We start from the raw sequence: 96129 nt of genomic DNA, 5'->3' as shown, positions 1-96129 counted from the left end.
GCACTGGTGCCGACCACAAAGGGCGGCAGGCCGCGATCGGTTGTCAACGTCGCAATCGCGCTTTCCAGAGATTCCTCAGGCCTGACCAGTCGAAGGGCTTCGGCCCTGTCGGGATTGAACGACAGTCCTGGCCCTTCCGTCCAATGGGAGAGCAGTGTTGCCAAGAGTCTGAGCTGATCCTTCAGCGGCGTGACCACGAAGAATCCACTGATCCCATAGGTGCGGGAAATTCGTGCTATATCGTGAATATCGAGGTTTGTCAAAGATGTTGTGCCCGTTTTCCGATCTTTTAATCGCACGGGGTGATGCAGAAGGGCCACGAAGAGGTTCTTCGCCGGACGGAAGCGGGGAGCGGCCCGCAGGATTTCCCGGTCGTGACGGGTGAGTACGGCGTGTTCGAGCAGGTCGGGCCTGTGCTTTGCCGTGGCAAGCAACGACTGATCCCTGCGCCACGCGGCGATGAGGGCGTGGTTGCCCCCCTGAAGCACGGCGGGAACTTCAAGTCCCTCGAAGTTTTCCGGCCTTGTGTACTGCGGGTATTCCAGAAGGCCGTTGCTGAAACTTTCCTCGTCTCCCGATTCATCCTTGCCCATGAATCCGGGCTGAAGGCGCGCCGTGGCTTCGATGACGGCAAGGGCCGCGGCTTCTCCGCCGTTGAGCACCGCTTCTCCCACGCATACCGGTTCCACCGGCAGAAGCTCGAAAAGGCGTGCGTCGAAACCCTCGTAGCGGCCGCAGACAAGGGTGAGCTCCTCTTCCTGCGCCAGTTCCCGGGCAAGGGCCTGGGTGAAGGGCCTGCCTGCGGGCGTGAGCGCGATGAGCCTGCCCTTTCTGCCGTTGCAGGGGGCAAGGGCGCGCAGCGTCTGCACCAGGGGGTCGAGCATGAGCACCATGCCCGGTCCGCCGCCGTAGGGGCGGTCGTCCACGGAGTGATGGCGGTCCGTGCTCTTGTCGCGCGGGTTGAAGAAGGAAAATTCCACGATCCCGGCTTCCCGCGCTTTTTCCATGAGTCCGCTGGAAAGGGGCGAGTCGAACCATTCCGGGAACAGGGTGACCAGGTTGTAACGCATGGCGTCTATGCTCGGGAAGAAGAGTTTGCCGGGTCCTGTTCCTCCTGCCCGTCGTCGGGAACGTCGGCGGAGGCGCCTTCCCGGTACAGGTCGAGCAGGCCTTCCGGCGGAGCGATGGTGGCGCTTCCGGCGTCAAGGTCGATGTCCAGCACGAATTCAGGCACGGCAGGGAAGAGAATTTCGTAGCCGCCCTCGCTTTCCGGGGCGCGGATGACCCACATTTCCTGTCCGGCGGGGAAGTCCACATCCTCCAGTTCGCCCACCACGGTACCGTCGGCAAGGCGCACGGAAAGACCGATGAGGTCGCGCAGGTACGGTTCGTCGTCCTCCGCTTCAGGCAGGAAGGAGGCGTCGATGAGCAGTTCCTGCCCGCGCAGCTGTTCGGCGGCGGAACGGTCGTTGCAGCCTTCTATGCTTAAAATGAGCTGGTCTTTCCACAGATGCCATTCGCGGATGCGCACGGGGCGCGGCGCGAAACGCCCGGCGCGGAGCATGAGGGGCTTTTCCAGAAGGTCGGCGGAATCGGCGTAGTAGTCCACGCGAAGTTCGCCCTTGACGCCGTGGGGCTTGGTGAGGCGCCCCAGTACAACAAGAGAGGAGGCGGGCATTATTCGAGAATTTCCAGAACGACGCGCTTTTTCGTCTTGGCGGACACGGCGCCGAGAATGGTGCGGATGGCGCGCGCCGTGCGCCCCTGCTTGCCTATGATCTTGCCGAGATCGTCCCGGGAAACGGAAAGTTCCAGCACGGAACCCTGATCTGCTTCCGATTCGTTCACCGTCACCTGATCGGGATTATCCACCAGCGACCTGGCGATGAATTCCACAAGTTCTTTCTGCTGCATGAAGATCTCCACGCGCCGTTGCCGCACAGGGCGGGCGCGAAATTTTCTGCACAGTAGCATTCCCTTCCGTTGCCCGTCAATCAAGGCCCGGGCGCTGCGGCGGCCGCATCCTTCCGGGAAAATCTTGCAACATGTTGTTCCCCGCAGGACGGGCGCACGCTTTTCTGCTAGATTTTTCCCGGGGCCTTCCGCCGGGCGCTTTCCCGGAAGGAGCGTCCTCCACAAACACTCTCTCTCTTGTGCAAGGAGTGCCCATGACCTTAAGATCCATGCTTTTTTCGCTGCTGTGCTGCGCGGCGCTCACCGTGCCCGTAACCGCTTCGGCCGATATGCTGGTGGAGCTTCCCGCTCCGCAGAAGACAGGCGGACTTTCCGTGCGGGAGGCCCTTGCCGCACGGCATGTGGAACGCTCTTTCGACAGTCGTCCCCTGCCCGTGCAGGAAGTGTCCAACATTCTCTGGGCCGCCTGCGGCGTGAACCGTGACGACGGCCGCCTCACCGTGCCCACGGCCATGAACTATCAGCGCATCGGCGTGTACGCCGTGCTGCCCGACGGCGTGTACCGCTATGACGCGCGGAACAATGCCCTTGAGCAGGTGCTTCAGGGGGAAAACTGGCTGAAGATGTACGACAACGGCGCGCCCATGGTGCTCTTGCACGTCGCGCAGGAAAGCGACCATTACTCGGCCATGCACATCGGCTCCATGTATGAGAACGTGGCGCTGTACTGTGCCTCCGCAGGGCTTGTGAATGTGATGAAGGCGCAGGAAACGGACCGGCTGGACGGCAGGCTTTCCCTGCCCGAAGGCTGGAAGGTGTATATGATACAGCCTGTGGGCTATCCTGCGAAGTAAAGCCTCTTTTCCCTGTGCGAGAAGAGGCGGTACGGGCGGAACAGGCGCCTTTTCGGGGGCGCGTGGGGCCTTTTTTCCGGCGGGCCGGTACATGGTGCGGCCCGGCGGGAAACGCCCCGGAAATACCTTTAAATACGACAGGCGCGCGGGGTTGCGGCCCCGCGCGCCTGTTGTTTCAGAAGGTGGTCAGACTAGGCCCACTGCACCAGACCGGCGCGCAGGACGTTGTCCATGGGATCGGCAAAGGGCACCACACGCAGGCCGTAGGCATGCAGGCCGTTTGCCCTGGCCGTGCAGGAGGCCTCGTAGGTGAGGATGCCGTTTTCCTCTCCGGTGAGGGTGAGGTTGATGATCTGCGGTTCATCGGTGAAGTTCGCGCCGTCGCTCAGGCCGAGAACGAACTGGGCGAGCAGTTCCTCGCTCTTCATTTCGCCGGGGTTCAGGGTGAGCTTCACGGTGAAGGGCTTGCCGCAGTACACGGTATCGCTTTCCAGACCGGAAACCTCGATGGACTGGATGCTGGCGGTATTGAAGCGGCCGGGGATGTTCTTCTGCCATTCGGTGAGCCTGCGGGCCTTGGCCTGACGGTCGGCGTCCATGGCCACGCCGCGGCGGGCGGCGGGGATGTAGATCTTTTCCATGTAGTCGCGGACCATGCGGCGGCAGCCGTACATGGCGGTGAGGCTCTGGAGGGAGTTCTTGGCCACGGCTATCCAGCCGTGGGGCAGAGCGTCGGAATCACGCTGGAAGAACAGCGGAACCACGTCGTTTTCCAGAATCTGGTACAGGCTTTCGGCGTCGGCATAGTCGTTCTGCTCGGCGGAAAGGGTGGCATAGGTGGCCTTGGGGCCGATGGTCCAGCCGTTCTTTCCGTTGGCGCCTTCCACCCACCAGCCGTCGGAGATGCTGAGGTTGATGCCGCCGTTGACCGGCACCTTTTCACCGCTGGTGCCGCTTGCTTCATGGGGACGGCGGGGCGTGTTGAGCCACACGTCGCAGCCGCGGGAGAGCAGGCGGGACACTTCGAGGTTGTAGTTCTCCACAAAGAAGATCTTGCCGAAGAAGCGGGGATCGCGCGACCAGCGGACCACTTCTTCAATGAGCTCTATGCCCTTGCTGTCCGCAGGATGGGCCTTGCCGGCCATGATGAGCACCGTGGGACGGTTCGGGTCGTTGAGCAGACGGGCGAGGCGGTCGGGATCGGCAAAGAGCATGGTGGCGCGCTTGTAGGGCGCGAAGCGGCGGGCGAAGCCGATGATGAGCGTGTTCTGCGTGAGGCTGGAGAGCCACTGCACGCGCTGGTCGCCGGAGATGTCGGAATAGGCGGAGCAGTGGGGCAGGCGTTCGCGCAGGGCGTCGATGAGCGTCTGCTTCTGGGCGCGGCGGGCGGCCCAGAATTCATCGTCGGGAATGGACTGCACCTTGTTCCAGGCGGGATCTTCGGGATGCATGTCGAGCCAGTTGGCGCCGAGGTAGTGCCACAGCAGAATGCGGAAGGCGGGGCCCACATAGGAGGCGGTGTGCACGCCGTTGGTCACATGGCCGATGGGCAGTTCCGCTTCGGTGAAGCCCTTCCAGATATTGCGCCACATGCGGCGGGAAACCATGCCGTGCATGGCGCTCACACCGTTGGCCTGAGAGGACATGCGCAGGGCGAGCACCGTCATGTCGAAGTTGTTGGCGTCGCCGCCGTCCTGACGGCCGAGAGCGAGGAAGTCGGCCCATTCCAGACCGAGCATCTCGGCATAGGGCTGGAAGTAGCGGCTCATGAGATCCACGGAGAAGCGTTCGTTGCCGGCGTCCACGGGGGTGTGCGTGGTGAACACGCAGGAGCTGCGGACGAGGGTCTTGGCTTCATCGAGGGTGAGGTCGTCGCCCTTCATGTGCTGACGCAGGCGTTCCAGCACGAGGAAGGCGGAGTGGCCTTCGTTCATGTGCCACACGGAAGGCGTGATGCCGAGGGCGGCCAGCATGCGCACGCCGCCGATGCCCAGCAGGATTTCCTGACGCATGCGCACGTCGCGGTCGGCCTCATAGAGGCGGGCGGTGATGCGGCGGTCGTCGTCGCTGTTCTTGGACACGTTGGTATCCATGAGGTACAGCGGCACGCGGCCCACCTGCAGCTTCCAGATGCGGGCGTAGAGGGTGCGGGAACCGAGGGGCAGGGAGATCATGAGCGGGTCGCCCTTGTCGTCGAGCATGGCTTCAAGGGGCAGGCAGGCGGGCTGATTCTCGGGGTACTGCGGGTTCTGATGACCGCTCTTGTCCACGGTCTGCTGAAAGTAGCCGTTCAGGTAGAAGAGGCCCACGCCGATGAGGGGCAGGCGTTCGTCGCTGGAGGACTTCAGGTGGTCGCCGGAAAGGACGCCCAGACCGCCGGAATAAAGCTGCAGACTTTCATGCAGGCCGTATTCGGTGGAGAAGTAGGCGATGGGCCTTTCGGGAGAAACGACGGTGGTGCCGTCTTCCAGCGTGTCGGTGACGAGAGGCTGCGCCATGTAGGTGTCGAAGTCTTCACAGATCTTCTTCAGACGGGTCACGAAGGTGACGTCGGAGGCAAGGTCGCGCAGGCGGTTCGGAGGCGTGCTTTCCACCATGGCGATGGGATTGTGGCCGCATTCCTCCCACAGGTCGGGATCCATGCCCTTGAAAAGCGCCATCGCTTCGGGTTGCCAGCACCACCAGACGTTGTTGGCGAGGTCGCGCAGGCGGCTCAGTTCGGCGGGAAGTTCCGACACGGCGTTCAGCGTGCGCAGGAAGGGAATGGAAGAAGGACGCATGGCGAGTTCCTTGGTGATGGAGGATGCTTTGTGGCTGGAGGCGAAACGGCGGGAATGGGCCTTTTCATTGGCCAGGTCGTACGCCTGTCTGTAGAGCTGGAAGAACTGATCCCAGGAGGCATGGGCTGCGGCGGCGCGCACGGAGCGGCGCCGCTGATCGAGTTCTTCGTCGGAGCAGGAAGCGCAGTGGACGATGACTTCGGCGAGAGAGTCCACGGTCTTGGCGTAATCGGCGTTGCGGCGGGCGATGACGCCTATGCCGGGCTGAATGCCGATTTCGTTTTCCATCTGGCGGATCCAGAGGCCGAAGCCGGAAAGATCGGTGGTGACGGTGGGCACGCTGTAGGCGGCGCTTTCATGGGGAGTATAGCCCCAGGGCTCGTACCAGGAGGGGAACACACCGAGGTCGCAGCCGGAAAGCACGTCGAAATAAGGCATGTTGAAGAAGCCGTCGTGCCCGTCGAGCAGGGCGGGAACAAACACGACCTGCACGTTGTCGTCCTTCGTATTGTTCAGGCCGAGGCGGCGGCAGGTGGTGAGAATGGGATCATTGGGCGCGTCGTAGACCTGATGGCTGGTGAGGAAGCCCGCTTCAGGCATGGAAGGATCGGCCACCACGGAAGGATCGCCGTTTATGGCCTTTTCGTTCACGCCGGTATGACCGCCCATCATGAGCATGAGCGCGAGCACCTTGTTGGAGGTGTTCTGCATGGACTTCTTGGCCTTGGCGAGAGCGTCGAGGAAGAGATCCACGCCCTTGTTGTGATATTCGTAGCGGCCGGAAATGACGAGAATGCGGGTGTCGGGGGAGATTTCGCGGCGCAGCAGACGGCTCACGGGAGCAAGGAGCTTCCTGCGGTTTTCCAGAGCGCTCTTGCGGTCGGCGCTGTAGTCGTGGATGACGGAGAGGTCGAGCCCGTTGTCGGTGATGATGTCGGGCGTGCGGCCGAGGAAGACGCGGGCTTCTTCGGCGGTGATGCCGCTCACCGTGGTGAACACGTCGGCTTCACGGGCGCTCACGGTTTCCATGGAGCACTTGGCCGTGACGTTGTAGCGATAGGCTTCCTGCGAGGGGGAGATTTCCGACATGCGGGCGTAGATGTCCACGCCGTTGCCGGCCATGGCGCGGCCGAGCACCGTGGCGTGGGTGGTGAACACCGTGCCCATGGAAGGAGCGAGCTGCTTGAGCGCGAGAATGCCCGCGCCGCACATCCATTCATGGAAGTGGGCCACGCCGTGGCTCTTGTTGCGGGTGGCAAGCACCTGATGAATGGTGGCGATGACTTCGCCGCAGGTATAGCTGAACAGCACAGGTTCGATATAGTCCCAGCCGCCGGAAAGAGAATCGACGCCGAAGCGTTCCCAGAGCTGGCGCAGTATCTGATTCGAGTCGTGGCGGCCGTTGAAGTCCACGAGGATGACGCGCGGACGGCCGGGGATTTCCCAGCGGCCGAAGCGGCAGCGCAGATCCTTGTCCTTCAGGGGGTAACGCAGAGCGTCCCAGCAGGGTTCGTCCGTCTCGGTGAACTCCGTATTTTTTTTGGTATCGGGTCCGATGAGGAAGTACTCGCCGTTGTAGGCGTTCATCGCCTGCTGCGCCTTGCTTGCGACGACCTCATAGATGCCGCCGACTTTGTTGCACACTTCCCAGCTGACCTCGAAAAGGTGGGTGCGTGAAGGTTGGTTCATGAAAACTCCGTAAAGGGTGAATTCTAACGCGAAGGGCCTCGCTTTTCCCTTTGGGGGAAAAGCGGGGCCGCGGGCGTTAGTTCTTTAATATGCCTACTGGTTGGATTTGGCAACGAGCCGTATGCGCAAGTCCGCCAGAATGTTCATGAAGTTGGTATAGGCCTCAAGCGGGGTCCTGTAAGGGGACAGCGCCGGATGCGCTCTGCCGCCCGAAGTTCTGGGCGTACTCATATAATAGAGGTGATCGGCTGTCTGCAGTTTCCTCCAAATTCCGGTGAGTTCTTCATCATCGAGGTAGTTCACCAGTCCCTGACATTCGCAGAGGGCGCGGAAGGCGTCCTTCTGCATGTCGTTGCCGAGCCACGGGTAAAGGTCGCCCTCCTGGGATACATGGTAGGGAACATCCAGAGCGGCGTAGGAACCGTAACGGTCGGCCGCTTCGGACACGGTGAGGAAGTTGAATTCCGGGTCTTTCAGAATCTGATCCGGCAGGGCCCGCATGAAGTCGAAGATGCCGGTATCGGCGCCCTGATGTTCGCCGAAGGTTTCGTAATTCATGAAGAGGTTGATCACTTCTCCGTTGCCCTTCACCCGGTGCAGCCACGAGGCGAAGGTGTCGGCCATGAGCGGGTAGGACACCCACGAACGGTCGGAGAAACGCCGGGCGATGTCGTCGGAAAGGGAGGAGCTCTTCAGCATGAGCTTCATGCCCGGGCAGCTCTGGGGACGGTAGACGAAGTGGGGGCTGCGCCAGCCGAGCATGTATCCCGGGCTCTCGGAGAGAATGACGGAATAGCCCATGTGTTCCGCCATCTGAGCCACATCGTTGTTGTAGATGAGCTCGGTGTTGTGGAAGGCCCGGGGCTGCTGACCGAAGAGCCGGTACATGCGTTCGCGGTGCCGCCTCACCGTGGCGCGGAATTCCTCCTCGGAGAAGAGGAAGGCGAGACCGTGATTGTCAGGCTCGTCCAGAAATTCCACGCATCCGGTGCGCGCAAGGGCCTTGAAGCCTTCCAGCGCTTCCGGCGCGTAGGCTTCGAGCTGGTCGATGACGGTGCCGGAGAGGGAGAAGGAAAGGCGCAGGCGTCCCTGATGGCGCTCGATGAGCTCCAGAAGCAGGGCGTTCATGGGCAGGTAGCAGGTTTCGGCCACCTTGCGGATGATGCTGCGGTTCAGTTCCCTGTCCTCGTAGTCTTTCCTGGCGCCCATGTCGAAGAACCCGTAGGGACGTAACCGACAGGGCTGATGTACTTCAAAGCAAAAGCATACGGAAGGCATGGCTCAACTCCGGGCATTGGGGCAGACATGGGCGTAAGCTTCGAGAATGCCGTCGGCGGCGCGTTCCCAGGTGAGGGTCTGCAGGGCTTCCTGACAGCGTCTGAGGCTTTCGGCGGCCATGTCGGGGTGGTTCAGCACGTCGAGGATCTTGTCGGCCATCTGGCGCACGTCCCAGTAGTCCACGGTGAGGGCTCCGGGCAGCACTTCGGCGCAGCCGGACTGCTTGGAAAGCAGGATGGGGGCTCCGCACTGCAGCGCTTCCAGAGGAGCGATGCCGAAGGGTTCGGACACGCTGGGCATGACGTACAGGTCGGCCATGGAGTACATGCGCTGCACGTCCTTGCCGCGCATGAAGCCGGGGAAGTGGAAGCGGCTGCCCATGCGCAGTTCCGCAACGCGGCGGATCATGCGCGGCAGAAGGTCGCCGTTGCCGGCCATGATGAAGCGCACATCCGGCATTTCGTTGAGCACGAGGCGCGCGGCCTCCACGAAGTATTCCGGTCCCTTCTGGAAGGTGATGCGGCCCATGAACAGGACGCGCTTTTCATCACGCACAAGCTCGGGAATATCGAAGGTGGGAACTTTTTCATGCAGGAAGGCGCCGTTGTACACCACGGAAACCTTTTCCGGCGGCACGCCGTAGCGTTCCACGGCCACCTGCTTGGTGCGCTGGCTCACGGCGATGACGTGATCTGCGGCCTGCAGCCCGTCACGTTCGATGTTGTAGATCTTGTCGTAGCCGTGTTCGCCGCAGCGGTCGAACTCGGTGGCGTGCAGATGAGCCACGAAGGGCAGCCCGCTCAGGCGGCTGGCCGCGATGGCGGCAGGATAGGTCATCCAGTCGTGGGCGTGGATGACGTCGGCCTTCTTCTTCATGTGCTCTTCCAGCACCACGGAGGTGGCGGCGGTGCTGAAGCGGTACACTTCGTCCATGAGGTCGTCGTGGTAGCCACCCCGGAAGTGGCTGATTTCCTCGACGCACTGGTCGTTTTCATTGAAAACGTCGGGGTCGATGTCGCGCCGGCCGAAGTCATAGTCACCGTAAGGATTGAGCCTTGCGCTGACGGGGCGCATGAACAGGTGGGCGAATTCGTCGGATTCCTGTTGCTGGTGTACTTTTTCCACGGCCTTCTTCAGGGCGCGCGAAATGGGAACGCCGGAGGCGGAACGCAGGAAGGTTCCCGCCGGCGAAGAATCGGCCTTCATGCTGGGCAGAATGAAGGCGATGTCGGTTCCCTTTTTCGTAAGCCCCTGCGTTATGCCGTAGCAGGCGGTCCCCAGCCCTCCGCTGATGTGCGGCGGAAATTCCCATCCAAGCATCAGAACGCGCATTATGATATCCCCCGTTATATCGGATAATGAAAAATGTTGTTAACGGATGTCCCGGCCGTCTTCCTCCAGAGAATCCAGCCAGCGTTTCCATTCTCCCGTGTTGTATTGTTTGACGAGCAGCAGCAGGCGGAGCGCTTCGGCGCAGCTCCATGCCTGCGCAATGCAGCCCCCCGGCGTGTGGGGCGCATCACCGTCGAAAATTTCCGACATGCTTCCCAGTCCCGCCTCCTGCAGATGGGAGGTGAAAAGCGGCGTGAGCGTGCTGAGCGCGCTGCGCACGGCAGCGGGTGTGCGGGCCGTCTTTATCACGGCGTCCATGTACGCGCCCGCGGGCCAGGGCCATACCGTGCCCTGATGATAGGCCTTGTCGCGTACTTCCTGCGGTCCGCGGCACACGGGCTGATAGTCGGGGTCGGAGGGAGAGAGGGTGCGCAGCCCGAAGGGCGTGAGCAGGTGCTCGCGCACGCATTTCACCACGGCGCCCTGCACTTTCTGCGGCAGGGGGGAGGCAGGAACGGCCACCGCGAAGATCTGGTTGGGACGGATGTGCCGGCCCGGACCTTCCACGGGATGCCAGGTGTCGTACAATCCGCCGCCCATGAGCGCGGCATCTTCTTCCGAAGGACGGAACACACGGTTGAAGGCCTTTTTCAGGCGGGGCAGAAGAGCCGTTTCCTCAGGCGCCTTTTCCCCGAAGGTTTCGGCCAGTTCCCTGACGAAGGTGAGCGCGTCGAACCACAGGGCGTTCAGCTCCACGGCGCAGCCGTGGCGCGGCGTGACGGGGCTGCCGTTGATGGAGGCGTCCATCCAGGTGAGCTGCGTCTTTTCGCTGCCGGTGTGGAGCAGGCCTTCTTCATCGGCATACACGAGCATGTTGCCCTCTTCATCCGGCATGGTGCCTGCGGCGAAATGGCGGACGATCTCCTTCATCACGGGCCAGCAGGTCCTTTTGATGAAGGGCATTTCCTTCGGGCAGGCGATGGCCAGGCGATGCACGGCCAGCATGTACCAGAGGGAGGCGTCGGCGGAATTGAAGGCCGCCTCGCCGTTGCCCGCACCGATGAGGTTGGGCACGAGGCCGTTTTTCACCGTGCCGCTGATCTGGCGCAGGATGGCCTTGCCTTCCCTGAGCCTGCCGGAAAGGAAGGTGAGTCCGGGCAGGGCGATGAGCGTGTCGCGGCCCCAGGGGCCGAACCAGTGATAGCCAGCAGGCACCACGGCTTCGCCTCCGGCGGTGGTGAGGAAGCGGTCGCATTCGCGGCGCAGATGTTCCAGAATCGCTTCCTTGAAGACGGCCCTGGGCGCGGTGGCGGCGTAATGCTCCCACAGCGTTTCCGGCGCAAGGGAAAGGGGCTCGGTGCCTGCCGAGAGCCAGAGCGGGCAGCCCGCCTCAAGGGTGGCGGAAAATTCGCCGGGCATGAACAGATCTTCCGAAAAATCGTAGCCGCGTTCCTTTTCCACGGGATAGAGCACCTTGAAGTACCAGTCGGGCGCGGAAGTGAAGGCGGAGCGGTGCAGGCCGGGGTGGGAGATCTGAATGCACAGGGACGGAACGTCCTTTCCCGTCTGGAAGGTGAAGCCGGGGTAATCGGCGTATTCCCTGCCCAGTGTATGGATGGAAAAGGCGGTGTCGGTGGCGGAGGCGAGGTGATTGATGTTCCTGCCGCAGACCAGAGGACGCAGGACAAGGTGCACCGGTCCCAGTTCGCGGGCGGCGGGCGTGTCGTCAAGAGCGTAACGGATGATGATGCGCGAGGTGGTTCTGTCGAGAATGAGGGTGCGCAGCAGGGTGATTTCCTCTTCGCCTTCACCGGAAAGACGGAAGGCGAAGGTTACATGATCGTGATCGCAGGTGACATCCTTGAGAAAACGCCAGCCCTCGGGATAGACCACGCCGGGGTGAACGCGGCTGGAAAGCGGAATGATCCGGCCGTTTACCGTGACGGAGTCCTCAAGGGAGGAGAGGAGCATATATCGCCCCGAAGGAGTCTGTACGGCCAGCAGTCCATGATAGCGGCGGGTGTTGCATCCCTGCACGGTGCCGGAGGCGTAGTCCCCCAGACTGTTGGTAAGGAGCCATTCCCGGCTCATGTCGCCGGCAGGGTGTGACGTATCTGGACGAATATGATATTCCATGGAAAACTCTGATTTGGGAAAATCCTGCCCGTCAGGAAAAAGGAGGGCGAACCCGGGATTTTGGCACGCTGCGCCGAAATGGCAAGCTTTTGTATGTAATAGGTGAAGAAAAGAGCATAGTCCCTTTTCAGGGCGTGGAAAAGCCCCTTTCCCATGAGAATGATATCTTGTTTGCCCGGCCATGGCAATGTTGGCGTGTCTGTGCTATCTGCATGGCCATGCAGGGAGGTTCGACATGGAGATGCTTGCGGCGGATATAGGCGGCACCAGAAGCCGTTTTTTCAGGTTTTCCTGTAATGGCGGAGAGATATCAATAAAAGAAGGGCTTGTTCTTTCTTCAGTATGCCATAGTTTCGATGCCCTGCTTGGGAAAATTTTTGCATGCTGGCCTGAAGATGCAGAGCAGTTGAAAAAAGTATCCCTGCTGATTTTTGCCGCCGCCGGGCCGGTGAAGGACGGGGCCGTGGTCATGACCAACGCTTCTTTCCGCGTGGAGAAGGCTCCTGCCCTGGCGCGTTTTCCCGGCGCACAGTGCCTTGTGATGAACGATTTCGAGGCGCAGGCCTGGGCCTGCCTCTCCCCCGTCATGCGGGAGGCGGAAACGCTTCTGCCCGGGCGCGGCGTGCCTTCGGAAAGGAGGAGCTTTGACGCGGCCGCCCTGTCGGGGCTTGAGGGAAGCAGCGCCCCCGTGGCGGTGATCGGCGCGGGCACCGGTCTCGGCGCATCCTGGCTTCTGCCCGGCCGGGAGGAGACGCGCGTGCTTGCCTCCGAAGGCGGGCACATGCCCTTTCCCTTTGAAGGGGAGGAGGAATGCGCCTTTGCCTCATGGCTTGCCCGGAAAGTGGGCGGCGGGCCCGTGACGGCGGAGCATGTGCTTTCCGGGCCCGGCCTTGCGCGGCTTTATGAATATCTCTGCGGCAGGGCGGAGGAGCCTTCCGTGTTCACGAAGGAGCCGGGCTTTGCCGGTTCCGACTGCTGCGCGCTGTACGCGCGCTTCTACGGCCGTTTCTGCCGCATGGCCGCCCTTGCGCTTCTGCCGCAGGCCGTGGTGCTGACCGGTGGCGTGGCGGAAAAAAGCCCTGCGCTGGTGCGCCATGAGGCCTTCGCCCGCGAGTTTCTGCGGGAGCGGGGAGGGCGGAAGGAGCTGCTTGCCGGGATTCCCGTATGGCTGAACAGGCACCCGCAGGCAGGCCTGTGGGGCGCGGCGCGTGCAGGGGCGGCCTTTGCAGGAGCGATGCAGGCCCTGCCGGAAGGCGCCATCCGGTCCTGAAGTGCGGAAAGGCCCGGGAAAGGCCGGGCGGAATCGTCAACGGCCCTCATTCCGCCGGGCGGACGGAGGGCGGAGAAGGAAACGTATGTTCGCGGAAAATGATGTTCTGGTTCAATCTCTGGCACAGGCGCTGCAGAAGCGCGGTCTTGTCTGCTCCAGTGCGGAATCCTGCACCGGCGGCCTGGTGGGCGCCATGCTCACGGCCGTGCCCGGTTCATCCGACTGGTATCTGGGCGGCGTGATCTCCTATGCCAACAGCGTGAAGGCGGGCCTTCTGAAGGTGAGCGGGGATGATCTTGCGCGTTTCGGCGCGGTAAGCGAACCTGTGGTGCGCACCATGGCTCTCGGCGCATGCGCGGCCACGGGCGCGGATGCGGCCATGTCCACGAGCGGCGTGGCCGGGCCGGGAGGCGGCAGCGCGGAAAAGCCCGTGGGTACGGTATGGATAGGCTGGGCCTTGAAGGGGGAGAGCCGCGCGCGGCTCTTCCATTTTGACGGCAGCCGCGACGAGGTGCGCGTGCAGGCCGCACGGGCCGCCATAGAGGGCCTTGTCTCGTGGCTGGAAGAGGCCTGACGGGGCCGTTCAGTCGTTCTTTTCCGGTTCCTTCTGCCGTGTATCTGCCGCCGGGCCGTCTGCGGCGCCGGAAAGGTACCTGCCGTACACGCCGTTTTCGCATTCTTCCATGAAGATCTGCCACACGGTGACAAAGAGCACGGCCAGCGTGGGACCGGTGACGAAGCCGTCCATGCCGAAGAGCATGAAGCCGCCCAGGGTGGACAGCAGCACGAGGAAGTCGGGCAGTTTCGTGTCGCGTCCCACAAGGACGGGGCGGAGAATGTTGTCGGCAAGACCGATGACGCACGCGCCGTAGGCGATGAGCAGTCCGCCCTGCCAGTAATGGCCCACCGCCATGAGGTACAGGGCCGTGGGCAGCCAGATGATCGCGGAACCCACCACGGGAATGAGGGAGAGTATGGTCATCACCACGCCCCACAGCACGGCGGCGCGGATGTCGAGAATCCAGAACATGATGCCGCCGAGCGCGCCCTGAGCCATGGCCACGAGCAGGCTTCCCTTGACCGTGGCGCGCATGACTTCCGCGAACTTCCGGAACAGGCGTTCCTCCCTGTGATTGCCGAAGGGCATGGCGCGGATGAGCAGTTCGCGTATGCGGCCGCCGTCGCGCACGAGGAAGAAGGAAATATAGAGCACCAGCGCAAGGTTGGTGACAAGCTGTGCCGCGCTTCCGCCGAGAGCCACGGTGTTCTTGGCAATGAGGCTGCCTATGGAAAGGGCCGTCTTGCTCAGTGCGGCCTTGATCTGTTCCGGCGTGTAGCCGTACTGGGCAAGCCATGCCTGCGCTTCGGGGAAGTGCTCGCGCAGGCGGTCCACCGCATTGACGAGGGAGGTGCTGCCCGAGGAGATCCGGTCGTACAGGGCCACCCCTTCCGCCAGGCAGGAATAGAGCAGCCATGCGAGGGGAAGAATGATGATGACCAGGCAGAAGAGCACGGTAAGCAGCGAGGCAAGGTTCGGCTTCATGCCGTAGCTGTCGCGCAGGCGCGTGTTCACCGGGGAAAAGAGCACGGCGATGACCACGGACCAGAACAGCACGTCGAAGAAGGGCTGAAGAAGCCAGCCGAAGAGCACGGAGGAAGCCGCAAGGAGAAGAAGGAAGGCGCGTGCCTCAAAGCGCTGCATATTGTCGTGCATGACATATCCTCCGGCCGGGAGCGGCCTTTCAGTTCTTGGTCAGCCTCTCCTCAAGCTCCGCGTCGATGCGGACGCGGAACGCGCCTTCACTGCGGTCGATGCGCACCATGCCGGGAGCGGCCTTTTTCATGGGATGGATGTATTTAGCCAGGGAATACTGGATGTCGGCGCTTTCCTGATCCTTCTGCCAGCTTTTGAGCGCCGCGAGAATACCGGCCTCATGGAGCGTTCTTTCCGGCACCTGCTGCCCCGCATGGTCGCGGCGGATGATGACGTGGGCGCTCGGCCCGTCGGCCGTGTGTATCCAGTAATCATGGGGCGCGGCGAGCTTGAGGGCGAGGCCGTTTCCCCTGGTGTCTCTTCCGCGGAGGATGAGAAAGCCGTCGCTGCTGCGGAAGGCCTGCACCTGCCGGGGCAGATCGCCGGGCAGGGCGGCGTTTTTTCTGTCCTCCCGGCCTTTTTCCCTTGCAGGGGCGGCGGCTGCGCCGCTTACGGAGGCGAGGCTGCGCAGCATGGCGGCCTCGGCCTGTTCCTTCTGCGCCCGGACTTCCGCGCGCCTTCTTTCAAGGTGTTCCAGACCGCGTCTTCCGCGTCCGGCCTGATGGAACAGGGCGGCCATGTTCTCACGCACGGTGAGCTTCTTGTCGAGGCGGACCGTCACGGGGCCTTCCGGCCCGTCCAGCACGACGGATTCGGCCTTTTCATCCGGGGAAAAACGGTAGAGCGAGCTTTGCAGCAGCAGGGCGTCCTTCTGCTTTGCGCTCATGGCCAGCAGGCGTTTCTCCTCTCCGTCCAGCTTGTCCAGAAGCCGTCCGAGGCGGGAGGCCTCGGCGGAAAAGGGGCGTGCCGCGTTTTCTCTGGCCTGCCGGGCAAGGTCTTCGTACACCAGCGTTTCTCCCGCGCGGGCGAGCGCCTCCAGCGGGTCTTCCAGCACCTGTTCCTTCAAGGAACCGCCCATGGCGGCAAGCTGTTCCGGGCAGAGGGGCCAGGCCGACACCTCGCAGCGTCCGCCGCCCTCATAAAGAAAGACATCGCCTCCGCCCGCTTCAAGATCCATGAGCAGCGCGCCCGCGTCCAGCGGGTCGAGGCAGGCAAGGGTGCGGCGCAGCGCCGGCGTGAGCACGATGTGCTCCTTCCACCGCTCAGGCGGCAGGGTGAGCACGTCCGCATCGGGCCAGGGGATGTCTTCGCAGGGGGAGGGGGCGTCGAAAAGCAGGGAGGGGCCTTCGCGCAGGTCGAGACGGAGCCAGAGTTCCGGTTCTCCGGCAAGACCGAGAAAAAGCTGCCGCTGCGGCCAGTGGCAGACGGCGTGCGCCACGCGCCTGCCGGAAAGATGCTTTCGCAGGCGCATGACAAAGGCCGGAGGCTCCGCGTTGACGGGTACGCGATGCGCGGCAACGAACATGAGGGGCGACTTGCGGTCCGCCTTCAGGACAAGGTGGCGCTTGCCTTCGCGGCCTTCTCCTCCGTACAGGGTGAATACCGTGACATGGGGGCCGGGCGCATGGATTTTTTCCATGCGCGCACCCATGATGCGGGGAATGAGCGCCTCGCAGAAACGACGGAAGAGATGAGCGTCCATGGCGGAAGTGCGCAGAGGGAGCCTCAGCTGCCCTGTATCTTTTCGCCTTCCTCCTGCCGGGCCTTGCAGGAAACGCAGAGCGTGGTGACGGGGCGTGCCTTGAGGCGGGCAAGACTGATATCTTCGCCGCACTCTTCGCAGATACCGTATTCACCGTCGTCCATGCGTTTGAGCGCGTCCTGTATCTTGGTGATGAGCTTGCGTTCGCGGTCGCGGATGCGCAGAGTGAAAGAGCGATCCGACTCGGCGGTGGCGCGGTCGGAAGGATCGGCATACGATGAGTGGCTGTCCGTCATTTCTTCCAGAGTGGAGTCGCCGTTGCGCTGTGCCTCGACGAGCATCTGGTTGAGAAGGTTGCGGAAATATTCCAGATCTTCAGGGGTCAAGGTTCCTCCTGGCAGGCTGTTGCGCCCTGCCGTTTGAATTTCCGTTGTTTAAACCATAAAGATTCGGTTGTAAAGCGGCGGAGTGTTATACGCGAAGGGTTTTCAGCGCCTGAAGAAGCGTGGGAAAGTCCTTCACGGCCGCCTCGGCAAGGCCCTCGGTCTGGAAGGAGAGGAAGGGAATGTCCGCCCCTTCCGCAGCGCCCTTGTCGGAAGCGCTGTCGCCGAGAAAAAGCAGGCGGCGGGGAGGGAGATTCCACGTTCTGAGAATGAGCAGCGCTCCGTCGGGAGCGGGTTTGGGCCGGGCGACGTGACTTGCCAGAACAATGGGGTCGAAGTAGCCGTGCAGGCGGCAGTTGTCCAGGAGCATGTCCATGCCGTCGGTGCGGTTGGTGTTCATGGCAAGGTGCATGTGCGCGTCACGGCAGAAGTTCAGCACGTCGTGCAGGCCCGGGTAGCAGGTGATGTGGGGCATGATGTCGCGCACATAGGAAATGCGCTTTGCCGCGTCGCGCAGAAGGGGCTGAAGAGGCCTCGGGAAGATGGCGTCCATGGCCTGATGCACGGTGGCGGCCTGCACGAAGTCTTCCTGCTCCCGCGTGAGCTCCGGCAGGCCGAGATGGGCGCGCAGGTAGTTGTAATAGGTGATGTTGGCTTCGCGCGAGTCGATGACGACGCCGTCGCAGTCGAAAATGATGCCGAGGGGCCTGCCTCCGCACTGTCCGGAGATCCAGCCCGCAAGATCGGGGGCGCTGAGATGTGACATGGCTATCGGTGTTCTTCCGGCAGAAAAAGGGTGAGGGTACGGTTCCACTGGCCGGGGTCAAGTTCGCGTTTCAACCGGGCGTACTCGTTGCGGCCGCAGCACTCTGCCAGCGCAGACACGCTGACGTTCCGGGCCTTTTTCCCGGAAGGAGCGTCCGCTGCGGGTTCTCCCAGCTCTGCAAGGGCCTCTGCCATGGCGGAACCTGTGATGAGCAGGGTGGTGGAGGCGGGAAAGTCCTGCACAAAGGCAAGGGCCGCGAAAAGGGCCTTTCTCCAGTCGGGCAGGTCCTGCTCCTGAGGCAGGGCGGAGCGTTCCGTCTTTTTTGCGCGACCGGAAATGAGGCTTGCCAGCGATTCGCGCGAGGCGCCTATCTTCTGTTCCAGCGCGGCCATGTCCATGGCCTGCTTTTCCTGAAGCCAGAGAAGAATGAGCACCTGCTGCGCGGTAAGGCGCAGGGGCGCCTCTTCCTTTTCAGGGGGCAGCCCGGTCATTTCGCGCAGGGCGCGGCGTTCGGCAGGGGAAAGGTCGGCCGGAGCGGCTTCCGCGCCCAGGGTGAGCACGGGGGAACCGCTTGCGCCGTCGCGGCAGGCGCGTTCATAGTCGGCAAGGCAGGCGGCGGCCATGGGGGCGGACCAGGGCATGGCCGGTTCCCAGGCGTTTTCCGGCCTGCCGGGCAGACCGGGCCAGAGCGTGCGGCACGCTGTTTCGTCCGGAGAAAGTGCGGCGTGAAGATAAGGCAGGGAGAGAAGAAGTGTTTCCATATGGTTGTCGCTCCTTTTTCCACTATAAGGCCGGACGCGATTTCAGGCAATCCTGAAAAAAGGGCCGGAGGAGTCCTGTACGAGGTGTAATGCTTGACCTTTGCCCTGTCCCTCCCGTATAGGGTATAAACGAACTTGGAGAGAAAGACCCCGGAGGTTTGCCATGTTTGGTATAGGAATGCAGGAACTTCTCGTTATCCTTGTGCTCGTGCTGGTGATATTCGGCGCGAAGCGTCTGCCGGAAATCGGTTCGGGCCTCGGCCGCGCCATCCGCAATTTCCGTCAGGCCTCGTCGGAGCCCGATGAAATCGACATCACCCCGAAGGACAAGAGCAAGACCGACGAAGACAAGAAGGCGTAGGCCTCCGCCGGGATTTCCCATGACCGTTGAACAGATTTCCGTGTTTGTGGAGAACAGGTCGGGGCAGCTCGGCGACGTGACGCGCGTGCTTGAGGAAGCCCACGTCAACATCCGCGCGCTGTCTCTTTCGGATACCACGGATTTCGGCGTGCTGCGCCTCATGGCCGACGATACGCAGAAGGCGCGCGAGGCGCTTTCAAAGGCCGGGTTCACCGTGGGTTCCACCCCTGTGGTCGCCGTGGATGTGGCCGACAGACCCGGAGGGCTGGGGCATGTGCTCGGCGTACTGTCCGAGCACGGCATCAATGTGGAATACCTCTATGCGTACACGCAGAGGGAATCCACCCGGGCCACCATCATTTTCCGCTTCGACCGCACGGAAGAGGCGGTGCAGGCCCTGCTTGCCCGGGGTATCCGCGTTCTCGGTCCGGACGATATCAGAGAATAGTCCACGACCTTTCCCTTGAAGCAGAAAGGCCCCGGTTTTCTGAACCGGGGCCTTTTTTCATGCGGGGGAGCCTTCCTTTCTCCGGGCAAGCTTTCGTGCCTTCTTTGCGGCAAAGGCTTCGTGCCTTTTTCTGCGCTCTTCTGCCTCCTGCGCCAGGCGGGCGGCTTTTTCCGCCTTCAGGGCGGCCTTGCGTTCTTCCGCCTCCTTCTGCTGCAGGAGCGCCTCCTTCATGCTCAGAATACAGCCGCACCATTTCTGCCGGTAGATGCCGAGTTCCTTTGAGAGATTGATGCCGTCCCACCACCAGGGGCGGAAATCCCGGTAGAGAAAGCGTGCGCCGGCAAGAGCGGCTGCTCTCTGCGCTTCGGCGATGATCGTTTCATGATGCTGATAGCGGGAATAGAGCAGGCTGGAGGTGAAGGCGTCGAAGCCTTGTTCCGCAGCAAGGGCGGCGGTGCGTTCCATGCGCGGCCGGTAGCAGAGCGCGCAGCGTTCTCCCTCCCTGGTGACGCCGTGCAGCGCGCGCACCCAGAGCCCGGGATTTTCAGGCCCGCCTTCCTCCAGAAGGGGCACGCCGAGCTTTTCCGAAACCTCGCGCATGGCGTCGCGTCTCTTTTTCCATTCGTCCGCAGGGTGAATGTTGGGGTTGAAGAAAAAGGCCGTAGGCTCGAAGCCTTCGTCGCGCAGGTGCACGACGGGCATGAGCGAACACGGGCCGCAGCAGACATGGAGCAGAATACGGGGCATGACGCGCTCCTGCGGCGTGCGCCGCGATGTATCCGGGAAAAGGCCCGGTCCGGAAGGGATGGGGTGACTATTATCCTTCCGGCAGAGGGAGGGCAAGATGCCCGGATTCCGGGAGGAGGGCCGGAAAAAAGGCGGCCCCCGGAAGGAGGCCGCCCGGAGCGCATGTTCTGCGCTTACTTGTTGTATTCGTGGGAGAGCTTGAAGACCACGGGGCTGAGCAGCAGAAGACCGATGAGGTTGGGCACGGCCATGAGGGCGTTGAGCACGTCGGCGATATCCCATACGAGGTCGAGGGACATGAGCGCGCCTACGGGCACCACGCACACGAAGATGACGCGGAAGGGCTTGAGCGCCCTGTCGCCCAGAAGATAGATCCAGCAGCGTTCGGAGTACACGCACCAGCCGAGGATGGTGGAGAAGGCGAACATGGCAAGGCACAGGGAAACCATGGTGGAGCCTATGCCGGGCAGGGCGGATTCAAAGGCGGCCGCCGTGAGGGGCGCGCCGGAAAGGGCGCCTTCCACGGACCAGAGACCGGAACAGAGAATGGCAAGTCCCGTCATGGTGCAGATGATGATGGTGTCGATGAACGGGCCGAGCATGCCCACATAGCCCATGGCCACATGGTCGTCGGTGGTGGCGGTGGCGTGGGCCATGGCCGCGGAGCCGAGGCCCGCCTCATTGGAGAAGATGCCGCGCGCCACGCCCATCTGAAGGGCGAGCATGACGGTGGAACCTGCAAAGCCGCCCGCCGCGGCCGTGCCGGTGAAGGCGTCGTGGAAAATGGTGGCGAAGACGCCGGGCACCTTGTCGATGTGGATGATGATGACGATGAGCGAGCAGACGATGTAGATGAGGGACATGAAGGGCACGAGCTTGCCCGATACCGAGCCGATGCGCGAAACGCCGCCGAGTATCACCACGGCGATGAGCACGAACATGACGGCGGCGGAAATGGCGGGCGATATGCCGAAGGAGGCGTGCAGGGCGTCCGCAATGGAATGGGACTGCGTCATGTTGCCGATGCCGAAGCCGCAGATGCCGCCGAAGAGGGCGAAGAGCGTGCCGAGCCAGGCCCATTTTTTGCCAAGACCGTTTTTAATGTAGTACATGGGGCCGCCCACCACATGACCGCCGGGGGTCACTTCGCGGTACTTCTGGGCAAGCACGGTTTCCGCGTACTTGGTGGCCATGCCCACCATGGCGGTGCACCACATCCAGAACAGCGCTCCCGGGCCGCCGGTGAAGATGGCCGTGGCCACGCCCGCGATGTTGCCCACGCCCACGGTGGCGGCAAGGGCCGTCATCAGCGCCTGGAAGGGGGAAAGTTCTCCGTGTACGTCCGTATTCTTGGCGCGTCCCTTCCAGGTGAGGCGGAAGCCTGCGCCGAGGCGCGTCCAGGGAAGGAACTTCAGGCCGAAGGTGAGGTAGAGGCCCGTGCCGAGAATGAGGGCCATCATGACAGGGCCCCAGACATATCCGTCCAGCACCTTGATAAAATGGGAGAACTCTTCCATGTCGCAAACTCCTTGCCCCGTACAGGAACGTTCCTTTTTCGAGCATGTTCCGCGGCCGTTCTTCCGGTCGGGAGCGTTTTTCGCACGCGCATGGGAGCCCGGGAACGCCGGGTTGTCCGAACAGAAGGAAGAGCCGGAAGGCTGGGTTCGTACTCATGCGGGTAAGGCCATGCTCTTATTTAAACATTTCTGTTGATAGCATCGAAAAATAATACATGGCAAGGAAAATATGCGTTCGCTGAAAAAATTGCGGATCATGGCCGCATATGAGTGCTGTGCGGCCTTTGTGCACAGGTGAAAGGCGGGTGCATGTCGTAAACAAAATTGTCAATGACGTTCTCATTTCCCCGGCGGAAAGGCATGCGGAAGCCACCGGGACACCCGGCGCGGCGGAAGCGCGCCTCCGGTACCGTCCGGGCGGGCGGAAAAGGGGCGTGTGTTTCGCAGGGGGCCGCCCCGCGGAAGGGGGAAAGGGCGCGGGACCGCTTCTGCGGGAGAGGGGAAGACATGTCGCAGACTTTACAGTAAGGGCGGAAACAGCGTAGAAAACACAGATACGCGGGAGGTTATGCGGGTATGTTCACGTTCCTGTACGTAAATATCGTCTGGATGCTGGCCGGCTTTCTGAACGGTGTGACCTCGTTCGGAGCCAACCTGTTCGCAGTGCCCCTCATGACGATGATCATGGAAACCAAGGAAGCCATCATTTTCAGCTGCCTTGTGGGGACGAGCATCACGGTGAGTATCTCTTTTTTCTACCACAGGGAGCTGCCGAAGCTGGAATTTCTGCTGTCTCTCATCGCCTGCATGGCGGGTGTGCCTGTGGGTATGGGCCTGCTGAAGCTGGCGTCGGCCAAGGTGATACTCATATGCTCGGGTACGATACTTTTGTTTTTTCTTGCCTGGCAGGCGGTGGCGGGGCGTCTGCACAGCTCTTTCCGTGCACCGCTGTGGAGCATCGTTCCCGCAAGCGTACTGGCGGGCATGATGCTGAGTTCCACCGGCATGGGTGGACCCGCGCTTGCCATGTATGCCGTGCTGCGCGGCTGGAGCAAGGAAGTCACACTTTCCATGCTCAATACCCTTTCCGCACTTGCCATGGTTTTTCTCGTCATTCTTCAGTGGAAGGAGGGGCTGTATACTCCTGAGATGCTGCAGGGAGCGCTGTGGGCCGTGCCCTGCTGCATCATCGGCGTGCTTGTCAGCATTCCCGTCATACAGCACATCAATCCCAGAATTTTCCGTATCTTTCTTCTGGGTATGCTGGTCTTCTCCACAGTGATGCTTTTTGTAAGAGGCATAGGGGGCTAGGCACGCTTTGCACGGCGGGCAGGCGACCGGTTTTCGAGCCCGGCAGTGTCCAGTGCGGAAGTCTGTGCAGGTGGAGAGCCTGAAGAGGCGGATGCCGTGCGTGGGCACGTTTTTGGAGTGCAGCCGTGTGGGCGGATTGGAAAGCTGTTTTTCTGTTCAGCAGGCTTGTGCTCCGGGAAAAGGAGCTTTTTGCGGGCATTCCTTCTGATTCATTTTCCGCGTCCGGCGGCGCTAATCGCGGGTGATGTGGAACTTTTTTATTTTCAGGTACAGCGTGCTTCTCGCCACGCCCAGCACGGCCGCCGTGCGGCGGATGTTCCACTGGTTTTCCTGCAGGGTGGCCCGTATGGTTTCCCTTTCGCTGTCGCGCAGCTTGCCGCGTACCGGAAAGCCGTCCATGGCGAGGGCGGCGATGTGCGAGGGCAGATCCGCCAGCGTGATGCGCCCGTGTTCCGCCACGGCCACCGCCCGTTCGGTGCAGTTTTCCAGTTCCCGCACGTTGCCGGGCCAGCTGTACAGGTTCAGGGCGGCGAGAACATCGTCGTCGAAGCCGGTGAGGCGCTTGTTGAGTCCCGCGGAGAATTTTTCCAGAAAGGCTTCCGCCAGAAGGCGAATGTCGCCCTCGCGTTCCGTAAGGTTGGGAATGTGGATGACGAAGGCGTTGAGCCGGTAATACAGGTCCTTGCGGAAAATATTCTGCGCCACGGCATCCTGAAGGTTCCGGTTGGTGGCGGCGATGACCCGCACGTTCACATAGGTGGACTTCTTGCCGCCCACACGGGTGACTTCGCCGTTCTGCAGCAGGCGCAGCAGGCTGACCTGCGCCTCCAGCGGCATTTCCCCGATTTCATCCAGAAAGATGGTACCGCCGTCCGCCAGTTCGAACTTGCCCGGCTTTCCCTGTTTCACGGCGCCGGTAAAGGCGCCTTCGTTGTAGCCGAACAGTTCCGACTGCACGAGGTTGCGCGGAATGGCCCCGCAGTTGACCACGATGAAGGGCCCGCGCCTGCGGGCGCTCGCGTTGTGTATGGACTGGGCGAACAGTTCCTTGCCCGTGCCGGAATCTCCCAGAATGAGCGTGGTGATGTCGCTCTGCGCGGCGTTTTTCCCCATGCGTATGGCCTGCTGTATGGCCCTGGATTCCCCCAGAATACGGTCGAAGGTATACACGGCCTTCGCGCCTATGGCGCGGGAGGCCAGTTCCCGTATCTGGCGGTTCTCCTGAAGGGTGAGCACGCTTCCCCTGCCGGGAATGGGCGAAAAGGAAAGCAGACAGGAAATGCTTCGTATGCCGTTCAGAAAGGTGACTTCCCTGTGATGGAAGGGCGTGTTCTGGGCAAGTTCCGAGAACAGATTGTCCTGCGTATGGAAAATGCGGCGGAAGTTCTGTCCCTCCGGGGCGCTGGTGAGCTTGAGCAGGGAACAGGCCTTCCTGTTGATGGATTTGATGACGCCGTCGGCGTTCAGCACCACCACGCCTTCATCCAGCGCGTCCATGATGGCCACCTGCTCGCTGAGAAGATCGCTCAGGAATATCTGTTCCGTAATGGCGTGGGCCACGGCCTCCACCAGTCCGCTCGTCTGATAGTAGTGGTGGCTCTCACAGGGAATGGAGATGTTGAACACCCCGATGACGTTGGCCCTGTCGTCGTACACCGGCGCGGCGGAACAGTACCAGGCGTGTTCCTCCAGACTGTAGTGTTCCGCTCCCACAAGCTCCACGGAGGAGCCTTCGGCAAGGCAGGTGCCGATGCCGTTGGTACCGCAGACCTGTTCGGAAAGAATGTCGCCCACCACATGGGAAGGAGCGATGTCGTGGCGGTTCTGATAGCAGGAATACAGGACCACGCCGTTCTTGTCCGCGAGGGTGATGGTACCGTTCAACATGTCGATGGACTTGAACAGCCTGCTCATGATAGTGGATGCGCTGTTGATGAATTCACGATTGTTTTCAAGCAGTTCCTGCAGCTGCTGCGGAGGAACGAATTCCCTTTTCTTGTGGTAGGGGTCCACATGATAGTCCCGGGAGCGCACCCAGGAATTGTACAGCCCCTTGCTGATGACGGAAAAGTCGACGTCCTTTCCCTGCTGAAAGGCTTCCCACTGCTTTTTTATGCTGTTTTTGTCAACCATGGAGGGAGGAAAGGTTTTGTTCACGGCAGGCACCCGGGAATGATCGCCGGAAAAATCCCGGCGGATGAGGGAGGGGAAAACGCTGGGGGAAGGCGGGGAATTTCCCTGATATTCTGGCAGAATACCGGAAGAGATGTATGATATCAATACATATTTGCCGGGATTTTTCCTGAAATGTTTTGTTTTGAGACGGAATGGGAGCAGGTTTGCACATCTTTTCGAGAAGAAATTTTTTCCGATGTCCGGCAATTTGCGGAAACGGCGGAGAAAATGGAGTTGAACTTATCGGTATTTTTGTAAAAAATGGGAAAATTTTTTAGTGTATGAAAATCAAACATGTTGTATCGGACATGTTTGATTAGCGTGCATATCAGGAGCCGCAGGAGAAGCGGAAAAGGAGGCAGGATATCGGAATATCAGCCTGTTAGAGACAATGTGCTTAAAAGTACATTTTGGCATGATTTTTGCAAAAACGTAAACGGGTTTTCAGTACGTCGTTTTCGATGAGGTCATGAGAAAAAGGCGTGCGGCCCGGTTGAGCTGCTCCCCCTGCCCCGCAGTGTGGTGAGTAAAATCGTACCGCCCGGGGTCCATGCGGAAAGGCCGGGCTTGATGAGGAACGTATGATCTCACGAGAAACATTGAAACCCGTCGCCACGGTTCTGGCCATAGGGCTGGCCATTTTTCAGATTTATTTTACCGCCGGTTTCGGAGTGATGGATTCCCAGATGCTTCGTGTCATTCACCTTGGCACGGTGCTGACGCTGGTATTCATGTACTTCCCTCCGAAGAAGGTGGCGGAGGGGCAGAAGGAGAATCCCCTGTGGCTGCTGCTGGACCTGGTGCTCATCTGCGGGGCGTTCTGGTCGGCGTATTTTCTGGTTTCCGACATCGACTATTATCTTGAGCGCATCCGCTACATCGATCCCGTGACCGACATGGAGGCCGCAGCCTCCACGGTGGCCGTGCTCCTGGTGCTGGAAGCCACCCGCCGCGTGGCCGGCGTGCCCCTCGTCGTGGTGTCCAGCTGCTTTCTGGCCTACGGCATGTGGGGCCAGTACCTGCCCGGCATCCTGCGGCACGACGGCGTTTCCTACAAGATGCTCTGCGAGCAGCTCTATCTTGTGACGGAAGGCCTGTACGGCATTCCCCTTGCCGTGTCGTCCACCATGATCTTTGCCTTCGTCATGTTCGGCTGCTTCCTCCAGAACGCCGGACTGGGGCAGGTGTTCCTCGACCTTGCGTGCGTGGCCACCCGCAGATCCAAGGGCGGCCCGGCCAAGGTGTCCATTTTCGCTTCCGCGCTCTTCGGTTCCATTTCCGGTTCTGCCGTGGCCAACGTGTACAGCACGGGCACCTTCACCATTCCGCTCATGAAGCGTGTGGGCTACGCTCCCTCCTTCGCGGGCGCGGTGGAAGCCGTTTCCTCCACGGGCGGTCAGCTCATGCCCCCGGTCATGGGCGCGACGGCCTTCGTCATGGCCGACGTGACGGGCGCAGGCTACATGGCCGTGGCCACGGCCGCGCTTCTGCCCTCCATCCTGTACTACTTCTCCCTTCTGATGATGATTCACTTCGAGGCCGTCAGAAAGGACATCGGCGTCATGCCTGCGGATCAGATCCCCGACGCCCGCAGCGTGTACCGCCGCCTGTATCACATCCTGCCCATCCTCATTCTCATCTACTTCCTGGTTTCCGGCCGCAGCGTCATTTCCTCGGCCTATCTGGGCACGCTTTCGGTGCTCATCGTGTCGAGCTTCAGCTCCTCCACGCGCTTCAGCGTGCGCAAGCTTCTCGATACGCTGGAAGGCTCTTCTCGCAATGCGCTCATGATCTCCACCTGCAGCGCCTGCGCAGGCATCATTGTGGCCATGGTTTCCATCACGGGCATCGGCTACAAGTTCATCAGCCTCATCACCGACCTCGGCAGCTTCAACATTCTTCTGCTGCTCGTGCTGCTCATGTTCACCTGCTTCGTGCTCGGCATGGGCGTTCCCGCCACCCCGGCCTACATCATCGTGGCCACGCTGGGCGCTCCCGCGCTCATGAAGCTCGGCATCCCCACCCTGGCCGCCCACCTCTTCGTGCTCTACTACGCCATTCTTTCGGAAATCACGCCGCCGGTATGTCTCTCGGCATACGCAGGGGCATCCATAGCAAAGGCGAACGCCATGGTCACGGGCTGGAAGGCCTTCCGCCTCGGCATCGTGGCCTACATCATCCCCTTCATGTTCGTGTTCCAGCCCTCGCTTCTGCTCATCGGCGATACCTTCACCGTGGTGCAGTCCGTCATCACCGCCGTGGTGGGCGTGGTGGCGCTTGCGGGCGGCATGCAGGGTTACTTCGTCACCGAAGCCGCGCCGTGGGAGCGTGTGCTTCTGATCTTCGCCGGTCTCACGCTGCTCTATCCCGGCCTCTACACGGACCTTCTGGGCCTCGGACTCATCGCCGCGGTGGCCCTGTTTGAATTCCCCCGTCGCAAATCCTTCCGTTCCAAGACGAAGGAAGAAACCCTTTAATCACGGAGAGCTGCTATGAACTCCATGCTGAAGAAAGTCCTGCTTGCCGCCGCACTGGTAGCCTCGACCTCGTTCGCCGCACAGGCCTCGGAATCGCTCCGCATCGTTTCCGCCGCCAACCCCAGCGGCACCTGGTACATCGGGATGGGCGCCATAGGCAAGGTGTACACCACCATGAACCCCGGCACGGACGTCACCATGCTGCCCGGCGGCGGCGCGACCAATCCTCCGCGTGTGGCCTCCCGTGCGGCCGATCTCGGCGTTGCGGAAAACAGCATCCTGACGGCATTCAGGAACGGCACCGAACCCTACAAGACTCCCACCACCAAGGGTATCGCCACCATCATCAATCTTCAGGACCGCATCAACTACCAGATCGTTTCTCCCGAAGCTTCTCCCGTGAAGGATCTGCGCGACCTCAAGACCATGAAGAACGTCAACGTGGGCGTGGGTTCCACCGGCGGCTCCACGGAAAAGATCTTCCGCAACCTGCTCAAGGAATACGGCATCACCTATGACGACATCCGCGCCAACGGCGGCAAGATCGTGACCAACGGCTTCGACGACATCGCCAACATGGTCAAGGACGGCCAGATCGACGTGTTCGTGTGGATCGGACCCGGTGAAGCCTGGTTCATCGTGGACGTGTCCGGCAGCGTTCCGCTGAAGTTCCTGTCCATTGATCCTGAAATCGCCGAAAAGGCTGCCGCCAAGATGGGCATCAACGTCGGTACCCTGCCCGCCGAATTCTACAAGGGCAAGGTCGGTCCCAATGTGACCACCTTCTGGGATACCAACGCCATCTTCGTGCGCGACAACCTGAGCGAAGAATCCGCCTACAACCTGACCAAGGCCATCATCGAAGGCAAGGAAGACATCGCCCGCGCCAATCCTTCCTGGGTGTCCATCGATCCCGCCATCGGCTGGAAGAACAATGTCTTCCCCCTGCATCCCGGTGCTGAAAAGTACTACCGTGAAAAGGGCTATCTGAAGTAAGATAAAAAGGCTGTACAGGCATTCACCCGGGGGCCTCGGCCCCCGGTCCTTCATCCTGGCGGGAATGTCCTGTCATGATGAAGGGCCGGAATGTACGGGTATTCCGGTTTTCCTTTTTCCTTTTTTCCTACTATTTGAGGGTAATTCCATGAATGTCTCGCCATTGTTTCAGCCCGTTGACATAGGGCCGCTCACTTTGAAGAACCGTTTCGTCATGGCCCCTATGTCCGTTCATATGACGGAAGACGGCGGCGTGACGGACAAGGAGGTCGCCTTCATCGAAAGGCGCGCGGCCGGAGGCGTGGCGATGATCATCGTGGGCTCCGTCTGCGTCCGGCCCGACGGCAATTTCGGCGGCCAGCTCTTCATTGAGAATGATGAGCGCATAGCGGGGCTTCGCCGTCTCACCGAGGCCATACACAGGCATGACTGTCTTGCCGCCGCCCAGATTCATCATTCAGGGCGCGAGACCAACAGGCGCACCTCCGGTTATCAGCCCATCGCTCCCTCGCCCTTCCCGCCCGAAGCCGTGGCCGGATTCCAGGCGGAGTACGACGAGCCTCATGTCATGAGCACCGGGGAAGTGCGGGAGATGGTGGAATGCTACGCCCAGGGCGTGCGCCGCGCGAAGGAAGCCGGCTTCGACATGTGCGAACTGCACTGCGCCCACGGCTATCTCATAAGCGCCTTCATGTCGCCTCTCACCAACAGGCGCACGGATGAATACGGCGGCTCCTTCCTCGGGCGCATGCGTTTCGTGACGGAAATCATCCATCGCTGCCGCGAGCTTGTGGGAGAAGACTACCCCATCACCTGCCGCATCGTGGGCGACGAGTTGCGCGAAGGCGGCATCGACATGGCCCTTGCCGTGGAGATCGCCCGCTATCTGGAAAAGCTCGGCGTGGCGGCCCTGAGTGTTTCTGCGGGCATGTTCCCCTTCGTGCGCACGGTTTCCAACATGTATCACCGGCACGGCGTCAATCTTTACCTTGCGGAAAACATCCGCGACGCGGTACATATTCCCGTTTTCGCCGCAGGCCAGCTGGACAGACCGGAAATACAGCTTTCGGTGCTGGAGAAGGGCAAGGCCGACGTGGTGTGCATCGGCCGCACGCTCATTGCCGACCCGGACTACCCCGACAAGCTGCGCGAGAACCGGGTGGACGACATCATCTGGTGCATCGCCTGCAACAAGGGCTGCCACGACCGTTCCTCCGGCGACCGCAGCGTGAAGTGCGCGCTCAACGTCATGACCGGGCGCGAGCAGGACGAACATTTTGCCCTGAAGGCGGCGGAAACGCCGCGCCGCGTCATGGTCATCGGCGGCGGCCCTGCGGGTATGCAGGCGGCGGCCGACGCCTGCCGCCGCGGACATGTGGTTTCGCTGTGGGACGAGCGGGACGTGCTCGGCGGGCGTCTGCGCCTGGCCGCCGTTCCTCCGCACAAGGACCGTTACGGAGAGGCCTGCGACTATCTGGAAAGGGAAGTCCGCAAGCTTCCCGTGGAAGTACGTCTCGCCCATACGGTAACCGTGGAGGACGTGAAGGCCTGGAAGCCCGACGCCGTGGTGCTCGCCACGGGCAGCGTGCCCTTCGTGCTTCCTGTGGAGGGCGTGGACCGGGATTTCGTGGTGCCCGTGGATGAGGTGCTCGAAGGCAGGGCGAAGGTGGGGCGCCGTGTGGCCGTCATCGGCGGCGGCTCCGTGGGTGCGGAAACCGCGCATCTTCTTCTGGAACAGCAGCAGCGCGAGATCTATATTCTGGAAATGCGCGATGGCATAGGCATAGATCTGCCCCAGGATTCCCGCATCTGCCTTCTGCGTATTTTCGACAATTCTCTGGACATGCACTGTCTTACCGGCAGTCGCGTGACCGCCATCGGCGATCATTCCGTATCGTTCGTGCGCGACGGCTCGGAACAGCGCCTTGAAGACATCGATACCGTGGTCATGGCCGTGGGTGCCCGCCCGAACCGGAGCCTTGCCGCCGCGCTGGAAGAGCTCGGCGTGCCGGTGCTCATCGTGGGCGACGCCGACGCTCCCAGCGACTATGTGAAGGCCATACGTCAGGGCGCGGAAGCCGGCCGGGCCGTCTGATCCGCATTTTCCGGAGAACGTTTTTCTTGCAACGCAAACGCGGCCCTTCCGGCCGCCCATGATTCAGGAGCTTTTTATGAAGATTATCGACGCGCGCCTTCGTCCTCCGCTTAAGGACTATCTTCGCTGCAATCTTTATCGCGATCCGAAGAAAACCCAGGCCTGGAGCGACAACTTTCTCATGAAGCTCTCGCCCGCCGCCGAACAGCGCGATGCCGCCCTGCTTTATCAGGAAATGGATGAGGCGGGCGTGACGCTGGGCGTGATGACCGGCCGCCAGAGCCCCGACATGGGGCACGTCTCCAACGACGACCTCATGGCCATCGTGACGGAACAGCCCGGCCGCTTTGTCGGCGTGGCCGGTGTGGACGGCAGCAATCCCGCCGCCGCTCTGGCGGAAATAGAGCGCACCGTGGTCAACGGCAATCTTCATGCCGCCGGCATGGAACCCGGCTGCGGCGACATTCCCATGTATGTGGACGATGCGCGCCTGTATCCCATCTATCAGTATTGCATGGAACACGGCATTCCCATGTTCCTCATGGGCGGGGGCGGCAACGGCCCGGATCTTTCCTTCAGCAACCCTGAACACATCGACAGGGTGTGCCGCGACTTCCCGCACCTCACCATCGTGAACATGCACGGCTCCTATCCCTGGATTCCTCAGGTGCTGTTCAGCTGCATGTGCCATTCCAACATGTATCTTGCGCCCGACATGTACATGTACAACATGCCCGGCGTGCAGGATTACGTCGTGGCCGCCAACGGCTTTCTGAAGGACAGATTCCTTTTCGGCAGCGGATACCCCTATATCCCGCTCAAGCAGGCGGTGGATCTCTTCCTCGACATGCCGTTCCGGGAAGAGGTGCTTCCGAATATCCTGTACCGGAACATGGCCAGGGTCCTCGGGCTCGATATGGATTAATCCGCCGGGGCCGCCCGCCGGGGCGGCCCCTTCTTCCCTTCACCGCGCAACTCCCCGTGAGACGCGCCTTTTCCAGACCGAGGTATCCATGCTGTTTTCGCCTGTCACCATCAACAAGACGGAATTCAAAAACCGCATCATCTTTCCGTCCATGCTGACCCGCTTCGCCGCCAGCGGTGGAGAAATGAGCGATCAGCTCATGAATTACCATGTCGCCCGCGCCCGCGGCGGCGTGGGGCTGAACATGCTTGAAGCGACCTGCGTCCACCCGTCGGGCATCTGTTTCGAATCCGGGCTCAGCCTGTACGACGACCGTTACATCCGGGGACTGGCAAGGTTCACTTCCGCCATACACGCGGCGGGCGGCAAGGCGGGCGTGCAGCTCAATCACGGCGGCCTGCATACCGTTCCCGCCGTTTCGGGCGGACCGGTGCCGCTCGTCTCCTTCGTGCCGGGCATGACGCCGGAATCCAATTCCCGCGTGCTCGACGAGGAAGAGATTCATGAGCTTGTCAGGGCCTGGGGCGAAGCCGCGAAAAGGGCCGTGGCGGCGGGCTTCGACATCGTGGAGATTCACGGCGCGCACGGCTACCTCATCGGACAGTTTCTCTCGCCCCTCACCAACCGGCGGGAAGACGCCTACGGCGGGGATTTTGAACGCCGCATGCGCTTCCCCCTGGAAGTCATCCGCTCCGTGCGCGAGGCCGTGGGGCCTGATTTTCCCGTGTCCTTCCGCTGCAGCGTAGAGGAATTTCTGCCCGGCGGCGTCACGCTGGATCTCGGCTGCCGCATTGCAAAGGCCGTCTGCTCCGCGGGCGTGGATCTTTTCAACGTCAGCAGCGGCACCTGCACCAATACCTGGTACATCGAATCTCCGGCGGCGCTTCCCGCCGGGTTCAACGGTGAAAGGGCGCGCGCCGTGCGTGAGGCCGTGGGCCCGGACATGCGTCTGGCCGTGGCGGCCCGCATAGGCAGGCGCGAGGTGGCGGAAGCGCTCCTTGCCCCCGGCGGTGTGGACATGGTGTGCATGGGCCGCGCGCTCATCGCCGATCCCGACCTGCCCCGCAAGCTGATGGACGGCAGGGATGAAACCGTGCGCCCCTGCATCTACTGCTGCGAAGGCTGCTGCAAGCAGCCTCTCATGAGCTGCGCCCTCAACCCCGAAGTGGGCAGGGAAGGCTTCCCGGAACCTGTCGCCGCCGCAAGGAAGAAGGTGGCGGTGGTGGGCAGCGGCCCTGCCGGCATGGAGTTCGCCCGCACGGCGGCCTCTCTCGGGCACGACGTCACGCTCTACGAACAGCATGAGGCGCTTTCGGGCAAGCTGACTCCCGCCTCTCTGCCTCCGGGCAAGTCGCTCATTGCCGATGCCGCAAAGTGGTTTGCGCTGAGCCTTTCCGCCTGCGGCGTGACCGTGAAGACAGGTGTGCACGCCACGGCGGACATGCTGAAGGCCGGAGGATACGACATGGTGTTCGTGGCCACGGGCGGCAGCCCCATTTTCCCCGGTTTCCTCAAGGACGCTCCCCGGGAGGGGAAGGGCCGTCTGCTGCATGCCGAAGCCGTGCTTGAAGGCGCGGATGCCGGCTCTCGCGTGCTGGTGCTCGGCGGCGGACTCGTGGGCTGCGAATGCGCCGCGTTCCTGACGGAAAAGGGGTGCGACGTGACCATCGTGGAACTCAGGGACGCCCTTGCCCCCGACATGGAAAAGCACGGCCGTTTCTTCCTGCTGGAAGAACTGAAGAAAGGCGGCGTGAAGGCGCTTACGGGCCATGCGCTTTCGGGCGTGTCCGCCGACGGCGTCGTCACGGTGAAGGACGGCTACGGCAACGAGTTTGTCCTGCCTGCCTTCGATTCCGTGGTGCTTGCCGTGGGCTACAACCCCGATAAGGAGCTGTGCGCGCAGCTTGCCCGGGAAGGAATGACCTTCCTTGCCGCAGGCGACTGCACGAAGACGGGCAAGATCTTCGATGCCGTGCACGACGCGCACGACGCTGCGCTGAGCCTCTGATCCTTACGGAAGAATTCTGCAACGGCGGGACGAAAAACGTTTTTTCGTCCCGCCCGAATCATAAGGAAGTGCATATGTCTCTTATTCCCCAGGCACACAGAATGGAGCACGCTCCTCTTTCCAAGATCCGCGAGATCATCGCCTATGCGGGCAGCCTTGAAGCCGCGGGCAAGCGCATCATTCATCTGGAAATAGGAGAGCCTGACGTCGATACCCCCGCCCACATCGTGGAAGCCTGCAAGAAGGCGCTGGATGAGGGCAAGGTGCATTACGGCCCGGTGACGGGCATTGCCGACCTGCGCGCGGCCGTGGCCCGCCGCTACAACCGGCTGTACGGTTCTTCCTACGAGGCCGACGAGGTCATGATCACGGTGGGTGTGGAGCAGGGCGTTTTCCTTGCCATGAACGCCTACCTCAACCCCGGCGACGAGATTCTGGTGCCCGATCCCGGGTATCTGTGCTATTTCACGCTGCCCAACATCACGGGCGCGAAGGCCGTTTCCTACGAGCTGAAGGAATCCAACGATTTTCAGATAGAAGCCGGGGCCATGGAGGCGCTGATCACGCCGAACACCAGGGCCATTCTGCTCAATTCGCCCTCCAATCCCTGCGGCTCCGTGCTGAATGAGAAGTCCCTCAAGGTGGTGGCCGACATCGCCGCCCGTCACAACCTGCTGGTGATTTCCGACGAAGTGTACGCCGACATGGTCTACGGCGGGAAGAAGTACTGCAGCGCCGCCTCTCTGCCCGAACTGAAGGAACGGCTCATCGTGCTGCACGGTTTTTCCAAGTACTTCGCCATGACCGGCTGGCGCATAGGCTACATGCTCTGCGACCGTTCCCTCATGGATCCCATGATGCGCCTCAATTTCTACAATCTTTCCTGCCCCTGCACGTTCATCCAGTACGCGGCTCTTGCCGCGCTGCTGGAGGACGATGCGCCTTCCCGCGCCATGGTGGCGGAATACGAGAAGCGCAGGGATTACATGGTGGAGGCGCTCAACAGCCTGCCCGGCTGTTCCTGCCTGCGCCCGGACGGCGCGTTCTATATCTTTGTGAACATCACGGGAACGGGCATGAGCGGCGATGAATTCTGCCGCGTCATGATCGACGAGGCCGGTGTTTCCATGACGCCCGGCCATGTGTTCGGCCCCATGGGCAGGGATTTCGTGCGCGTGTCCTACGCCAATTCCATGGACAACCTCAGGCTGGCCGTCTCGCTCATGCGTGAAGTGCTGGAAAAGAGGGGAAAGTAATGAGCGCCTTTGATGAGAAGCTGAACGCCGGGCAGGGCGTGGTCGGCACCTTCTGCCATCTCGGCGGTGCCATCGTGGCGGAATGTCTCGGCCTTTCCGGCCTTGACTATGTGATCATCGACACGGAGCACGGCCCCTTTTCCGAAGAAAGCGCAGGGGAAATGATACGCGCCCTGCAGCTGCACGGCGCGGAACCCTTCGTGCGCGTGCGCGACAGCTCCCGCGCGGCGGTGCTCCATGCCCTGGATCTGGGTGCGCGGGGCATCATCATTCCCGATGTGCGTTCGGTGGAGGAAGTGCGCGACCTGGTGCGCTATGCCAAGTACTTCCCCATGGGCGAACGGGGCTTCGCCTTTTCCCGCAGCGCCAAATACGGTTTTTCGCCGGAACTGAAGAATCTGTCCGGCTATTTTGAGACCGTGAACCGTCGCGCCCTGCTCATGCCTCAGTGCGAAACGGCGGGTGCGCTGGAACATATCGAGGAAATAGCCGCCCTTGAGGGCGTGGACGGCATTTTTGTGGGTCCGTACGATCTTTCCGTGGCGCTGGGCGCGCCTGCGCAGTTCTCCACGCCGGAATTTCGCGGCGCTCTGGAAAGAATTCTTGCCGCCTGCCGTGAACACGGCAAGCTGGCCTTCATTTACGCCAACACCATGGCCGAGGCCCGGGACTGCTTCGCCAGAGGCTATCAGGGTGCGGCCGTGGGCACGGATACCGCATTTCTGGTCAAGGCCGTGAAAGCCATGCTGGAATCCTGACATCAGCCCCGGCTGTATGCCGGGAAGATTCCGACCTGCCGCCGCCTTCCCCCCCTCCGGGGAAGGCGGGCGGGCCGTAGTGACATGCCCCGGAACATCCGCACCCGCTGCGGATTCCGGGGGTCTTTGTTTTCGCCCCGTAAAAGCCGCCCGCATTTTGCCCAAGGAGGACGTCATGCAGGGAAAACAGGTCTCCGGACTCAAAGCCTGCCTTTGCCTCGCCCTACTGTACCTTTCCTGGGGAGGGAGCTTCCTGGGAATCAAGTTCGCTCTTACCGGTTTTCCCCCCATAGCGCAGAACGGCATACGCCTGTGCGGCGCGGGGCTTTTCATGCTCGCGCTGCTTCCCTTCACCCGGCACGGACGGCCCTCCGGCCCCATGGAGATCGTTCACTATTTCGTGCTGGCGTTCTTCGTCATGTTCATGAACAACGTGTGTCAGGCCGTGGGGCAGCAGAGCGTGCCTTCCGGGATGACGGCGCTGCTCTACGGCGCGGTTCCTCTGTTCATGGTGCTGGGGGACTGGCTGGTCCTCGGCGGAGGCCGCCCGGGCAGGGGCCAGGGCATCGCCATAGGGGGCGCCATGCTGGGCATGGCCGTGCTGACCTTTGCGGGCGGGGAGGGCATGCAGTGTTCCCCTGCCGGGGTGGGCGTCATCCTGCTCGGCGTCGTCTGCTTCGTGGCCGGTTCGCTGTATGCAAAGCGTTATCTTGCCGCCGCGGGCATGTCCCTCTACGGCGGCATGGCGCTGACCATGCTCTTCGGCGGGCTGCTTTCCCTGCCTGCGGCGTGGCTCATGGGCGAGCGCGTCGAGGCTTCCGCCTTTACGGCCGCCTCGCTGGGCGGCATGGTCTTTCTCACGCTTTTCACCAGCGTGCTCGGCTATATCTGCTATTACTGGCTGCTGGCGCATACGCGCGTCATGGTTGCGGTGTCCTTCGCCTATATCGACCCGGTCATCGCGGTGGTGCTGGGCGCGCTGTTCGGAGGGGAAACGCTTTCGTGGTCAGTGCTTGCTTCCTGCGTGCTCATCGTGGGATCGGTGATCGGCGGACTGTATGCAGGCTCCGCCGGGGAGAGACGCGCTTCCCGGCGGAGAGGATGAAAGAGCATGAAAAAGGCGGCCATGACAGCAGAGTGTCATGGCCGCCTTTGGGGTGCCGCACAGGGCAGCCCTGTGCGGCGGAGAAAACCATATCAGAAGATGCCGTGCACCTGACCGGTTTCGGTATCCACGTCCACGCGGCGGAAGGCCGGGTTGGAACCCGTGCCGGGCATGAGCGAGATCTTGCCGGAAACAGGCACCACCAGTCCCGCGCCGCCGTAGAGCAGCACGTCGCGGATGTTCAGCTTCCAGCCGGAAGGTTCGCCCTTGAGGTCGGGGTTGTCGGAAAGGGAGTACTGCGTCTTCACCATGCACACGCCGAGTTCCGCGGCGTCGGGGCGCGCCTGCATTTCGGCAAGGCGGCTTTCCGCTTCGGCGCTGTAGTTCACGCCGTCGGCCCCGTAGACTTCGCGGGCGATCTTTTCAATGCGTTCCTTGAAGGGCGCGTTCCAGTCGTAGAGCGGACGGAATTCGCTCTTGTCGTTGCAGGCGTCCAGAACGGCGTCGGCCAGTTCCAGCGCGCCGGCTCCGCCGTGTTCCCAGTGGGTGGAAACGGCCACTCTGGCCCCTTCCGCCTCGCAGATTTCACGGATGCGGGCGATTTCGGCGGGCGTGTCGGTAACAAAGGCGTTGATGCACACCACAGGGGAGGTGCCGGACTTCTTGATGGTGCGGATGTGGTGCAGCAGGTTGCAGCAGCCCTTTTCCACATAGCCCACGTTTTCCTGACGGTATTCCTCGGGCAGGGCGCGGCCGGGACGGGGCAGGGGAGCGCCGCCGTGGCTCTTCAGGGCGCGCACCGTGGCCACGAGCACCGCGGCGTCGGGGGCGAGTCCGCTGTAATGGCACTTGAGGTTCCAGAACTTTTCATAGCCGATGTCCGCACCGAAGCCGGATTCGGTGACGTGGTATTCGGAAAGCTTGAGACCCAGGCGGTCGGCAATGACGGAGCTCTGGCCGAGGGCGATGTTGGCAAAGGGCCCGGCGTGCACGAACACGGGCTGACCTTCGATGGTCTGGATGAGGTTGGGCTTGATGGCGTCCACCATCCAGGCGGCCATGGCGCCGGCCACCTGCAGATCTTCCGTGGTCACGGGTTTGCCTGCGCGGTCGTAGGCCACGATGATGCGGCCGAGTCTTTCGCGCATGTCTTTAAGGTCGCGGGCCACGGAAAGAATGGCCATGACTTCGGAGGAGACGGAAATATCGAAGTGCGAGGTCATCATGAAGCCGTCGGACTTGCCGCCCATGCCGATGACCACATTGCGCAGGGCCTGGCAGCAGAAGTCGATGACCCAGTTCATGCGCACGTTGGTGGGGTCGATGTTCAGGCGTTCCTGACCGGAGAGGCGCAGCAGCTTTTCGTCGTCGTAGTTGCGTTCGTGCTGCATGCGGGAGGTGAGCGCCACCATGGCCAGGTTGTGGGCGTTGGTCACGGCGTTGATGTCGCCGGTGAAGCCCAGAGAATACTGAGTGAGGGGAATGCACTGGGAAAGCCCGCCCCCGGCCGCGGAACCCTTGGTACCCATGGTGGGACCGCCGGAAGGCTGACGGATGGCCGCGGAAACGCGCTTGTTGCGCAGGGCAAGGCCCTGCACGAGGCCGATGGTGGTGGTGGACTTGCCTTCACCGAGCGGCGTGGGAGTGATGGCCGTCACGTCCACATATTTGCCGTTGGGGCGGCCTTCCAGGCGGGAAAGCACGGACATGTAGTCCACCTTGCCCATGACGTGACCGTAGGGGAGCAGTTCCTTTTCCTCAAGGCCGAGCTCCCGGCCGACACGGTAAATGTCCTTCATGCGGGTTTCCGCATCCTGTGCGATTTCCCAGTCCGCGTGCTGTTTGGGATCCAGTGCCATGTCCGTCTCCTTGTTGTTGGGGTTCGCCTGTGGTTATACGGCCTGAGTTCTTTTATCTCAAGGGCTTTTTCCCGGGGACCCCGGAAGGGCATCAAAGAAAAATTGACACCAGTATCAGACAGTATCGTATTCTTTCTTGTTATTTTTTTAGCTAAGTTCATATCAAGTCGTGGCAGTCTTCATATTTCAGGTTTTTCCTTTAGTGTTGCATTGCAGGACCGCAGTATGATTATTGATTTCCGTATTCGTCCGCCGTTTGGGGAATTTCTTTCCATGGGACCTTTTGATGTGCGTGCCTCGGGTTTCGATCCTGAATACCCCGGTCAGATGTACGGCTACATTCCCCCCCGTTCGGTACAGACCAGAGACATTTCCGTCTTCATGGATGAAATGGACGCCGCAGGCATCGACTATGCCGTGGTGGCGGGCAGAGCTTCCACAAGTTCCAGCACCTTCAGCAAGGGCTTCGTCAGCCCCGAAGTGGTCTATGAGCTGGTGAACCGCTACAAGGGAAGGCTTTTCGGCGTGGCGGCGCTGGATGCGCTTGATCCTCAGGCGCCGAAGATAGCGGAACGCAGTGTCAGGGAACTGGGCATGCGCGGCATTTCCATAGAACCCGGCTGGTGTTCCGAACCCTGCTACTGCGACGATCCGCGGCTGGAACCCATTTACGAGACGGCGGAATCCCTGGGCGTGTTCGTCATGATCACCATGAGCTATCTGCTCGGCCCCGATCTCACCTATTCCGACCCCATGCGCCTTGAGCATGTGGTTTCCCGGCACAGAAACACGCCCTTCCTCATTCCTCACGCCTGCTGGCCGCATTTCATCTCCATGGCGGCGGTATCCTTCAAGTACCCCAATCTCTACTGGGTGCCCGATTTCTTCTTCTATCTGCCGTTCATGCCCTCCGTCGACGTCATGCCCGCCTTCAACACCGCCTTGAAGCGGCAGGTGCTCTTTGCCAGTTCCTATCCGGTGCGCGGGCTTGAGGAAGCCGTGCGCCGCTGGAAGGAAAAGGCCTGGGAACCCGAAGCTCTGGAGCTTTCCCTGAGCGGCAACGCCGCCCGTCTTCTGAAGCTTGTGCCGTAGAGCGGTACGAAACGCCTTTCGGAGCCCATCGTGCGGACGCGGAGCAAAGCGCCCCGCATGTACACACGGCCTGAGATACGGCGTTTCATGTCGGAAACCTTCCGGCGGCTGTGATGCCGGCCGCCGGGCCCCGTGAGGGGAAAAGCCGTGAGGCATCGCCGGAAATCTCACCATGAGTAAATCATCCGCTCTCGGATATATGCGCTGAACTTGTTACCGACAGGAGCCGCCTATGACAGCAGCAGAACCCAAGGCCGAAGGCCTCTTTGAACCTATGATGACGCTTATCTACAAGGTCGCCCTGGTCATCGGCGCGGTGTCTCTGGTGCTGCTTGCCGTGCCCGTCACTGTGGATGTTCTTCTGCGCTATGTAGGTTCGTATTTCCCCGGCGCCTACGAGATTCAGGAACTCATGATGGGTGCTCTTGCCGTTTCCGGCATGATCGTCATTTCCTGCCGTGAGCATCATATCGCCATCGACTTCTTCTACCAGCATTTCACGCCCCGGGTGAAGGCCTTCCTCGACGGACTGTTCGAGTTCATGGGACTGGTCTTCTTCTCCGTTCTGGGCTGGGAGATTCTGGAGATCGCCTTTGAAAAGACGGGCGGCGGTGAAGTCACCTCCATCCTGCATATTCCGCTGTTCATCCCCATGATGTTCTTCGGTTTCTGCATGGCCGTCTTCGCCCTTACGCTGCTCGTCAAGACGCTGCGCTGCTTCACCGGTTTCATCCGGGAAGGCGTGGTCTGGTTCATTCCCGTCATCCTTGCCATCACCGTGGCGGTGGCGCTGCTTCCGTGGATACTGGAATACTTCGGTATCTTCCCCTCCCGCGCGCAGCTCGGCGTGTTCGGCATACTCTTCTTCATGCTGGTGCTGTTCATAGGCTTCCCCCTGGGGTACGCCATGGGCATTTCCGGGTTCATCGGGCTGCTCTGCCTCAGGCCCGACGTCATCACCCACTTCAACACCCTGAGCATGACCTCCTACAACTCGGCCTTTTCCGCCACCCTCGCCGTGGTGCCGCTGTTCTGCCTCATGGGTGAACTTTCCCTGGTGTCCGGCATCAGCGCCGACATGTTCAAGGCCGCCCGCATCTGGATGGGCCGCACTCCCGCCTCCCTCGGCATCGCCAGCATCATAGGCTGCGCGGGTTTTGCCGCCATCTGCGGCGACTCCCTGGCCTGCGGCGTGACCATGGCTTCCGTGGCCCTGCCGGAAATGCGCAAGCACGGCTACAACCCCGCCTTCTCCTGCGCCACCCTGGCCTGCGGCGGCACCCTCGGCGTGCTCATTCCGCCGAGCCTGAGCTTCATCATCTACGCCATCGTCACCGAGACCTCCACCGGGCGGCTCTTCATGGCGGGCGTCATTCCGGGCATCATTCTTTCCTCTCTGTTCATTCTCGTGCTGCTCATCACCGCGTACCGGCACCCCGAACTTCTGCCCCGCGGTGAACGCCACAGCATGAAGGACAAGGTGGCCTCCCTTTCCGGCATCCTGCCCATCCTGTTCCTCATCGTCATCATCATGGGCGGCATTCTCGCCGGTTTCTTCAGCGCCACGGAAGCGGGCGCCATCGGCTCCGTGGTCGTGTGGCTCTTCTCCCTCGCCGCGCGGCGCATCAGCTGGCAGCAGACGAAGGAATGCCTCATCAACACGGTGTACATCGCCGGCAAGCTTCTGTTCATCCTCATGTGCGTGGCGCTTCTCGGCGTGTTCATCGCCTACACGCGCCTCACCGTCACCCTGGCCCAGTACGCGTCCGGGCTTGATGTGGACCGTCACATCATCCTGCTCGTCATCATCATCTTCTACATCATCATGGGCTGCATGATGAACGTGCTGCCGCTTCTGCTGCTCACGCTTCCCACCGTGTTCCCCACCATTCAGGCCCTTCAGTTCGACCCCGTGTGGTTCGGCGTCATCATCGTGCTGCTTACGGAAATGGCCGTCATCACGCCGCCTGTGGGCATCAACGTATTCGGCATAAGTTCCATGGCCAAGGATATTCCCATGGGAGCCATATTCAGGGATGTGTGGCAGTTCTTCCTCTGCATAGCCTTCCTCATCCTGCTGCTCACCATTTTCCCGGACATCGCCCTCTGGCTTCCCAACAAGTTCTTCTGATACCTCCTTCCCGGTGAAGGCAACCCATAACCAAGGACGGATACCATGAAACGACCTCTGCTTCTTTCCCTGCTCGCGCTTTCTCTGCTGTGCCCCGCCGCTTCTTCGGCCGCCGAGCGCACCTATGAACTCGCGTTCACCAGTGAAGGCTATCGTGAAAACCATGTGGTCTACCAGCAGGTGTGGGAACCCTGGATGCAGGAAGTGGAAAAGCGCAGCAACGGCCGCCTGAAGATCGTGTACTACAGCCCCGGTTCCATCTGCACCTCCAAGGAAGTGCCGGATGCCGTGGTCAAGGGCCGCGTGGATATCGGGCACAGCCTCTTCGGCGCCAATCCCGGTCTGTACGGCTATTCCGACACGGGTGAAGCCAATGTGCCCGGCGCCAGCAGCATGGCCGCCTCCATGGGCTTCTACAAGTACGTCACCCAGAACGACTGGGTGAAGGCCGAACTGGACAACAAGGACATCAAGCTGCTCACCATCTGGAGCACCGGCCCCATGATGCTCACTTCCAAGACGCCCATCACCAAGGTTTCCGACCTGAAGGGCAGGAAGATCAACTACCACATCTCCGGTGCGGACGAACTCATCACCTCCTTCGGCGCGGTGCCCATCTTCGTCGCCCCGCCGGACATCTACATGAGCATTCAGCGCGGCCAGACCGATACCTCCCTCATGGCCCTCACCATTCTGAAGCCCTTCAAGCTCTATGAAGTGCTTACCGAAATTCTGAATTACCCCATCGCTCCCGGCTACCATTACATGGTCATGAACCGTTCCGTGTGGGATTCCCTGCCCGCCGACCTTCAGAAGATTCTGGAAGAAACCACCGGTGAAACCATGTCCAAGGCCATTGCCGTCGCCGTGGACGCGAGCATCAAGGACTCCGTGGACTATGTGCTCTCCAACGGCAAGTGCCACATGAACGAAATGTCCGCCGAGGAACAGGCCAAGATGGCAAAGTACCTGGAACCCTTCAAGCAGAACTGGATTTCCTCCATGGAAAAGCGCGGTCTCACCCGTGCCAAGGAAGCCCTCGGTCTGTTTGAAAAGTGCATGGAGGAAGCCAACGTGCAGTACGGCGCCAAGTAGGGAATGCCTCGCGTGGAGCACCTTGTCATGATACGTTGCATAGCCCCATGACGTGTGCACAAGGTTTGCGCTCCTCCATGTGCAGAAGATGGCCCCGCCTCCCGGCGGGGCCTTTTTTGCAGGCGCGGGGGAAAGCCGGCGCATGTCCCTGTCCATGCGGAAAAAAGCCCGGCGGCGCGCCGGGCCTTTTTCAGGACGGGGATTCTTCCTTTTCCATCTTTTCCAGAAGCTCCGCTATGCTTTCCTGCACGAGCTTTTCCGAGGAGCGCATGTCTCTGGGATAGATGAGCCAGATGCGGCCCGGCATGGGGAAATCCACCACGTCCTTGGCGCATACCTTCTGCGCCCATCCTCCGGGAGCCCGCAGAACACTGCGCGGCAGAACGGCGGCGGTGGAAATATCCATGGAAATGAGCCGGAGCAGATTTTCCTGTTCGGGAATGTGGATGATGCCTGAAGGAGCAAAGTACTTGCAGATGTCGCGGTAGACGAAATACTGGTCGCGCTGGGGATTGAAGGCAAGGCGCAGTTCCGCAAGATCCCGCAGGGTGAGGGTGGAGAGTGCGGCAAAGGGGTGCGACTTGTTGATGATGACCGCACAGCCGTCTTCCGGGCCTTCCATGAAGGTCATGTCGTTCTGGGCGAGGCGCACGCGGTAGGTGCTCTCCACCCTTTCGTTCACGCAGGTGATGAGCCCCAGCATGCGCTGGTCGACGACGGTGTGAAACACCTGTTCCACGAACGATTCAAACAGGTTGAAGTAGATGTGCGGGTAGAGTTCCTTGATCTGAAGCACCACCTGGGGCACCAGCCAGCGCATGAGCGTGGTGGATGCCCCGAGTTTGACCATGACGGTGTCTTTTTCCGGCTGATGATGGGAAAGCTGGAGCCATTTATGAATCACGTCCCGAATGTCGCGGGCGTCCTGAAAGACGATTTCTCCGTTCTTGGTGGGGCGTACTCCCATGGGGGAGCGTTCCAGCAGGGCATATCCCAGTTTTTTTTCCAGCGCGGCCACACCGGCGCACAGGGCCTGCGGACTTACATCGAGCTTGCGCGCCGCCCTGTTCAGCGATTTGCATTCCACGGCCTGGACAAAATATTCGAGATAACGAAGCTGCATCCCTGCTCCTTGTGCATGAAGCCCTCAAAGGGGGTAAAACAACATTGCGTATCAAATAATTTTTTATACCACTATCATCCTGTGGTCAATAGATGGCGGAAGGGGAAGCTCGTATAAGGATGATACAAGCTGATCTTGAACGCACTATCCGAGGAGGAATCCCATGTCCAAGCCGCTGTATCTGGAAAAGTATCCCCACCTGTTTCAGCCTCTGACCGTAGGCAAAAAGAAACTTGTCTATAAGAACCGCATCATGGTCGGTCCCATGCAGGTTTCCGGAGCCTATTCCACCGATGCCAACGGCACCATCAACGATTATGGCGTGGACTATTACACGGATCTTGCCCGCGGCGGTTTCGCCTCCTGCGCCGTTCCCGTGGAAGTGCCGAGCCACAGCGCTCACTTCGGCACCATCCGCCTGGACGAAAAGTCCAAGGGCTTCACGTTCATGCACATCCTTCAGCGTTCCGTTCACGCCTTCGGCATGAACACGGCCTGCGAAATCTATCATCCCGGCATCTGCGCTCTGGCGGGCACCTGCGACCTCATGGGTCCGAGTTCCTTCATGTACAACGGGCGCATGGTGCGTGAAATGACGGAACAGGACATGGAAGACGTGGCGCAGATGTACGTCACCGCCGCGGCCGACGCGAAGAGGGCCGGGTTCGACGCCATCATGCTGCATTACGGCCACGGCTGGCTCATGAACAACTTCCTCTCCCCGCTGAGCAACCATCGTACCGACGCCTACGGCGGCTCGGTGGAGAACCGCGTGCGCTTCCCGCTCATGGTCATCAAGCGCATCCGTGAGGTTGTGGGCGACTCCATGGTCATAGAAATCCGCATGAACGGCAACGACAGAGCCGAAGGCGGCATCACCCCCGAAGACGCGGCGCAGCAGGCCCTCATCATGGAAGAATATGTGGATATGTTCCATGTTTCCTGCGGCACCAGACTCGATGCCCATGCCCGTCCGAAGATGCACCCGACCTGCTTCGTCACCCCCGGCCACAACGTGGACGGCTCCGTGGCCCTCAAGAAGGCCGGCGTGAAGAAGCCCGTGGGCGTCATCGGTTCCGTGCATTATCCCGACCTTGCGGAAAGCATTCTGGCCGAAGGCAAGGCCGACTACATCCTCATGGCCCGTCAGGCCATCGCCGATCCCGAATGGGTGAACAAGGTGCGTGCCGGCCGTGAAAAGGACATCCGCCCCTGCATTCACTGCGACTTCTGCGTGGACGGCGGCCGCCGCAATGCCCTCACCACGGAAGTGACCATTCTGAACGACGCCACCTTCGACAACCGCTGCTCCGTGAACCCCCTGGTGGGCCAGGGCAGCGCCCGCGTGCGCGCCTTCCGCTTCAACGGCCGCAAGCGCGTTGCCGTCATCGGCGGCGGTATTGCCGGCATGCAGGCCGCCATTTCCGCGGCCGACAAGGGCCACGACGTGACCTTGTTTGAAAAGCGCGCCTTCCTCGGCGGTCAGACGGCCATTTACCCCGAACACCTCTGGTTCAAGAAGGAAATTCTGGCTCTGCGCGAATACTTCATCCATCAGGTGCGCCAGCGTCAGGGCATCAAGATTCTTCTGGAATCCGAAGTCACGGCAAGCATGATCTCCGAAGCCAACTACGACGCCGTCATCGTGGCCGTGGGTGCGGAACAGGCCGTTCCGCCCATTCCGGGCATTGACGGGAAGAACGTGGTCATGGCCTGGGACGTGTTCAGCAACGAAGACAAGATGGGCGAGAACATCGTCGTTGTGGGCGGCGGTTCCGTGGGCTGCGAACTGGGTATTTCCCTTGCGGAAAAGGGCAAGAAGGTCACCATTCTGGAAATGGGCCACTTCTTCGCTCCCAAGTCGGAAATCGCCGAACGCATGAGCCTTGAGGAACACATGATCAAGAACGGCGTGCAGGTGCATGTGGACTGCCTGTGCACGGAAATCACCCCCGAAGGCGTGGCCGGAAAGGACAAGGACGGCAACAATGTCTTCTTCAAGGCCGACACCGTGATCATTTCCGCAGGTTCCCGTCCTCTGGCGGAACTGCGCGATTCCTTCCAGGGCACCGCGTTCGATGTGATCAACGCCGGCGACTGCATGGGCCCGGCCAATATCCGCAACGCCACCGACACCGGCTGGTGCGCGGGCAACGTCATCTGACGGGAGAGCTCCGGCCCGGCGCGGTGGAACGCCGGCGGGCGGAAACGGGAGCCTTCCGACGCCTGAATCCGCAGCCCCGGCCGGAGAAGAGACGGACGGCGCGTCCGCATGAGCCGGAAAGGTTCCGGGACGCGCCGTACGAAATGCCATAAGAGAAGAAGGGGGAGCAGCTGCTCCCCCTTCTTTTTGTCGTATCCGGCATGGCCGGGGAAAGCGGCAGAAGGCCGCCGCACAGGGTTTTGGGGGGAGATACCGGCAGAGGGGCCTTCCGTTTCACGGTTGCCAGCCGGGAGAGCTTGGCGTATCCCCCTGAAAAAGGCGCAACAGGCGCCGGGGGAGATGATATGAGAGAGAGCACGCTGCGCCTGCTGGAAGAGATGCAGGCCAATGAAAAGACGGACAGTGAAATCTACACTATTCTTGCGGGACGCGCAGGCGGTGAAAACGGCGAGGTTCTGCGCCGCATGGCCGCCGATGAGGAGCGGCATTGCGAGGTATGGGGCCGCTACACCGGAAAGAAGGCGGAGGCAAAGCGCCTGAAGGTGCTGTTCTACTGCGTGATGAGCTGGATTTTCGGCCTCACCTTTGTCATCAATCTGCTGGAATCCGGGGAGGATCACGCAGGAAAGCGCTATGCCGGGCTTATTGAGGACGTGCCGGAGGCGCAGGGCATCATGGAGGAGGAAGAGCGCCACGAGCGGCGTCTTGCCGAAATGGTGGATGAGGAAAGGCTGAAGTACATAGGCAGCATGGTGCTGGGCCTCAACGACGCTCTGGTGGAGCTTACCGGGGCCCTGGCGGGCTTCACGCTGGCCCTCGGCAGCAACGACACGGTGGGGCTTGCGGGCTTCATCACCGGCGTATCGGCCACCTTGTCCATGGCGGCTTCGGAATACCTTGCCAAAAAGGCGGAGCCCGGGGAAAAGCATCCCTTCAAGGCCTCCGTATATACGGGCATTGCCTATATGATCACGGTGGCGCTGCTGCTTCTGCCCTATGTGATCTTTTCCTCGCCCTATGCGGCGCTGGTCTGCTGTCTGTTCAACGCGGCCTGCATCATCTGCCTGTTCACCTTCTTCGTTTCCGTGGTGCGGCGTGAGAGCTTCCGCCCGCAGTTCGTGGAAATGCTCACCATCAGCTTCGGCGTGGCGGCCGTTTCCTTCTTCATCGGCTGGGCGGCCAAGACCTGGATGGGCATAGAGATGTAATCTTCCGCCCGCGCCGTCTTTCCGTGACGGGGGCGGCGCGGGCACAGGGCGCGTTTTTCCGGCAGGCTGATGCCCCGCCGGGAAAACGCGGAAATAAGGGCGCAGACGCCGGCAGACGGCGTCTGCGCTTTTTTTTGTCCGCGTGCAGGCAAAGGGCCGGGGCGCAGGTCCGGGGCCTGCCCGCCCCCGGGATACGCACGGAGCAGGGCGGCATGAAAGGCGCCGGAACCACGGAAAGGCGGGGCAAAGGCTCCGCCTTTTAGGTATGCGCCGCCATGAAAACGGATTGGCAACCTGCCGTTTCCCGCAACCAGAGGTTGCCAAAAGGGGGTGGCAGGGGAAAATATCTTATGCTAATTATCTGAAATCATGAAGATGCACCTGATGGTTGCCGGAAAGGAAACTTCCGGTTGGTGGAGAATGCTTCCCGATGGCGTTAATTTCTGGCCGTCATTCGGCGGCCCGGCGCCACGGGGCTTTTCCCGCGACTTCATGGGAAGGGTGTTTTCCTTCCATGGCGGCCTGTCAGATGACGGGCCGGACAGGTCGGCCTGCCGCTCAAACCTGGCAGTGTGCCATAAAACCACAGGAGTTCCTTATGAACAGGAAAATGTTGGCTTCGTGCGCGGCCCTGGCCCTTGTCCTCGGTTTTTCTTCCCTGGCCGAGGCCGGATGCAGCCCGGAAGAAGCCCAGCAGAAGGCCCTTGCCTTCTCCCAGGTCATTCAGGAAGAATCACAGAAGAATCCTGAGAATTATGCGAAGGTCATGCAGGAGCTGCAGCCCGAACTTCTTCAGCTTCAGCAGAAGCAGGATATCGACGCCCTGTGCGTTTTTTATGACAAGGCCATGGAACGCTTCAAATAGCGTGCACAAGTCATGATGATGGCGGCCCGGCGCGCCGTGCCGGTCCCCCGGCGCGCGGCCGCCCGTGCCTGAAATGCCCGGGCGGCTTTCTGCCGCCTTCACCCGGAAATGCGGTCAGCCCACGGAATCTCATGAGGAAAGATCTCCAGCTATACGGAAAAATACAGGCCAGGCGCAAGGCCCTGGGGATGTCGCAGGAAGAACTCGCCCAGCGCATGGGAGTTTCCCGGCAGTCCGTCACGAAATGGGAAACCGGCCTTTCCGCTCCCGATCTCGACCGCCTGGTGGAGCTGGCCGATACCCTGGGCGTGAGCCTTGATTTTCTGCTGCGGGATCAGGTCGACGCGCCCGACGTGTCCGTTCCCTGCGGGGAACAGGGGGACGTGCCGCCTGCGGAGACACCCGCAGAGGAACGAAGCGAAAAGGAAGCCCTGCCTTCCTCTTCCATGAGCACGGCCGCCCGTCATATCGCTCTGGCCGCCGGAGTGCTTGTTTTTCTTGTGGGCGCGGGCGGTCTTCTGACCATGTGGATTTATTCCGAACTTTTTCCCGTGCAGCTTGTGGACGGCAGGGGCGGCGTACACACCGGTCTCTGGGGCTATGTGCTTGCGCGGGATGTGGAGGCACTTTTCTGGGCGGCGCTTGCGGCCATGGCCGCAGGAGCGGCGCTTCTCGGCGTGACGCTGAGGAAAGGAAAGGGTTGACATGCCGCGGCTCTGCCGCGCACGGCTTTTCCCCCGTTTCGTGCCGCAGCTTCGGCGCGAGGGGCCATGCGGCACGCCGGACGTGCCGTTTTTTTTTGCCGGATGCCCTTTCAAGGCTCCGGCCCTCTGCCGGAATATCAGGCGGCATCAGGCCTGCCGGGAAGGCATGGCTGCATCATGCCGTGCGCGTTTTTCTGCGGACGGCCCGGAAGGGTTCCGGTTCACACCAGCTCTTCCAGCATGTCCAGAAGCTGTTCGCAAAGTCCTCCGCCGAACATGGGCGAGCCGAACAGCGCCCGCCGCTGATCCACCAGAAGCTCGCGCGGGAGCATGCCCGGCGCGGAATCGGCCAGTGTGTCGGCCAGGCGGCGCGCCAGAAGCCAGCTCCTTGCTCCCTGCGAAAAGAGGGAAAAGGCCTGTTCAAAGTCATGGCGCCTTTCCTTCCACAGCCGGAGACGGCGCGCGTCAGGCGGAAGGCTGAGGGTGGTGGAAAGGGCGGCGTTCAGGCTGTTGAACTGCGCCCCGGGCACGCCGGAGCGCCAGCCGAGAAGCCAGCTGTTGCGCGGAAAGAGCAGTCCCAGCTCCCTGGCCAGGGCAATGAGGCCCTTCAGGGCGGTGTTTGCGCAAAGCAGGGTATTATCTTCCCACAGCACGGGCAGGGCATCGAAATTCAGCGCAGGCAGGGCATTCATGGCAAGGGAAGATCCGCACCAGGTGCGGAGAATGTGCAGGAACCATGAACCGGCCTGTTCCGAACCGGGGAAATCGGCCGGCGTTTCCAGGTGGCTGTAGCTCAGAAGCCAGCTTCCCCGGCCGAAGGTTCCGGCCACGGCGCAGGGGCGCCCGTCCAGCAGCGAAGGCCGCAGCGTGACGCCGTACATGGCGTTCCATTCCGCGAGAATGTCGGCGGGCATGGAGGCGTAGGGCATGTCGGCCACATAGAGGTCGGGGCCGGGGGCGCGGTAGCGCGCAAGCACTTCCACGGCATCGTTTTTTTCCGGTTCGTTGAAGCGGCCCGGCCACCATACGGGCAGAAGCGCTGTTTTTCCGGCAAGTTCCGGCGGGATGAGTGCGCTTTCCGAGGAAAGGGAGCAGGAAAAATGCCCGGAAACGAGATGCTGCAGGCGGTCGGTCATGCCGTCGCGGTTCCAGGGGCAGAGCCCCAGGTTGCCCGCAAGAGCCAGGCCCGCGCCGCCGCAGAAACCGACATAGCGCCCGCCGTTTCGCACGAAGCGCCGGACCTCTTCCGCACCCGCTGAGCCGAGGGCTTCGGCCTTGCGCCGCGCAGAACCTCCGGGCACCATGAGCATCTTGCCAGACAGTCCGGTCTGGGCTATGTCTAACCCTTTGAGTACACGGAAGGGAATGCCCGTCGAACGAACGGCGTGCAGCAGCAGATATCCCCAGATGTGGGAAGCGTCCCAGAGTATGGCGATCATGTTTCCCTCCGTGTCTATGCATACGCATAAGCCGCCCGTTCGGCAAGGGAAGGAGGCGGAAGGGGCATGACGGCATGCCCGGCCGCAGAGGACTCCGCAGCAGGCGGAGCGAGGCGGCCCTTTCCGCACGAACACGCATTTCTTATCGAGCGGCGAATTGTCAAACACTGGAGCCTTTCAATGCTGTCCAAAGCCTATGAACCGCAGGAAGTGGAAGCTCACTGGCGCAAACACTGGGAAGAAGCCAGAACCTTCACTCCCGACATGTCCGCCCCCGGCGACCCTTATTCCATCGTCATTCCTCCGCCCAACGTCACGGGCATTCTGCACATCGGCCATGCCCTGAACCAGACCCTTCAGGACATACTCTGCCGTCATGCCCGCCAGAAGGGTAAAAACGTCCTGTGGATTCCCGGCACCGACCATGCGGGCATCGCCACGCAGAACGTGGTGGAACGCGCCCTTGCCAAGGAAGGCAAGAAGCGCCACGACGTGGGCCGCGAAGCCTTCATTGAACGCGTGTGGGAATGGAAGAAGCAGTACGGCGGGCAGATCCTTGAACAGATCAAGGAACTCGGTTCCTCCGTGGACTGGACGCGCGAAGCCTTCACCATGGACGACAACCTGGCCCGCGCCGTGCGCAAGGTGTTCGTGCAGCTCTACAAGGAAGGGCTCATCTACAAGGGCAAGTACATCGTCAATTGGTGCCCGCGCTGCCATACCGCCCTTGCCGACGACGAAGTGGACCATGTGGATTCCAAGGGTTCGCTCTGGCATGTGCGCTATGACTTTGCCGACGGTTCCGGTTCCGTGACCATCGCCACCACCCGCCCCGAAACCATTCTGGGCGACTCCGCCGTGTGCGTGCACCCCGAGGATGAGCGCTACGCCGCCCTGGTGGGCAAGAAGCTCATCGTGCCCGTGGTGAACCGCGAAGTGCCCCTCATTGCCGACCGCTATGTGGACCGGGAATTCGGTACGGGCTGCCTCAAGGTCACGCCCTGCCACGATCCCAACGACTGGAATCTCGGCCATACCCACAACCTGGAATTCATTCAGGTCATCGACGACAACGGCAACATGTGCATGAGCGATGTGTGCGGCCGTTATGCGGGAATGAGCCGCGAGGAATGCCGCAAGGCCATCGTGGAAGAGCTGCGTGAAAACGGGCACCTCGTGAAGGAAGAGCCGCTTTCCCACAGCGTGGGCTGCTGCTACCGCTGCAAGACGGTCATCGAACCCTATGTGTCCGATCAGTGGTTCGTGGCCATCAGCAAGATGGCTCCTGCCGCCCGTGCCGCCGTGCCGGACAAGATCAAGATCTATCCCGAAAGCTGGACCAAGACCTACTACAACTGGCTGGACAATATCCGCGACTGGTGCATCAGCCGTCAGATCTGGTGGGGCCACCGCATTCCCGCCTGGACGTGCGCCGACTGCGGCGAGCTCATCGTGTCCGAGGAAGATCCGACGAAGTGCCCCAGGTGCGGAAGCACGAAGCTGGAACAGGACCCCGACGTTCTGGACACCTGGTTCTCTTCCGCCCTGTGGCCTTTCTCCACCATGGGCTGGCCCGAACAGACCGAAACGCTGAAGAAGTACTATCCCACCACCGTGCTGGTGACGGCCTTCGACATCCTGTTCTTCTGGGTGGCCCGCATGATCATGATGGGTCAGCACTTCATGGGCGAGGTTCCCTTCCGCGAAGTGTACATCCATGCCCTGGTGCGCGACGCGCAGGGCCGCAAGATGTCCAAGTCCCTGGGCAACGGCATCAACCCGCAGGACATGATCCGCAAGTACGGCGCGGACTCCCTGCGCTTCACCCTGGCCGCCTTTGCCGCCATGGGTCGCGATATCCGCATGTCGGAAGAGCGCATCGAAGGCTACCGCCATTTTGTGAACAAGGTGTGGAACGCCTCGCGCTTTGCCCTCATGAACCTTCCTGAACAGGGCGAACCCAGGGCCGTGGATCTTGGCGCGGTGAAGGGGCTGCACCACAAGTGGATTCTTACCCGCCTTGAGGAAATCAAGGTGGAAGAGGACGCCGCTCTGGAAAGCTACCGCTTCAACGACGCTGCCCAGTGCGTGTACAAGTTCCTGTGGAACGAGTTCTGTGACTGGTATCTGGAACTCATCAAGGCCGACATGAAGGAAGAAGGCCCTGCCAGGGAAGAAGCTCAGTATGTGCTTTACACCGTACTGCGCGAAACGCTCCTTCTGCTGCACCCCATGATTCCCTTCGTCACCGCCGAAGTGTGGGATTCTCTGCCCGGCCATGAAGGAACGGACATCGCCACGGAACTCTACCCCGCGGCGCGTCCCGAATGCGTGAAGCGCGCCGATGCGGACGCCATGATCTTCCTGCAGGAAGCCATCAGCGCCATACGCACCATTCGTGCCGAGCTGAACATCAAGCCTTCCTACAAGCTTTCCGTGGTGCTGCGCCCGGCAAGCGCCGAGCAGGCCGCTCTGCTGGAAGCCAACCGCGGCTTCTTTGAACTGGCCCGTCTGGAAAAGCTCACCATCGACCAGAGCGCTCACGCGCCCAAGGCTTCGGCCAGCAACGTGGTGCGCGGCTGCGAAGTCATCGTGCTGCTCACGGGCGCGGTGGACTTCCAGGCCGAACTGGCCCGTCTGGAAAAGGAAATCGGCAAGGTGGACAAGGATCTTGTGGCCCTCGACGGCAAGCTTTCCAACGAAAACTTCGTCAAGCGCGCTCCTGCGGAGCTTGTGGAATCCGAAAAGGCCCGTCAGGCGGAGCTCATCGACAAGAAAGCCAAGATGCAGGCCCTTCAGGTCCGCTTCAAGGAAGCCATGGAACAGGATTAATCCGTATTCCGGCTAAAAGTCACGCGGCCTTCGTCCTCTGCGGCGAAGGCCGCGTTTTTGTATGGCGCGACATGCTTTCCCCGCCCCCTGCTTACGCACCGGGAACATGCAGGAGAATTTCCCGTAAAAGGGCGTGAATGCCCCTGCGCCTTTGCGGAGAAACCGAGAAGCAGAGAAGACAGGCCCGCCTTCCTTTCCGATATGCCCGGCCGGAAGGCGGGCAGAGACAGGAAAGGGCCGCCGCTTCCTGGCGGAGCGGCGGCCCTTTATGAATGGACGGGACGGGGCAGGAGCGCCTACTTTCTGCTCCTGGCTATGGCCACCACCACACCGGAGAGAGCCAGCAGGCCGACGAGGTTGGGCAGGACCATGAGCCCGTTGAACATGTCGGACATGTTCCACACGAGGTTCACCTTGAGGCCGGAACCGAGCACGATGAAGAGCACCACAATGGCGGAATAGATCTTCACATACTTTGCGCCGAAGAGGGCCTTCACGTTGGCCTCGCCGAAGAAATACCAGCCGATGATGGTGGAAAAGGCGAAGAAGAACAGGCAGATGGCGATGTAGATATTGCCGAGGGAACCGAATACGGTGTCAAAGGCTATCTGGGCCAGTTCCGTGCCGGTGCTGCCGGAGTTCCACACGCCGGTGATGACGATGACAAGCGCCGTGCAGGTGAGCACCACGAAGGTGTCGATGAACACGCCCATCATGGCCATCATGCCCTGATCGTCGGGGTGGGCCACCTTGGCAAGAGCATGGGCATGGGGCGTGGAACCCATACCGGCTTCGTTGGAGAAGAGGCCGCGGGCCACGCCGTAGCGCATGGCTTCGCGCACGGTGATGCCGAGTGCGCCGCCGCCGGCGGACTGAGGATCGAAGGCCATGACGAAAATGGTCTTGAAGGCGCCGGGCAGGGCGGAAATGTTGGCGAAGATGATGATGAGGCAGCCGCCGACGTACAGAAGCGCCATGAGAGGCACGAGCTTTTCCATGACCCAGGCAATGCGCTTTGCGCCGCCGAGGAAGATGGCGGCGGAAATGAGCGCCACAATGATGCCCACGAGCACGGGGGAAACTCCGAAGGCGGTGCCGAAGGCCGCGCCTATGGAGTTGGACTGCACCATGTTGCCCATGAAGCCGAGGGCGAGGATGATGGCCACGGAGAAGAAGGCGGCAAGGGCCCGGCCGAAGGATCCGGTGAAGGCTGCGCGGATATAGTAGGCCGGTCCGCCGACGGTTTCGCCGCGCTCGTTGGTGCTCTTGTACTTCTGGGCCAGCACGGCTTCGGCATAGTTGGTGGCCATGCCGAAGAAGGCGCTGAGCCACATCCAGAAAATGGCGCCCGGGCCGCCTGCGGCGATGGCCGTGGCCGCGCCCGCAATGTTGCCCGTGCCCACCTGCGCGGCCACGGCGGTGGCCAGCGCCTGGAAGGAGCTCATGCCGGTATGGTCGGCGCTTTCGCCGTTCAGGGAAATATTGCTGAACAGACGGCGGAAGGCGAGGGGAAATTTACGAAGCTGGATGAAACGCAGGCGGATGGTATAAAAAATGCCCGTGCCGCAGAGCAGAAAGAGAAGGAGCCAGCCCCAGAGCACGCTGTTGACCGCATCCACTACCTGAGCGATGAATTCCATGGCACATGTCCTTCGGGCGGCAGTTCCTTCACGTTTTCGCCGCCCCGTTTCAGGGTAAAAAAAAGAGCAAATCCACATGATTTGCTCCAGAGAAAACGCTTAGGGATACGGCTGCAGGTTGCGCCCGACGGCAAGATCCTAAGCTCTGTCCTTTGGCCTGAGAGTTTCGGCTTTCGCCTTGCACCTTCGGCACCCAAACGGGATTCTCCAGAGCTCCCTCCGCTGCTAGTCGGCCTTGCGGCCTTCAAACAGTTTCTGCGGGAATGCTTCCGTAAGGAAGCGGGATGGAATCTAGTACGCTTTTGCCGGAATTGTCAATCCGCCTCTGCAGCATTTCCGCAACACTTCGGAATGGCTGCATAATATCTGTGTGGCGTTGTACAATGATGGCACAGAAAAGGCATGTCTTCCCCTCTGGAAGAGGGCGTTTTGTAAGGAAACAGCACTTTTTTCGCAAAGGAAGGCGGCTGAGGGCGGAACATGCGAAGTGGTCTGCTCTGCCCGCCCGCTGTTCCGGCGGGCGGAATGCGGCCGAAAGGTTCCGGAGTCTTTTGCGTGTATGGCGGGCTTTTTTTCGCACAGGGAGAAGCCTTTCTCAGCAAAAGGGGGGCGCACGCAGAAGGAAAATACGGGCTGCTCCCTTGCGCGTTTTGTGTTTTCCTGCCAGAGTCGGGGCAAAACAGGAGGATATGCCATGCTGCCCGTCATTTCTCCGCGCAAGGCCTTCGATATGCTGCAGAACGGGGAAGCCCGTCTTGTCGATGTCAGAGAAACTTCGGAATACGCCGAAACCTTTATTCCCGGGGCGCGCCTCGTGCCGCTGTCCATTGCGGAAGTGTATCCGCTCAAGGATGCCGACGCGCCGGAAAAACCTGTTGTCTTCTTCTGCCGTTCCGGCAACCGCACGGAAAAGAACGCCGATCTGCTCTCCCGTCTTGCCGGGGATACGCAGGCCTGGCAGATGGAAGGCGGCCTTTCCGGCTGGAAGAAGGAAGGCCTGCCTACCGAGGCGGGCCGCGCACAGTTCCCGCTTTTCCGCCAGATACAGATAGGCGCGGGCTCTCTGGTGCTGCTCGGTCTTCTGGGCGGCCTTGTCTGGACGCCCATGCTCTGGCTTTCCGCCTTTGTGGGCGCGGGGCTGGTGTTTGCCGGAGTCACCGGCTTCTGCGGCCTCGGCCTGCTTCTGGCACGCATGCCGTGGAATAAGCGCTGAGTTTTTGGGAGATCCCGCCGGCGGGATGCTCCGAAGCGCAAAAAAAGGGAAGGCGTTGCGCCTTCCCCTTTTTTCATCTCATGTGCGAAGCGTCAGATCTTCGCGGCGGTGAGCAGGTCGGCCACGGCGTCGCGCTTTTCCCAGGCAAATTCGGGAAGTTCGCGGCCGAAGTGGCCGTAGCAGGAAGTCTTGCTGTAGATGGGGCGCTTGAGGTCGAGGCGCTTGCAGATGAAGTAGGGGCGCAGGTCGAACACTTCGCGCACGATGTTCGTCAGCTGTTCATCGGGCAGCTTGCCGGTTTCGAAGGTGTGCACCAGCACGGAAACAGGTTCGGCCACGCCGATGCAGTAGGCAATCTGCACTTCGCAGCGGTCGGCAAGGCCGGCGGCCACGATGTTCTTGGCCACATAGCGGGCCATGTACGCGCCGGAACGGTCCACCTTGGAGGGGTCCTTGCCGGAGAAGGCGCCGCCGCCGTGGTTGCCCATGCCGCCGTAGGTGTCCTGAATGATCTTGCGGCCGGTGAGGCCGCAGTCGCCCATGGGGCCGCCGATGACGAAACGGCCCGTGGTGTTGATGAAGATTTCGCAGTTCTTTTCGTCGAAGTAGCCGGTGGGTTCCAGAATGGGACGGATGACTTCCTTCTTCACGGCCTCCACGATGTCGTCATGGCTGACCTTGGGGGAATGCTGGGTGGAGACCACCACGTTGTTGATGCGCACGGGCTTGCCGTCGACGTACTCGAAGGAAACCTGCGTCTTGCCGTCGGGACGGAAGAAGTCCACGATGCCGTTCTTGCGCACGCGGGAAAGCTGAAGGGAAAGCTGATGCGCCCAGTAGATGGGGGCGGGCATGAGGGTGTCGGTTTCGTTTGAGGCAAAGCCGAACATCATGCCCTGGTCGCCTGCGCCCTGATCCTCGGGATTTTCGCGGATCACGCCCTGGGCGATGTCGGGAGACTGCTTGTCGATGGAGGAGATCACGGCGCAGGTCTGCGCGTCGAAGCCCATGTCGGAGCCGATGTAGCCGATTTCACGGATGGTGCGGCGCACGATGGAGGGCAGGTCGGCATAGCCCTTGGTGGTGATTTCGCCGGCCACAATGGCCATGCCGGTGGTCACCAGCGTTTCGCAGGCCACATGGGAGTCGGGGTCCTGGGCCAGCAGGGCGTCGAGCACGGCATCGGAAATCTGGTCGGCCACCTTGTCGGGATGGCCTTCGGTGACGGATTCGGAGGTGAAAAGGTATCTGCCTTTAGAGGGGATCATGGTCTCTCCTTGAAGTTCACGGTACGCTCGGAGGCTGCGACAGGGGCTGGACGCCTTGAGCTGGGAGCGTCCAGAGAGGCATATCTTTATATCAAGTTATGGTAATATGCCGTTTCGGGGGATACTATACACAGGCCGGTGCAGACTGTCCAGCGCCTTGACGGGATAACAGGGGAAGGCTATCCCTGAAAGAAAAGGAAAACAGAAGGATGGCTCCAGGCACGGGCCGTAGGGTCCTCCTGCTTCAATGCCTGCCGGGAGTTTGTCATGCAGCCGTTCTATCAGGGAAAAATCGACAATTTCTGCGCCATGTACGCGGTGCTCAACGCCCTTCAGGTGCTTTTCAACCTGGGGCCGCTGCAGGCCCGCAGAATTTTCAACCGTGTGCTTCTGGCGCAGTCCGCCGATGCCGGAACGTTCAGCAGGATTCTTGAACACAAGACCGACTATCTGGCGCTGGTGGATTATATGCTCGACGACGTGCGCAGGAATGAATTTCCCGCGCTTTCCGTCCGCGCGCCGTTTCAGGCGGACACTCCCTGTGAAGTGGTGTGGGAAACGCTTCGTTCCTGTGCCAGGCCGCCCATGCCCTTTGTTTCCATTTTCCGTTTTCTCCGCATCGCTCCGCCCTCGGAAAAGCCCTATGTGGATCACTGGACGGTGGGGCACTACATGGACATGGAAGGGCTGCATTTTCTGGACTGCAGCCTGGAGGCGGGCGCGCTTTACTGCCTGCCGTATGCAAAGCTCACCGACGCGTGGCGGCCGCTCAGCCGCGAGTATGTGGTCATTCCGCCCGAAAGCGTGCGCGTACTTTCCCACGCCCGGTCCTTCGGGCTTCCCGTGTAGGCGTATCCGCCCGGGCCTTTCTTTTCCAAGGGGCTCAGGCCGAGTATACGATGCGTGCAAGTTGTGGCATGATGGGTGCATGGGAAGCAGCCCCGTTTTTTTCGGAGCAGCTGAAGTTCCTGCGTCCGGGTCTGTTTCCCGGACTGTGACATATAAAAAAGGTTGACGGCAGAGTATGGCGCTTACCTCACGGCAGAAAATGGGCGCGGCCGCCCTTATCATGGCGTTCAGTGTTCTTGTTTCGCGTTTCATGGGGCTTTTCCGCGACAAGATCATTTCCTGGCAGTTCGGTGCAGGGGGCGAGGCCGACATTTACTTCGCGGCCTTCGTCGTTCCGGACTTTCTGAACTATCTGCTGGCGGGGGGCTATGTTTCCATTACGCTCATTCCGCTGCTTTCCAGGCGTTTTGAAGAGGACGAGGCCGACGGCTGGCGATTCTTCGGCACGGTGTTCTGCTGGGCCACTCTTTCCATAGGCGTGCTTTCGGTGCTGGCGTGGATCGCCGCGCCCGAACTTGCCCCGCTGGTTGCGCCGGGCTTCAATGCCGCCCAGTGCGAACGGCTCTCCTCCTTTCTGCGCATCGTGCTCCCCGCCCAGGTCTTTTTCCTGCCCGGAGCCTGCCTTTCGGCCATACTCTACATCCGTCATCAGTTTGCGGTTCCGGCGCTCATGCCGCTTCTGTACAACGGCTGCATCCTGCTCTTCGGCGTGGGGCTGCCGTATCTTGGCCTTGTGCAGGGCATGGAAGGCTTCTGCTGGGGCGTGCTCGCCGGCGCGGCCGTGGGAGCTTTTCTGCTTCCCCTCGTCACGGTGCGTGCGGGCGGACTCAGCTTCGTGCCCGGCCTTGTGCACCCGCTCATGAAGAAATTCCTGCTCATGGCCCTGCCGCTCATGATAGGGCAGTCCGTGGTGGTGCTCGACGAGCAGTTCGTGCGTATTTTCGGAAGCCTTGCCGGTGAAGGCGCCGTGAGCCTGCTCAACTACGCGCGGCGCATCATGATGGTGCCCGTGGGCGTGGTGGCTCAGGCGGCGGGCGTGGCCTCCTTCCCCTTCCTGGCCTCCCTTGCGGCGCACGGCAACATGGAGGAATTCCGCTCCACCCTCGGCCGCACCATGAGAAACAGCATGATCGTGGCCATTCCCGTGACGGCCTGGATGATTACCGCCTCCGGTCCCGTGCTGGGCTTCATTTTCGAGGGCGGCAGCTTTTCCGTTTCCCATACCGCAGGCGCGGCCCCGCTTCTGCAGATCATGATGCTGGCCGTTCCCTTCTGGCTTCTGCAGCAGGTGACCGGGCGCGCCTTCTATGCCGTGCAGGACACGCTCACCCCCGCCGTGGTGGGTACGGTGGCCACGCTTCTGGCCGTTCCGGGCTATCTGGTGTTCATTCCTCTCATGGGGGCGCGCGGCGTGGCGCTCGTCACCACGGTCTGCGTGGCGGCGTACGCGCTGGTGCTGCTCTTCATTGCCGAAAGGCGCTTTGCCCGGGGAGCCTTTGCCGGAATATGGGGCACGGCGTGGCGCAATGCGCTCATGTCCATGCCCGGATGCGGCATCATGCTTGCCGTGATGCACGACGGCTTCCATCTGCTTTCCGGTCTGCATCCGCTGCTTCAGCAGTTCCTCGTGCTTCTTGTGGGCGGGCTGCTGTTCGTGGGTTCGTGGCTGGTGCTTTCCTGGTTCTTCCACCGCGATTATTTCTATGTGGTGGCTTCCCCCTTCCTGCGGCGCATGCGGCGCGCCGGACAACGCTGACGGAGGACATCCATGAACGTCGTACGCGCAAGCCATGCAGGCTTCTGCATGGGGGTGGCCCTTGCCCTGCACAAGCTCGACACCATAGTGGCGGCACGCCCCGGTGAGCGTGTGGCCACGCTCGGGGAAATCATCCATAATCCGCAGGTGCTGGAAGACTACGCACGCAAGGGCGTGCACTGTCTGCACTCCGTGGAGGAGGCCGAAGCCGACATGTCGGTGCTCATCCGCGCCCACGGCATCACGCGGGACGTGGAGGCGGAACTTCGCAGGCGCTGCGCGCGGGTGGAGGACGCCACCTGCCCCCGGGTGAAGAACGCTCAGCTCGCCATAGCCGAAGCCACGGCTTCGGGGCGGGAACTTCTGCTCTACGGCGAGGCGGAGCATCCCGAAGTACGCGGCCTCATTTCCTATGCAGCCGGGGAAAGCCGCATTTTTTCCTCTCTTGAGGAAATGGAAGCCATGCTGGAAAAAACGCCTCCGGAAGGCAGGGCCGTGGTGCTTGCGGCCCAGACCACGCAGGACAGACTGATTTTCGACGAGATGCACCGCCGCCTCGTGCAGCGTCTGGGTTCCTCTCTTGTGGTGCTCGACACCATCTGCGACGCCACGCGCGAACGCCAGGAGGAAGCCGGTGAGATTGCTGCGCGCGTGCAGGCCATGGTGGTGGCGGGCGGCAAATCCAGCGGCAATACGCGGCGCCTTGCGGAACTTGCCAGAATGCGCGGCGTGCCCACGGTGCTTGTGGAAACGGCCGATGAGCTGAACGCGGCGGATTTTGCCGGTGTGCGCACGGTGGGCCTCACCGCCGGAGCCTCCACCCCCCGGTACATCATCGACGAGGTGGAACGAAGGCTGCGCGACATGGAGTGATCCTTTTTGCGGGAAGCGTTCCCCGGGAAAGGCGACGGGCCTTTTGTCATGGAGGCCTGCGGGAAAGGTGTTTCCTGCGGCGGAGGGGGCGCAGGGCCCGTGCTCCGTGCGCAAGGCCCGGGCAAGGAGCAGCAAGTTTCCTGCAACATATTGTAACAGGAAAAAAGGTGCGTTCATTCCCGCTCCCGGCTATAGTCGATGCAGACTCTCCCGGAGGATACTGCCATGCCCGATACCGAAAATTCCCAGATGCCTTCTCTGTCCCTGCTGGTGGTCGACGACGATCAGGATATACGCGACCTCATGGCCGACTACCTGCGCCAGCATGGTTTCCTGGTGCGTGTGGCCGACGGCGGCAAGGCCATGTTCGAGAGCCTTGAGCAGGAAAAGCCCGACCTTATCGTTCTTGACATCATGATGCCCGGCGAGGACGGCCTTTCCCTCTGCCGCAGGCTGCGCGCCGCAGAGGGCCTGTCTTCTGTTCCCGTCATTTTCCTTACCGCTCTCGGCGATACCGCCGACCGCGTGGTGGGGCTGGAACTCGGGGCCGACGACTATGTAGTCAAGCCCTTCCAGCCGCGCGAGCTTCTGGCCCGCATCCGCGCCGTGCTGCGTCGTTCCGGCAGGGTGGCCGATGTGTCGGCCGATGCCGGCCGTCCGGAAAAGGCGTATCATTTCAGCGGCTGGACCCTGGATGTCTCGGCCCGCCACCTCATTGCGCCCGGAGGCATGGTGGTGAACCTGAGCGGTGCGGAATACCGGCTGCTCACCATTTTCCTGGAACACCCGCAGAAGGTGCTCAGCCGCGACTTCATTCAGGATGAGCTTCAGGGGCAGGAAACCGACCGCAGTCCCTTCGACCGCAGTCTCGACGTGCAGGTCTGCCGCCTCCGTGCCCGCCTGCGCGATACCGGCGACGGCGACAAGGGCCGCGAGAACAAGCTCATCAAAACCGTGCGCGGTGACGGCTATGTGTTCACCAGCGCCATCACGGCGGAATGACCATGGCTGCGGGAAGCCGGAGCATTTCTTCGCAGGGCAGGGGATTTCTTGCCCGCCTGCGCCGTTTCTTTGCGCGGATGTCGCCCGATTCTCTCTTTGCGCGGCTTATTCTCATTTTTTCCGGCGGCTTCTTTGCCATGCTCCTGCTCACCACCATCTACGCCGGAGAATCGCGCCACTTCTATTTCATGCGCGGGCTCATGGCTGACCGCGCGCGCCGCATGGCCGAAGTGGCCGCCCTTCTGGACGCCACCTCGGCGGAAATCCGCTTCGTGCTGCGCGAGCAGTTCAACAGCCGGGGCTTCTTTGTCAGCTTTACCTCTTCCTGCCCCACGCTTACCGTGAACGATGAGGACCTGCGGGAAGCTTCCGTGCTCATGGAATACATGCTCAACCTTTCCCTTTCCCGTCTGTACGGCGACAGCAGGCCGCATCACGGCAGGATGATGCATGCGGAAAAAAGGCTCGACGATGTGCCGCGCCGCGCCATGCTGGCGGTGAGGGAGCTGAACCTGCCGAGCCCCATGGAATCCTTCGGGCAGTCGGTCTGCCAGTATTTTTCCAAGTCCAAGAGAACGCGGGGGCCTTCCGTGTATCAGGCCACGGCCGTGGTGCCTCTGCACGACGGCACCTGGGTGGTCATCGAGGATTCCGCCCCCGGTTATCCTCCCATGCCGTACTTTCCCTTTACCAGCATCATTGCCATTGAAATATTCTTCGTGGCCATCAGCCTGCTGGCGTTCTACCTGTGCGTGAAGCCTCTGCGCAGGCTGGCCCGGGCCGCCGACCGTTTCGGCCGCGACATCAGGACCCCGGCTCTGCCGGAAACAGGGCCCAGCGAGGTGCGGGAGGCCGCGCAGGCCTTCAACCGCATGCAGACGAGCATACGCGAATTTCTGGATGAGCGGGAACGCACGCTGGCCGCAGTGTCCCACGATCTGCGCACGCCGCTCACCCGCATGCGCCTGCGCGTGGAGCAGCTCGACGAAAGCCAGCGGGGGCCGCTTCAGAAGGATATCGGCGAACTTCAGCAGATCATGGATACCACCATCGACATTGCGCGCAGCAAGAGCGAGAATGTGGCCATGGTGGATGTGATGTCGCTTATTGAAAGTCTTGTGGAAGACCGGCAGGACATGGGTATGGACATCCGCATGGAGGACAGGCTCCAGAATCCCGACGCCATGTTCTCCATCCGTCCCCTTGCCGCAAGACCTTTGAGTATGAAACGCTGCCTTGCCAACCTTATGGACAACGCCCTCCGCTACGGGGGCGGGGTCGTGGTGGATGTGGTGGACGGGGATGACATGCTCTCCGTCATCATTTCCGACAGCGGGCCCGGTATAGCGGAAGCGGAACTGAAGAAGGTGTTTGAACCCTTCTACAGAGTGGAGCGCTCGCGCAACCGCAGTACCGGCGGCACCGGTCTCGGGCTTTCCATCGCGCGGAGCATGGCCCGCATGCACGGCGGTGATGTGACGCTGGAAAACCGTCCCGAAGGAGGTCTGCGCGCCACGGCCACGTTCAGCAGGAAGCAGAGCGTGAAATAAGGAGGAGTAGCCTATGTATCGTTTTTTCCTGATCGCCCTTCTTTGTTCGATGTTCGCCCTTGCCGGGTGCGCGCCGCCTCCGCATCACCATCATGGAGGCCCCGACCGCAATGCCCGGTACGACGCGCCGCCGAGAAGGCCTCCTCATGAAGCGCCCCACATGGATTACTGGGGCCCGAGGTGGCACTAGAAACGGTGTGAAAACGGCCTCTGCGCCGCAGGTGACGCTCCCGGGGCGGGAATTTCTTCCCCGGGGAGCGGATGCACCTGTGTCATGCCGTGAAAAAAGCGTTTTCAGGAGTCTGTCATGAGAGTGTTTCCCCTTGTGCTGAGCTGCCTGTTCCTCGCCGGCTGCATGCCGGTCTATGATGACTATTACTCACCTCCGCCGCCTCCGGGGCATGTGTACCATGCGCCGCCTCCCCATGTGGTGCATCGTCCGCCGCCTCCTCCGCGCCCGAAACCCGCGGTACGGCCGCCGGCTCCCCGTCCGAAGCCTGCGGTAAGGCCCCCCGCCCCCCGGCCCAGACCTGCGGCGGTACGGCCTGCCGGGCGTCCGCCCAGACCGGAAGTGCATCGTCCTGCGCCTGGGCCGGGCAAGCCCGCGGCTCATCGGCCCGCCGATCCGCCCAAGAGACACGATGCTCCCCGGCCGAGGCCCGGCGGTCCCGGTCCGCGCTGATCTGTCGGAATAAAAAGCCCTGCGATACGGTTTTCAGGCAGACAGGAGGCGCAGATGCCGGCTGCGGCCGCATTCCGCCGTTTTCTGCCTGAGAGAGCAGCAGGGCGGCAACAGACTGTTTCCCCGCAGTTTTTCAGGAGAGAACCATGAAAGTATTGCCCATAGTGCTGAGCTGTCTGCTCCTTGCCGGATGTGTTCCCCCTCCCTCGCATGATTACGACGGGCACAGGCCTCCGCCTCCGCCGGCGTCGCATCGTCCGCCTGCGCCGAAGCCTGCCCTGCAGCGTCCCGCTCCCCGGCCGGAGAAGCCGCATCCCGCAGGGCCTGCAGTGCAGAAGCCCGCGCCCCGGCCCGACAGGCCCGCCGTGCAGCGGCCTGCGCCTTCTTCCAGACACGAACCTTCCCGTCCCGCCCCGCGACCGGAACACCGCAGATAACGCCTGTTCCGATATCATGCAGGCATGGACAAAGCCCCTTCGTTCCCGTGAACGGAGGGGCATTCAACACCTGGTGATCACATGAGATTCCGTACCCTGTTCTTTATCTGCGCCCTGCTTTTTCCCCTCACCTCCGAAGCCGCGTATGCTCCCCGGGCGCTGACGGAGCGGCAGCAGGCCAGAGTCACGCCTGCGGTCAAGGCCGTGGAGGCCGTGGCTCCCGCCGTGGTGAACATTACGAGCACGCTGGTGGAGCGCCGCTCCTCCCGTGAGCTTACGCCCTTCGATTTCTTCTTCGGCATGCCCGGCCGCGATCTGCGTGGGGAGGCCATAGGTTCCGGCATCATCATCGACGGCCGCCGTTCCCTTGTGCTTACCAACGCCCATGTGGTGAACGGCGCCTCCGAGATTTCCGTGCGCCTTCTCGACGGACGCACCTTTTCCGCCGATGTGGTGGGCGCCGAGCCTGATTTCGACATCGCCGTGCTCCGCCTCAAGGGCGCCAGGGATCTGCCTTCCGTAGCCATGGGCGATTCCACCGACCTCATGCCCGGGGAGAGCGTCATTGCCATCGGCAACCCCTACGGATTTTCCCATACCGTGACCACGGGCGTCATTTCCGCGCTGGATCGCACCATAGAAGCCGAAGACGGCGTGTTTACCGACCTGATTCAGACCGACGCCGCCATCAACCCCGGCAACAGCGGGGGGCCGCTGCTCAATATTCTGGGCGAACTTGTGGGTGTGAACACCGCCATCTACGACAAGGCGCAGGGCATAGGTTTTGCCATTCCCATCAGCAAGGCGCGGCGCGTGGTGGATGAAATCCTCGATCAGGGCCATGTCAGCACGCCGTGGCTTGCCCTCATCGGGCAGAACGTGGATCCGCGCACGGCGCGCTACCTGCGCCTGCCTGAGGCGGAAGGCCTGCTGGTGACGGAGGTGTTCAAGGACGGCCCGGCGGAAGAGGCGGGCATACGTCCCGGCGATGTCATCACGGAGCTGGGCGGCAACCGTGTCTCCGACCGCGATAAGTTCCTTTCCCTGCTGCGCAATCATCAGCCCCATGCCCCGGTGACGCTGAAGGTGTGGCGCGACGGCAGGGAAAAGACCTTCAACCTGAAGACGGCGGACTTTGACGACAGAACGGCGGAAGATCTCGCCCTGCGCCGCTGGGGCATGACGGTGAAGGACGGGCGGAACGGCGCCGTGGTCGCCAGGGTCCGGGATCAGTCTCCGGCACAGCGGCTGGGCCTGCAGAAAGGCGACTCCATTGCCGGTATTTCCGGGCGGAGCATACGCTCCCGCAGGGATTTTCTCGATTCCTTCCGCCGCGATTTTCTCAAGCGGCAGGTTCTTCTTCAGGTTCTGCGGGGAAATCGTCTTTATCAGGTGCGCATGGGGCTGTAGGGTGCAGCGGTGCGTTGCGTTGCGTCCGCAAAAACGTTAGAATGCCTCATCCCTTTTTCAGGAGTAAGGTATGAACCATTTCCGTCGTCTTTCCCTGGCATTCTGTGCGGTGTTGCTTTTCGCCGCGGCGGTCCTCACCGGCTGCATGGCCCAGAACAATGTCCGTCTGCTGTATAATACCAGCGGTTCCGCGGTGCTGCCCGTATCCACGGCTCCCCGTGTGACCGTGGTGGTGTTTGAAGATCAGCGCGGCCGCCTCGACATAGGCGCCCGCAAGGACGGCAGCCCCTTCCAGCCCAGCTCCAGCGTGGCCGAGTGGGTGAGCCAGTCTCTGGCCGACGAACTGGCCCGTCAGGGCGCTCAGGTTTCCGTGGCTTCTTCCATGGCGCAGGCTCAGGCCGGTCAGCCCGACTACATCGTGGGCGGCGTGGTGGAACGCGTGTGGCTTACGGAAAAGAGCCTCAGCACCTATAACGCCGTCATCCGCATCCAGACCCGCCTCTACAGCCAGAAGAAGGCTGCTGTGACCAAGAGCTTTGCCTCCCAGCAGGAAAAGACCGGCATCCCCGGATCCTCTCTGCCGGAGGAAACGCTTTCCAGCACCCTGGCTGATGTGCTCAACAATGCGTCCATGTCCATCATGGGCGCCATGCGCTAGTCGTTGTTCCTTCTGCGCCGCGCGGAGTGTTCCGCGCGGCTTTTTTTGTCTTTTTTTTGCTCAGCGGGAGAGGGAGTGCGTACATGAGACCGGTTCTTGTGAAAGCCTACGGGGCGCTGAACCCGGCCACGGAAGAAACCCTGCGCGCCGTGCGCGCCGTGCTGGAAGACTGGTATATTCCCGAGGCCGTGGAGCTTTCGGGCGACCTTCTGCGCATCAGCTACGAAGGGGAGGTCTTCCCGGATGAGGAAGTGGTGGAGGCGCTCAAACCCTTTCTCTGTGACGAGAGCGAAGGCAAGCTCGACATCCTCGACCTTGAGGCGTGGACGCTGCACCGTTATTTCTTTGCTTACGGCCGCCTGCGCGACCATACCGCCACGCTGGACAAGGCGCTGGAGGCCTGTTCCATGCACTAGGGGCTGTCTCTAAATAGTTTACTGGAGCCAAATAAGGCATGATGCCAGCATGACAGATGCTTTAAAAGTTATGGCCAGCTTATCATACCGAGTAGCAACTCTGCGAAATGATTTAAGCTTGGCAAAAAAACATTCAACAAGATGGCGCTCTTTGTATACATGACTGTCATACTCTCGTTGAATCCGTCGGCCTGGCATTGGCGGAATGACCACTTCGTGATTTTGGCGTTCCGCCAATGCCAGTAGCTTATTGGCATCATATGCTCTGTCCGCAAGGAGCTTTTCTGCCAGTAACCCTTCTATCAGGTCACATGCGGGAACAATGTCATTTACATTCCCTGCGGTAATGTGAATGCGCAAAGGATTGCCGAGGGCGTCAACCACAGCGTGAACCTTGGTGGTTAATCCGCCTTTACTGCGACCGATCTGCTGATGGAAGTGCCCCCTTTTGCGCCGGTAGCGTGTTGGTGCAGCCTGATAAAGGTGGCGTCAATAATTATAGCATCAGGATCGGCGTTTATGGATAACATTCGAAGAATGTCATCCCAGACTTCAAGTTTAGCCCATTGGAGGAAGCGTTTATGTACCGTTTTCCAAGGCCCGAACTCTGGATGCAAGTCCCGCCATGGCGCTCCTGTTTTCATGAGCCACAGGATGGCGTTAAACATCAGACGGTCATCCTTACGTTTGCGGCCTCTGGTTTCCGTACGGGGCTTTACCAGCATAGGCCCGATTATGGCCCATTTTTCGTCTGAAATGTCGTGTCTGCTCATGCCAGACATCAAAACAACAGAAAGAAGAAAAGTCGAGAACTTATTTAGAGACAGCCCCTAGGGCAAGCTCGACTCCGTCAGCCTTTATACATGAGTCCTTCATGTCCGGGGGGCGGAAATCGCATTGCCCGTGATGTCAAAAGTATGGTGCTGCTGCGCTTTCTTCCTCTCTATCTTGTCGGATTACAGAAGAGAGAAAGAAGAAGTCTGTGATGTGCGCGTGCACGATGCTTTTTTCTGAGTTGTCACGGTATCCGGTGCAGTACTTGTCAAGTTTTTCTTGGCTGGAAGATTGTGTTCCGCATATCCCGCAGAAAGGTATTTCCATCCGGCTCTGTTCAAGAGCCGGATTTTTTTATGCGTTTCCTGGGGACTGGAGCCGGACATTTGCAACCGTGATGTTCGTTGTTCTGCGGACAGAGGAACAGTCATGGATGTTTTTCCTAAACAAGGCCGTATTTTTGAAGTTTTCTGACGACGGTTGCCTGATTGCATCCCAGAATTTCTGCGGCGCGCCTGGTAGAGGAGTACTGGCGCATCACATCGGACAGGAGTTTTTTTTCGCTTTGTTCCACGGCTTCTTTAAGTGTGGGAAAGTTTGTTTTTTCTGGAGGGCACTGCTGCTCCGTAATGTAGGATGGAAGAAACTCCGTTCCAATGATGGCATATGGGCAGAGAACAACGGCATGTTCTATGGTATTTTCCAGTTCGCGCACGTTTCCAGGCCATGAATATCCCTGAAGACAACGAAGTACGGCTCTAGAAAGATGTTTTGAAGTGTTGTATTTTTTATTAAATACAACCATAAAGTGTTTTACAAGAGGAAGAATATCATTTGTTCGTTCACGCAGTGGAGGTATATGGAGCTTGATTACATTGAGTCGGTAGTACAAATCTTCCCGGAATTTTCCTTCGCTTACCAGATTTTCCATCGGTTGGTTGGTAGCGGTGATGAATCTCACGTTCAGATCACGCATTTTTGTGCCCCCGACGCGCATGATCTGGCGATTCTGTATACAGCGCAACAGCTTTATCTGGACGGAGTAGGGCATGTCCCCTACTTCGTCCAGAAAGATGGTGCCGTTGTTCGCCATTTCCAAAAGCCCCATCTTTGATGTCGTCGCATTGGTAAATGCACCTTTTTCATAGCCGAACAGCTCTGATTCAATAAGATTTTCAGGAATGGTGGCACAGTTGATGATCATATAGGGTTCATTGGCCCTGGGGCTCAGTTTGTGTATCTGATAGGCGATGCCGTCCTTGCCTACGCCGGTTTCACCCAGAATCATGACGGTCGCTTCGCTTTTTGCCACGCGCGGCAGAGATTCCATAATAACATTCATCTGTTCACTGGCAACAACAAACTCTTTGGTCTTTATTTCATCCATTTCAGTGATGACATTTTTTTTCTTTTCTTTCTGAGACGCGTTTTTTGTTGCTTCTGCAAATTTTCCAATTCCTATAATATATTTAATTTTATTATTAAAATCCATAAGTGGATATGAAGCGAGAGAAAGTTTGTTTCCTGTTTTACTCAGTGAAAGAGTATAGGCAATTTTTTTTGTGCGCAGAGTTTCCACCAATGCCTGATCGGTAACAAATCCATTATCGGCAAGTGAAATAATATTGTGTCCGATAAGAGATTTTGGTTCTTCGCCATACATGGATATGATGGCGTTATTAGCAAAAAGTATGTCTCCTTTGCCGTTATTGATCCATATGGAAAAATCCACATTGTTGGCCAGTTCTTTCAGCGTGTCCTTGTTTTCCAGCAGGAATCTTTCCAGCTCGTCCATTCCGGTTCCTCCGTGGGTACCTTTTGATGCATGTGCGCATCGAAGAAAATAAGAAAATATTTTATATTATATTGAAATATAATTATTTTTATAAAATTTTACGAATATTTTATGATGCATTTTGATAAAATGTCAAAGGAGAAATTCTTTGCGTGAAATTATTTTAAATAAATAATATTAATATATTATAAAAATATTTGTCTTTTTTGAGTGATGCAGAAAAATGAGCTTTTTCCTTTTATTTGTGTAAAAAAGTGCATGTCTCATGCAGAGAAATTCTTGAAAAAAAATAATATAACTATGTTATTTTATTATTTTTTTTAAAAATGATACGCGCGGAGGGAAATTGGTATCTTTTTTGCAAGGGGACAGATGAGTGTTTTTTTTGCTTCCGGTTTCCTCCGGACAGAGTCACTTTTTAAAGAAGGACTTGAGCAGAATGATCATTGATTTTCGTGTACGTCCCCCCATTCCCAGCTATTTGAATTCAGGAGCATTCCATGTATGGACCGACCCGGAACTGGGCTATCAGTGCCAGTGGGAAGGGCGCATAAAGGATCCGTCCATGGACGGTGACATGGATGCCTTTGTACGGGAAATGGATGAAACCGGCATAGATATCGCGGTGATTATCGGCCGGATGAGCAAGTCGAACGACAAGGGCAGCGGGAATATCACGGCGGACGAACTGGATGCCGTGTGCAAAAGGTATCCCGGGCGTTTTATCGGCATGCCGGCGCTTGATCCTCAGGATGAGGATGCCTTTGCGCAGATAGACCATGCTCTGGAACTCGGTATGCCGGCCATCTGCATGGAACCGTTCTGGTGTCAGACTCCCATGAATCTGAACGACAGGCGACTTTTCCCCATTTACGAATACCTTCAGGAAAAGCGCATGCTGTTCAATACGACGCTGAACTTTAACTGCGGCTATCATTCCTCGACCAACGATCCCTTCCATCTGGAAGAGGTGGCCAAGGCGTTTCCCGATCTGCCCATCCTCGTGACGCATGCCTGCTGGCCCCGTGGTGTGGAACTTATGGCCATCGCCGTACGTTACCCCAATATCTATCTCGTTCCCGAAAGCTACGTCTACTTCCCGTTCGTAAATACCGTAAAGGACCAGATGATCATGTATAACCACATGTTACAGGATCAGGTGCTTTTCGGTAGTTCTTATCCCATCCGCGGATTCAAGCAGTCGCTGGAGCATTCGCTCGCTCTGGACTGGCTGCCCGGCCCCAGAGAGAAGTTTCTCTGGAAGAATGCGGCTCGTCTTTTGAAGCTGAAGCTGACCCCTGCCGACGTCTGATCGGATGCCTGTTTTGCATGTTCCATCCTGGAGGTTTCTATGATTATCGACTTTCGTGTTCGTCCTCCTTTCAAGAGCTTTCGTGAAACCGGGTTGTTCAAGGCCTGGATATCTCCGCCTCCCGGTCCCTTCACGCTGATGTCTGAAGGTCGCGAATATGTTCCTTCCGTGGTGACCGGGGACTATGGTCAGTTCATGGCAGAAATGGATGAGGCCGGAATTGATCTCGGTGTCATCGTCGGGCGCTTCACCAAGACGACGTCCGTCGGCTCGGGCAACGTCACGCCGGAAGAGATTCTGGACTTCATGAACCTGTATCCCGGTCGTTTTCTCGGCATGCCTGCTCTTGATCCGACCGCACCTGATGCGCTGGCTCAGATTCGCCGGATGAAGCGCCTGGGTATGAAAGGCATCTGTGTGGAACCGTTCTGGCTGGATAAATGCTACCGCGTCAACGATCCGTCGCTCATGGATTTCTACCGCGCCGTGGCGGACGAAGGGCTTATCCTCGTGATTACCCTGAACTGGCTGTGCGGCGAGGACACGAGTTGGAACGATCCCAAGAATATTGAGGATATTGCCATCGCGTGTCCGAACATGCCCATTGTCGTTCCTCACTCCTGCTATCCCAAGCTGGTGGAGTTCATGGGCATATGTGTTCGCTATAAGAACATCTATTCCCTGCCCGACAGCTATTTTTACTTCCCCTTCATCAACACTGTGGATGACCAGATCATGATGTACAATCATATGCTGCAGGATCAGGTGCTGTACGCCAGCTCCTACCCCATCCGGGGACTCAGCCAGGCCCTGCGCGAATCTCTGGATCGTCCGTGGCTGCCTATTCCCCGTGAAAAGTTCCTCTGGCGCAACGCCGCCCGCCTGCTGAACCTCAAGCTGACCGTCGGCAACTGAGCAGATTCGTGACATGGACGGGGCGGTCTGCTTCGGCAGGGCGGACCGCTCCTTTCTGGCAACAGTGTCGCCAGCCGCAGGTGAACGTATTTTTCTGCCGCCGGGGCAGTCCGTATGCGTTCATGCTGTCGGAGAGTCGTTATTCAATACATCTTTTTATTCTTCGCAATCATCGGTTCAAGGAGCTCCCATGCGGGTCGTCGCCATTAACGGAAGTCCACGAAAGAACTTCAATACCGCAACATTGCTTCAGTACGCCTTGAGAGGGGCGGAAGAAGCCGGTGCGGAAACGGTCATGTACCATATCGGAAGTATGAATTTCAGTCCCTGCAGAAGCTGCTTTGCCTGTAAAAGCAGAAAAAGGCCTCAGGATGGCATGTGTGTATTAAATGATGAACTGACGCCTATTTTAAAAGATGTTATCAATGCCGATGCCGTAGTATTTGGCTCTCCTATATATTTTTATACTGAATCCGCTGGCTTCAGGGCTTTTCTGGAACGACTCCTTTTTCCTCTTTCCAGGTATACAAAGGATGACCGTTCCCTGTTTAAAGGAACGAAGCCGGTAGCTATGGTTTATACCATGAATATCACAGATGATGAGGTGATCGCGAGGAAAAGTCCTTTTCCTCCGCCTTTCTCATTGGATATCACGGTAAAGACGGAATATTTTTTCAGGAGGGCTTTCGGCATGTGTCGTACCCTGTTGAGTACGGACACCATGCAGGTGAAAGATTACAGTGCGTATTATATGGAGATGTTTGATGCTGCAGAAAAGCTCAGACGTCATGAAGAAGTGTTCCCTCAAGACTGTCAGAAGGCTTTTCTTCTGGGCAAGTCGCTCGTGGAGAAAGCCTCATAGAGAATGTAAAGGGGAATTTACGTGGGAAAAATTTTAAGGATTCTTGATTATGCGATAACCGGTGTTGGTGTCCTTTCACTATTGTTACTTATTATTATTGCTTTTATTCAGGTTCTGTTCAGATATATTTTTCACAATGCGCTTCCGTGGCCTGAAGAAGTATGCCGTTTCATATTTATTATTCTTGCTTATGCGGGAATGGCCATGACCATGAGGAGCAACGGACATCTTCGTGTGGACGTCGCTATTTCTTTTGCAAGCCGTCCTGTAGCAAAGTTTCTTAATGTACTTACTCTTATATGTACATGTATATATTGTATGATTGGTGGATGGCTTACATATGAAATGCTTATTGCCATACGAGATATGGAGCAAATGGCATCAACAGTAAATGTGGCAATATATGTAACCTGGATTCCTATTCCTGTCTTTCTTGTGCTTACCGCCGTATACGCATTGTTGCAAATCTATGCCTGCCTGGCAGGTACCGATATCAGCAAAATGGAAGGAAATTAGATCTATGGATCCGGTTCTCATCACACTGTTTTCTGTTCTCATCATCGGGCTGGTGTTGTCTCTGCATATAGGTGCCGCCATCGGTCTTGCCGTACTGGCTGCCATCTGGGTAGGAGATCTTGAACCGGCGCTGTTTTCTCAGAAGCTGTACTCCGTATTCAATTCCTTCCCGTTGCTTGCCCTGCCGTTTTTCGTCTGCGCGGGTGATATTATGCAGCGGGGGAGCATGGCCGGAGCACTGCTCAAGCTTTCCCGTACACTGGTAGGCCATATTACGGGCGGGCTTTCTCTGGTTTCCGTTCTCACCTGTCTTTTTTATGGTTCCCTTTGCGGATCGCCGCCCGCTACGGTGGCAGCTGTAGGTGGCATCATGATTCCCGCCATGGAAAAGGAAGGATATCCCAAGTCGTTTGCGACGGCAGTCAATACGGCTTCGGGAACGCTCGGAGCCCTTATTCCGCCCTCCACGGCCCTGATCATTTACGGGGCGACGGCTGGTGTTTCCATAAGTGACCTGTTCATCGCCATCATTGTCCCCGGATGCATTCTGGGCGTAGCATTCATGATTCTGGGAACTGCCATTTCCGGTGTCCGGGGGTACGGTATCAAAACGAGCCGGGCGAATTTCAAGGAACGCATGGAAGCACTGTGGGAAGCCAAATGGGCCCTTATGGTTCCTGTACTCGTGCTCGGCGGTATTTACACGGGAATCACGACTCCGACGGAAGCGGGCGTCGTGGCTGTAGTGTATGCGCTCTTTGCTGAAACCTTCATCACGAAGACGATGACCTGGAAAAAGCTGGTGGAAATATTTTCCTCCACCGTGCACACCACCGGCATGATGTTCTTTGTCATTACGGCAGCCACGGCCATGGGCACCATCCTGGTCTACTTCAATGCCGATACCGTGGTGGCCGACATGCTTTCGGGCGTGACCACCAACAAGTATGTGCTGATATTCCTTGTGTGTACGCTGATCATCATCCTCGGTACCTTCATGGAAACTGTGGCTCTGATCATGATTATGACGCCCATTCTGCTGCCCATGATGGTGAACAGCGGCATGACGCCCGTTCACTTCGGCGTGGTCATGACGTTCGGTGTCATTCTTGGGAATATTACCCCTCCTGTCGGTATGAATCTTTATGTGGGATGCGGTATCAGCGGCATATCCTTCGCGCTGCTCAGCCGTGCCATCATGCCGTTCATTGCTGTCATGATCGGATGTTTTTATCTGATCTCCTATGTCCCGGCATTTTCCACTTGTCTGCTCTAACTTTGAAAAGGAGTATGTATGAACAGTGTTCTTAAATCCATGGCGTGTGTTCTGGTTTTTGCCGGTCTGCTTTCCGCCGGACCTGCCGTCGCAGCTCCCAAAGTCATCAAGGTGACGACGCACTCTGCCATGTCGGGAGCGCTGTGCCGTTCCCTGGTGGAAATGAAGCAGTTCATCGAGACGAAGACCAACGGCAAATATCGCATGGATATTTACGATCAGTTCAAGCTCGGTTCCATGGAAGAGGCTTATCAGGGAATGGGACTCGGCACGGTGCATATGCTTGTTGAAGGCGCCTCCAACATCGGTACCTTCATGCCTGAACTGACTCTGCTTGATCTTGGCTTTCTGTTCCCTGACTCCGATGTCGCCGACAAAGTTCTGAGCGGACCTGTGGGAAAGAAAATCTGTGCCGTAGCGGCGAACAAGGCCGTCACTCCCCTTGTGTTTGTACGCTACAGCTTCAGAAATCCTTTTGTCTCAAAGGATATCAACAGTATCAACGACCTTAAAGGTGTCAAGATCCGTGCTTCGTCTTCTCCCATGCATATGGCACTGCTCAAGCACATGGGCATGAATCCCGTACCTATGCCCGGCTCCGAAGTGTATACTGGTCTGCAGCAGGGAGTCATCGACGGTTTTGATGTCGATTCCCCCTTTGGCGTCAACAGTAAATGGTATGAAGCTGCCAAGTCCATGGCTCTGATCAATCATACCTACTGCGCGCAGATTCTCTATACGTCCACCAAATGGTGGAACAGCATTCCCGCGGAAGACAAGCCTGTGTTTGAAGAGGCCGTGAAAGTGTTTGTCAACGCCCAGGAGAAGAACCAGCTCGAAGACGAACGCCGTGCCGAAGAAGCCTTCAAAAAGGCCGGGCTCAAAATCTATAAGCCGACGGAGGCCGAACTGGCTCAGCTGCGTGAGCAGTGCAAGGATATCTACAAGCAGTTCCCCAAGATCGACGTGGAGCTTCTCAATGAGCTCAGGGCGGAAGTTGATCGCGTGATGGCTTCCCGTTAAATCGTTTCCTCTGAGCCTGTTCGTTGCCGGACAGGCTCTTTTTGTATGCTTCAATCATGGAGGATCAACCATGCCTGAGCTTTTTTCTCCTGTTGCAATAGGTGATCTTGTACTGAAGAATCGTATTATGATGGCCCCCATGGAAAACGGAATGGCGCATGAGGGGGGAGTGGTCAGTGAACGTCTTATCCATTTTTTTGAGGAGCGGGCACAAAACGACGTTGCCATCATCATGACCGGATCCGTCACCGTGGCTCCGGAGGGCGCCGGACTTCCTTCCCAGATAGCCATCTATGACGAGAAGTTTCTTCCCGGACTGGAGCATCTGTGCAGCGCTGTTCACAGGGCTGGAGCGAAAATAGGAGCACAGATATATCATGCCGGGCGCCAGGCAACGGAACGCATCACCGGTCTTCAGCCTGTGGCCGCCTCCGCCATGCCCTGTGCAATTCTGGAAAACCATCCCAGAGAACTTGCCCGTGAAGAACTGCCCGCCATGGTGAAACGTTTTACCGTTGCCGCCGAACGGGCCGTCCGGGCAGGCTTTGATCTGATAGAGGTACATTTTGCGCACGGGTATCTTCTGGCAGGATTTCTTTCTCCTCATTCCAATCATCGGAAGGATGAGTACGGCGGATCTCTGGAGAACCGCTGTCGTTTTCCCTTTGAGGTGCTGAAAGAGGTGATCCGGGTGGTTGATGGGCGCGTTCCTGTAACCATCCGCATTTCCGCACAGGAGTTTCTGGATGACGGCCTCATGTTTGAGGACGTGAAAAAGATATGTGTGCAGGCGGAGGCTTGCGGAGCGCAGGCTGTAAGTCTGACGGCAGGCTGCTATGATTCGGTATATACCAGCATACAGCCTATGTATGTTCCCCGCGGTTTTCTTGTTCCCTATGCGGCGGAGTTGAAAAAGCTGCTCAATATTCCCGTAATTGTGGCGGGAAGGTTGAATGACGGTCCGTTCATTGAAGATGTCATTGCCTCAGGGAAGGCGGATATGGTTGCCATAGGACGCGGATTTTTTGCAGATTCGGCTCTGGTAAGAAAACTCAGGAACAAGGCATATGATGATATACGTTACTGTGTGGCATGCAATCAGGGGTGTTGTGACCGTATTTTTGTAGGCGGGGCTGCAACGTGCATGCTTAACGCAAGGGCCTCTTTTGAAGCGGAACGTCAGATCATACATGCCGGAACTTCCCGGAAGATAGCAGTCATCGGTGCCGGTCCCGCAGGGATGGAAGTCGCAAGAACGGCTGCCCTGAGAGGGCATGAGGTAACGCTGTATGAAGAGGCCGCAGAGACGGGAGGAAAGCTGCTTCTGGTTGCGGCACCGCCTGAAAAGGAAAGCTTCCTGCTGTTTTTGAACTATCTGAGAGCTCAGGTGACCAAGCTGGGCGTAAAGATTGTCAGGCGCAGGGTGGAAGGCCCGGAGGATATCGCGGGTGGAAATCCCGACGCCGTCGTCATCGCTGCCGGCGCCCGGCAGACTATTCCTCCTATTCCCGGCAAAGATCTGCCTGTTGTGGCACTTGCGGAAGATATTCTTTCCGGACGCAGGCAGAGCGGAAAGAAGGTCGTCATCATCGGCGGCGGCCTGGTGGGAGTGGAGACGGCCCATTTTCTGGCAAGTCGCGGAGTTGACGTAACCATCGTTGAAATGATGGATCGTATTGCGCGCGAGGCAGGCCCGACTTATACGGACTACATTTCCAGAAATATGGAAAAATATCATGTCAGCATACATACTAATGTAAAGGTTGACCGCATATTCCAAAACGGTGTGGAATTTGACGGAAGAAAGGAATATGCTGATACTGTTATCATAGCATCTGGATATCGTTCCAATAATGAACTTGTATTAAAAATGAAGGAAACGTATCCGAATGTTCATGTTGTCGGGGATGCTGTTTCTCCACGGAATATTCTTTTTGCAGTGCATGAAGCATTTGAATGCGGAATAAGCCTGTGACGGGGGAACTTCGGGACTGTCTGCAGCCGTAATAAGGTATTTGCCGCCGCAGGCCGGGGCAGCCTGCTGATACGGAGGCTGCAGTGAAGCAGAGAAATACCGGGGGGCCTTTTTCAAGAAGGTCCCCCGGATATGCGGTAGAAGATTGCAGGCCCGCGGACTCCGGACAGAGCGACATGTCTGTCGGCAACGTGAGGATATACGCTTTTCATGTTGCCGGTATTTTTTTGCGAGTGCCGCTGCTGCGGTTTTTTTCGATGCGGAGGTGCCCCCTGCAGCAGAAACGGCGTGTGTTTTCCCTCTTCGCCACGGCATGTGCGGTGAAGGTTTTTCTGATTTGATGTGTAGTCTGCGGAGAGTGATACAAAAAAATATTACTCATGATTTTTATGATACAAAAGCGTTTTTCTCCGCTGTGGCTGGAGAAAGGCGCTTTTTTCGTATGCAGAAGGAGAAGGGGGAAGGGAGGCCTGATACGAAAATATACCGAACTATTCTGATGGTTACATAAATAGTATATAATTTCAAATGATTACATTTGTTTTCAGGTGTGGCACACATTATGCAGAACACAGAGTATCGGACGCTTGAATTGAAGGAGGAACAACGATGAATGCTGCCGATACGGGTTTTGTTCTTGTAAGCGCCATGCTTGTCATGCTCATGGTTCCGGCACTGGCTCTGTTTTACGGGGGGCTTGTGGCATCGCGCAATGTGCTCTCCACCACCATGCACAGTTTCGTGCTTCTCGGCGTGGGGGCGCTGCTCTGGCCTCTTGTAGGCTATACGCTGGCCTTCGGGCCGGACATGCACGGCCTCATAGGCGGTTTCGAGCATCTTTTTCTGCGCGGCGTGGGTATGGAGCCTGCGGAAGGGAGCAGTATTCCCGCCCTGGCCTTCATGGCGTTTCAGTGCATGTTCGCCGCGCTGACGCCCGCGCTCATTTCCGGCGCGTATGCCGAGCGCATCCATTTTCAGGCCATGCTGCTTTTTTCCACGCTCTGGCTGCTTCTTGTCTACTGCCCCATGGCGCACTGGGTATGGGGCGGCGGCTGGCTCATGAAGATGGGCGCGCTTGATTTTGCAGGCGGTGCGGTGGTGCACATGAGTTCCGGCTCCGCGGCCCTTGCCGCCGCCATGGTGCTCGGCAGACGCACCACCATGGGCCGCCGGGCCGGCCTGCCCCACAACATTCCCATGACGGTGCTCGGCGCGGGCCTTCTGTGGTTCGGCTGGTTCGGCTTCAATGCAGGCAGTGCGCTTGCGGCAAACGGCCTTGCGGCCAATGCGCTGGTGACCACGCACCTTTCCGCCGGCTGCGCCATACTCGGATGGCTTGCGGTGGAACGCTGGCATACGGGGCATTTCACCGTTCTCGGCGCGGCTTCGGGCGCGGTGGCGGGCCTTGTGGTCATTACTCCGGCCGCAGGCTTTGTGGAACCCTGGGCGGCCGTGGTCATGGGCCTTCTCGGAGGCGCGGTGTGTTACGGGGGCATTTTCCTGAAGAGTCTGTTCCACTATGACGACGCGCTGGATGTGGTGGGCATACACGGCATAGGCGGCGTGCTGGGCGCGCTTCTCACGGGCGTGTTCGCCTGCTCCTCCGTCAACGGGGTGGACGGGCTTCTGTACGGCAACGCGCATCAGTTTTTCGTGCAGGTGCTTTCCGTCATCGCCACGGTGGGCTTCTGCTTCCCTGTGAGTTTTGTGCTCCTCAGACTGACCGACAGGCTGGTGGGCCTGCGCGTTCCCCTGGAAAAGGAAGTGACGGGGCTTGATATTTCGGAACATTCCGAATCCGGCTACCAGTTCTGACATGCCCTTATCCCTTCAGAGGACGGAAAGGAGAAAGAAAATGATGAAGAAACTGCAGGTGATCCTGAGACTGGAAACCGTGGAGAACGTCAAGGAAGCGCTGAGCGCCATAGGCATAGGCGGCGCGACGCTCATGGAGGTGCGCGGCTTCGGCAGACAGCGCGGGCATACGGAAATTTACCGTTCCCGGAAGATGGAGGTGGATTTCCGCTCCAAGATGATGCTGGAAATCGTGATGGAAGAGGAAAAGGTGGAAAGAGCCGTGGCCGTCATTCTGGAACATGCCCGCACGGGAGCCGTGGGCGACGGCAAGATCTTCATTCTTCCCGTGGACGATGTCATACGCATCCGCACCGGAGAATCGGGCAAGGACGCGCTGTAACAGGCGGCATGTCGGGCGACATGCTTCATCCCCGTTTTTCTTCATGCCTTCCGGCATGGAGGGAGACGGGGATTTTCTGTGCCTTTTTTCCGCAGGGAAGCCCCGGGCGGAAGAGGGCAGCGGTGCAGGCATTCCAGACGAACGAAGCCCCGCAGTCGCAGACTTTCGCCGCAGTACGCAGCAATGGCCGGTTCGCAAAGGCAGAGGAAAGGTTGCGGAAAAAAGCTCTGGTGGAAGAAAAGGGCGGAAAATTCCTGTGCGTCCCGGAAATTCCCCTCTGCGCCGTCTTCCCAAATACGGCATCTCCCTGTACTCTGCCTCTCCTGCGCGCTTTTGCAGAAGGCGCGGAACATCCCGCTTTTTCAGCCTGTGCGAGGGGCTGCCTGACGGCTTTGCCCCGGTGGGCGTGAGGCGGAGCTTTATGCCGCGATCCGCCCGGTGCCGGAAAGTCCTTGTACTCCGGCACTGCGTTTTTTTGAGCCGGATACAGCGCATGAGCGCTTTTTCCGCCGCCGGCAGGGCCAGGCTTCAGGCATGGAAAAGGGCATTTCGGGAAAAAAGACGCAACATGGGCGTTATTCCTTTTTTTAACCGGTCCGGCAGGGGCCGACGGGCGGATATGCCCGGATGCCATGGCGTATCCACCATGAAAATCTGCCGGAACAGCACTGCCCGGAAAACATGCGACAGGGAGGCTTTTGACCGACGCGAAGAAACCTTGATTGATGTTACTTACACAACTATTCAAAATTACACGAGTTTATGGATTTTGTCCAAAGCTCGTTTTTTTGTCTGCGGTGTCTGCCTTTTCTGGAAGAAGGATTGACAGAAAAGAGTGTTTGAAGTACAGTATAGCTGTTCTAAATTTAGAACAAGGGTAAAAAGGATCAAGCCATGAGTCCAGAGCTCAAAAATACGGATCAGACGGGCAAGAAATATCTGGTTCCTGCCGTCATGAAGGCCTTCGACATCATCGAGTTCATCTCCGAACGCGGTCAGGCCTCTCTGACGGACATCTACAAGGAACTTCAGCTGCCCAAGACTTCCGCCTACCAGATCATCAACACGCTTCAGGAACGCGGGTACCTGCTCTATTCGCCGGACAGAGGAAGCTACTCTCTGAGCTTCCGCTTTCTGGGACTGGGCAACCGCGTGCTTGCCGGGCTTGATCTGCGCGATGAGGCGCAGCCCATTCTTCAGAAGCTCATGGGCGAGGTAAGGCAGACCTGCCACCTCGCCGTGCTGGAAGGCTTCGATGCGGTGTATCTTGCCAAGGCCTTTTATGCAGGTTCCGCGGTCATCAATTCCTGGGTGGGCAAGAGGCTCAACCTGCAGACCACGGCCATGGGGCGGATTCTGCTGGCCTGGAGGAATCCGGAACAGGTTCTGGAGCTTCTTCACCGCAATCCGCCGGTGCAGCGCACCCCGAAAACCATTCTTGATCCGCTGAAGTTCATGGAAACGCTCCCGCAGGTGCGGGAACGCGGCTGGGCTGAGGAGAACGGAGAGAACGTGGTGGGGCTCCGCTGTCTGGCTGCGCCCGTGCGCAATGTTTCCGGCCGCGTCGTGGCGGCCATGGGTATTTCCGGACTCAGCGCGGAAATTACCGATCAGGTGATTCCCGACATGTCCGCAAAGCTGCTTCAGGCAGCCGATGAACTCTCCCGGCGTCTTGGATATCTGCCGGGGTGAACCACTAATTCGGAGGCATAGTATCATGTCGTGCGAGGATGATTTCCCCTTCCGCAGCAGCCGCTGGTTTCAGCCCCATACCATGAGGGCGTTCGCCCACCGGCAGCGTGCACTTCAGATGGGATTCCGCAAAAAGGATTTCATGAACAAGCCGATCATCGGCATCATCAATACCTGGAGCGATCTTTCCACCTGTCACGGGCATCTTCGTGAAAGGGCCGACGATGTGCGCAAGGGCATCTGGATGGCCGGGGGCGTTCCCATGGAACTGCCGGTCATGGGCCTCGGCGAGGTGGTGCAGAAGCCCACCACCATGCTGTACCGGAATCTGCTTGCCATTGAGGTGGAGGAGAACATCCGCAGTCATCCCATCGACGGCGTGGTGCTGCTCGGCGGGTGCGACAAGACCACGGTGGGCCTGCTCATGGGCGCCATCAGCGCGGGTGTGCCCTGCATCTTCATGCCCGCCGGACCCATGCTTGCCTCCACCTGGAGGGGAGAACTCATCGGCACGGGTACCCATACGCGCAAGTTCTGGGACGAACTGCGCGCGGGCACCATCACCATGGAACAGTGGGAAGAATTTGAGGCTGTGAGCTGCCGTTCCCACGGAACGTGCAACACCATGGGAACCGCCTCCACCATGACCAGCCTCACCGAAGCCCTGGGCCTTGCGCTCCCCGGTTCGGTGTGCATTCCCGCCGTGGACGCCGCCCACATCCGCATGGCTGTGGACTGCGGCGAACGCATTGTGGAAATGGTGAAGGAACACCTTGTGCCTTCCCGCATTCTCACCCGTCAGGCGCTGCTGAATGCGGCGGTGGTGGATATGGCCATAGGCGGTTCCACCAATGCGGCCGTGCATCTCATGGCCATTGCCGAGCGCGCGGGCGTGGAATTTTCTCTGGCAGATCTGGATGAAGCCGGGCGCAGGGTGCCCGTCATCGTCAACCTGCTTCCTGCGGGCAAGTATCTCATGGAACATCTCTACAATGCGGGCGGCATTCCCGCAGTGGAGAGTGTGATCCGGGATTATCTGGATCTTTCCGTCATGACGTGCACGGGCAGAACGCTGGGCGAAAACATCGCCGGCGCGAAGGTGCTCGACGAAGACGTCATCCATCCTCTTTCCAGGCCCATCGCCGAAGGGGACGGTCTTGCCGTGCTGCACGGCAATCTTGCTCCGAACGGAGCGGTCATCAAGGCCAGCGCGGCCAATCCCTCGCTGTTCGTTCACAAGGGCAAGGCCGTGGTCTTTGAAAATATCCGTGAAATGTATGCCCATATCGACGATCCCGATCTCGATGTGGATGAAAACAGCGTTCTTGTTCTCAAGAACGGCGGCCCTGTAGGCGCTCCCGGCATGCCGGAGTGGGGCGGGCTGCCCATTCCCCGCAAGCTGCTTCAGAAAGGGGTGCGCGACATGGTCCGCATTTCCGACGCCCGCATGAGCGGCACGCATTTCGGCACCGTGGTTCTGCACGTCTGCCCTGAAGCGGCAGTGGGCGGCCCCCTGGCGCTGGTGCGGAACGGCGACGAGATTCTCCTCGATGTGCCCAGCCGCAGACTGGAACTTCTTGTGGACGATGCGGAACTGGAAAAGCGCCGTGCCGCATGGAAGGCTCCCGTCTTTTCCGAAAAGCGCGGCTATGTGCCCATGTACCGCGCCCATGTGACGCAGGCCGACCGCGGATGCGATTTCGACTTTCTGGAAGGTTCGGAGGCATTGCCCGAACCGGAAATCTACTGATTCCTCAAATATAAGGCCCGGGCATGTCGCCCGGGCAGAAGACGCGGAACATTCCGTACGACGAGAATAGGAGGTTTTCATGTTCAAGGGTATCTGCCGTTCGGCGCTTCTTGCCTGTCTGGTCCTTGGCGTTTCCTGCATCAGCGCCGATGCCGCTCCGAAGTTTCCCCGCCGCAACATTACGCTGATCGTGCCTTCCGGCCCCGGCGGCGGCTGCGACCTTGTCGCCCGCAACTTCGCCACCTATTTTGAAAAATATATCGGAAAGACCGTGGTCGTCTCCGACAGGGACGGCGGTGGCGGCACCGTGGGCACGAGCGCGCTGGTGCATTCCCGCCCGGACGGCTACACCATGGGCGTCACCGTCATCGGCTCCGTGCTCATGCAGCCCCTCTACGGCAGCACGGACTATACCAAGGACGACATGCGCCCCCTGGCCTCCATTACCCGGGTGCCTTCCATGATCGCGGTGAACAAGTCCTGCGGCATTAAAAATTACGAGGAATTCGTGGCCTGGGCCAAGGCCCATCCGGGAGAGCTGAAGATTTCCGTGGCCGCCGCCAAGGGCCTGCCTCACCTTTCCGTGGAAAGCTTCGTGCGCGCGGCGGGCATAGAGGTGAAGGTCATGCCCTACAAGGGCGCCAACCCGGCCGTGGCGGCCTGCCTCGGCGGGCATACCCAGGCCTTCGTGGGCGGCCCTTCCGAAACCCTGATCCACTGTCAGAGCGGGGAAATGATTCCCATCGCCGTGTTCACGGATGAACGCCTTCCTGAATTTCCCGACATGCCCACCTTCAAGGAAAAGGGGCTGGACATAAGCTGGTCCGTCTGGCGCGGCCTTGCGGTGCCCAAGGACACCCCCGACGATGTGTGCAGGATTCTGGAAGAAGCCATTGAAAAAACCGTGAAGGACGAAGGCTACATCGCAGGCCTGAAGAAGGTCGGTGAAGACTATGCCTACAAGAATGCGGCGGACACCAAAGTCATGTGGAACGAAGAAGGCGCCATGCTTGAGCAGCTGATCAAGGATCTCGGCTACTACATGCAGAACAAGCGCAAGTAAGCGTTCGGAACGGGCGGCGAAGCCCCTTCGCCGCCCGCCCTTTGACGGAGTCAGGTATGCAAAAGCGAATTGATATCTTTTTTTCTCTGTTCTTCATGGTGTTCTGCCTGCTGGCCTGGATGCAGATTCTTGACCTGCCCCCCGCGGACGACAGCGGCGATGCGGGCATGGGCTTCTTCCCCTCCTTCTGCGTGCTGTGCATTTTTCTTTTCTCCTGCATTCTTCTCGGCAGAACCCTGCTTTTTTCCAAGCTCAAAGGCAAAATTCCGACGGCGCTCAGCAGAGAGTCGTGGGGGCGCCTTCTGGGTGTCCTTCTGCTCATGCTCATCTACAGTCTGGCGTATGAATGGGCGGGCTTTTACCTCTCCACCTGGGTGTTCGGCGTCGCGCTGCTCTTTTTCATCGGAGAAAGAAGACCGCTGGTGATGCTTCTCTATCCCGCGGGGCTTGTCCTGTTCGTGTATGCAGGGTTCGTCGAGCTGCTCGGCGTGGTGCTTCCCGTCGGGGACATCATGTATGAGCTTTTCCCCTCGTTCTTCTGATCCTGAGCTTTCATGACACCTTTCCCGCGAGCCTGTTTTTTCAAGTAGGATGATATTATGGACTGGAACGCTGTTCTGAACGTGCTGTCGCCTTCCATGCTGCTCATCATTGCCGTGGGCACCTTCGGAGGCATCGTCATCGGGGCATTGCCCGGCCTTACGGCAACCATGGGCGTGGCCCTGCTGGTTCCCATGACTTTCGGCATGCATCCCGTGGCAGGCCTTTCCATGCTCATGGGCATTTATGTGGGGGCCATTTACGGCGGCTGCATTTCCGCCATTCTTCTGAAAACGCCGGGAACGCCCTCGTCGGCCGCAACCACTCTGGACGGCTACCCCATGGCACAGAAGGGCGAGGCCGGGAAAGCCCTCGGCATGGCCACGCTCGCCTCCGGCATAGGCGGACTGATCAGCGCCGTGGTGCTCATAGGCATGGCCCCGCAGCTGGCGAAGCTGGCCCTCATGTTCGGCCCGGCGGAGTATTTCGCCCTGGCCGTGTTCGGACTCACCATCATCGCCTCTCTTTCCACCGACATCCTGAAGGGGATGCTCATAGGCTGCGTGGGCATGCTGCTTTCCACCGTGGGCAACGACCCTGTTTCCGGCTTCAGCCGCTTCACCTTCGATATTTCCAACCTGGCGAGCGGCATTGCCTTCATTCCCGCACTCATCGGTCTTTTCGCCATTTCCGAAGTGCTGGTGCAGCTTGACAACCTGAAGGCGGAGAATGTGGCCTCCCGGCGCGTCAGCGGGCTTTTCCCCTCCAGACAGGAGTGGAAGGAATGCTGGAAAACGCTGATACGCGGTTCCTTCATCGGCACCGTCATCGGCATTGTGCCCGGCACGGGGGCGAATATCGCTTCCTGGCTCAGCTACAATGAGGCAAGGCGTGCTTCAAAGCATCCTGAAAAGTTCGGCACCGGCATCATCGAAGGCGTGGCGGCCACGGAATCGGCCAACAATGCCGTATGCGGCGGCGCACTCGTCCCCCTGCTGACCCTCGGCATTCCCGGCGATTCCGTGACCGCCGTGTTCCTCGGCGGGCTCATCATCCACGGTCTGGCTCCCGGCCCGCGCCTGTTCATGGATCACCCCGACATCATCTCCGGCCTGTTCACCGGCATCATCGTCGCCAACATCTTCATGATTCTTCTGGGCCTCGTGGCCGTGCGCTTTTCCACAAAGCTTCTGAACATTCCCAAGAAACTTCTGCTTGCGGCCATCCTCATCTTCTGCTTCATCGGCTCCTATTCCATCAACCAGAATCCGCTGGACATCATCACCATGCTGGTTTTCGGCATCATCGGCTATATCTGCCAGCGGTACAACTTCAGTCAGTCCGCCCTGTGCATCGCCATGATTCTGGGACCTATTGCCGAGCAGAACATGCGCCTTGCGCTCATGGATTCCAACATGAGCCCCATGATCTTCTTCACGCGCCCCATCAGCCTTGTCTTCATGGTGCTGGCCGCCCTGTCCTTCGTGGTGCCCGTGTACAAGGCCGGCCGCAGAATGATGAAGGAAGCGCGGTAGCCATACGGCCGTGCGATTCCCCCGGAAGGGCGGGAAAGACATGCCGGATCAGCTGTCCGGCCTCAAGAGAACATTGCAACCCAAGGAAGTTCCGATGAAAGGAAAACATCTGCACGGCATGATAAGCGCCGCCCTTTCCCCCGTTACCTACGACGAACGTTATGACTACGGCCTGCTGAAGGCCTATGTCGACTGGCTGGTGGAAAAAGGCTGCGACTGCGTGTTCGCGCTGGGGTCCACCGGGGCCTTCCCGGCCCTGAGCACGGAAGAACGCAAGCTGTTTGCGGAAGGCTTCATCAGGGCCGTGGACGGCCGCGTTCCCCTGTGCGTTCATATCGGATCGGATACGGAGGAACAGGCCGTGGAGCTGGCGCGCCATGCCGGAGCCGAAGGTGCGGACGCCATCGCCGCCGTTCCCCCGTATTACTACCACTATTCCCCTGCCTGCCGGGCGGGCTATTTTGCCCGTCTGGCGGCGGTGAACCCCGAACTGCCTTTCTATATCTACAATATTCCCGGTTTCACAGGGCAGGACATCACCCCTGCCCAGCTTGTCACGCTCAGGGAGAGTATCCCCAATCTGGCAGGTGTGAAGGACACCACCCAGGATTACCCCCGCTATGTCGATTACTGCGATGTGCTGGGAGAAGACTTCGACTGCCTGATGGGCAGCGATGCCATGTGTCTTGCGGCCATTCAGACGGGCGGAGCCGGGGGTATCTGCGCCATGGCCGCGCATAACCCCGAACTTATGGTGGAACTGTTCCGTGCCTGTGAACAGGGTGATATGGAACGGGCCAGAAAGCTGCAGTTCCTTTCGGCCAGAATGCGCATGCTCATGCAGTCGCTTCCGTTCATGTCCACGAGAGTGGAGATCCTGCGCCTGCGCGGCATTCTCGACAGCGGTTTCAAGCGGCCTTTCCTGCCGCTGGATGCGGAACAGACGGCCCATCTGAAGCATACGCTGGCTGCTCTTCAGGAGGAGTTCGACTTTCCGCTTCTTTAGGCACAAAACATTTCCGGCAGCGTTTCTGCTCAGGCTGCCGGAAGAGATTCACGATCTGCTGCGGCAACCGTGCCGGCGTTCTGCCTCGCCGTCGCCGTCGCCGCGGCGGATCGGGGCCGCAGGGCCCGGAGAGAGTCCGGCATGTTGCCGTGCTCTCTCTTTTTTTTATCTCCTGCCCGTCCGAAGAAGGGGCGGAAGTTGTCCGGCCTGCCCGGATTTTTTTAAAGAACGGCATACGGCGACTTCCGGCTTGCAAGCCCGGAGCTTTCCGCTTACCCATAAGGAAAGGAAGAGTATGTTCGTCTCATCCTTTCCGTAGAAAGGAGTTTTGAATATTGGCATGTTTTTTGCATAATATGTGATACAAGGAGTGAAGAGGCATGAGTCAGAGTGTACCGTATATAGAGGCGCTCAACAGGGAAACGGGGCTGGATATACAGCTGTCCGCCTCCGGCGGCGCCCAGCTTATGCTGGAAGATCGCGGAGTTCTGCTGCAGTGGCTGGAAGAGCAGCAGATGTTCATCATTTATATGGAACTTGGCCCGCTTTCCGGCTGGCGTGACGAAGAAGTGCTGAAGCAGCTTCTTTCCGCCAATTTTCTTTTCCTGCAGACCGAAGGCGGTTCTCTGAGTTACAATCCCTCTGCCAACATGGTTGGCATGAATTATGCCATTCCCGTGTATGGCCTGTCGGCGGAAGAGTTCGTGCGCAGGCTCGACGCCATTGTTCTCCTTGCCGGTCAGTGGATGGAAAAGCTGCGTCTCATGGGAGCGGAACAGGAAAAGCTTGCCGTGCAGACCATGGAGAACAGGGCTGAGGAAAACATGTCCGATGACGCGCTCTACGCCTCCATGCAGATGCTGAGAATCTGACACTCTACAGTATTTACACAGGGAAAATGCCATGCCAGTTGAACTTGATCGATTTTTCAATGATGTCCAGGTCTATGCCGAATCGCAGCAGTTCCATATTGATGCCGACGTCATGGAGCCGGGAACGGGACTGCACGGGATTAAAAAGCTTTCTTCCAGCGAGAAGGCCGCCGAGAACAAGGCTACGGTACAGGCCTTCATCCAGTCTCTGGAACAGGACCCCCGTTATGCCGCCATGCTGGAGCGGGTCCGGGCCCCTCTGGAAGAGCTTATGAACTCGGGCAAGCCCCTCACCGCCGGAGTGGTGAAACAGGCCAGACTGGAGCTTGATTTCTTCCGGGGAGTGGAGCTGGGCAGACAGCTTGCCCAGGACGGCCGCATTCCCGCCGGGCACGGCTCGTCCTTCGGCCAGTTTGTGGCCCTCCGGATGATGCCCATGGACACTCCCGCCGAGCAGACGGCCGCGGTAAGAGAATATCTGTTGCAGGAAGTGCTTCCCGGAAACAGGGACAGCCTGATCAGCATACCGGACATGGGCGAAAAGCAGAAAGCGGCCGCAAGACTCCTTGCCGCGTGCGACAGAGAGAGAGACTGGCTTCCGCAGATGCTCGACCGGGAGCTTGCCGGGGGCCTCGATCAGTTTTCCTTCAACGATTTCACCTCGTCCGCATACGCACGTTTTCATGAAGACAGGCTGAACGTCATGCGGGAACTCGAACCGGCGTCTCTGGAAACGCTTGCGGGCCTGTCCCGGAATGCGGAGATTCTGACCTTCCTGGCGGAGGTGCGTCCTTTTCTGGATGACGGGGATATGACAATGCTGCTTCAGCACATCAGCACCAGCGAAGCGCGTGTGGATACACCTGCCCACCGCATGGAAGTCATGCGCGAGTTCATGCTGAACCGCCTGGGCAGTGAGTCTGTGCGTGGTGTCATGACGGCGCATCATCTGCCGGAAGGTTTCTCCACGGCCATCGGGCACAATCCCCAGGTGGTGGCGGAGGCCCGGGCGATGCTGGATGCCCTCGGAACGGACGCTTTTCCTGCAAAGGATCAGGTGCGGGATATGCTGCGTACTGCGGCGGAGGCCTTTGTCACCGCACATGAGCAGGACATGAAGGCATTTGTCGAGATGGCGAAGAATCCGCCTGTGAAGCTTACCCCTCCGCTCACTCTGGAAAAGATGTCCGTTTATCTGAACGCCATGTTCACGGGCGATATGATACTCGAACCTCTGCTGAACGACGATGCGCCCGTTGATGCGGCTTTTCTTCAGAAGCTGATCGACCATGCCGAGGCGCTGCAGTCCTCCGCACACAGCGTACACGGCGATTTCGGCGCGGACGACATGAACGCCGTGCTGAACAATTCCATACGCCTTCTGCTGGTGCGGCGCGGCGTGCCTCAGCAGATGCTGCCGGAACTTGTGACCCGCGCCATTTCCAGGTTCGGACGGCTCGCCAGCGAACTGACCAGCGTGAGTGAGGCGGCCGGGTCGGGCAGACAGGTCCAGGCGTTTGTGCTCCAGTGCCTTGCCATGTACCGCATATTGGAACGACATGCCGCCGTGCTCATCGGGCTTCTGAACGACGAACAGCGCGCGAACATGAAGCTGGACTGTTTCAGCATAAGCGACGCCGACGATGCCGCGACAAAGAAAGCGAAGGCGAACCAGTGCACAACGTTTAAGGAGGCGACTTTCGAGAAGGCCGTCAGTCCGGATAAGCTTTCTCCGATGGTGCGCGATTTTGCCAGGGCGAAGGGTGTGTCTTTGCCGGACGCGGCTCCCCTGTCGGCGGAGAAGGTGAAGAAGGCGGCCGACGCCATCCTGGAAGCGGACAACAATAAGATGCGCAATACCATCCTGGACAATTTCATCCCCAGCACGGGAATGTCCGTGGTCCATGCAGGCGGGGAGTTTCGTGCCTTTTTTGAGGAGGTGAGCGCAGCCAACGATTTTTCCGTCATCGACCTGAACCGGCTGAACCTTGTTCCCCTGTCCGCTGCCGTCAGCAAGATCACCGGCGACATCGCCGTGGAAGCCACGACGGCGGGAAAGTCCGTCAGTCCCGACGAAATCCGCCGTGCCATGCAGGAGAAAGTCACGCAGCAACTGAAGGAACTCAAGGCTGCGCTGATGGCGGTGGATGCCTTCCCTGAAAAGACGGCAGAGGGAGCGAATCCTGCGGGTTTCACGCAGAAGGAGAAGACCATCATCAAGAACATGGTGCATCGCTTCGGTCTGTACGATCCTGAAGTCATCCGCAATCTGGCGACGGCGGCGCGCTCGGAGAGCTTCCAGCGGGCTCTGCACAATCTGGCCGCTCCTTCGCTGACAGCCGCGCAGCTGAGCGAAGAGACGTACAGACTGGTTTCGGCCTACCTGGGAGTCTCGAAGACTTTTCCTGCGAATGTACAGGACGCCCTGCCGCTGATGCTGAGCCTGGCCATGGCACTGGGCGGCATGACCCCGCAGGAAAGGGAGAACCTGATCGCTACTCTGAATTCGGATATGGCAATGAAGGTGGGCTCCGGCTTCCTCTGGGCCTCTGTCAGTATAGACCTGTCCCCGCAGGCATACGGGGAATGCGCGACTGCGGGGGCGTTTCTGGCCGCTCTTCGTGAGCAGGCCATGGTGGAACAGAACGGTAATGAGGTTCATGAGCCTCTTTATTTCGCTCAGAATCCGTCCCACATCACCGATCTGCCCCTTGGTATGAACGGCATGATACCCCTGCTGGCCCGTATTGCGGGCCGGACCTTTCCGAACATGTACCAGATTTTCGCGCAGAGAAATCCCCCGCTTTCCAGGGATGACTGGGATATCCTTTCCGAGGTATATGCATGGGCGAGTCAGCTTGTGGACGACGTACACCTTCAGGATGTGCTGGCCGGAATACTGGTCGGTTCCGCGGATGAAATTATTGCCGCCATCAGAGACCACGATAACACGATGCCTTCCGTGGCGCAGTTCTGGAACATCGTCACGGGCGGGGCGCTGGGCGCCTTGCCGCAGGATGTTTCCGGGGAGAACGCCATGGGGAAGATGCTGCAGCATCTGGACCGGAGCTATCAGCAGCGTCTTCACGCCGCAGCCCCCGGCAGACCGATGGAAAATCTTGCGGAACGATTCAGCATCAATGTCGGTCTGGGAGTGCCTGTACGGAAGATGTTCGAGCTCACGCAGCCGGGCGCTTCGCTCACAAAGGATGACATCAAGGTTTCGCTGGAGATGTCCTCCCTGCGCGGTATTGATGCATCTTCGGGCTACGGTCTGGTGAACGACTTCCGGCATCTGAACCCGATGTCGGTACTGAGCTTCACCCGCGCGGACGGAAGCAGTCTGGAGCAGCATCCCGTACCCATCAGCGCGGAAGAAGACAATGCCCGGCATCCTGCCATCCGTGGCATGGTGGAGTTCATGCGCGGCATGACGCATTCCGAAGCACAGCTCATGCGTGTGGCGCAGGCTTTTACACAGGCTTCGCGCGTCATACTCCGTGCATACGGACAGATGTTCCCCGGCGTGAGCCTCGACGGAGACGGCATCTTCCAGATGCACGCCACGGAAAACGCCGACGGCTCCGTGACTGTGGAGGTGACTTCCGATTCCGGTCAGCCTCTGCAGGCGCATCAGAGCTTCCTCATCATGTCCGACGGTTCGTATACCTGCACGGATTTTGACATAAGCCGCCCGGTCGTGGGCGGATAGGCTCTTCCGTATTCCGGCGGAAAGACAGGGTAAAAAAGGGCCGCTCCCGTTTCCGGGAGCGGCCCTTTGCTTTTCTGCGGTGTCCGGGGCGTTTTTATCCGCGCGGGAAAGGCCTTTTACGCGAGCCCGGAGACCGGGATCACACCCAGAGCATGTTGCTCATGAGCGGGGAAATCTCCATCATGCCGGAAGGCCCGGCAAGGTGTTCCTCCACTTCCTCGATGAGTCCTGTCGCCGTTTCCGTGAAACGTTCAAGAGCGTTGGCAAGCTGTGTGGCGGTGAGTGCCGCCGCGTCGAGGGTGAGGGAGAAGATGATGGTGCGCGCGGGAGCGTACAGCCCGATATGTCCCCCGCCCGTCTTTGCGCCGAGCAGGTTTTTTTCCAGAAGGAATTCATACAGCTCCGGTGAGGCTTCGGCGGGAAGTCTGCCCGTGCTGCAGTAGAGCGCGGCCTTGTCCTCCGCCTCCAGGTATTCCAGTCCGATTTCCAGCCCCCGTACGTTGATGACCGCCGTACCGGAAGGGCTGATGGTGGCGGCGGGAAGTCCGGCTCCGGCAAGAGCCTCGGCAAGTATGGCATGTAACGACTGAAGTGACATGATGGATTCCTGTGTTGGGATTATTCGCCCTGGGGCAGGGGGATGGTGAGTGTATCGCCGGAATTGAGGCTCGCAAAGGAGGTGTTTCTTGCATACTGGAACGCTCCGAGTCCCGGCGACCAGTTCCGGGAAATGTCGGCCGGGGTCACGTTTCTTATGCTGATGCTCGAAGGCGTGTAGGAATCGGGGGTTGCGAGCAGGCTGTGGGCCCTTTTGAGTTCTGTGCTGCGGGTGTATTCGTCTGTGGCCATGCGCACTTTGATGAAGAGTCTGCGCACTTCTTCCAGCACGGCCGGCTTGAGTTCGCGGCGCACGATGACGCGGGCCGTGGGAGGCATGCCGCGCAGGAGCTTTTCAAAGGCGTCGGAAAAGGCCACGTCTTCCAGAATGCGGTCGCTGACGGAGGCTGGCAGCAGAAGCGCGCGGGTGATGTCGTGCAGAACGCCTCTTTTCAGCGGTCCTGCCAGACATTCGGTTTCCATGCACGTTGCGGGCATGACGCCCTGCGGCCCGGTAACGATTTTGAAACGTTCATCCAGAGCCAGGGTCGAGGCTCCCCCCACTGTGGTCAGGGGACTGCCGAAGTAGATCTCACCCTTGGAAGCGCCGATGGAAAAGTTGCCTGCCAGCGTGACGCTTTTCTTGACGTTGATGGTGGTGGTTTCGCCCGAGGCGTTCTGCTCCACCTGCTGCGAGATATCGCCGGCAAGCGCCACGGAAACGGTGCTCGAACCGGAGGCCACGATGCCGAGCGGCAGAACCTGCTGGAACATCGAGGCCATGAGCCCGAGGGAGAGGTTGGCGGAAACGGTATCACCGTCGATGAAGCGTACCTGCGAGGCGCAGAGCCACAGGGAAGGATCGTACTTTTTTTTGTCGTGCAGGCTGGAATCCGGCGTCATGAAGGCGTTGAGGAAGGCTTCGCAGTCCTTTTCACTGCTGAAGGTGATGGCCACGCCCCGGTCTTCCTGGAAGCCCGCATTGCCGCCGGGAATCAGCGTGAGGGGAGTGCCGGGAATGGCCACTTTCATGGTGGCCCCCAGAGAGGCCGCAAAGCCGCCCTTGAGCATGACCTGATAGCAGCCGTTGCCCACATTGCTGACGGTGAGGCTGTCGTTGAGCGTGAGGCGCATGCGCGCGGAAAGAGGATGCGCCAGGCTGACCATGTTGACCAGTGACTTGGGCGAGGTGAGGGGCGAGAACACGGCGCCGGTGTCCACGACCATGCCGCGTGCTCTGTCGTAGACAAAGCCGGAACCGGGACGGGAAGCTTCGCGCAGGAGGGAACGCACGCCTTCGGCCCTGCGCCGGTCGTCGGGCAGCAGGGTGTTGTTGACGAAATCACGCGTCTTCTTCCATGCGGAGAGGCGGCTTGCCCCTTCATCGCGCAGGGTTGACTTCATGGTCTCTGCGTGTTCCTTGCCGACATGGTCAAGGTTGCTCTTTGCCGCCTCGCTGCGCAGGGTTTCCTCCCGCAGGGTGCCGTCGGCCGAAGTGAGCGCGGCGAGCGTGAGGCGGATGAGCTGCGCGGTCAGTCCGGCATGGACGGGCATCCCCCAGCTTTCCAGCTGAGCGTAGACAGCCTGGCGTGTCTGAGTATCGTTGATGGTGAAGCTGGAGAGGGGTTGCTGGGATTCCACAAAGACCTTGTAGAGTCCGGCGGTGATGGTCTGCTGAAGCCGGCGGATATTGTCCTTGCCGAACTGGGAGCGCAGATTGTCCATGCTGCGGCTGATGTTCTTCTGATGAACCTTCAGCGACGCGCGTTCATTTTTGATGCGCCGGAGCGTGTCCGCGGCTTCCGTAGTGGTGACCCCGTTCAGGGTGATCTTCTGTTCAAAGAATCTGAGGGCGCGTGCGCGCGGGAGCATGTGCTCCAGCACCGTTTCCAGCGAGGGGGTTTCCTTTCTGTGGCGTATGCTGGAAGCAAGGGTGAAGGGGCTTATGCCTTTCAGCTCCTTCAGCCGTGTGTTTATTTCCCTCTGGAGAGTCTCCCTCTCTCTTTCGGTGGTGGCAGCCGTGAGTTTCCGGGACAGACTTTCGATCTCGAACACGGTGTTGCACGTCTTCAGCCTGCCGATGCGCCTGTGGGGCCAGGTGAAGTGGAGCAGTGCCTTGTCCTGCATCATGGAATCGACACGAGCCTGGCTCTCGTGGATGGACGCGCGCAGTCTTACCCCTTCCCTGGTGCTGTGGGCCAGGCTCTGCATGACTCCGGCATGGGATTCAAAGCGCTGCAGGTCCTGCAGATATTCCCGCCGCTCCCGGCTCATGTCTTCCATGCGGGCTCTGGCATCATCGGGGTTTTCGTTTCCGAAGAGCGTCTGATACAGTTTTTCCGTTTCCGTCTTCATGGCCTGGTCCACGGCGTTTCCGTCCAGCGTCATGGCGGAATCCTCCCCGGAGAAGCGTTCTTCCGGGAGTATGAGGCCGCTCAGGTTGACGATGTGATGATCGAGAGCGAGGCGCGCCATATACTCGGGGGAGCTTTCGAATATGGCGTTTTCCCTGCGGCCTGCGGTCATGGACTCAGTCATGGTCGTGCGCTTCTGTATGATGCGTCCGGCGAGGGAAAGTTCCGTCTGTCCCCGGAAGCCCCGTACGAAATGCGCGCTGGCCTGCTGAATTTCGTGCATGCAGCGTGCTTTCTGCGCCTCGTCGTCCAGCGCATGGTCCAGTTTTCCGGCATAGGCGGCCGCGTCTGTGCCGAGGTTCAGGGAGAGGCACCAGGCATGCACGTCGGTCATGCGAGCTTTCTGTTCCTCGGAGAGCGGGAAAAGCCCGGCCTCGGCCGCGCGCTTCTGCAGCACGGCCACATGGGCGAGGTGATAGTTGAAATTTTCAAGGTCGACCTTATTCGTCAGCCCCTTCACAATATCCGGGGTGAGCACGAAGGAGCGCGCGGAGGCCGTGCCCTGCAGGGCGCGGGAAAGCGCGTTGGGCGTGCCCAGGCCCCGGGACTGTTCCCCTTCCATGAGAATGCTCAGAAGCTGGCGGCTCGCCACCATGCACTCATGCTGGAGCGTCACCTCGTTTTCATACTCGGGCAGGAGCAGCTTCTTCAGTGCCAGGGCTTCATCGGCATGTTCGGGGTAGCTTCCCTGAAAGGCCATGTCCACATAGCGCAGGGTTTCGCCGCGTTTTTCCACCGTGCTTCTTCCCTCGGTGGTCACCGTGGCGGCGATACCTTTGTCGAGGGCCTGCACAAGGGCATTCTTGTGTTCCTCCGTGGCAGCCCAGGAAAGGCCCAGGCTCAGCAGCTTGAACATGACGGCCGGCGGTTTGCCCGCGTTTATGCAAAGTTGTGCGAGACTTTGCAGAGTACTTTTGCCCAGAGGGGTTTTATCCGCGGACTGCAGCTGTTCGAGCTGTTCGGTCATGGCGTCCAGAACCGCATTCTTAAGCCTGTCGAAGTCCCGTCCCATAACGCCGAGTACCAGATTCTGCAGGGGATTCTGCAGTCGCTGCGTTTTTTCCTCCGTGGATGATCTGAAAGCGGGCATCTGATCGCTGCTGTTCTGCAGGGTGAGCATGAAGTCCACCAGCCTTTCCAGCTTAAAGGAGGGAGTCTCCTGTGCGTTTTTCAAATCTTCGAGTCTGCTGAGCAGGGACTCCATGTTGGTGCGGCTTGCAATGCAATCGGAAAGCTGTTCCTGGCATTTCACGAGCTGAGCCTGCAGCACCGTATTTATCGAGTCCCCTTCCTGCGATTCGGAAAGACTGGTGAGGAAGGTGCTGACGGCTTGCTCTTTTGCCTGCAGCTCTTCAAGGGTATACTGCCCGGAAACGAATTTTCCCGACTCCAGGGCCTC

The 96129-nt window shown here is 59.7% G+C and carries 73 protein-coding genes, 1 pseudogene and 1 riboswitch (1 of these 75 cut by a window edge); of the genes and pseudogenes, 50 read left to right on the top strand and 24 right to left on the bottom strand.

Annotation, left to right across the window (positions count from 1 at the left end):
* From trmD to Q0K07_RS00595, 3 genes are all read right to left on the bottom strand, one after another.
* Positions 1–1070, bottom strand: a 1070-nt coding sequence (gene trmD, locus Q0K07_RS00605; protein WP_294554984.1) for a tRNA (guanosine(37)-N1)-methyltransferase TrmD, incomplete at its 3' end; no start/stop codon positions are given.
* A gap of 5 nt (positions 1071–1075) precedes the next feature.
* The gene (rimM, locus tag Q0K07_RS00600) at positions 1076–1678 is read right to left on the bottom strand and encodes a ribosome maturation factor RimM (RefSeq protein ID WP_294554981.1); all 603 of its coding nucleotides are present in this window, start codon (positions 1676–1678) and stop codon (positions 1076–1078) included.
* Positions 1678–1914: a KH domain-containing protein gene (locus Q0K07_RS00595; protein WP_294554977.1), complete on the bottom strand. Its 237-nt coding sequence runs from the start codon at positions 1912–1914 to the stop codon at positions 1678–1680. Before Q0K07_RS00595 ends, rimM begins: the two co-directional genes overlap by 1 nt.
* A gap of 254 nt (positions 1915–2168) precedes the next feature.
* Between Q0K07_RS00595 and Q0K07_RS00590 the strand changes: the two genes are divergently transcribed.
* A complete protein-coding gene (locus tag Q0K07_RS00590; protein ID WP_294554973.1) occupies positions 2169–2768 on the top strand; it encodes a nitroreductase family protein in 600 nt (199 codons plus the stop codon).
* Between the two features lie 191 nt (positions 2769–2959).
* On the opposite strand, the gene glgP is transcribed toward Q0K07_RS00590, so the two are convergent.
* The 4 genes from glgP to Q0K07_RS00570 all read right to left on the bottom strand — a co-directional run bounded on the left by glgP (position 2960) and on the right by Q0K07_RS00570 (position 11983).
* On the bottom strand, positions 2960–7237 hold the full coding sequence (gene glgP / locus Q0K07_RS00585) for an alpha-glucan family phosphorylase (RefSeq protein ID WP_294554970.1): 4278 nt from the start codon (positions 7235–7237) through the stop codon (positions 2960–2962).
* 93 nt (positions 7238–7330) lie between these two features.
* Positions 7331–8515 carry a glycoside hydrolase family 57 protein gene (locus Q0K07_RS00580; protein WP_294554967.1) on the bottom strand — a complete coding sequence of 395 codons (1185 nt, stop codon included), beginning with the start codon at positions 8513–8515 and terminating at the stop codon, positions 7331–7333.
* 3 nt (positions 8516–8518) lie between these two features.
* Positions 8519–9847: a glycosyltransferase gene (locus Q0K07_RS00575; RefSeq protein WP_294554964.1), complete on the bottom strand. Its 1329-nt coding sequence runs from the start codon at positions 9845–9847 to the stop codon at positions 8519–8521.
* 39 nt (positions 9848–9886) lie between these two features.
* Complete coding sequence (locus tag Q0K07_RS00570; RefSeq protein ID WP_294554962.1) at positions 9887–11983, bottom strand: amylo-alpha-1,6-glucosidase; 2097 nt, start codon at positions 11981–11983, stop codon at positions 9887–9889.
* 181 nt (positions 11984–12164) lie between these two features.
* Here Q0K07_RS00570 and Q0K07_RS00565 point away from each other — a divergent pair, with 181 nt between their 5' ends.
* Both Q0K07_RS00565 and Q0K07_RS00560 read left to right on the top strand, forming a co-directional pair.
* The gene (locus tag Q0K07_RS00565) at positions 12165–13253 is read left to right on the top strand and encodes a glucokinase (RefSeq protein WP_367178857.1); all 1089 of its coding nucleotides are present in this window, start codon (positions 12165–12167) and stop codon (positions 13251–13253) included.
* A gap of 85 nt (positions 13254–13338) precedes the next feature.
* Entirely contained in the window at positions 13339–13827 is a 489-nt protein-coding gene (locus Q0K07_RS00560; RefSeq protein WP_294554959.1) for a CinA family protein, read from the top strand.
* A 9-nt stretch (positions 13828–13836) separates the two neighbouring features.
* Here Q0K07_RS00560 and Q0K07_RS00555 read toward each other — a convergent pair whose 3' ends face one another.
* From Q0K07_RS00555 to Q0K07_RS00535, 5 genes are all read right to left on the bottom strand, one after another.
* Positions 13837–14967, bottom strand: coding sequence for an AI-2E family transporter (locus tag Q0K07_RS00555; protein ID WP_294554956.1), 1131 nt, complete (start codon positions 14965–14967; stop codon positions 13837–13839).
* A 28-nt stretch (positions 14968–14995) separates the two neighbouring features.
* Positions 14996–16549 carry an NFACT RNA binding domain-containing protein gene (locus tag Q0K07_RS00550; RefSeq protein WP_294554953.1) on the bottom strand — a complete coding sequence of 518 codons (1554 nt, stop codon included), beginning with the start codon at positions 16547–16549 and terminating at the stop codon, positions 14996–14998.
* A gap of 23 nt (positions 16550–16572) precedes the next feature.
* Complete coding sequence (dksA, locus tag Q0K07_RS00545) at positions 16573–16935, bottom strand: RNA polymerase-binding protein DksA (protein ID WP_077073906.1); 363 nt, start codon at positions 16933–16935, stop codon at positions 16573–16575.
* 85 nt (positions 16936–17020) lie between these two features.
* A complete protein-coding gene (locus Q0K07_RS00540) occupies positions 17021–17698 on the bottom strand; it encodes an HAD family hydrolase (protein WP_294554950.1) in 678 nt (225 codons plus the stop codon).
* A 2-nt stretch (positions 17699–17700) separates the two neighbouring features.
* Positions 17701–18459, bottom strand: coding sequence for a hypothetical protein (locus tag Q0K07_RS00535; protein ID WP_294554948.1), 759 nt, complete (start codon positions 18457–18459; stop codon positions 17701–17703).
* A 163-nt stretch (positions 18460–18622) separates the two neighbouring features.
* Here Q0K07_RS00535 and Q0K07_RS00530 point away from each other — a divergent pair, with 163 nt between their 5' ends.
* Positions 18623–18820 carry a twin-arginine translocase TatA/TatE family subunit gene (locus tag Q0K07_RS00530; protein ID WP_294554946.1) on the top strand — a complete coding sequence of 66 codons (198 nt, stop codon included), beginning with the start codon at positions 18623–18625 and terminating at the stop codon, positions 18818–18820.
* A 19-nt stretch (positions 18821–18839) separates the two neighbouring features.
* Positions 18840–19268, top strand: coding sequence for an ACT domain-containing protein (locus Q0K07_RS00525; protein ID WP_294554944.1), 429 nt, complete (start codon positions 18840–18842; stop codon positions 19266–19268).
* A 57-nt stretch (positions 19269–19325) separates the two neighbouring features.
* On the opposite strand, the gene Q0K07_RS00520 is transcribed toward Q0K07_RS00525, so the two are convergent.
* Both Q0K07_RS00520 and Q0K07_RS00515 read right to left on the bottom strand, forming a co-directional pair.
* Positions 19326–20015: an epoxyqueuosine reductase QueH gene (locus Q0K07_RS00520; RefSeq protein WP_294554942.1), complete on the bottom strand. Its 690-nt coding sequence runs from the start codon at positions 20013–20015 to the stop codon at positions 19326–19328.
* A 173-nt stretch (positions 20016–20188) separates the two neighbouring features.
* Complete coding sequence (locus Q0K07_RS00515) at positions 20189–21532, bottom strand: sodium:alanine symporter family protein (RefSeq protein ID WP_294554941.1); 1344 nt, start codon at positions 21530–21532, stop codon at positions 20189–20191.
* 576 nt (positions 21533–22108) lie between these two features.
* Here Q0K07_RS00515 and Q0K07_RS00510 point away from each other — a divergent pair.
* Positions 22109–22843 carry a sulfite exporter TauE/SafE family protein gene (locus tag Q0K07_RS00510; RefSeq protein ID WP_294554939.1) on the top strand — a complete coding sequence of 245 codons (735 nt, stop codon included), beginning with the start codon at positions 22109–22111 and terminating at the stop codon, positions 22841–22843.
* Positions 22844–23074: 231 nt separating this feature from the next.
* Here the strand turns inward: Q0K07_RS00510 and Q0K07_RS00505 are convergent, their stop codons facing one another.
* The gene (locus Q0K07_RS00505; protein WP_294554938.1) at positions 23075–25000 is read right to left on the bottom strand and encodes a sigma 54-interacting transcriptional regulator; all 1926 of its coding nucleotides are present in this window, start codon (positions 24998–25000) and stop codon (positions 23075–23077) included.
* 599 nt (positions 25001–25599) lie between these two features.
* On the opposite strand from Q0K07_RS00505, the gene Q0K07_RS00500 reads away from it, so the two are divergent.
* From Q0K07_RS00500 to Q0K07_RS00465, 8 genes are all read left to right on the top strand, one after another.
* Entirely contained in the window at positions 25600–27495 is a 1896-nt protein-coding gene (locus Q0K07_RS00500; RefSeq protein ID WP_294554937.1) for a TRAP transporter permease, read from the top strand.
* Between the two features lie 15 nt (positions 27496–27510).
* Positions 27511–28491, top strand: a complete 981-nt coding sequence (locus tag Q0K07_RS00495; RefSeq protein WP_294554936.1) for a TAXI family TRAP transporter solute-binding subunit — start codon at positions 27511–27513, stop codon at positions 28489–28491.
* Positions 28492–28639: 148 nt separating this feature from the next.
* A complete protein-coding gene (locus tag Q0K07_RS00490) occupies positions 28640–30586 on the top strand; it encodes an FAD-dependent oxidoreductase (RefSeq protein ID WP_294554935.1) in 1947 nt (648 codons plus the stop codon).
* 76 nt (positions 30587–30662) lie between these two features.
* Positions 30663–31511 carry an amidohydrolase family protein gene (locus Q0K07_RS00485; RefSeq protein WP_294554934.1) on the top strand — a complete coding sequence of 283 codons (849 nt, stop codon included), beginning with the start codon at positions 30663–30665 and terminating at the stop codon, positions 31509–31511.
* A gap of 88 nt (positions 31512–31599) precedes the next feature.
* Positions 31600–33519: an FAD-dependent oxidoreductase gene (locus tag Q0K07_RS00480; protein WP_294554933.1), complete on the top strand. Its 1920-nt coding sequence runs from the start codon at positions 31600–31602 to the stop codon at positions 33517–33519.
* A 74-nt stretch (positions 33520–33593) separates the two neighbouring features.
* Positions 33594–34775, top strand: coding sequence for a pyridoxal phosphate-dependent aminotransferase (locus tag Q0K07_RS00475; protein ID WP_294554932.1), 1182 nt, complete (start codon positions 33594–33596; stop codon positions 34773–34775).
* Positions 34775–35533 carry an aldolase/citrate lyase family protein gene (locus tag Q0K07_RS00470; protein ID WP_294554931.1) on the top strand — a complete coding sequence of 253 codons (759 nt, stop codon included), beginning with the start codon at positions 34775–34777 and terminating at the stop codon, positions 35531–35533. The genes Q0K07_RS00475 and Q0K07_RS00470 overlap by 1 nt, the downstream gene beginning before the upstream one ends.
* Positions 35534–35708: 175 nt before the next feature.
* Entirely contained in the window at positions 35709–36638 is a 930-nt protein-coding gene (locus Q0K07_RS00465) for an EamA family transporter (RefSeq protein WP_294554930.1), read from the top strand.
* A gap of 92 nt (positions 36639–36730) precedes the next feature.
* Here Q0K07_RS00465 and Q0K07_RS00460 read toward each other — a convergent pair whose 3' ends face one another.
* Positions 36731–38497 carry a formate--tetrahydrofolate ligase gene (locus Q0K07_RS00460; RefSeq protein WP_294554928.1) on the bottom strand — a complete coding sequence of 589 codons (1767 nt, stop codon included), beginning with the start codon at positions 38495–38497 and terminating at the stop codon, positions 36731–36733.
* Positions 38498–38722: 225 nt separating this feature from the next.
* On the opposite strand from Q0K07_RS00460, the gene Q0K07_RS00455 reads away from it, so the two are divergent.
* The 3 genes from Q0K07_RS00455 to dctP all read left to right on the top strand — a co-directional run bounded on the left by Q0K07_RS00455 (position 38723) and on the right by dctP (position 42815).
* Positions 38723–39589, top strand: coding sequence for an amidohydrolase family protein (locus Q0K07_RS00455; protein ID WP_294554926.1), 867 nt, complete (start codon positions 38723–38725; stop codon positions 39587–39589).
* A 232-nt stretch (positions 39590–39821) separates the two neighbouring features.
* The gene (locus tag Q0K07_RS00450) at positions 39822–41720 is read left to right on the top strand and encodes a TRAP transporter large permease subunit (protein WP_294554924.1); all 1899 of its coding nucleotides are present in this window, start codon (positions 39822–39824) and stop codon (positions 41718–41720) included.
* Between the two features lie 45 nt (positions 41721–41765).
* Positions 41766–42815 (top strand): TRAP transporter substrate-binding protein DctP, encoded by a 1050-nt coding sequence (gene dctP, locus Q0K07_RS00445; protein WP_294554922.1) that lies wholly within the window; start codon positions 41766–41768, stop codon positions 42813–42815.
* A gap of 190 nt (positions 42816–43005) precedes the next feature.
* On the opposite strand, the gene Q0K07_RS00440 is transcribed toward dctP, so the two are convergent.
* Entirely contained in the window at positions 43006–43938 is a 933-nt protein-coding gene (locus Q0K07_RS00440) for a LysR family transcriptional regulator (RefSeq protein ID WP_294554921.1), read from the bottom strand.
* 163 nt (positions 43939–44101) lie between these two features.
* On the opposite strand from Q0K07_RS00440, the gene Q0K07_RS00435 reads away from it, so the two are divergent.
* From Q0K07_RS00435 to Q0K07_RS00420, 4 genes are all read left to right on the top strand, one after another.
* Entirely contained in the window at positions 44102–46102 is a 2001-nt protein-coding gene (locus Q0K07_RS00435; protein ID WP_294554920.1) for an FAD-dependent oxidoreductase, read from the top strand.
* A gap of 344 nt (positions 46103–46446) precedes the next feature.
* Positions 46447–47310 (top strand): VIT1/CCC1 transporter family protein, encoded by an 864-nt coding sequence (locus Q0K07_RS00430; RefSeq protein ID WP_294554916.1) that lies wholly within the window; start codon positions 46447–46449, stop codon positions 47308–47310.
* Between the two features lie 598 nt (positions 47311–47908).
* Positions 47909–48175 (top strand): BTB/POZ domain-containing protein KCTD2, encoded by a 267-nt coding sequence (locus Q0K07_RS00425; protein ID WP_294554913.1) that lies wholly within the window; start codon positions 47909–47911, stop codon positions 48173–48175.
* Between the two features lie 131 nt (positions 48176–48306).
* Complete coding sequence (locus Q0K07_RS00420) at positions 48307–48879, top strand: helix-turn-helix domain-containing protein (RefSeq protein ID WP_294554910.1); 573 nt, start codon at positions 48307–48309, stop codon at positions 48877–48879.
* Between the two features lie 221 nt (positions 48880–49100).
* Here Q0K07_RS00420 and Q0K07_RS00415 read toward each other — a convergent pair whose 3' ends face one another.
* Complete coding sequence (locus Q0K07_RS00415) at positions 49101–50318, bottom strand: BPL-N domain-containing protein (protein ID WP_294554907.1); 1218 nt, start codon at positions 50316–50318, stop codon at positions 49101–49103.
* A gap of 180 nt (positions 50319–50498) precedes the next feature.
* Between Q0K07_RS00415 and Q0K07_RS00410 the strand changes: the two genes are divergently transcribed.
* A complete protein-coding gene (locus tag Q0K07_RS00410) occupies positions 50499–53150 on the top strand; it encodes a valine--tRNA ligase (RefSeq protein ID WP_294554904.1) in 2652 nt (883 codons plus the stop codon).
* Between the two features lie 296 nt (positions 53151–53446).
* Here the strand turns inward: Q0K07_RS00410 and Q0K07_RS00405 are convergent, their stop codons facing one another.
* A complete protein-coding gene (locus Q0K07_RS00405) occupies positions 53447–54790 on the bottom strand; it encodes a sodium:alanine symporter family protein (protein ID WP_294554900.1) in 1344 nt (447 codons plus the stop codon).
* Positions 54791–54925: 135 nt separating this feature from the next.
* Positions 54926–55011: riboswitch (glycine riboswitch) on the bottom strand.
* A gap of 473 nt (positions 55012–55484) precedes the next feature.
* On the opposite strand from Q0K07_RS00405, the gene Q0K07_RS00400 reads away from it, so the two are divergent.
* Positions 55485–56003 (top strand): rhodanese family protein, encoded by a 519-nt coding sequence (locus Q0K07_RS00400; RefSeq protein ID WP_294554897.1) that lies wholly within the window; start codon positions 55485–55487, stop codon positions 56001–56003.
* A 92-nt stretch (positions 56004–56095) separates the two neighbouring features.
* On the opposite strand, the gene metK is transcribed toward Q0K07_RS00400, so the two are convergent.
* Positions 56096–57271, bottom strand: coding sequence for a methionine adenosyltransferase (gene metK / locus Q0K07_RS00395; RefSeq protein WP_294554895.1), 1176 nt, complete (start codon positions 57269–57271; stop codon positions 56096–56098).
* 267 nt (positions 57272–57538) lie between these two features.
* On the opposite strand from metK, the gene Q0K07_RS00390 reads away from it, so the two are divergent.
* The 9 genes from Q0K07_RS00390 to Q0K07_RS00350 all read left to right on the top strand — a co-directional run bounded on the left by Q0K07_RS00390 (position 57539) and on the right by Q0K07_RS00350 (position 66904).
* The gene (locus Q0K07_RS00390) at positions 57539–58120 is read left to right on the top strand and encodes a hypothetical protein (RefSeq protein ID WP_294554892.1); all 582 of its coding nucleotides are present in this window, start codon (positions 57539–57541) and stop codon (positions 58118–58120) included.
* Positions 58121–58295: 175 nt separating this feature from the next.
* On the top strand, positions 58296–59876 hold the full coding sequence (gene murJ, locus Q0K07_RS00385) for a murein biosynthesis integral membrane protein MurJ (protein WP_294554889.1): 1581 nt from the start codon (positions 58296–58298) through the stop codon (positions 59874–59876).
* A gap of 12 nt (positions 59877–59888) precedes the next feature.
* A complete protein-coding gene (gene ispH / locus Q0K07_RS00380) occupies positions 59889–60749 on the top strand; it encodes a 4-hydroxy-3-methylbut-2-enyl diphosphate reductase (protein WP_294554886.1) in 861 nt (286 codons plus the stop codon).
* Positions 60750–60974: 225 nt separating this feature from the next.
* Complete coding sequence (locus tag Q0K07_RS00375) at positions 60975–61751, top strand: response regulator transcription factor (RefSeq protein ID WP_294554883.1); 777 nt, start codon at positions 60975–60977, stop codon at positions 61749–61751.
* 2 nt (positions 61752–61753) lie between these two features.
* Entirely contained in the window at positions 61754–63301 is a 1548-nt protein-coding gene (locus Q0K07_RS00370) for an ATP-binding protein (protein ID WP_294554880.1), read from the top strand.
* 13 nt (positions 63302–63314) lie between these two features.
* A complete protein-coding gene (locus Q0K07_RS00365) occupies positions 63315–63491 on the top strand; it encodes a hypothetical protein (protein WP_294554877.1) in 177 nt (58 codons plus the stop codon).
* Positions 63492–64501: 1010 nt separating this feature from the next.
* Positions 64502–65830 carry a trypsin-like peptidase domain-containing protein gene (locus tag Q0K07_RS00360; protein WP_294554874.1) on the top strand — a complete coding sequence of 443 codons (1329 nt, stop codon included), beginning with the start codon at positions 64502–64504 and terminating at the stop codon, positions 65828–65830.
* A 70-nt stretch (positions 65831–65900) separates the two neighbouring features.
* On the top strand, positions 65901–66488 hold the full coding sequence (locus Q0K07_RS00355; protein ID WP_294554871.1) for a hypothetical protein: 588 nt from the start codon (positions 65901–65903) through the stop codon (positions 66486–66488).
* Between the two features lie 83 nt (positions 66489–66571).
* Positions 66572–66904 (top strand): hypothetical protein, encoded by a 333-nt coding sequence (locus tag Q0K07_RS00350; protein WP_294554869.1) that lies wholly within the window; start codon positions 66572–66574, stop codon positions 66902–66904.
* Positions 66905–66922: 18 nt separating this feature from the next.
* Here the strand turns inward: Q0K07_RS00350 and Q0K07_RS00345 are convergent.
* Together Q0K07_RS00345 and Q0K07_RS00340 are read right to left on the bottom strand one after the other, a co-directional pair.
* A pseudogene (locus Q0K07_RS00345) lies at positions 66923–67650 on the bottom strand (IS5 family transposase); the annotation flags it as partial.
* A 470-nt stretch (positions 67651–68120) separates the two neighbouring features.
* A complete protein-coding gene (locus Q0K07_RS00340) occupies positions 68121–69473 on the bottom strand; it encodes a sigma 54-interacting transcriptional regulator (RefSeq protein ID WP_294554866.1) in 1353 nt (450 codons plus the stop codon).
* A gap of 439 nt (positions 69474–69912) precedes the next feature.
* Here Q0K07_RS00340 and Q0K07_RS00335 point away from each other — a divergent pair, with 439 nt between their 5' ends.
* The 18 genes from Q0K07_RS00335 (at position 69913) to Q0K07_RS00250 (ending at position 91719) form a co-directional block, all read left to right on the top strand.
* The gene (locus Q0K07_RS00335) at positions 69913–70785 is read left to right on the top strand and encodes an amidohydrolase family protein (protein ID WP_294554863.1); all 873 of its coding nucleotides are present in this window, start codon (positions 69913–69915) and stop codon (positions 70783–70785) included.
* A gap of 39 nt (positions 70786–70824) precedes the next feature.
* Positions 70825–71700, top strand: coding sequence for an amidohydrolase family protein (locus tag Q0K07_RS00330; RefSeq protein ID WP_294554860.1), 876 nt, complete (start codon positions 70825–70827; stop codon positions 71698–71700).
* A 190-nt stretch (positions 71701–71890) separates the two neighbouring features.
* Positions 71891–72562 carry a flavodoxin family protein gene (locus Q0K07_RS00325; protein ID WP_294554857.1) on the top strand — a complete coding sequence of 224 codons (672 nt, stop codon included), beginning with the start codon at positions 71891–71893 and terminating at the stop codon, positions 72560–72562.
* 21 nt (positions 72563–72583) lie between these two features.
* Positions 72584–73078 carry a TRAP transporter small permease gene (locus Q0K07_RS00320; protein ID WP_294554854.1) on the top strand — a complete coding sequence of 165 codons (495 nt, stop codon included), beginning with the start codon at positions 72584–72586 and terminating at the stop codon, positions 73076–73078.
* A gap of 4 nt (positions 73079–73082) precedes the next feature.
* The gene (locus Q0K07_RS00315; RefSeq protein WP_294554851.1) at positions 73083–74354 is read left to right on the top strand and encodes a TRAP transporter large permease; all 1272 of its coding nucleotides are present in this window, start codon (positions 73083–73085) and stop codon (positions 74352–74354) included.
* Positions 74355–74372: 18 nt separating this feature from the next.
* Positions 74373–75377 (top strand): TRAP transporter substrate-binding protein, encoded by a 1005-nt coding sequence (locus Q0K07_RS00310; RefSeq protein ID WP_294554848.1) that lies wholly within the window; start codon positions 74373–74375, stop codon positions 75375–75377.
* A gap of 70 nt (positions 75378–75447) precedes the next feature.
* On the top strand, positions 75448–77352 hold the full coding sequence (locus Q0K07_RS00305) for an FAD-dependent oxidoreductase (RefSeq protein WP_294554845.1): 1905 nt from the start codon (positions 75448–75450) through the stop codon (positions 77350–77352).
* Between the two features lie 609 nt (positions 77353–77961).
* A complete protein-coding gene (locus Q0K07_RS00300) occupies positions 77962–79167 on the top strand; it encodes an ammonium transporter (protein WP_294554842.1) in 1206 nt (401 codons plus the stop codon).
* A gap of 40 nt (positions 79168–79207) precedes the next feature.
* Positions 79208–79549 carry a P-II family nitrogen regulator gene (locus Q0K07_RS00295; protein WP_367178855.1) on the top strand — a complete coding sequence of 114 codons (342 nt, stop codon included), beginning with the start codon at positions 79208–79210 and terminating at the stop codon, positions 79547–79549.
* A gap of 493 nt (positions 79550–80042) precedes the next feature.
* A complete protein-coding gene (locus Q0K07_RS00290; RefSeq protein ID WP_294554839.1) occupies positions 80043–80375 on the top strand; it encodes a hypothetical protein in 333 nt (110 codons plus the stop codon).
* Between the two features lie 68 nt (positions 80376–80443).
* Positions 80444–81241, top strand: a complete 798-nt coding sequence (locus Q0K07_RS00285; protein WP_294554836.1) for an IclR family transcriptional regulator — start codon at positions 80444–80446, stop codon at positions 81239–81241.
* Between the two features lie 25 nt (positions 81242–81266).
* The gene (locus Q0K07_RS00280) at positions 81267–82991 is read left to right on the top strand and encodes an IlvD/Edd family dehydratase (protein ID WP_294554833.1); all 1725 of its coding nucleotides are present in this window, start codon (positions 81267–81269) and stop codon (positions 82989–82991) included.
* A gap of 79 nt (positions 82992–83070) precedes the next feature.
* The gene (locus Q0K07_RS00275; RefSeq protein ID WP_294554830.1) at positions 83071–84054 is read left to right on the top strand and encodes a tripartite tricarboxylate transporter substrate binding protein; all 984 of its coding nucleotides are present in this window, start codon (positions 83071–83073) and stop codon (positions 84052–84054) included.
* Between the two features lie 56 nt (positions 84055–84110).
* Positions 84111–84596 carry a tripartite tricarboxylate transporter TctB family protein gene (locus Q0K07_RS00270; protein ID WP_294554828.1) on the top strand — a complete coding sequence of 162 codons (486 nt, stop codon included), beginning with the start codon at positions 84111–84113 and terminating at the stop codon, positions 84594–84596.
* Positions 84597–84653: 57 nt separating this feature from the next.
* On the top strand, positions 84654–86129 hold the full coding sequence (locus Q0K07_RS00265; protein WP_294554825.1) for a tripartite tricarboxylate transporter permease: 1476 nt from the start codon (positions 84654–84656) through the stop codon (positions 86127–86129).
* Positions 86130–86223: 94 nt separating this feature from the next.
* Positions 86224–87135, top strand: coding sequence for a dihydrodipicolinate synthase family protein (locus tag Q0K07_RS00260; RefSeq protein WP_294554821.1), 912 nt, complete (start codon positions 86224–86226; stop codon positions 87133–87135).
* A 380-nt stretch (positions 87136–87515) separates the two neighbouring features.
* Entirely contained in the window at positions 87516–88007 is a 492-nt protein-coding gene (locus Q0K07_RS00255; protein ID WP_294554819.1) for a type III secretion system chaperone, read from the top strand.
* Between the two features lie 31 nt (positions 88008–88038).
* Positions 88039–91719 (top strand): hypothetical protein, encoded by a 3681-nt coding sequence (locus tag Q0K07_RS00250; RefSeq protein ID WP_294554816.1) that lies wholly within the window; start codon positions 88039–88041, stop codon positions 91717–91719.
* 139 nt (positions 91720–91858) lie between these two features.
* Here the strand turns inward: Q0K07_RS00250 and Q0K07_RS00245 are convergent, their stop codons facing one another.
* On the bottom strand, positions 91859–92317 hold the full coding sequence (locus Q0K07_RS00245) for a type III secretion system chaperone (protein ID WP_294554813.1): 459 nt from the start codon (positions 92315–92317) through the stop codon (positions 91859–91861).
* Between the two features lie 20 nt (positions 92318–92337).
* Positions 92338–96129: the 3' portion of a hypothetical protein gene (locus Q0K07_RS00240; protein WP_294554810.1), read on the bottom strand. The gene runs 507 nt beyond the window's last position; the window shows 3792 of its 4299 coding nt (coding positions 508–4299); its start codon lies beyond the right edge, outside the window — the gene reads right to left on this strand; its stop codon occupies positions 92338–92340.

Source organism: uncultured Mailhella sp. (assembly GCF_944324615.1).
GTDB lineage: Bacteria > Desulfobacterota > Desulfovibrionia > Desulfovibrionales > Desulfovibrionaceae > Mailhella.
This window is presented reverse-complemented; position numbering and strand designations above follow the sequence as displayed.

Coding starts and splice junctions, on each gene's coding strand:
- Q0K07_RS00460 (WP_294554928.1), bottom strand. CDS start 38,497: ATGGCACTGGATCCCAAACAGCACGCGGACTGGGAAATCGCACAGGAT.
- Q0K07_RS00555 (WP_294554956.1), bottom strand. CDS start 14,967: ATGCACGACAATATGCAGCGCTTTGAGGCACGCGCCTTCCTTCTTCTC.
- Q0K07_RS00370 (WP_294554880.1), top strand. CDS start 61,754: ATGGCTGCGGGAAGCCGGAGCATTTCTTCGCAGGGCAGGGGATTTCTT.
- Q0K07_RS00295 (WP_367178855.1), top strand. CDS start 79,208: ATGATGAAGAAACTGCAGGTGATCCTGAGACTGGAAACCGTGGAGAAC.
- Q0K07_RS00365 (WP_294554877.1), top strand. CDS start 63,315: ATGTATCGTTTTTTCCTGATCGCCCTTCTTTGTTCGATGTTCGCCCTT.
- Q0K07_RS00590 (WP_294554973.1), top strand. CDS start 2,169: ATGACCTTAAGATCCATGCTTTTTTCGCTGCTGTGCTGCGCGGCGCTC.
- Q0K07_RS00520 (WP_294554942.1), bottom strand. CDS start 20,015: ATGCCCCGTATTCTGCTCCATGTCTGCTGCGGCCCGTGTTCGCTCATG.
- Q0K07_RS00255 (WP_294554819.1), top strand. CDS start 87,516: ATGAGTCAGAGTGTACCGTATATAGAGGCGCTCAACAGGGAAACGGGG.
- Q0K07_RS00340 (WP_294554866.1), bottom strand. CDS start 69,473: ATGGACGAGCTGGAAAGATTCCTGCTGGAAAACAAGGACACGCTGAAA.
- Q0K07_RS00305 (WP_294554845.1), top strand. CDS start 75,448: ATGCCTGAGCTTTTTTCTCCTGTTGCAATAGGTGATCTTGTACTGAAG.
- Q0K07_RS00375 (WP_294554883.1), top strand. CDS start 60,975: ATGCCCGATACCGAAAATTCCCAGATGCCTTCTCTGTCCCTGCTGGTG.
- Q0K07_RS00550 (WP_294554953.1), bottom strand. CDS start 16,549: ATGGACGCTCATCTCTTCCGTCGTTTCTGCGAGGCGCTCATTCCCCGC.
- Q0K07_RS00450 (WP_294554924.1), top strand. CDS start 39,822: ATGACAGCAGCAGAACCCAAGGCCGAAGGCCTCTTTGAACCTATGATG.
- Q0K07_RS00260 (WP_294554821.1), top strand. CDS start 86,224: ATGAAAGGAAAACATCTGCACGGCATGATAAGCGCCGCCCTTTCCCCC.
- Q0K07_RS00500 (WP_294554937.1), top strand. CDS start 25,600: ATGATCTCACGAGAAACATTGAAACCCGTCGCCACGGTTCTGGCCATA.
- Q0K07_RS00565 (WP_367178857.1), top strand. CDS start 12,165: ATGGCAATGTTGGCGTGTCTGTGCTATCTGCATGGCCATGCAGGGAGG.
- Q0K07_RS00535 (WP_294554948.1), bottom strand. CDS start 18,459: ATGGAAACACTTCTTCTCTCCCTGCCTTATCTTCACGCCGCACTTTCT.
- Q0K07_RS00425 (WP_294554913.1), top strand. CDS start 47,909: ATGAACAGGAAAATGTTGGCTTCGTGCGCGGCCCTGGCCCTTGTCCTC.
- dctP (WP_294554922.1), top strand. CDS start 41,766: ATGAAACGACCTCTGCTTCTTTCCCTGCTCGCGCTTTCTCTGCTGTGC.
- Q0K07_RS00335 (WP_294554863.1), top strand. CDS start 69,913: ATGATCATTGATTTTCGTGTACGTCCCCCCATTCCCAGCTATTTGAAT.
- Q0K07_RS00415 (WP_294554907.1), bottom strand. CDS start 50,318: ATGATCGCCATACTCTGGGACGCTTCCCACATCTGGGGATATCTGCTG.
- Q0K07_RS00405 (WP_294554900.1), bottom strand. CDS start 54,790: ATGGAATTCATCGCTCAGGTAGTGGATGCGGTCAACAGCGTGCTCTGG.
- Q0K07_RS00275 (WP_294554830.1), top strand. CDS start 83,071: ATGTTCAAGGGTATCTGCCGTTCGGCGCTTCTTGCCTGTCTGGTCCTT.
- Q0K07_RS00485 (WP_294554934.1), top strand. CDS start 30,663: ATGAAGATTATCGACGCGCGCCTTCGTCCTCCGCTTAAGGACTATCTT.
- Q0K07_RS00400 (WP_294554897.1), top strand. CDS start 55,485: ATGCTGCCCGTCATTTCTCCGCGCAAGGCCTTCGATATGCTGCAGAAC.
- Q0K07_RS00350 (WP_294554869.1), top strand. CDS start 66,572: ATGAGACCGGTTCTTGTGAAAGCCTACGGGGCGCTGAACCCGGCCACG.
- Q0K07_RS00285 (WP_294554836.1), top strand. CDS start 80,444: ATGAGTCCAGAGCTCAAAAATACGGATCAGACGGGCAAGAAATATCTG.
- Q0K07_RS00575 (WP_294554964.1), bottom strand. CDS start 9,847: ATGCGCGTTCTGATGCTTGGATGGGAATTTCCGCCGCACATCAGCGGA.
- Q0K07_RS00300 (WP_294554842.1), top strand. CDS start 77,962: ATGAATGCTGCCGATACGGGTTTTGTTCTTGTAAGCGCCATGCTTGTC.
- ispH (WP_294554886.1), top strand. CDS start 59,889: ATGAACGTCGTACGCGCAAGCCATGCAGGCTTCTGCATGGGGGTGGCC.
- metK (WP_294554895.1), bottom strand. CDS start 57,271: ATGATCCCCTCTAAAGGCAGATACCTTTTCACCTCCGAATCCGTCACC.
- Q0K07_RS00280 (WP_294554833.1), top strand. CDS start 81,267: ATGTCGTGCGAGGATGATTTCCCCTTCCGCAGCAGCCGCTGGTTTCAG.
- Q0K07_RS00495 (WP_294554936.1), top strand. CDS start 27,511: ATGAACTCCATGCTGAAGAAAGTCCTGCTTGCCGCCGCACTGGTAGCC.
- Q0K07_RS00580 (WP_294554967.1), bottom strand. CDS start 8,515: ATGCCTTCCGTATGCTTTTGCTTTGAAGTACATCAGCCCTGTCGGTTA.
- Q0K07_RS00525 (WP_294554944.1), top strand. CDS start 18,840: ATGACCGTTGAACAGATTTCCGTGTTTGTGGAGAACAGGTCGGGGCAG.
- Q0K07_RS00435 (WP_294554920.1), top strand. CDS start 44,102: ATGTCCAAGCCGCTGTATCTGGAAAAGTATCCCCACCTGTTTCAGCCT.
- Q0K07_RS00330 (WP_294554860.1), top strand. CDS start 70,825: ATGATTATCGACTTTCGTGTTCGTCCTCCTTTCAAGAGCTTTCGTGAA.
- glgP (WP_294554970.1), bottom strand. CDS start 7,237: ATGAACCAACCTTCACGCACCCACCTTTTCGAGGTCAGCTGGGAAGTG.
- Q0K07_RS00490 (WP_294554935.1), top strand. CDS start 28,640: ATGAATGTCTCGCCATTGTTTCAGCCCGTTGACATAGGGCCGCTCACT.
- Q0K07_RS00530 (WP_294554946.1), top strand. CDS start 18,623: ATGTTTGGTATAGGAATGCAGGAACTTCTCGTTATCCTTGTGCTCGTG.
- Q0K07_RS00455 (WP_294554926.1), top strand. CDS start 38,723: ATGATTATTGATTTCCGTATTCGTCCGCCGTTTGGGGAATTTCTTTCC.
- Q0K07_RS00390 (WP_294554892.1), top strand. CDS start 57,539: ATGCAGCCGTTCTATCAGGGAAAAATCGACAATTTCTGCGCCATGTAC.
- Q0K07_RS00470 (WP_294554931.1), top strand. CDS start 34,775: ATGAGCGCCTTTGATGAGAAGCTGAACGCCGGGCAGGGCGTGGTCGGC.
- Q0K07_RS00410 (WP_294554904.1), top strand. CDS start 50,499: ATGCTGTCCAAAGCCTATGAACCGCAGGAAGTGGAAGCTCACTGGCGC.
- Q0K07_RS00465 (WP_294554930.1), top strand. CDS start 35,709: ATGCAGGGAAAACAGGTCTCCGGACTCAAAGCCTGCCTTTGCCTCGCC.
- Q0K07_RS00265 (WP_294554825.1), top strand. CDS start 84,654: ATGGACTGGAACGCTGTTCTGAACGTGCTGTCGCCTTCCATGCTGCTC.
- Q0K07_RS00440 (WP_294554921.1), bottom strand. CDS start 43,938: ATGCAGCTTCGTTATCTCGAATATTTTGTCCAGGCCGTGGAATGCAAA.
- Q0K07_RS00360 (WP_294554874.1), top strand. CDS start 64,502: ATGAGATTCCGTACCCTGTTCTTTATCTGCGCCCTGCTTTTTCCCCTC.
- Q0K07_RS00510 (WP_294554939.1), top strand. CDS start 22,109: ATGTTCACGTTCCTGTACGTAAATATCGTCTGGATGCTGGCCGGCTTT.
- Q0K07_RS00270 (WP_294554828.1), top strand. CDS start 84,111: ATGCAAAAGCGAATTGATATCTTTTTTTCTCTGTTCTTCATGGTGTTC.
- Q0K07_RS00570 (WP_294554962.1), bottom strand. CDS start 11,983: ATGGAATATCATATTCGTCCAGATACGTCACACCCTGCCGGCGACATG.
- Q0K07_RS00245 (WP_294554813.1), bottom strand. CDS start 92,317: ATGTCACTTCAGTCGTTACATGCCATACTTGCCGAGGCTCTTGCCGGA.
- Q0K07_RS00595 (WP_294554977.1), bottom strand. CDS start 1,914: ATGCAGCAGAAAGAACTTGTGGAATTCATCGCCAGGTCGCTGGTGGAT.
- Q0K07_RS00355 (WP_294554871.1), top strand. CDS start 65,901: ATGAACCATTTCCGTCGTCTTTCCCTGGCATTCTGTGCGGTGTTGCTT.
- Q0K07_RS00540 (WP_294554950.1), bottom strand. CDS start 17,698: ATGTCACATCTCAGCGCCCCCGATCTTGCGGGCTGGATCTCCGGACAG.
- Q0K07_RS00475 (WP_294554932.1), top strand. CDS start 33,594: ATGTCTCTTATTCCCCAGGCACACAGAATGGAGCACGCTCCTCTTTCC.
- Q0K07_RS00290 (WP_294554839.1), top strand. CDS start 80,043: ATGAGCGCTTTTTCCGCCGCCGGCAGGGCCAGGCTTCAGGCATGGAAA.
- Q0K07_RS00250 (WP_294554816.1), top strand. CDS start 88,039: ATGCCAGTTGAACTTGATCGATTTTTCAATGATGTCCAGGTCTATGCC.
- Q0K07_RS00315 (WP_294554851.1), top strand. CDS start 73,083: ATGGATCCGGTTCTCATCACACTGTTTTCTGTTCTCATCATCGGGCTG.
- Q0K07_RS00430 (WP_294554916.1), top strand. CDS start 46,447: ATGAGAGAGAGCACGCTGCGCCTGCTGGAAGAGATGCAGGCCAATGAA.
- Q0K07_RS00560 (WP_294554959.1), top strand. CDS start 13,339: ATGTTCGCGGAAAATGATGTTCTGGTTCAATCTCTGGCACAGGCGCTG.
- Q0K07_RS00515 (WP_294554941.1), bottom strand. CDS start 21,532: ATGGAAGAGTTCTCCCATTTTATCAAGGTGCTGGACGGATATGTCTGG.
- Q0K07_RS00310 (WP_294554848.1), top strand. CDS start 74,373: ATGAACAGTGTTCTTAAATCCATGGCGTGTGTTCTGGTTTTTGCCGGT.
- rimM (WP_294554981.1), bottom strand. CDS start 1,678: ATGCCCGCCTCCTCTCTTGTTGTACTGGGGCGCCTCACCAAGCCCCAC.
- Q0K07_RS00480 (WP_294554933.1), top strand. CDS start 31,600: ATGCTGTTTTCGCCTGTCACCATCAACAAGACGGAATTCAAAAACCGC.
- Q0K07_RS00325 (WP_294554857.1), top strand. CDS start 71,891: ATGCGGGTCGTCGCCATTAACGGAAGTCCACGAAAGAACTTCAATACC.
- murJ (WP_294554889.1), top strand. CDS start 58,296: ATGGCGCTTACCTCACGGCAGAAAATGGGCGCGGCCGCCCTTATCATG.
- Q0K07_RS00420 (WP_294554910.1), top strand. CDS start 48,307: ATGAGGAAAGATCTCCAGCTATACGGAAAAATACAGGCCAGGCGCAAG.